Annotated in this window: 105 protein-coding genes, 1 pseudogene and 1 riboswitch (1 of these 107 cut by a window edge); of the genes and pseudogenes, 70 read left to right on the plus strand and 36 right to left on the minus strand. The window is 35.5% G+C overall.

Features of this window, described 5'->3' with window-relative positions:
- Positions 1 to 141: 141 nt before the first annotated feature.
- On the minus strand, positions 142 to 1,344 hold the full coding sequence (locus tag NLJ82_RS04260) for an LCP family protein (RefSeq protein ID WP_000437433.1): 1,203 nt from the start codon (positions 1,342 to 1,344) through the stop codon (positions 142 to 144).
- Positions 1,345 to 1,658: 314 nt separating this feature from the next.
- Here NLJ82_RS04260 and NLJ82_RS04265 point away from each other — a divergent pair, with 314 nt between their 5' ends.
- Positions 1,659 to 2,657, plus strand: coding sequence for a YhdH/YhfP family quinone oxidoreductase (locus tag NLJ82_RS04265; protein ID WP_001016997.1), 999 nt, complete (start codon positions 1,659 to 1,661; stop codon positions 2,655 to 2,657).
- Between the two features lie 34 nt (positions 2,658 to 2,691).
- Here NLJ82_RS04265 and NLJ82_RS04270 read toward each other — a convergent pair whose 3' ends face one another.
- Complete coding sequence (locus tag NLJ82_RS04270; protein ID WP_000456258.1) at positions 2,692 to 4,347, minus strand: Na/Pi cotransporter family protein; 1,656 nt, start codon at positions 4,345 to 4,347, stop codon at positions 2,692 to 2,694.
- A 331-nt stretch (positions 4,348 to 4,678) separates the two neighbouring features.
- A complete protein-coding gene (locus NLJ82_RS04275; protein WP_000503266.1) occupies positions 4,679 to 5,881 on the minus strand; it encodes an MFS transporter in 1,203 nt (400 codons plus the stop codon).
- A gap of 318 nt (positions 5,882 to 6,199) precedes the next feature.
- Between NLJ82_RS04275 and NLJ82_RS04280 the strand changes: the two genes are divergently transcribed.
- From NLJ82_RS04280 to NLJ82_RS04315, 8 genes and pseudogenes are all read left to right on the plus strand, one after another.
- Positions 6,200 to 7,288, plus strand: a complete 1,089-nt coding sequence (locus tag NLJ82_RS04280; RefSeq protein ID WP_001253352.1) for a DUF871 domain-containing protein — start codon at positions 6,200 to 6,202, stop codon at positions 7,286 to 7,288.
- A gap of 74 nt (positions 7,289 to 7,362) precedes the next feature.
- A complete protein-coding gene (locus NLJ82_RS04285; protein ID WP_000169842.1) occupies positions 7,363 to 9,303 on the plus strand; it encodes a BglG family transcription antiterminator in 1,941 nt (646 codons plus the stop codon).
- Positions 9,304 to 9,414: 111 nt separating this feature from the next.
- A complete protein-coding gene (locus NLJ82_RS04290) occupies positions 9,415 to 9,735 on the plus strand; it encodes a PTS lactose/cellobiose transporter subunit IIA (protein WP_000131334.1) in 321 nt (106 codons plus the stop codon).
- A 1-nt stretch (position 9,736) separates the two neighbouring features.
- Positions 9,737 to 10,042: a PTS sugar transporter subunit IIB gene (locus NLJ82_RS04295; protein WP_000275647.1), complete on the plus strand. Its 306-nt coding sequence runs from the start codon at positions 9,737 to 9,739 to the stop codon at positions 10,040 to 10,042.
- Positions 10,043 to 10,124: 82 nt separating this feature from the next.
- Positions 10,125 to 11,435: a PTS sugar transporter subunit IIC gene (locus tag NLJ82_RS04300; protein WP_001013050.1), complete on the plus strand. Its 1,311-nt coding sequence runs from the start codon at positions 10,125 to 10,127 to the stop codon at positions 11,433 to 11,435.
- Positions 11,411 to 11,689 carry a hypothetical protein gene (locus NLJ82_RS04305; protein WP_088047963.1) on the plus strand — a complete coding sequence of 93 codons (279 nt, stop codon included), beginning with the start codon at positions 11,411 to 11,413 and terminating at the stop codon, positions 11,687 to 11,689. The genes NLJ82_RS04300 and NLJ82_RS04305 overlap by 25 nt, the downstream gene beginning before the upstream one ends.
- On the plus strand, positions 11,679 to 12,764 hold the full coding sequence (locus NLJ82_RS04310) for a DUF871 domain-containing protein (protein ID WP_000440039.1): 1,086 nt from the start codon (positions 11,679 to 11,681) through the stop codon (positions 12,762 to 12,764). Before NLJ82_RS04305 ends, NLJ82_RS04310 begins: the two co-directional genes overlap by 11 nt.
- A 61-nt stretch (positions 12,765 to 12,825) precedes the next feature.
- A pseudogene (locus tag NLJ82_RS04315) lies at positions 12,826 to 13,203 on the plus strand (HEAT repeat domain-containing protein); the annotation flags it as partial.
- On the opposite strand, the gene entC reads toward NLJ82_RS04315, so the two are convergent.
- From entC to NLJ82_RS04335, 4 genes are all read right to left on the minus strand, one after another.
- Positions 13,187 to 14,590, minus strand: a complete 1,404-nt coding sequence (entC, locus tag NLJ82_RS04320) for a cell wall-binding protein EntC (RefSeq protein ID WP_000421987.1) — start codon at positions 14,588 to 14,590, stop codon at positions 13,187 to 13,189. The pseudogene NLJ82_RS04315 and the gene entC overlap by 17 nt on opposite strands.
- A gap of 447 nt (positions 14,591 to 15,037) precedes the next feature.
- Positions 15,038 to 16,189, minus strand: a complete 1,152-nt coding sequence (locus NLJ82_RS04325; RefSeq protein ID WP_012644216.1) for an ABC transporter permease — start codon at positions 16,187 to 16,189, stop codon at positions 15,038 to 15,040.
- Positions 16,190 to 16,215: 26 nt separating this feature from the next.
- Entirely contained in the window at positions 16,216 to 16,890 is a 675-nt protein-coding gene (locus NLJ82_RS04330; protein WP_000609103.1) for an ABC transporter ATP-binding protein, read from the minus strand.
- Positions 16,887 to 17,990 (minus strand): efflux RND transporter periplasmic adaptor subunit, encoded by a 1,104-nt coding sequence (locus NLJ82_RS04335; protein ID WP_000728831.1) that lies wholly within the window; start codon positions 17,988 to 17,990, stop codon positions 16,887 to 16,889. Before NLJ82_RS04335 ends, NLJ82_RS04330 begins: the two co-directional genes overlap by 4 nt.
- A 211-nt stretch (positions 17,991 to 18,201) precedes the next feature.
- Between NLJ82_RS04335 and NLJ82_RS04340 the strand changes: the two genes are divergently transcribed.
- The 3 genes from NLJ82_RS04340 to NLJ82_RS04350 all read left to right on the plus strand — a co-directional run bounded on the left by NLJ82_RS04340 (position 18,202) and on the right by NLJ82_RS04350 (position 20,897).
- Positions 18,202 to 18,936, plus strand: coding sequence for a YwaF family protein (locus NLJ82_RS04340; RefSeq protein ID WP_000388674.1), 735 nt, complete (start codon positions 18,202 to 18,204; stop codon positions 18,934 to 18,936).
- A gap of 88 nt (positions 18,937 to 19,024) precedes the next feature.
- Positions 19,025 to 19,891, plus strand: coding sequence for an ABC transporter permease subunit (locus tag NLJ82_RS04345; RefSeq protein ID WP_000239680.1), 867 nt, complete (start codon positions 19,025 to 19,027; stop codon positions 19,889 to 19,891).
- Position 19,892: 1 nt separating this feature from the next.
- Positions 19,893 to 20,897, plus strand: coding sequence for an ABC transporter permease (locus tag NLJ82_RS04350; RefSeq protein WP_000269961.1), 1,005 nt, complete (start codon positions 19,893 to 19,895; stop codon positions 20,895 to 20,897).
- Between the two features lie 44 nt (positions 20,898 to 20,941).
- On the opposite strand, the gene brnQ2 is transcribed toward NLJ82_RS04350, so the two are convergent.
- From brnQ2 to NLJ82_RS04370, 4 genes are all read right to left on the minus strand, one after another.
- Entirely contained in the window at positions 20,942 to 22,258 is a 1,317-nt protein-coding gene (brnQ2, locus tag NLJ82_RS04355; protein ID WP_001260945.1) for a branched-chain amino acid transport system II carrier protein BrnQ2, read from the minus strand.
- A 217-nt stretch (positions 22,259 to 22,475) separates the two neighbouring features.
- Positions 22,476 to 23,045 (minus strand): spore coat protein CotJC, encoded by a 570-nt coding sequence (gene cotJC / locus NLJ82_RS04360; RefSeq protein WP_000265278.1) that lies wholly within the window; start codon positions 23,043 to 23,045, stop codon positions 22,476 to 22,478.
- Between the two features lie 12 nt (positions 23,046 to 23,057).
- A complete protein-coding gene (cotJB, locus tag NLJ82_RS04365) occupies positions 23,058 to 23,321 on the minus strand; it encodes a spore coat protein CotJB (RefSeq protein ID WP_001075543.1) in 264 nt (87 codons plus the stop codon).
- Between the two features lie 8 nt (positions 23,322 to 23,329).
- Positions 23,330 to 23,545 carry a spore coat associated protein CotJA gene (locus NLJ82_RS04370; RefSeq protein ID WP_000362188.1) on the minus strand — a complete coding sequence of 72 codons (216 nt, stop codon included), beginning with the start codon at positions 23,543 to 23,545 and terminating at the stop codon, positions 23,330 to 23,332.
- 94 nt (positions 23,546 to 23,639) lie between these two features.
- On the opposite strand from NLJ82_RS04370, the gene NLJ82_RS04375 reads away from it, so the two are divergent.
- Together NLJ82_RS04375 and NLJ82_RS04380 are read left to right on the plus strand one after the other, a co-directional pair.
- Positions 23,640 to 23,999, plus strand: a complete 360-nt coding sequence (locus NLJ82_RS04375) for a VOC family protein (protein WP_012644217.1) — start codon at positions 23,640 to 23,642, stop codon at positions 23,997 to 23,999.
- Between the two features lie 14 nt (positions 24,000 to 24,013).
- A complete protein-coding gene (locus NLJ82_RS04380) occupies positions 24,014 to 24,793 on the plus strand; it encodes a DUF2935 domain-containing protein (RefSeq protein ID WP_000440959.1) in 780 nt (259 codons plus the stop codon).
- 17 nt (positions 24,794 to 24,810) lie between these two features.
- Here NLJ82_RS04380 and ku read toward each other — a convergent pair whose 3' ends face one another.
- Positions 24,811 to 25,623 carry a non-homologous end joining protein Ku gene (gene ku / locus NLJ82_RS04385; protein ID WP_000557724.1) on the minus strand — a complete coding sequence of 271 codons (813 nt, stop codon included), beginning with the start codon at positions 25,621 to 25,623 and terminating at the stop codon, positions 24,811 to 24,813.
- 340 nt (positions 25,624 to 25,963) lie between these two features.
- Between ku and NLJ82_RS04390 the strand changes: the two genes are divergently transcribed.
- The 4 genes from NLJ82_RS04390 to NLJ82_RS04405 all read left to right on the plus strand — a co-directional run bounded on the left by NLJ82_RS04390 (position 25,964) and on the right by NLJ82_RS04405 (position 27,707).
- A complete protein-coding gene (locus NLJ82_RS04390) occupies positions 25,964 to 26,245 on the plus strand; it encodes a YkvA family protein (protein ID WP_000733844.1) in 282 nt (93 codons plus the stop codon).
- 10 nt (positions 26,246 to 26,255) lie between these two features.
- A complete protein-coding gene (locus tag NLJ82_RS04395) occupies positions 26,256 to 26,861 on the plus strand; it encodes a DedA family protein (RefSeq protein WP_000435017.1) in 606 nt (201 codons plus the stop codon).
- Positions 26,862 to 26,958: 97 nt separating this feature from the next.
- On the plus strand, positions 26,959 to 27,339 hold the full coding sequence (locus tag NLJ82_RS04400) for a DUF3992 domain-containing protein (protein WP_000742050.1): 381 nt from the start codon (positions 26,959 to 26,961) through the stop codon (positions 27,337 to 27,339).
- 14 nt (positions 27,340 to 27,353) lie between these two features.
- Positions 27,354 to 27,707 (plus strand): DUF3992 domain-containing protein, encoded by a 354-nt coding sequence (locus NLJ82_RS04405; protein ID WP_000526007.1) that lies wholly within the window; start codon positions 27,354 to 27,356, stop codon positions 27,705 to 27,707.
- A 103-nt stretch (positions 27,708 to 27,810) separates the two neighbouring features.
- Here the strand turns inward: NLJ82_RS04405 and NLJ82_RS04410 are convergent, their stop codons facing one another.
- A complete protein-coding gene (locus tag NLJ82_RS04410) occupies positions 27,811 to 28,275 on the minus strand; it encodes an S-Ena type endospore appendage (RefSeq protein WP_000802319.1) in 465 nt (154 codons plus the stop codon).
- Positions 28,276 to 28,583: 308 nt separating this feature from the next.
- Between NLJ82_RS04410 and NLJ82_RS04415 the strand changes: the two genes are divergently transcribed.
- From NLJ82_RS04415 to NLJ82_RS04425, 3 genes are all read left to right on the plus strand, one after another.
- The gene (locus tag NLJ82_RS04415; protein WP_000442455.1) at positions 28,584 to 31,043 is read left to right on the plus strand and encodes a LamG-like jellyroll fold domain-containing protein; all 2,460 of its coding nucleotides are present in this window, start codon (positions 28,584 to 28,586) and stop codon (positions 31,041 to 31,043) included.
- Between the two features lie 79 nt (positions 31,044 to 31,122).
- On the plus strand, positions 31,123 to 31,326 hold the full coding sequence (locus tag NLJ82_RS04420) for a hypothetical protein (protein ID WP_000391504.1): 204 nt from the start codon (positions 31,123 to 31,125) through the stop codon (positions 31,324 to 31,326).
- Between the two features lie 12 nt (positions 31,327 to 31,338).
- Positions 31,339 to 31,509, plus strand: a complete 171-nt coding sequence (locus NLJ82_RS04425; protein ID WP_001174836.1) for a hypothetical protein — start codon at positions 31,339 to 31,341, stop codon at positions 31,507 to 31,509.
- 20 nt (positions 31,510 to 31,529) lie between these two features.
- On the opposite strand, the gene bcaP is transcribed toward NLJ82_RS04425, so the two are convergent.
- Positions 31,530 to 32,942: a branched-chain amino acid transporter BcaP gene (gene bcaP, locus NLJ82_RS04430; protein ID WP_000838732.1), complete on the minus strand. Its 1,413-nt coding sequence runs from the start codon at positions 32,940 to 32,942 to the stop codon at positions 31,530 to 31,532.
- Positions 32,943 to 33,104: 162 nt separating this feature from the next.
- Between bcaP and NLJ82_RS04435 the strand changes: the two genes are divergently transcribed.
- The 9 genes from NLJ82_RS04435 (at position 33,105) to NLJ82_RS04475 (ending at position 40,808) form a co-directional block, all read left to right on the plus strand.
- Positions 33,105 to 34,328, plus strand: a complete 1,224-nt coding sequence (locus NLJ82_RS04435; RefSeq protein WP_252206326.1) for a cation:proton antiporter — start codon at positions 33,105 to 33,107, stop codon at positions 34,326 to 34,328.
- Between the two features lie 125 nt (positions 34,329 to 34,453).
- Positions 34,454 to 34,768 carry a hypothetical protein gene (locus NLJ82_RS04440; RefSeq protein WP_001223241.1) on the plus strand — a complete coding sequence of 105 codons (315 nt, stop codon included), beginning with the start codon at positions 34,454 to 34,456 and terminating at the stop codon, positions 34,766 to 34,768.
- Between the two features lie 29 nt (positions 34,769 to 34,797).
- On the plus strand, positions 34,798 to 35,661 hold the full coding sequence (locus NLJ82_RS04445) for a MurR/RpiR family transcriptional regulator (RefSeq protein ID WP_000648157.1): 864 nt from the start codon (positions 34,798 to 34,800) through the stop codon (positions 35,659 to 35,661).
- 153 nt (positions 35,662 to 35,814) lie between these two features.
- Positions 35,815 to 36,699: an N-acetylmuramic acid 6-phosphate etherase gene (gene murQ / locus NLJ82_RS04450; protein WP_000892365.1), complete on the plus strand. Its 885-nt coding sequence runs from the start codon at positions 35,815 to 35,817 to the stop codon at positions 36,697 to 36,699.
- Positions 36,700 to 36,723: 24 nt separating this feature from the next.
- Entirely contained in the window at positions 36,724 to 38,088 is a 1,365-nt protein-coding gene (locus NLJ82_RS04455) for a PTS transporter subunit EIIC (protein WP_000711316.1), read from the plus strand.
- Between the two features lie 48 nt (positions 38,089 to 38,136).
- On the plus strand, positions 38,137 to 39,201 hold the full coding sequence (locus tag NLJ82_RS04460) for a DUF871 domain-containing protein (RefSeq protein ID WP_000580605.1): 1,065 nt from the start codon (positions 38,137 to 38,139) through the stop codon (positions 39,199 to 39,201).
- Between the two features lie 161 nt (positions 39,202 to 39,362).
- Positions 39,363 to 39,767, plus strand: coding sequence for a DoxX family protein (locus NLJ82_RS04465; protein ID WP_001077751.1), 405 nt, complete (start codon positions 39,363 to 39,365; stop codon positions 39,765 to 39,767).
- A gap of 154 nt (positions 39,768 to 39,921) precedes the next feature.
- Positions 39,922 to 40,323, plus strand: coding sequence for a nuclear transport factor 2 family protein (locus NLJ82_RS04470; protein WP_000045923.1), 402 nt, complete (start codon positions 39,922 to 39,924; stop codon positions 40,321 to 40,323).
- Positions 40,323 to 40,808: a PRK06770 family protein gene (locus tag NLJ82_RS04475; RefSeq protein WP_000897971.1), complete on the plus strand. Its 486-nt coding sequence runs from the start codon at positions 40,323 to 40,325 to the stop codon at positions 40,806 to 40,808. The genes NLJ82_RS04470 and NLJ82_RS04475 overlap by 1 nt, the downstream gene beginning before the upstream one ends.
- 34 nt (positions 40,809 to 40,842) lie before the next feature.
- On the opposite strand, the gene NLJ82_RS04480 is transcribed toward NLJ82_RS04475, so the two are convergent.
- Positions 40,843 to 41,754, minus strand: coding sequence for a DMT family transporter (locus tag NLJ82_RS04480; RefSeq protein ID WP_001146277.1), 912 nt, complete (start codon positions 41,752 to 41,754; stop codon positions 40,843 to 40,845).
- 205 nt (positions 41,755 to 41,959) lie between these two features.
- On the opposite strand from NLJ82_RS04480, the gene NLJ82_RS04485 reads away from it, so the two are divergent.
- The 6 genes from NLJ82_RS04485 to NLJ82_RS04510 all read left to right on the plus strand — a co-directional run bounded on the left by NLJ82_RS04485 (position 41,960) and on the right by NLJ82_RS04510 (position 46,199).
- Positions 41,960 to 42,454 carry an Lrp/AsnC family transcriptional regulator gene (locus NLJ82_RS04485; RefSeq protein ID WP_000446103.1) on the plus strand — a complete coding sequence of 165 codons (495 nt, stop codon included), beginning with the start codon at positions 41,960 to 41,962 and terminating at the stop codon, positions 42,452 to 42,454.
- A 128-nt stretch (positions 42,455 to 42,582) separates the two neighbouring features.
- The gene (locus tag NLJ82_RS04490; RefSeq protein ID WP_000686672.1) at positions 42,583 to 43,038 is read left to right on the plus strand and encodes an N-acetyltransferase; all 456 of its coding nucleotides are present in this window, start codon (positions 42,583 to 42,585) and stop codon (positions 43,036 to 43,038) included.
- A gap of 353 nt (positions 43,039 to 43,391) precedes the next feature.
- Entirely contained in the window at positions 43,392 to 43,736 is a 345-nt protein-coding gene (locus tag NLJ82_RS04495) for a DMT family transporter (protein ID WP_000796021.1), read from the plus strand.
- Positions 43,737 to 43,738: 2 nt separating this feature from the next.
- The gene (locus NLJ82_RS04500) at positions 43,739 to 44,053 is read left to right on the plus strand and encodes a DMT family transporter (RefSeq protein ID WP_000539674.1); all 315 of its coding nucleotides are present in this window, start codon (positions 43,739 to 43,741) and stop codon (positions 44,051 to 44,053) included.
- Positions 44,054 to 44,205: 152 nt separating this feature from the next.
- Complete coding sequence (locus NLJ82_RS04505) at positions 44,206 to 44,784, plus strand: TetR/AcrR family transcriptional regulator (RefSeq protein WP_001993037.1); 579 nt, start codon at positions 44,206 to 44,208, stop codon at positions 44,782 to 44,784.
- A 212-nt stretch (positions 44,785 to 44,996) separates the two neighbouring features.
- Entirely contained in the window at positions 44,997 to 46,199 is a 1,203-nt protein-coding gene (locus NLJ82_RS04510) for an MFS transporter (RefSeq protein ID WP_000742940.1), read from the plus strand.
- Between the two features lie 33 nt (positions 46,200 to 46,232).
- Here NLJ82_RS04510 and NLJ82_RS04515 read toward each other — a convergent pair whose 3' ends face one another.
- Positions 46,233 to 46,571: a winged helix-turn-helix transcriptional regulator gene (locus NLJ82_RS04515; RefSeq protein ID WP_001059469.1), complete on the minus strand. Its 339-nt coding sequence runs from the start codon at positions 46,569 to 46,571 to the stop codon at positions 46,233 to 46,235.
- A 168-nt stretch (positions 46,572 to 46,739) separates the two neighbouring features.
- Here NLJ82_RS04515 and NLJ82_RS04520 point away from each other — a divergent pair, with 168 nt between their 5' ends.
- Entirely contained in the window at positions 46,740 to 47,279 is a 540-nt protein-coding gene (locus NLJ82_RS04520) for an ester cyclase (RefSeq protein ID WP_000538346.1), read from the plus strand.
- 19 nt (positions 47,280 to 47,298) lie between these two features.
- Positions 47,299 to 47,847 carry an NAD(P)H-dependent oxidoreductase gene (locus NLJ82_RS04525; protein WP_000789166.1) on the plus strand — a complete coding sequence of 183 codons (549 nt, stop codon included), beginning with the start codon at positions 47,299 to 47,301 and terminating at the stop codon, positions 47,845 to 47,847.
- Positions 47,848 to 47,919: 72 nt separating this feature from the next.
- Here NLJ82_RS04525 and NLJ82_RS04530 read toward each other — a convergent pair whose 3' ends face one another.
- Positions 47,920 to 49,680, minus strand: coding sequence for an SgrR family transcriptional regulator (locus NLJ82_RS04530; RefSeq protein ID WP_000569515.1), 1,761 nt, complete (start codon positions 49,678 to 49,680; stop codon positions 47,920 to 47,922).
- Between the two features lie 84 nt (positions 49,681 to 49,764).
- On the opposite strand from NLJ82_RS04530, the gene NLJ82_RS04535 reads away from it, so the two are divergent.
- A complete protein-coding gene (locus tag NLJ82_RS04535) occupies positions 49,765 to 51,021 on the plus strand; it encodes an MDR family MFS transporter (protein ID WP_000508186.1) in 1,257 nt (418 codons plus the stop codon).
- Positions 51,022 to 51,065: 44 nt separating this feature from the next.
- Here the strand turns inward: NLJ82_RS04535 and NLJ82_RS04540 are convergent, their stop codons facing one another.
- From NLJ82_RS04540 to NLJ82_RS04560, 5 genes are all read right to left on the minus strand, one after another.
- On the minus strand, positions 51,066 to 51,269 hold the full coding sequence (locus NLJ82_RS04540) for a hypothetical protein (protein ID WP_001063858.1): 204 nt from the start codon (positions 51,267 to 51,269) through the stop codon (positions 51,066 to 51,068).
- Positions 51,270 to 51,509: 240 nt separating this feature from the next.
- The gene (locus NLJ82_RS04545) at positions 51,510 to 52,025 is read right to left on the minus strand and encodes a type 1 glutamine amidotransferase domain-containing protein (RefSeq protein WP_000037518.1); all 516 of its coding nucleotides are present in this window, start codon (positions 52,023 to 52,025) and stop codon (positions 51,510 to 51,512) included.
- Between the two features lie 28 nt (positions 52,026 to 52,053).
- Positions 52,054 to 54,051 carry a catalase gene (locus NLJ82_RS04550; RefSeq protein WP_001035779.1) on the minus strand — a complete coding sequence of 666 codons (1,998 nt, stop codon included), beginning with the start codon at positions 54,049 to 54,051 and terminating at the stop codon, positions 52,054 to 52,056.
- 188 nt (positions 54,052 to 54,239) lie between these two features.
- Positions 54,240 to 55,439, minus strand: a complete 1,200-nt coding sequence (locus tag NLJ82_RS04555; protein ID WP_000021404.1) for an ABC transporter permease — start codon at positions 55,437 to 55,439, stop codon at positions 54,240 to 54,242.
- Positions 55,440 to 55,499: 60 nt separating this feature from the next.
- Entirely contained in the window at positions 55,500 to 56,924 is a 1,425-nt protein-coding gene (locus NLJ82_RS04560) for an amino acid permease (RefSeq protein ID WP_001186309.1), read from the minus strand.
- 147 nt (positions 56,925 to 57,071) lie between these two features.
- Positions 57,072 to 57,255, minus strand: a riboswitch (Lysine riboswitch).
- Positions 57,256 to 57,455: 200 nt separating this feature from the next.
- Here NLJ82_RS04560 and racE point away from each other — a divergent pair.
- On the plus strand, positions 57,456 to 58,286 hold the full coding sequence (gene racE, locus NLJ82_RS04565) for a glutamate racemase (protein WP_000109652.1): 831 nt from the start codon (positions 57,456 to 57,458) through the stop codon (positions 58,284 to 58,286).
- A 112-nt stretch (positions 58,287 to 58,398) separates the two neighbouring features.
- Positions 58,399 to 59,484: a DUF3626 domain-containing protein gene (locus NLJ82_RS04570; RefSeq protein WP_000422020.1), complete on the plus strand. Its 1,086-nt coding sequence runs from the start codon at positions 58,399 to 58,401 to the stop codon at positions 59,482 to 59,484.
- A gap of 79 nt (positions 59,485 to 59,563) precedes the next feature.
- Here NLJ82_RS04570 and gapN read toward each other — a convergent pair whose 3' ends face one another.
- Positions 59,564 to 61,003 (minus strand): NADP-dependent glyceraldehyde-3-phosphate dehydrogenase, encoded by a 1,440-nt coding sequence (gapN, locus tag NLJ82_RS04575; RefSeq protein WP_000213630.1) that lies wholly within the window; start codon positions 61,001 to 61,003, stop codon positions 59,564 to 59,566.
- A 590-nt stretch (positions 61,004 to 61,593) separates the two neighbouring features.
- On the opposite strand from gapN, the gene NLJ82_RS04580 reads away from it, so the two are divergent.
- The 5 genes from NLJ82_RS04580 (at position 61,594) to NLJ82_RS04600 (ending at position 67,868) form a co-directional block, all read left to right on the plus strand.
- Positions 61,594 to 63,354, plus strand: coding sequence for an ABC transporter ATP-binding protein (locus NLJ82_RS04580; protein ID WP_000493197.1), 1,761 nt, complete (start codon positions 61,594 to 61,596; stop codon positions 63,352 to 63,354).
- Positions 63,351 to 65,351 (plus strand): ABC transporter ATP-binding protein, encoded by a 2,001-nt coding sequence (locus NLJ82_RS04585; protein WP_000116636.1) that lies wholly within the window; start codon positions 63,351 to 63,353, stop codon positions 65,349 to 65,351. The genes NLJ82_RS04580 and NLJ82_RS04585 overlap by 4 nt, the downstream gene beginning before the upstream one ends.
- A gap of 271 nt (positions 65,352 to 65,622) precedes the next feature.
- Positions 65,623 to 66,420, plus strand: coding sequence for an amino acid ABC transporter substrate-binding protein (locus tag NLJ82_RS04590; RefSeq protein WP_000732854.1), 798 nt, complete (start codon positions 65,623 to 65,625; stop codon positions 66,418 to 66,420).
- A complete protein-coding gene (locus NLJ82_RS04595; RefSeq protein ID WP_041185160.1) occupies positions 66,407 to 67,105 on the plus strand; it encodes an amino acid ABC transporter permease in 699 nt (232 codons plus the stop codon). The genes NLJ82_RS04590 and NLJ82_RS04595 overlap by 14 nt, the downstream gene beginning before the upstream one ends.
- Positions 67,106 to 67,133: 28 nt before the next feature.
- Complete coding sequence (locus tag NLJ82_RS04600) at positions 67,134 to 67,868, plus strand: amino acid ABC transporter ATP-binding protein (RefSeq protein WP_000623601.1); 735 nt, start codon at positions 67,134 to 67,136, stop codon at positions 67,866 to 67,868.
- Between the two features lie 51 nt (positions 67,869 to 67,919).
- On the opposite strand, the gene sasP is transcribed toward NLJ82_RS04600, so the two are convergent.
- On the minus strand, positions 67,920 to 68,123 hold the full coding sequence (sasP, locus tag NLJ82_RS04605; RefSeq protein ID WP_000013338.1) for a small acid-soluble spore protein, SasP family: 204 nt from the start codon (positions 68,121 to 68,123) through the stop codon (positions 67,920 to 67,922).
- Between the two features lie 356 nt (positions 68,124 to 68,479).
- Between sasP and NLJ82_RS04610 the strand changes: the two genes are divergently transcribed.
- Positions 68,480 to 68,725 (plus strand): hypothetical protein, encoded by a 246-nt coding sequence (locus NLJ82_RS04610; protein ID WP_000510467.1) that lies wholly within the window; start codon positions 68,480 to 68,482, stop codon positions 68,723 to 68,725.
- A 16-nt stretch (positions 68,726 to 68,741) separates the two neighbouring features.
- On the opposite strand, the gene NLJ82_RS04615 is transcribed toward NLJ82_RS04610, so the two are convergent.
- Positions 68,742 to 70,202, minus strand: coding sequence for a YheC/YheD family endospore coat-associated protein (locus NLJ82_RS04615; protein ID WP_000658077.1), 1,461 nt, complete (start codon positions 70,200 to 70,202; stop codon positions 68,742 to 68,744).
- Between the two features lie 20 nt (positions 70,203 to 70,222).
- A complete protein-coding gene (locus NLJ82_RS04620) occupies positions 70,223 to 71,275 on the minus strand; it encodes a YheC/YheD family protein (RefSeq protein WP_000242717.1) in 1,053 nt (350 codons plus the stop codon).
- Between the two features lie 134 nt (positions 71,276 to 71,409).
- Between NLJ82_RS04620 and NLJ82_RS04625 the strand changes: the two genes are divergently transcribed.
- From NLJ82_RS04625 to NLJ82_RS04670, 10 genes are all read left to right on the plus strand, one after another.
- On the plus strand, positions 71,410 to 72,546 hold the full coding sequence (locus NLJ82_RS04625; RefSeq protein WP_140418913.1) for a DUF445 domain-containing protein: 1,137 nt from the start codon (positions 71,410 to 71,412) through the stop codon (positions 72,544 to 72,546).
- A gap of 142 nt (positions 72,547 to 72,688) precedes the next feature.
- Complete coding sequence (locus NLJ82_RS04630; RefSeq protein ID WP_000164606.1) at positions 72,689 to 73,045, plus strand: YlbF/YmcA family competence regulator; 357 nt, start codon at positions 72,689 to 72,691, stop codon at positions 73,043 to 73,045.
- 288 nt (positions 73,046 to 73,333) lie between these two features.
- Positions 73,334 to 73,579 carry a hypothetical protein gene (locus tag NLJ82_RS04635; RefSeq protein ID WP_000511817.1) on the plus strand — a complete coding sequence of 82 codons (246 nt, stop codon included), beginning with the start codon at positions 73,334 to 73,336 and terminating at the stop codon, positions 73,577 to 73,579.
- A 199-nt stretch (positions 73,580 to 73,778) separates the two neighbouring features.
- Positions 73,779 to 76,070 (plus strand): sensor histidine kinase, encoded by a 2,292-nt coding sequence (locus NLJ82_RS04640; protein ID WP_000592370.1) that lies wholly within the window; start codon positions 73,779 to 73,781, stop codon positions 76,068 to 76,070.
- A gap of 42 nt (positions 76,071 to 76,112) precedes the next feature.
- On the plus strand, positions 76,113 to 76,772 hold the full coding sequence (locus tag NLJ82_RS04645; RefSeq protein ID WP_000626495.1) for a response regulator transcription factor: 660 nt from the start codon (positions 76,113 to 76,115) through the stop codon (positions 76,770 to 76,772).
- Positions 76,773 to 77,121: 349 nt separating this feature from the next.
- Complete coding sequence (locus NLJ82_RS04650; RefSeq protein WP_076855670.1) at positions 77,122 to 79,746, plus strand: adhesive domain-containing protein; 2,625 nt, start codon at positions 77,122 to 77,124, stop codon at positions 79,744 to 79,746.
- Positions 79,747 to 79,801: 55 nt separating this feature from the next.
- Positions 79,802 to 80,146, plus strand: a complete 345-nt coding sequence (locus NLJ82_RS04655; protein WP_001252493.1) for an LPXTG cell wall anchor domain-containing protein — start codon at positions 79,802 to 79,804, stop codon at positions 80,144 to 80,146.
- A 27-nt stretch (positions 80,147 to 80,173) separates the two neighbouring features.
- On the plus strand, positions 80,174 to 80,959 hold the full coding sequence (locus NLJ82_RS04660; protein ID WP_000778936.1) for a WxL domain-containing protein: 786 nt from the start codon (positions 80,174 to 80,176) through the stop codon (positions 80,957 to 80,959).
- Between the two features lie 50 nt (positions 80,960 to 81,009).
- A complete protein-coding gene (locus tag NLJ82_RS04665) occupies positions 81,010 to 81,747 on the plus strand; it encodes a WxL domain-containing protein (RefSeq protein ID WP_000778945.1) in 738 nt (245 codons plus the stop codon).
- Positions 81,748 to 81,850: 103 nt separating this feature from the next.
- Positions 81,851 to 82,876 carry a WxLIP family cell surface protein gene (locus tag NLJ82_RS04670; protein WP_000835829.1) on the plus strand — a complete coding sequence of 342 codons (1,026 nt, stop codon included), beginning with the start codon at positions 81,851 to 81,853 and terminating at the stop codon, positions 82,874 to 82,876.
- An 837-nt stretch (positions 82,877 to 83,713) separates the two neighbouring features.
- Here NLJ82_RS04670 and NLJ82_RS04675 read toward each other — a convergent pair.
- Both NLJ82_RS04675 and NLJ82_RS04680 read right to left on the minus strand, forming a co-directional pair.
- Positions 83,714 to 84,310, minus strand: a complete 597-nt coding sequence (locus NLJ82_RS04675) for an NDxxF motif lipoprotein (RefSeq protein WP_000760980.1) — start codon at positions 84,308 to 84,310, stop codon at positions 83,714 to 83,716.
- 21 nt (positions 84,311 to 84,331) lie between these two features.
- Positions 84,332 to 84,892 carry a DUF1700 domain-containing protein gene (locus NLJ82_RS04680; RefSeq protein ID WP_001042981.1) on the minus strand — a complete coding sequence of 187 codons (561 nt, stop codon included), beginning with the start codon at positions 84,890 to 84,892 and terminating at the stop codon, positions 84,332 to 84,334.
- Between the two features lie 402 nt (positions 84,893 to 85,294).
- On the opposite strand from NLJ82_RS04680, the gene alsS reads away from it, so the two are divergent.
- Positions 85,295 to 86,983, plus strand: a complete 1,689-nt coding sequence (gene alsS, locus NLJ82_RS04685) for an acetolactate synthase AlsS (protein WP_000103507.1) — start codon at positions 85,295 to 85,297, stop codon at positions 86,981 to 86,983.
- 16 nt (positions 86,984 to 86,999) lie between these two features.
- Positions 87,000 to 87,758 (plus strand): alpha-acetolactate decarboxylase, encoded by a 759-nt coding sequence (alsD, locus tag NLJ82_RS04690; RefSeq protein ID WP_000215047.1) that lies wholly within the window; start codon positions 87,000 to 87,002, stop codon positions 87,756 to 87,758.
- A gap of 323 nt (positions 87,759 to 88,081) precedes the next feature.
- On the opposite strand, the gene NLJ82_RS04695 is transcribed toward alsD, so the two are convergent.
- Positions 88,082 to 88,699 carry a DNA-3-methyladenine glycosylase gene (locus NLJ82_RS04695; RefSeq protein ID WP_001148802.1) on the minus strand — a complete coding sequence of 206 codons (618 nt, stop codon included), beginning with the start codon at positions 88,697 to 88,699 and terminating at the stop codon, positions 88,082 to 88,084.
- A gap of 134 nt (positions 88,700 to 88,833) precedes the next feature.
- Here NLJ82_RS04695 and NLJ82_RS04700 point away from each other — a divergent pair, with 134 nt between their 5' ends.
- A complete protein-coding gene (locus NLJ82_RS04700; protein ID WP_000640425.1) occupies positions 88,834 to 89,706 on the plus strand; it encodes a Cof-type HAD-IIB family hydrolase in 873 nt (290 codons plus the stop codon).
- A gap of 36 nt (positions 89,707 to 89,742) precedes the next feature.
- On the opposite strand, the gene NLJ82_RS04705 is transcribed toward NLJ82_RS04700, so the two are convergent.
- Positions 89,743 to 91,482 (minus strand): S-layer homology domain-containing protein, encoded by a 1,740-nt coding sequence (locus NLJ82_RS04705; protein WP_000726515.1) that lies wholly within the window; start codon positions 91,480 to 91,482, stop codon positions 89,743 to 89,745.
- Between the two features lie 257 nt (positions 91,483 to 91,739).
- Between NLJ82_RS04705 and NLJ82_RS04710 the strand changes: the two genes are divergently transcribed.
- From NLJ82_RS04710 to NLJ82_RS04720, 3 genes are all read left to right on the plus strand, one after another.
- Complete coding sequence (locus tag NLJ82_RS04710; protein ID WP_001998823.1) at positions 91,740 to 93,230, plus strand: coproporphyrinogen III oxidase; 1,491 nt, start codon at positions 91,740 to 91,742, stop codon at positions 93,228 to 93,230.
- A 76-nt stretch (positions 93,231 to 93,306) separates the two neighbouring features.
- Positions 93,307 to 94,652, plus strand: a protein-coding gene (locus tag NLJ82_RS04715) for an IS3-like element ISBth10 family transposase (protein ID WP_085964325.1) whose coding sequence is annotated in 2 segments (ribosomal slippage) — positions 93,307 to 93,748 and positions 93,748 to 94,652 — 1,347 coding nt in all. Because the reading frame shifts where the segments join, the coding sequence is not laid out codon by codon here.
- A 249-nt stretch (positions 94,653 to 94,901) separates the two neighbouring features.
- Complete coding sequence (locus NLJ82_RS04720; RefSeq protein ID WP_000282006.1) at positions 94,902 to 96,458, plus strand: fatty acid--CoA ligase; 1,557 nt, start codon at positions 94,902 to 94,904, stop codon at positions 96,456 to 96,458.
- A gap of 27 nt (positions 96,459 to 96,485) precedes the next feature.
- Here the strand turns inward: NLJ82_RS04720 and NLJ82_RS04725 are convergent, their stop codons facing one another.
- On the minus strand, positions 96,486 to 96,950 hold the full coding sequence (locus NLJ82_RS04725; RefSeq protein ID WP_000955016.1) for a hypothetical protein: 465 nt from the start codon (positions 96,948 to 96,950) through the stop codon (positions 96,486 to 96,488).
- A gap of 152 nt (positions 96,951 to 97,102) precedes the next feature.
- Between NLJ82_RS04725 and NLJ82_RS04730 the strand changes: the two genes are divergently transcribed.
- Together NLJ82_RS04730 and NLJ82_RS04735 are read left to right on the plus strand one after the other, a co-directional pair.
- Positions 97,103 to 98,617: a SulP family inorganic anion transporter gene (locus NLJ82_RS04730; protein WP_163170587.1), complete on the plus strand. Its 1,515-nt coding sequence runs from the start codon at positions 97,103 to 97,105 to the stop codon at positions 98,615 to 98,617.
- A gap of 196 nt (positions 98,618 to 98,813) precedes the next feature.
- Complete coding sequence (locus NLJ82_RS04735) at positions 98,814 to 99,185, plus strand: hypothetical protein (RefSeq protein ID WP_000278023.1); 372 nt, start codon at positions 98,814 to 98,816, stop codon at positions 99,183 to 99,185.
- A gap of 101 nt (positions 99,186 to 99,286) precedes the next feature.
- Here the strand turns inward: NLJ82_RS04735 and NLJ82_RS04740 are convergent, their stop codons facing one another.
- Together NLJ82_RS04740 and secA2 are read right to left on the minus strand one after the other, a co-directional pair.
- Positions 99,287 to 100,168: an accessory Sec system S-layer assembly protein gene (locus NLJ82_RS04740; RefSeq protein ID WP_000948199.1), complete on the minus strand. Its 882-nt coding sequence runs from the start codon at positions 100,166 to 100,168 to the stop codon at positions 99,287 to 99,289.
- Positions 100,169 to 100,182: 14 nt separating this feature from the next.
- Positions 100,183 to 102,549 carry an accessory Sec system translocase SecA2 gene (gene secA2, locus NLJ82_RS04745; protein ID WP_000935184.1) on the minus strand — a complete coding sequence of 789 codons (2,367 nt, stop codon included), beginning with the start codon at positions 102,547 to 102,549 and terminating at the stop codon, positions 100,183 to 100,185.
- 282 nt (positions 102,550 to 102,831) lie between these two features.
- Between secA2 and NLJ82_RS04750 the strand changes: the two genes are divergently transcribed.
- The 3 genes from NLJ82_RS04750 (at position 102,832) to NLJ82_RS04760 (ending at position 108,944) form a co-directional block, all read left to right on the plus strand.
- Complete coding sequence (locus tag NLJ82_RS04750; protein ID WP_001060185.1) at positions 102,832 to 104,352, plus strand: putative polysaccharide biosynthesis protein; 1,521 nt, start codon at positions 102,832 to 102,834, stop codon at positions 104,350 to 104,352.
- Positions 104,353 to 104,493: 141 nt separating this feature from the next.
- Positions 104,494 to 105,597, plus strand: coding sequence for a polysaccharide pyruvyl transferase CsaB (gene csaB, locus NLJ82_RS04755; RefSeq protein ID WP_001241616.1), 1,104 nt, complete (start codon positions 104,494 to 104,496; stop codon positions 105,595 to 105,597).
- A 677-nt stretch (positions 105,598 to 106,274) separates the two neighbouring features.
- Positions 106,275 to 108,944 (plus strand): S-layer homology domain-containing protein, encoded by a 2,670-nt coding sequence (locus tag NLJ82_RS04760; protein WP_001140720.1) that lies wholly within the window; start codon positions 106,275 to 106,277, stop codon positions 108,942 to 108,944.
- Positions 108,945 to 109,048: 104 nt separating this feature from the next.
- Here the strand turns inward: NLJ82_RS04760 and patB1 are convergent, their stop codons facing one another.
- Positions 109,049 to 110,239: a secondary cell wall polysaccharide O-acetyltransferase PatB1 gene (gene patB1, locus NLJ82_RS04765; RefSeq protein WP_000733046.1), complete on the minus strand. Its 1,191-nt coding sequence runs from the start codon at positions 110,237 to 110,239 to the stop codon at positions 109,049 to 109,051.
- Positions 110,240 to 110,263: 24 nt separating this feature from the next.
- Positions 110,264 to 111,679: an MBOAT family O-acyltransferase gene (locus NLJ82_RS04770; RefSeq protein ID WP_000232138.1), complete on the minus strand. Its 1,416-nt coding sequence runs from the start codon at positions 111,677 to 111,679 to the stop codon at positions 110,264 to 110,266.
- Between the two features lie 224 nt (positions 111,680 to 111,903).
- Here NLJ82_RS04770 and NLJ82_RS04775 point away from each other — a divergent pair, with 224 nt between their 5' ends.
- Both NLJ82_RS04775 and NLJ82_RS04780 read left to right on the plus strand, forming a co-directional pair.
- Positions 111,904 to 113,361: an MBOAT family O-acyltransferase gene (locus tag NLJ82_RS04775; protein WP_000898511.1), complete on the plus strand. Its 1,458-nt coding sequence runs from the start codon at positions 111,904 to 111,906 to the stop codon at positions 113,359 to 113,361.
- Between the two features lie 9 nt (positions 113,362 to 113,370).
- A complete protein-coding gene (locus NLJ82_RS04780; RefSeq protein WP_000792075.1) occupies positions 113,371 to 114,402 on the plus strand; it encodes a hypothetical protein in 1,032 nt (343 codons plus the stop codon).
- Between the two features lie 142 nt (positions 114,403 to 114,544).
- Here NLJ82_RS04780 and NLJ82_RS04785 read toward each other — a convergent pair whose 3' ends face one another.
- Positions 114,545 to 115,343, minus strand: partial view of an O-antigen ligase family protein gene (locus NLJ82_RS04785; protein ID WP_000256702.1) — the 3' portion only. 596 nt of this gene lie beyond the right edge of the window; only the last 799 of its 1,395 coding nucleotides appear in the window; its start codon lies off the right edge, out of view; its stop codon occupies positions 114,545 to 114,547.

Here is a 115,343-nt window from a genome sequence, read left to right on the forward strand (position 1 = left end):
AGCCCCCTGATAATTGGAATAGATTGCTACTATTTATTATAATTTAAAAATATTAAAAAAGATAGTTAGAAAGTTCTGATTTTTAATTGTGACGGAATAAAAAGAAGCAGTACTCTACCTCCATAGAGAACTGCTTCTTTATTATTCATTGTCGTTAGACGATGTTTCTGTATCTTCATTGCTATTTTTATTTTTTATTTCATTGTTACTTGATTCGCGTTCACTTGTATTTTCAGACTTAGATTCTTTTGTTTTCTCTGTACTTGTTTTTTTCGAATCAGAGTCTGTTTTTGTATATGCAGGTAATCCAAGATGAGTACGAAGATCGTTTGTAACCTTTGCTAATTCTTTTTTATCTGGATTGTAGTAATACGTTCGGCCGCCACCAGCGGATTTGCTACATGTATCGTCACCTTTTTCCATATAGCAGTCGTCACCTTGAATTTGTAATTTCTCGATTTCTGAATCCGATCCGTACTTATAGAATGAAAGCATATCATCAAATGTTAAGTTTGTAACGAATTGTCCGTTAATATCATCAATGATGTTGCCAACTTTTGTTACAGAACCAACACTTGTTAGTTTCTTTAAAATAGCCTCGATAACGAGTTGTTGACGTTGTCCACGCATTGCATCACTATCGATGTGTCTTGTCCTAGCAAGAGCAAGAGCTTCTTCGCCATTTAACTTTTGAACACCTTTTTCTAGGTGAATTGCCTCTGCATTATCATTGCTATCTTGCTCAGTAAATTCAACTGGTACATCAACTTCAATACCGCCCAAGTCATCGACGATTTTTATAAATGATTTAAAGTTAAATTTCACAAAATAATCGACAGGAACATTCATTAATTTTTCAACTGCATCAATGCTTGCTTGTGGTCCACCATTTTTTCCATTTTTAGCAGAACCGAATGCATGAGCGTGTGTAATTTTATCTTTTTTCTTTTCTATTGGAATATAAGTATATGTGTCACGTGGGATACTTAATAGTTTTACAGTTTTGCTATCTTTATTAAACGTTGCAAGCAACAGCGCATCTGTTCTAATAGCTTCACCATATTCTTTTCCTCGGACATCGCTTTCATCAACACCCATTACTAAGACAGAGACATTGTTTGTAATAGGTTTTACAACTCTATCACGTAAATCAGATTTATCACCGCGCGCTAAATCATGTGCGGCATTTCGAACAGCAGAAGATGCTTTATTTACTAAAAACCAAGTATAACCGCCGCCTATTAATAAAACGAATAGTATAGCGCTTATAATAACTTTTATTTTTTTCTTATTTTTTTTCGGGTTACTGCGTGTATTTTCTTGCAAAGATGGGTTTTGCTCCATTTCCTGTACTCCTTCATTTGGATTGAAATACGACACTCATATCCACTTATTATAATGAAATTTGACGAAAAAAAACATTACAAAACATTTACATTTCGTAAAAATTCAATATATTTATAAAAAGTCAGATATTCTATATTATATTTTTTAGATGTAGAATAAGTATAAGTTGTTTTAGTAGAAATGAAAATATGTATTGTGAGAAAGTGATAGAGAAGTAAGATTTGTTGAAATATAGCCAAGAAGAAACGAGTAGGTTTACTTATTTCTTCTATATAATAAAGAAGAAATTTACGGATAAAGGAGAGAGCATAATGAATCATACATCATTCCGAGCAATTGTTGTGAACGAAACAGAAAGTAAGCGGTTTGTAAGAAACGTTGTAGCGAGAGAAGTAAGTAGTTTACCTGAAGGGGACGTATTCATACAGGTTCATTATTCTTCACTAAATTATAAAGACGCTCTTTCAGCCACTGGTAATAAAGGTGTTACGAGAACATATCCTCATACGCCAGGAATTGATGCAGCAGGAGTGGTTGTGAGTAGTAAAGATGCTACCATTAAGGCGGGAGATCAAGTCATTGTAACGGGATATGATTTAGGGATGAATACTTCTGGTGGTTTCGGAGAATATATTCGCGTGCCGGCATCTTGGATTGTCCCTTTACCAGAGGGAATGTCATTAAAGGAAAGTATGATGTACGGGACGGCAGGTTTTACAGCCGCTTTATCAGTATATAAGCTTATTAGAGCAGGGGTAACGCCTAGTATGGGCGATGTTTTAGTAACGGGTGCTACAGGCGGCGTAGGAAGTGTAGCTGTTAGTATTTTAAGTAAGTTAGGGTTTAGCGTAGTAGGAGCGACAGGAAAAATGGAAGAGGAACAGATGCTACTACGTCTAGGAGCGAAAAAGGTGATTCATCGCGCAGAATTGAATGATGAATCAGGAAGACCAATGCTTAAAGGAATATACGCCGGAGTTATCGATACTGTAGGTGGGCATATGTTAGAAACAGTTTTAAAAACGGTAAAGTATGGCGGGTGCATAACGACATGCGGTAATGTGGCAGGCCATGAATTACAAACAACGGTATATCCGTTTATTTTGCGAGGCATAAGCCTGTTAGGAGTAGATTCTGTACAGTGCCCAGTAGATGTGAGAAGAGATGTATGGACGCTCCTAGCAAATGAATGGGAAAACAAAGAGTTACTATCTTATACAGAAGAATGTACATTAGAAGAATTAGATGAGAAGTTTACACTTATATTGCAAGGAAAGTTAAAAGGTAGAACGGTTGTAAATATGAAATGAAAAAAGAGACGCTCATGTTAGCGTCTCTTTCTTATTATAATGATTGTTTTAAATTGACTTTACCTTGTTCACCTAAAACACCATCAGCGATATTTACAGCGTGATCGCCAATGCGCTCTAAGTTACTTACCATATCAACGAAGATGATACTTGCATCACCTGAACAGCTACGTTCATTCAGACGTAATACGTGACGTTTACGAAGAACACGTTCCATTTGATCGATTTTACGTTCTTTTGCAATAACTGTTTGAGCTAGTTCAGTATCGAAGTTTGTTAAAGCTTCAACTGCGTCTTGTAATGTTGAAATCGTTAACTCAAGCATTTCATTTAATTCAGCTAATGCTTCGTTTGATAGGGAAACACGGTTTGAAATTTGGAAATCAACAAGTTCTACAAGGTTTTCTACATGATCACCGACACGTTCAATATCTCCAACAACACCTGCTAGAACTGAATGCTTCTCAGAGTCTGTCGGTGAAAGTGGTTTTTCTGATAGTAAAACTAAATACTCGGTAATTTTTTTATCTAAATTGTTAATAGCTCCTTCTAATTGAGTAGCCATGTCAGCGTGTTTTTTATCTTGTGTGTTTAAAAATTGGTTTGCTTCTTTTAATCCATGTAATGAAAACTCAGCCATACGAATAATCTCTTTTTGTGCTTCAGTTAAAGCAATAGCTGGAGATTGTTCAATAAAGATTGGATTTAAATGTTGCGGTTTGAAATCAATAGCAGCATCTTCCCCGCGAATAATTTTCGTTACAATCCATGCTAATACAGCGATGAATGGGAACTGAATAATTGTATTCGTTACGTTAAATGTTCCGTGTGCAAATGCAATTGTCATCTCTGGATTTAAGTTTAATGACGTTTGGAAGTATTGAATTAAATTTGTAAAAGGTATTAATAAAATTGTAAAGATGATTGTACCGACAATATTAAAGATAACGTGAACTAATGCTGCGCGTCTTGCAGCAATTGAAGTACCGATTGCTGCTAATACAGCTGTAATTGTTGTACCGATGTTATCACCAAACAATACAGGAAGGGCAGCTTGTAAATCGATTGCACCTTGACCGAATAGTTCTTGTAAAATACCGATTGTTGCACTTGAGCTTTGTACAATTAAAGTGAAGACTGTACCAACAACAATACCTAAAATTGGATTATCACTCATGCTAACCGTTAATTCTTGGAATGATTCTAAAGAGCGAAGAGGCTTCATACCTGTGCTCATTAGTTCTAAACCGAAGAATAACATACCAAAACCGAATATAACTTGACCTAAAGAATGTACTTTTTTATTTTTAAAGAAGAATAGTAAGATAGCTCCAACTGCCATAATTGGAAGAGCATATTCTCCGATTTTAATTCCGATAATAAATGCAGTAACTGTCGTACCGATGTTCGCACCCATAATAACACCAATTGCTTGTCTTAATGTCATAAATCCGGCACTTACAAGACCGACTGTTAAAGCGGTTGTTCCTGAACTTGATTGGATTAATACAGTAACTAACATACCTGCTAGTACACCCATCAGTGGGTTTGTTGTAAAACGATCTAGAATATCGCGAAGACGATCTCCAGCTGCTTGTTGCAGTCCATCGCCCATGTATTTAATCCCGAATAAGAAAATACCTAATCCACCAATGAACTGGAAGATCATATCTTGAACATTATATTCCACGCATTCCACTCCTTAAATTTCATGTACGATGTAATTATTAACTGAACCGTGAGGCAGTGTAAACGGTTTGCTAGTAAAATTTACACTAAATTTACAAAGAGAAGAAAAGTTTACAATCACTTAAAGAAACAGCTGTATTTTATTGGTTTTCATCTTATATAAATCTTAATTTTGTAAAGAAATCACACTTTTTAGAATAGTATTGTTCGGTTGAATATCAAGGAAAGCGTCTGCGAGTTCATCGTATATTTTTTGATGAAAATTTAAAAAATATGTAGGAAAATGCATGTAATTTTATAACATCAAAAATAAGATAAAAAAGCCACTGGAATTATCCAGCAGCTTTTTCTGTGTTTTTATTTCCATGCTTTTGTCTTCTTACACTTGTGATGTAAATGAATAGGAAAGCAATAAGTAATAGAGAGGAATAACGATATACAGTTGCGTAGTTTGTAAAATGTGCAATGAATCCAAAAATAATCGCGCCAGCACCAATTCCAAGGTCAAATGCTGAGAAGAATGTAGCTGTTGCGACTCCTCGTCGGTGCGGTGCTACTCGGTCAATCATCCACGCTTGTAGTGCAGGTTGAATCGCTCCGAAACCACTTCCGTAGCATGCTGCTGCAATAATTAAGCTTGGAATGGTAGTTGTATACGACAATAAAATAATCCCTGTAAACGTAATAATAACTCCTGGAATAATTACGAAGGAATGACCTTTCGCATCATATAACTTTCCGGAAAATGGACGAGTAACAGCGATTGCAAGTGCATTAAATAAGAAGAAGAGGCTTATATCAGCAATGCCGACTTCCGTAGCAAATAACGTAATAAAGCTTCCGATTCCCCCGTACATTAATGTAATACATAATATTAATAATGAAGGAAGTAAAGCTTTACGTTCAATAAATCCATCAAGGAAGGTACCAGATGTTTGCTGTGGTGATTGCGGCGATTTTTTGATTTGAAGTAGTTTCGTTAATATTAATGAAACAATTGTACAGGAAAGTGCACATAAAAAAAGAATCGTGAAGTTATATGTTTGCATAAGCCAAAGTCCGATAAGTGGACCGAGCGCCATTGCAATCGTTCCAGAAAGACCGAAATATCCCATGCCTTCACCGCGGCGAGCTTGCGGAATTAAATCTGAAACGACAGTTCCATATGTAGTCGTTGTAATACCAAAACCAGCTCCGTGTAAAATTCGAACGGCAAGCAATAGGAAAACAGTTGAAGCGAAAAGATAACTACCCATAGCGAGTAAACAAATAGCAGTACCGATCATTAAAATGATTTTTTTGCTGAATTTTTGCAAGGCATTTCCAGTTAGCGGTCTAACAAAAAGTGCCGCAACAGTAAACATACCGACAACAAATCCAATATTGGAACTTGTACCTCCAATTTCTTTCACATAAACAGGTAAAGTCGGAATTAACATTTGAAATCCTAAAAACATACATAAGTTTGCTAGAATTAGCGCAACAAATTCTTTCGTCCATAACGGTTCTCGTTTTACGAGTATTGCTTCTCCCATATATTCATCCCCTATATAAAAATTTCTCTTTTCTTTCGAGTATATGTATTGGCCAATGAAACAGTCAAGGAAGGTGCCTTGAAAACGTACAACAATTTTCGAGGTAAAAAACTGACAAATTTGTGGAAAGACTACACAACTATGAAAAAAAGATGTAAAGTATAGATGTATAGACTGGTAGTTGTTATGAATGATAGAAATTGTTTTTTCTTTAAAGAAAGCGGATTCAAAAAGTAGTGAATGAGAAGGGGATATATACTTTTTCGCTACATATATTTGAAAAGGTTTACAATATGATGAAGAAAGAGGCGTGTACATATGAGACGATTAGGTATTTCTATTTATCCAGAACATTCAACAGTAGAGAAAGATAAAGAGTATTTAACATTAGCAAGTAAATACGGATTTACTCGTGTATTTACATGTTTATTATCTGTAGATGGTGAAAAAGAGAAAATTATAGAAGAGTTTAAAGAAACGATTTCTCATGCGAATGCATTAGGGTTCCAAGTATTAGTGGATATTAGTCCATCTGTTTTTGAACAATTAGGTATTTCGTATAATGATTTATCATTCTTCCATGAATTGGGTGCGTACGGTATTCGTTTAGATGTTGGTTTTTCAGGATTAGAAGAATCAATTATGACTTATAATCCGTATGGTTTGAAAATTGAGATTAATATGAGCAATGGTACGAAGTATGTAGATAACATTATGAGTCATAGACCAAATCGTGAAAATTTAATTGGTTGTCATAATTTTTATCCGCATCGTTATTCAGGGTTATCATACGATCATTTCATTAAATGCTCGAAACAATTTAAAGATTACGGTATGAGAACGGCTGCTTTTATTTCATCATTTGATGCAACATATGGACCTTGGCCAGTAACAGAAGGATTATGTACGTTAGAGCAGCATCGTGAATTACCAATGACAACACAAGCGAAGCATTTATTTGCAACAGAATTAATTGATGATGTTATTATTGCGAATGCTTATGCATCAGAAGTAGAATTACAAGCACTAGGTGCATTAAATAAAGAGAAACAAACATTTGATATAGAGTTATATGATACAACGACAGAACTAGAAAAAATTATCGTATTAGACGAACCTCATTTTTATCGCGGGGATGTATCTGAATATATGATTCGCTCTACACAAAGCCGTGTGAAATATAAAAAAGAAGAGTTTAAACCTCATCATACACGTGAAATTAAGCGCGGCGATCTTCTAATTGATAATGAGCAATATGGCCAATATAAAGGTGAATTGCAAATTGCATTAAAAGATATGGTGAATACAGGAAAAACAAATGTAGTTGGTCGAATTGTAGAAGAAGAGATTTTCTTATTAGATTATTTGCAAGCATGGGATAAATTCGGATTTACATTAAAGAAATAGATAAAATAAAAGGGAAAAACTACTGATTTCAGCAGCTTTTTCCTTTTTATATATAAATTGCGAGAGGAAGAGCTATGACAAAGGTGCATCAGCGATTAGTTTCTATTTTAGAGGAGTTTTTAGAAGAGAAATCGATGTTAAATCGAGCTTTTTTAGCGAGCCGTTTACATGTATCAACGAAGACGATTCAAAAAGATATAAAATTATTAAATGATATATTGGAAGAAAATGGAGCGAAAATTGAATCGCAAAGAGGGACTGGATACGAACTAGAAATTATACAAGCGAAGAAGTTTGAAGAGTTTTGCGTGAGTCTATTTCAAAAACAGACGGAAAAGATCCCAACTTCTTACGAAGAAAGGATAGCTTACATTCTACAACGTATTTTAACGACAGATGGGTATGTGAAGCTTTCACAGTTAGCAGAGGAGATTTATGTAAGTAAATCGACTGTAAATTTAATTATGAAAGATGTGACAGATATATGTGGTCGCTATCAATTACAAATTGAAAAGAGACCGTATTATGGTATACGTATTGTCGGAGAGGAGTTTCATATTCGTTCTTGTTTATCACAATATGGTTTACCGCGTTATGACCATACTCCGTTTCATGAGCAATTTGAGCAGAATGATACATACTTATCGCTACCTCATATACCGCTTATCCGTTCGATTATATTAAAGTATATCGAAGGAGGAACGATATACTTATCAGATATAGAAATTGATAATTTAGTCATTCATATTGCAATTGCATTAAAGCGTTGTGAAGATCAACATTATATGAAAGGACTACATGTAGAGCAAGCTGAACTTATAATAAAGAAAGAATACACAATTGCGAAACAGATTGTAGGGGATTTAGAGAAAGAGTTGCATCTTTCATTTCCAGAAGAAGAAGTTTTATATGTGACGATGCATTTATTAAGTACTGCTGTTACAGCGAAAGATCGTTATGAAAATGTGGAAGAACTATTAGGAAAAGATCTATATGCATTCATGCAACATATTCTTTTTAAAGTAGCGGAAGAACGGAATCTTATTTTTTATTATGATGAAGAATTATTATTTGGGTTTGGTGTTCATTTAAAAACGTTATTAAATCGTTTGAAGTATAAGTTAAATACGAGAAATCCTCTTTTGGCAGAAGTGAAAAAGAATTATCCGTATGCTTTTGAAATTGCGGTTCTCGTTGGAGATATAATTGGTGAATATACGGGAGAATCGATTCCGGAAAGTGAAATTGGTTATATTGCGATTCACTTCGGCGGAGCGATGAGCCGTTTACAGGAACAGAATCAAAAGAAAAGATGTTTATTAGTTTGTGCAACTGGTCAAGGAAGTGCCCAACTATTGAAATATAAAATTCTATCACAGTTCCGAGATAAATTAGAGATTGTGGGAATTACCGGTTATTATCAATTGAAAGTAGAAGACCTTTATAAAGATAAAATAGATTGTATTATTAGTACGATTCATATACCAAGTGGTTTACCTGTGCCTGTTATAAAAGTAAACTCAATATTTGATGATAAAGAGATTAAGTCAATTGGTCAGCAGTTATTTACGCATGTGAATACTAGTGTACAGCAATATATGAAGGAAGATTTAATCTTTTTAAATCACAATGCTTCTACGAAGGAAGAGGTTATCCAATTTTTATGTGAGAAAGCTGCTGAGAAAAACTATGTACCAGAACACTTTTATGACTCTGTTATGGAAAGAGAGAATACATCCCCTACAGCGGTTGGGAATTTAGTTGCGATTCCACATCCGATGCAGTTATTAAGTGAGAAAACATTTTTGATGTTTTGTACACTTAATAAAGCGGTTGACTGGGGAGATAAGAAAGTACAAGTTATTATTTTATTTAGTGTAAAGCGCAATAATAATGAAGATTTACAAAAGCTTTATGATTTTTTATATGATATTATGTCTAATCAAAATACGATAGAGAAATTAGCTCAGGCTGAAGTGGTTGAAGATTTTCAAGAGATATTATTATCGTTATAAGAGAAGTATATAAAAACTTCCGTTACACAACGGAAGTTTTTTATGTTTAATTGTATGCGTTTTCATAATAAGATAACAATATAGAAAAAAGATGGCTTGGGGGAATTTAAAATGACTGATATGCAAACTCCATTTGCGTTAATTTTACATGGTGGCAACGCGAGAAGCGCGTCACTTGAAGCAATTGCTTTTGCAAGACAAGGAGATTTTGAGAATGCGAGTGAAAAGATGAAACTTGCTAGGGAAGAAATTTCAGCAGCTCATCGTATTCAAACAGACTTAATTCAAGAAGAAGCAGGAGGAAATCATGCAGAAATCAGTTTACTGTTAGTGCATGCACAAGATCATTTAATGAATGCAATTACAGTGAAAGAACTTGCTGAAGAATTTATCACTCTTCATAAACGAATAGAAGAGAAAGTGACAGTATAAGATGTACATTTTATTATGTTGTGCAGCAGGCATGTCAACGAGTATGGTTGTAAGAAAAATGCAAGAAGAGGCAATGAAACAAGGGAAGGATTATAAAATTAAAGCAGTTGATTCAGAACTTGTGAAACTGGAAATAAAAAATGCTGATGTTGTTTTAATTGGTCCGCAAGTGAAATATTTATTTCCAGCCGTAGAGTTTCTTGCAAATTCATACAATATACCAGTTGCGATTATAGACCAACGAGATTATGGCATGTGTGATGGTTTGAAAGTATTGAAACAAGCAGAACAATTAGTTTTAGCATAATTATATTTTTTTAAATATAAACATTATAATGTTATAACTTTATTTCATTCTTTCATAGAAAAGAGAAAGAGGAGGGGTTTTGATGAATGGTTTTATGAGTTTTATGGAACAAAAGATTATGCCAACAACACAAAAGATTGCCGGACAGCGACATTTATTAGCAATTCGAAACGGGGTTATTTCTACATTACCGTTAACGATTGTCGGATCATTTTTCGTTATCTTTTTAAACTTACCAATTGATGCATATATGGAATGGATTGCACCGTTTCGCCATATTTTAGATATTCCATTCCGGTTTACGGTAGGTTTAATGGCGTTATACGCAGCATTTGGGGTAGGCGCTTCGCTCGCGAATTTTTATCAGCTCAATCAGTTAAGTGCAGGGTTATTATCTGTACTCGCCTTTTTACTAGCATCGGTTGAACCCATTCAAATTACGAAAGCCGTACCAGGTGTTATTGATGCAGGTAGATATATTTCAGTAGGAACATTAAGTGCAACATCTTTATTCGGCGCAATTGTTACAGCTTTAATTGCAGTAGAAATTTATCACTTTATGATTAAGCATAATATCTCAATTAAATTACCAGATAGTGTACCACCAGCAGTTTCAAATTCGTTTGCAGCATTAATTCCAACGTTAGCAGTTATTCTTTTATTCTGGGGCATTCGCTACGGTTTGAAATTTGATGTAAATACAACAATCACATATTTAATCGCACCACTAAAATCAATATTAGTAGGAAATAATTTATTCGGCGGTTTATTAACAGTATTCTTAATCGTATTCTTCTGGTCATTCGGTATACATGGCCCTGCGATTTTAGGACCGATCATTCGTCCAATGTGGGATTCTGCAATTCTTGAAAATATGGAAGTATTCACAGCTACAGGAAATGCACATCAATTACCCAACTTATTTACAGAGCAATTTATTCAATGGTTCGTATGGATTGATGGATCAGGCTCAACGTTAGCTTTAGTAATTATGTTTATGTTCTCTAAATCTAAGTTCTTAAAAGAGTTAGGTAGATTATCATTTGTGCCAGGCTTATTCAATATTAACGAACCAATTATTTTCGGGGCACCAATTGTAATGAACCCAATCTTAATTATTCCGTTCGTTATTACACCGTTAGTGACAACGACAGTATCATATTTCGCAGTTGTTTCAGGTATGATTCCGATGATGATGGCGAAATTGCCATTTACGATGTTAGCACCAATTGCAGCGATTATTAGTACGGACTGGACAATTATGGCTGGTGTACTTGTACTTGTTAACTTTGTTATCTCATTCGTTATTTACTATCCGTTCTTCAAAATGTATGAGAAACAACAATTAGCAGGAGAGGAGAAAGAAAAATGCTCGGAGCAATTATCATCTTAATTACATTTGTAGCGGGGCAGTGTATTGCACATTATTCAAAATGGGTACAAAGCAAATCTTTATTAGTTTTACTACTAGTATCAATTGTATTTATCGGTAGTTCAATGGGTGCCTATGTAATGCTAAGCTTACAATCACCGTACGTAATTATTGTACCAACGATTTTATGTGCAACATGTTTATCTGCAAAATATAGATTTACGAGCATGGCATTAATACAACATGTGAAGGAGATGCAAAAGCATGGAGCGTAAATTAGGAATTTCACTTTATCCAGAACATTCAACGAAAGAAAAAGATATGGCATACATTTCGGCAGCGGCACGCCACGGTTTTTCAAGAATATTCACATGCCTATTGTCTGTGAATCGCCCGAAAGAAGAAATTGTAGCTGAATTTAAAGAAATTATTCATCATGCGAAAGATAATAATATGGAAGTTATTTTAGATGTAGCTCCGGCTGTCTTTGATCAGCTTGGTATTAGTTATAGCGATCTATCATTTTTCGCAGAGTTAGGTGCAGACGGTATTCGATTAGATTTAGGGTTTGACGGATTAACTGAAGCGAAAATGACGAATAACCCGTACGGCTTAAAAATTGAGCTAAACGTAAGTAACGATATTGCGTACTTAGAAAATATTCTTTCGCATCAGGCAAATAAGTCAGCTTTAATTGGTTGTCATAACTTCTATCCGCAAAAATTTACTGGACTTCCATACGAATATTTCATTCGCTGTAGTGAACGCTTTAAAAAACATGGTATTCGCACGGCAGCGTTTATTACGTCACATGCAGCTAACATCGGCCCATGGGATATTAACGACGGATTATGTACATTAGAAGAGCATCGTAACTTACCGATTGAAGTACAAGCGAAACATTTATGGGCGACAGGGCTTATTGATGACGTTATTATCGGAAATGCTTATGCGAGTGAAGAAGAGTTAGAGAAACTAGGAAACTTAAATCGTTACATGTTACAGCTAAAAGTAAACTTTGTAGACGAGGCGACTGAAGTAGAGAAGAGAGCTACGCTGCAAGAATTACACGTAAGACGCGGTGACATAACAGAATATATGGTACGTTCTACAGAAGTGCGTAAAAAGTACAAAGACTATGACTTCCCAGTGCGCGAAAGTGTACGACAGGAAAGAGGGCAAGTTGTAATTGGAAACAATTCATTTGGTAAGTATAAAGGCGAACTACAAATCATTCTAAAAGAAATGCCGATAGATGAACGGAAAAATATTGTCGGTACAATTACAGAAGAAGAGTTATTCTTACTAGATTATGTAGGAGCTTGGACGCAGTTTACTTGTGTGGAATAGGGGAGTGAAAAAAGAGGATGCTGTGGCATCCTCTTTTTTCTGTTGAAATGGTAGTCTATTGATTCTTCCATTAACAAGGATTTTATACAGAGATAGTGCTTATATTCGTTCAACCGTTATTGAGGTGTTAGCAAAAATAGGGGGAGCAGACTTGTAAATAGTCTATATTGAAGCTTTACAGGATAGAAATGTGATGGTGAAATATGAAGCTGTTCGAGCTAGTTATATGAATGGCGACGAAATAGCAATGAGACCAATTTGCGAACGTGTGAATAAAATTGTTGCTAGAAGACGTAAAAATGAAGTAGAGCCTACGGATGAATCAGAGATTATCATTGCTCTTCGTTTCTTACGAGAAAGAGAGAATGTAAGAATCATAAAAAAAGAGTCAGCCTCAATGAGACTGACTCTTTTTTTACAAACTAGTTTAATACTTTAACTGTAACTGTTTTACGTCCCCAGTTACTTGATGTACCTTTGTCTGGCATTAAAACATCGATTTTATTTCCTTTAATAGCTCCACCAGTATCACCAGCGATTGCTACTCCGTAACCTTCAACCCATACTTTTGAACCTAATGGAATAACACTTGGATCAACCGCGATTAGTTTCATGTTTGGATTAGCTGTTAAGTTGTGACCTAAAGCTGATTTTACTTGGTCGCCTGCTTTATAACCATTTTCAAGTGGATCTGCTGTGTAAGCTGTTGCTACAACGCGTAACTCACGAGAAGATGATGGTGCACTTGTTTCAGTTTCTTTTGCAACAGGTTGTTGTGTAGCTGGTTTTTGAGCTTTAGCCGCTTCACGAGCTTTAGCTGCTTCTTGAGCCTTAGCTTCTGCTTGAGCTTCAGCTACTGCTTGAGCTGCTTCACGAGCTTCAGCTGCTTCTTGAGCTTTAGCTGCTTCACGAGCTTTAGCTGCCTCTTGAGCTTTAGCCGCTGCTTGAGCTTCAGCTACTGCTTGAGCTTGAGCTGCTTCACGAGCTTTAGCTGCTTCTTGAGCCTTAGCTTCTGCTTGAGCTTCAGCTGCTTCTTGAGCTTTAGCTTCTGCCTGAGCTTTAGCTGTCTCTTGAGCCTTAGCTGCTTCACGAGCTTTAGCCGCTGCTTGAGCTTCAGCTGCTTCGCGGGCTTTAGTTGCTTCCTCCGCTTTAGCTTTTGCTTGCGTTTCAGCTACTTCACGAGCTTTAGTTGTTGCCACGGCTTTAGCTGTATCTTGAACTGTAGTTGTTTTTTCAGCTTTAACTACTGGTTGAACTTTAACTGGAGCTTTACCTGTTAAGTAAGGAACGTGAACGTAAGCTGTTTTTCCGTTATATTCAAATTGGATCCAACCATTTTCAACTTGGTGTGTTGTTTCGATTACGTCATCTTGTTTCAATTTCCCAAGAATCTCTGAGTCTGTGTTTGCACCAGCACGTACGTTTAATACGTTAGCTGTTACGTAGTAAGTGTCTTTTGTGTAGTCAGCGCTAATGAAAGCTTCCTTACCGCTATTCAATTTTACTTTTGACCATCCGTTTTCTGTATGTAAAACGTTAACTTTATATCCATCTAATAATTTTCCGACAACTTTTGATTCAGTAGTTGGGTTTTCTCGTACATTTAGTACATCAGTTGTTACAAACGTTTCTGCTTTAGCAGATGTTGTGAAAATCCCAAGACCAAAAACCGCTGCTGTTGCTATACCCATAAATTTTTTCATAATAGCCTCCATTGCATTTGTTTTCGTTGACCTCATTATAGCAACCATTATTTTCTTATTTGCGAAAAACATAAAATTACAAAGCTTTCGTAACGGGTCATTAATATTCTGTAATAATTCCATTAATATCCTAAAAGCGCTTTCTTATAGTTTTTAGGGGAGGTTAGAGCATATGATGCATAAAAAAGGTAGTATTTCAATTTCTGATAGGTTAATAGTATTTCTATAGTGTTACGTAATCGTTTCGTAATCATTACAAAAATGGCGTATTTTGCTGTCGGAACAGAAAAGTAGTTATGTAAAAATAACTATTTTAGTTGTGGAGAAATAAAAATGAGGTGAAATTTAATAAAATATCGCTATAATTGTTACAAAATAAGTCGAGGTATGGAAAAAATTACGCCTTGATTTTGATTTAGCACATAGTATTTTTACAATAATAGGATTCTATAATAGCTTTAGTAGGTTGAAATAATGAAAGGTGTTGATAACGTGAAACATATATAATAGAAGAAACACGATTAAATAGATAAATAAAAAACGTAGGAGTGTAAGCTCCTACGTTTTTGTTTATTCATATCGTAAACATTCAATTGGATCCAGTTTTGCAGCTTTGTTAGCTGGTAGTAAACCGAATATAATACCGATTAACATGGAGATACCTACTGCAAGAAGTCCAAGTTCTTTTGAGACAACGAGTGGCCATCCAGCAAAGATGGAGACGATCCAAGCGAAGAAGATACCGAGCATGAAACCGATGAAACCACCGAGTCCTGTTAAAATACAAGATTCAATTAAGAATTGTGTTAATACTTTACCACGCGTTGCACCAAGAGCTTTACGAATACCGATCTCACGTGTACGCTCTGTTACAGATACAAGCATAATGTTCATTACACCGATACCACCAACAAGTAAGGAGATAGCGGCAATACCACCGAATACCATTTTCATCATACCGATTGATTCATCTAATTGCTTCGTAAATTCACCTAAGTCTTGTGCTTCGAATTTGTGCTCAAATTTAGGAGCTTTCATTTCGTTTAAAACAGAAACGGCTTGTTTTTCTACACTTTTACGTTCGGCCGGAGAGGTCATTGTTAATCTTACAGAGTCATACTCAGTTACTCCTGAAATGACAGGCGCGTTTTCAAGTGATGTATAACCCTCAGGCATAGGCATTCCAAAGTCATTTTTCGTTTCGTATACACCGACTATTTTATACGGCTTTCCTTTTATATCTGCGTATTGATTTGATTCCCAACCACTAAATAATTTGTTGAAAGCTTCTTCATTTAATATAACAGCAGGGATTGCTTGGTTTAGCTCACTGTCGTTTAATTCACGACCGTGAACTAATTTTATCTTCGAATCTGTCATAAAGGCGCCTGTTCCGCCTTTTAAATCAAGATTTACATCTTTTGAACCAGCAGATGCTTTTACTTTCATACTTACATCTGGATATACATCTTTAACGCCTGGTACAGTTTGCAGTCGGTTTAGCATATCAGCTGTAATTTTGGCATTATCTGTTCCATAGTCAGGATTGTTGTAGTAAATCGTTACTTCGTTATCTTTCCCTTGGCCTAACTCTTTTTTAAACTTTGCGTTTGTACCATCACCCATTGAAATGATAGTAATAATGGCACTAACCCCAATAATAATTCCTAGCATCGTTAAGATAGAACGCATCTTATGGGCAAAGATAGAGGAAAGGGCCATGCGTATATTTTCACTCGTGTTCAAAATTAACCTCTCCAATCTTGGACGATATTTCCGTCACGAATTACAATTTGACGTGCTGCAGCTTCCCCGATTTCACGATCATGGGTAATCATAATGATTGTTGAGCCTTGTTTGTTTAATTCGTAAAAGAGGTCCATAATTTGTGTACTTGTTTTCGTATCAAGTGCCCCCGTCGGTTCATCGGCTAAAATGAACTTTGGATTATTTACGATTGCACGTGCAACAGCGACACGCTGTTTTTGTCCACCTGATAATTCGTTCGGTAAGTGAGTAGCACGATCAGCTAAACCTACTTTTGTTAAAGCAGCTAATGAGCGCTCACGTCTTTCTTTTTTATCAACTCCAGCGTAAATAAGAGGTAGCTCTACATTTTGAAGTGCTGTAAGTCTCGGTAATAACATAAAGTTTTGGAATACGAATCCGATTTCCTTATTACGAACGCGTGCCAGTTCTGTTTCAGACATGTTTGAAATATTTTGCCCAGCTAGTTCGTACGTACCTGTCGTTGGTTTATCTAAACAACCGATAATATTCATTAAAGTTGATTTACCAGAACCAGAAGGTCCCATAATCGAAGTGAATTCTCCTTGGTTCAGTGTTACGTCAATTCCGTGTAATATTTGAACAGATTCTGCACCATTTTGGAAGGATTTCGTGATGCCTTTTAAGTTAATCATTCAACGACAACCTCCATACCATCTTTTAAGTCTTTTTCAGGTTTAGAGATAATTTGTTCTCCTTTTTTCACTCCAGAAACTTTTGCTTCGCTATCAGTCTCGAATTCAACAGTAACTGCTTGTTCTTTCGCTTTACCATCTTTTACAATGAATACAACATTTTTGTCACCTTTTTTCACGATGCTGCTTTTCGGAACAATTGTACCAGTTGCTTCGCCAGATTTACTTGTTACGTAAACGTGGAAGCCGTTTTGTAATTCTTCACTATTATCTAAAGTGACAGTGAATTGATAGTTAGAAACAGTTTTATTTTCGTCCATGCTCTTTAATGGTGTAGAACTGATTTCTGTTACTTTTCCTGTCCAAGTCTTACCAGCGACCGTTTTTGAGGAAACAGTTACTTCTTGCCCAACTTTCATACTAGCAAGCTCATATTCAGAAAGTTGACCTTTTACTTTAAATGGACCAGCGTGACGAAGTGTAATACCGCTCATACCTGTTTTTTCATCAGCGATTTTTACGATATCATCAATTACGCCATCAGCAGGGCTCGTTACAGAAAGTGTATTTACTTTCTCTTTTGCAGCTTTAATCATTTCATCAGATTTTTCAACTTCAAACTTTTTCATTTCAAGCTGTGATTCTAATTGTTGTACTTCAATTTCAGATGCTTTTAATGCTTCAGCAGGAAGGCCTGCATTTTTATCTTTTTGTAATTTTTGTTTCGCAGCATCAATTTGCTTTTGGAACAATGTTACTTCTTTTTGTGCGATTTTCTTTTGCATTTCTGCTTCTGTTACACCTTGTTTCGCAGTAGGGTCATTATATTTAAAAAGGAGTTGCCCTTTTTTCACTTCATCACCTTTTTTTACAGCTAATTCATACGTACCTTTTGTTGGATCAAATGAAATTGTTTCAATTCCGTTTGGAATGACTTCACCGCCAAATTTTTGCGCGTTTTGGATTTGTTTTTCGGTTACTTTATATCCGCTATATGCCATTGCTACTTCTGAACCGCCGCCAGCAAATGCAAAGTATGATCCAGCTGCAATTCCGATTGCTACTACACTAGTAATTAACACTTTATTTTTCTTCTTCATCTATTTATCACCTTTTCGTTCGTTTTAGTATCTACATTAAGTATAGAAGAGGTAAAGAATCTGACAAATCGTTTTAGCTTACAATAACCTTACAGTTTTGTAAGGTATGAATATGTAAATGTAAGGTAGAGCTTGTCCCAGTGTAAGCAAATGAATTGACGCGTGTTTTTTTTCTTACAATAATATTGTATGAAGGAGAGGAGGAAGGAAGATGGAAGCTTATTTTAGTGCGCATCCATTAAAACCGTTTATTCCCTACTCAAGGCAACATGCCATTATATTATTTATTCTGTTGGTGGGAATCGTTTTTTTATATCAATACCAAGATGTATTACGTCAAAATGAGTGGAATATAACGGTTCGATATGCGATTGCATTTCTATTTATAGGGAGTGAAATTGGACTTCATATGTGGGAGTGGAAAGCAGGGATTTTTGAGCTAGCCACTTCATTACCGTTTGAGTTATGTACGATTAGTTTGTTGTTAGCGTCAATTATGATCATAACGAAAAGTTACCGTATATATGAGATTGTATTTTTTACAGGAATTATTGGTGCATCACAAGCCATCTTAACGCCAAACTTGCAGTATGCTTTTCCGCATTTTCGGTTCATTGAATATTTTATCGCGCATATATTGCTCATTTGGGCGCCACTCTTTATGACTTGGGTGGAAGGATATCGTCCGACAGTACAATCTATTAAACGCACAATGATATTTTTAAACATATTGATTCCGATTGTTTCGTTTGTAAATTACAAAACAGGTGGTAATTATATGTTTTTAGCTCATAAGCCAGAAACAGCTTCATTACTTGATATGTTAGGACCACATCCTTATTATATTATTTCATTAGAACTCGCAGCGCTTATTGGATGTTTTATTTTATATATGCCATTTGCGAAAAGAGAAGAACAGTTACACAAAGAATCGTTAGGGTCATAACCTAGCGATTTTATATATAATAAATATTTACAATTCAGAAAATTGAGAATAAAATTGAGGAGTAAATTATAAAGAGAGAAGGGCGAAAATGGTCAAAAAAGTATTTTTGAATGGGATGGAAGTGACGATTCAATTTCTTATTTCGATTTTGGGTATTATTTGTTTAGGGACATTGCCGAAACTATTTTATGGATTTGAGCTGCATGCATCACAGTACATAAAGAGTTTACAAGAAGTGTTTGTGAATTTAATGGACATCTCCAATTTAAAATATGTGGGAGATAAATTTTTATTTCCACAGTTGTTTGTCCATTATAAAGAAACAATTATTATATTTTTAGCTGCTTTTTTCATTTCATTATTTGTAGCATTTTGTATTGTTTATGTAATTATGAGTAGTTCACCGCGTATACAACATCGAATTAAATCATTTCTTATCTTCCTAGAATCCATTCCAGATATCCTTCTTATTTTAGTATCACAAATTTTAGTTGTATGGTTTTTTAAACAAACAGGTTTTTTACCTTTTCAAATTGCTTCAATTGGAGGCGAGTCGATTAGGGGGTTGCCAATATTGTGTTTGAGCATCCCGACTACGATTATGTTTGTAAAAATGATCGTGCTTCGTTTTGAAAATGAACTAGAAAAAGATTATGTACTATTTGCTAAGGCGAAAGGGCTGGGGCGCTTTCATATTTTAAATCGCCATATTTTACGAAATGTGTTGCTTAGTACATTATTCTTTGCGAAAACGAATATCTTTTTTATGTTATCTAATTTATATATTATAGAATGGATTTTTAATACGGGTGGTATTTTTATGTTTTTGAAATCGTATTTCGGTATTAGAGTTGAGGTTTTCATTGTTAGTGTGCTTCTTATATATATTCCGATTTTTATTTTATTTAAATTGTTTCATTATCTCATTCCGGCTGCGATGAAGGAGAGATTATAATATGTGGACGTATATAAAACGTGATAAAAGATTTTGGATAAGTATTGGGTTCCTTCTCCTATTAGTTCTTTTGAGCATCGGAAATACGTTATGGAATGATGGACATATTAGACAAGTTACATTGCAATATGATGCGGATGAAAATCCACAAGTGCCACCGTTTCCACCTTCATTACAATTTTTACTCGGGACAGACCGGAAAGGGTATGACCTGTTACATTTAGTCATTGAGGGCGCGAAGTGGACGATTGGTATATCTATTTTAATTGCGGCACTTAGAATGGTAATAGGTGTGTTTTTCGGTGTCGTACTCGGAACGTATATAAAAAGAGGATTTTCAAAAATTGAGGCTTTCTTTGATAGTTTTACAGTTATTCCGACAGTTATGATTGCGTATTTTTTTCTTCAATCTGCAAATACATTTGGAAGCGGAGAGGAGACAACAACCTTTTTTGAAAGGGCTTCGTTTCAAGTGGTATTACTTGTACTGCTTGTAATGCCAGTTATTGCACTGTATGTTGCGAAGGAAGTTCGTAAATTGCGAACGGAAGAATTTGTTGATGCCGCACGCATATTAGGTGGATCGAGAAGACATATTGTTATAAAACATCTTTTTCCGCACCTCTATATGACGTTTATACTCGTATTTCTTCAGCAGTTTACGCAGACTCTTACTATTTTACTGCACTTAGGATTACTTGAAGTGTTCTTTGGTGGGACTGTAATGTTTGGTGGACAAATAAAAGAGGTGGAATCTTATACGCATGAATGGTCAGGTTTAATTGGAGTATACTTTAGGTCATTAACAGTGAATCCGTGGATCCCTCTCGTTCCGATTACATTTTTTGGACTTACTATTTTTTCAGGAAATATGATTGTAAAAAGCATAGAAGAGGCGATGATGAAAGTAAGGTTAGGAGGAGAGCTAAAGAAGGATGTTGCAGAAGAGGAACAATCTGTTGTGCAGTCGAAAGAAGAGTTATTTACTTTTAAGCATACGATGTGAAAATAAACAGAAGCAAGCATGTATTTCATGCTTGCTTCTTTACTTTATTTTGTAGAAACTTCGCCTTCAGCTTCTGTTTGTGGAATAAAGTATCCGATTATACCACCAATTATTGCTGGAACGATCCAGCCGATTCCTAAGTTATAAAAAGGAATCGTGTGTACGATATTAGCGATAAAACTTGGTATCATTCCCACATTATCAAGTGCATGAATACAACTAATAATGAATGCTGCAATCATTGCCCCGATGTAGACAGAAGGTTTACGTTTCGTATATTTATCTATAAATGATACGAAAATTAAAATAATCGTAATTGGATATAAAATAATTAATACAGGTAATGTAATTTTGATTAATAAACTTAAACCTAAGTTTGAAATCACGAAGCTGAAAATACAAACGTATAGTACGAGCTTTTTGTAAGAAACATTTGTTAGTACTGTTGCGAAATAGTTTGCAAATGCACTTACAACACCAATTGCTGTCGTTAAACAAGCGAAGATAATGGCGATACTTAATAAAACATTACCGCTTGTCCCAAAGAAGTGATACATAACAGTCGCTAATAGTTGACCACCGTTCTCGAATTGTCCTAAGTTGCCGTTTGAAGCACCGATATAACCGAGTAAGAAGTACACAATTGTTAAAAATAGAGCGGCAATGCTTCCGCAAATAATTGTATATTTCGCAATTGATTTCTTCTCTTGTATACCGTTTTGGCGAATTGCATTTACAACGATCGTTGATAATACGAGAGCACCGATTGCATCTAACGTTAAAAACCCTTCAAGAAATCCTTTGAAAAATGGAATTTCTTTATAGTCACCAACAGGTTCTGCAAACGTTCCTGGTGAAAGAATTGCTTTTGTTGCCATAATTGCAATAATTCCAAGTAAAATTGGCGTTAATATTTTTCCGATATGATCTACTAATTTTGATGGATTTAATGATAAGAAGTAGACGACTGTAAAGAAAATCGCACTAAAAACTAACATAGAGTACCATTGGTCTGGGAAAAGTGGTGCAATCCCAATTTCGTAAGATACAGATCCAGTTCGTGGAATAACAAATAGTGGGCCGATTGAAAGATAAATAATGATAGCGAATATTGCTGCGAATTTTGGATGAACACGGCTTGCTAAAGTGTTAAAACTACCACCGGCTAGGGCAACAGCAACGATAGCTAGTAAAGATAAACCGACGTCTGTAATAATAAATCCTGTAATGGAAATCCACATATTTCCTCCGGAAGAAAGACCGAGAAGGGGCGGGAAAATCATATTACCAGCACCGAAGAAAACTGCGAATAGTAATAAACTAATCGAAAGTATTTGCGCTGGTTTTAAAGTTGTACGCATATAAAGAAAATCCTCCTACTGAGTGTTTTTGTCGAAAATTCAAACAATTTGTCGAGTAACTGTTATTATTTTAAAGGTCTGATGACTAGAAAGCAATAGGGAATTTTGAAAAAATTAAAAAATAATACATTAAATCGAATAAATATACTATTTGTATGTTTAATAAGAAGGATTTAACTTTAAACGTAAAAAAACACATATCGCTAGGATACGTGTGTTAAAAATAAATCTTTCGATCGCGTTCTTCTTTTAAAATTTCAACTGCTTCTCGGAAACGTTGTGAATGGACAATTTCTCGTTCACGTAAAAAGCGCAAGCTGTCATTTATATCAGGATCGTCTGATTGGTTAATAAGCCATTGATATGTGGCACGTGCTTTTTCTTCAGCGGCAATATCTTCGTATAAATCAGCAATTGGATCACCTTTAGCTTGTATATAGGTTGCAGTAAATGGAACACCAGCCGCGTTATGGTAATGAAGTGCGCTGTCATGGTCGACGTAATGAGGATCAAGACCAGCTGCCTTCATCTGTTCAGGAGTCGCATCTTTTGTTAGTTTATAAACCATTGTAGCAATCATTTCAAGATGCGCAAATTCTTCTGTACCAATATCGGTAAGGAGGCCAATGACTTTATCAGGAATTGTATAACGCTGATTTAAGTAACGGAGTGCAGCAGCTAACTCTCCATCTGCACCCCCATATTGTTCAATCAATAATTTTGCAAGTGCTGGATTGCAAGTTCCTACTTTAACAGGGTATTGTAATTTTTTTTCATAAATCCACATAGTTTCTCTCCTTTATATTTGCCATGGCCAAGGACCTTTGCTCCATTCCCAAGGGGCATTAGAATAGCTATTTCCGTACTGTTGAAGTGGTCCATATTTTTCTTCCATCTGTTGTTTTAGTACTCTTCGTTTATAGGAAAAGTCATTAAATTGATTAATAGCTGCTGTATCGTCTGGGTGGGTGTCTAAGTAAAGCGTTAGTTCGACTAGTACAAAGTCTAATTCTTGGAGATTCTCTAAAAGTCGATAATATTCTTCTGGTAGTGGCTGGTTCACGTCAGTCGTCACCGCCCTTTTTTATAAGGATTTTCGTAATAGTCATAAAAAACAGGCCATAAAGTTCCTTTTTGTAGTGCTTCTTTCGGTGAGAATTGTGGTAAATTTGGCGGTTGAAAACCTAAATATAAATTAGGAGGGGTAGAGTAATATTTTTTACCAATAGGAGGACAAGGATCTTGAGGACTATGGTATGGCACATATGATTTCATATATTTATCCATTAATAAACCTCCCTATATTCTTCATCACTACGTATTGTATTCAGACATAATAGGCATTTATGACACATATAAAAAGGTAATAGGTACAGGGGGAATGAATGTGGAGCAATGTATTGTATTAGAAGTGAAGAATTTAAAGGAAACTTTGTATTTTTATGAAGGGATTTTAGGAATTAAACCTAGTTTAGAAAGACCTCAATTAGATGTAACGGGGGTTTGGTATGATTCTGATTCAAAGAGAATTAGTTTTGTCATGAATCGCATGTTAGGTGGGCGGGAAAAAGGTGTTACAGATTCATGCGAGGTTTTAACATTTACGATTTCTAACATAGAGAAATTGAAAAAGAAGCTAGCGTTTTATGAAATTTTATATACAGAAAATGAATGCGCGAGGAGTATTGTAGTACAAGACCCAGATGGATATAAACTTCAAGTGGTAGAGAAGGATGAATAGACGGAGGGGATTTGGTGGAGAGAAATTATGAAGAAAGTGCGTTGTTTGAGCATCAATTTTGGCTAAAAGTGCTGAGTGATCATGCGCAATTTTTACTTGATGCGTTAGCTCCAAAGGAAAAAGAAGATATAAAGAAAGCTACTTATTTTGTTGAGCTATTTCCGAATCTGTTAAATAAAGTTCGTAATGTGAATCTCGTGGCATTTTCCAAAGAGGCGGAACAAGCCGTTAAGGAAATACGAATGTTTAAATTAAATATTATACAGAAACAGTTGGAAGGAAAAATTACCATTCATTTTACGCCAACTTTTATCAATCATATGGTAAATGAAGTTGAGGAGTATATAACGGTTTTAGAGTTTTTGAAGAAAGGGGAAGTTCCGCCTGTTTTTCATGAATTACATTATCATCTCGTTTGGCTAACGGATGCGGCAGGTCATGCAGGCTCTATTTCTGGTGGGCTAGATCTTGTTGAAAAAAGGTTGAAAGAGAAAAGCGAAGAATTTACGAAGCATTTTGAACAATTTTACTTAAAGGCGGTTGAGATGACTGGATATTTACGAACAGAGCTTCATCATTTTCCTGCATTAAAGAAGTTTACAAAAGATGTTTCACTTGAACTAAAATTATTTTCACATTTTTTACATGAAGTGGAAGAGCTTGAGTTATCAAATGAAGTATTAAGTGTATTATCAGCGAGAATGGCAGATCATATGGCAAGAGAGGAATGTTATTATTTATTAAAATTAGCCCAATCATCTGGACTCGAAATGCCGAAATGTAATCCGCTTTAAAGAAAAAGAGGTCAATTTTATTTGGCCTCTTTTTCTGTTTTATTGTCTCTTTTTATTTTTGCTTGTTCAATACTTGCCTGTAATGTCTCCATAATATTGATGATGTTTGGAGCAGGAGAGATGGTTTCTGTTTTTTCCTGTTCTTCAATTTTATTTTCTATTAATTCGGTAAGGGCTTCTTTATATTCATCTGTATATAACTCTTGCTCGAAAGGGGTTGTAAGATGGTGAATTAAGTTGATTGCTGCGGTGAGTTCTTGTTTTTGAATCGGATAATTTTCGTTACTTGGTAAGTTAGGTGTATTTGTTATATCGCGAATTTCATTAGGATAGTGAATAGTTTGCAACATAAGTCCATCTTCAAAGTTACGGATAATAGCTAAATGTTGTTTTTTTCTAATGGAAATATGGATAAGACCAAGTTTATTCGTACGTTCAAGAGCTTCTTTTAATAATAGATACGATTTTTCGTGTCCTGGAGTAGGGCCTATAAAATAAGAACGATCATAGAGAACAGAATCAATTTCGTTATTTTGAACAAAAGATATAATACGAATAGATCGTGGTTCGTGAGCTTTTTGCAACGCAGCTAATTCTTTTTCATCCATAATAATGTATTTATGGGGGGCGTATTCATAGGCTTTTACAATATCTTTATCATCGACTTTTTCATCCGCACAATCGGGAGCGAATTTTTTATATTTAATAGGTGTTAAGCATTCTTTATGGAGACTTAAAAATTTTATGTCGTTTTCTTCTACGGCGCTATATAGTTTAATTCCTATATTTAATAGTCCAAGTGAAAGTGCACCTTTCCATACGGTATGCAAATGAAATCTCTCCTTTCATTCAAAAATGATTATGTATATTATGAGATAGTAAGAAATTTCCTATACGTTTTTTGTTTTTTACAGAAGGGATTGGAATATAAAATATATTGACAAGCCCTCCAAAATATTTTAATGTGATTGTATAAAATTGTGTATATAAAGGGGAGTAACTTATTACAGTAAAGTCGTCATTACAGGGAGAAACCCTCGGCTTTATTGGCAACGTTTCGTTGTTAGTGAGACCTTTACCAGCAATGGTAAAGGCCCCTTATTGTCTTTTTTAGGACCCTTACCATATTTGGTAGGGGCCTTTTTGTATACAAGGAGAGGAGATATAAAAATGAAAAAACTTATTAGTAGATTAAGAGTTGTATTTCATGTTCGCCGATTTGTTCCATTCCTATTTGACTTTTTTACTTCAAAAGAGGTTTCAATAAAGAAGAAAATCTTATCCATTGCTTTTTTAGTTGGTTATGTAGCGATGCCGCTCGATTTAATTCCAGACTTCTTACCGTTCATCGGTATTTTAGATGATATTGGAATTGTGTTATTTATTTTGAACCGAATTGTAAAAATGGCGCCAGTTCAATTACAAGAAAAGCATAACGTAAACGTAGGATAGGAGTTAAAATATGGAGCAAATTATTTTAGATATAATTGAGTTTTTAAAGCAGTTTTCTTATTTTGGAGTTGTATTGGCTTTAACGTTTGAATTTATTCCAGCAGAAGTCGTTTTGCCTATGGTTGGATATTGGGTGTACGAGGGGGATATGAATTTTTGGCTAGCTGTATTAGCTGGAACACTTGGCGGAACGACAGGACCGTTAACGTTATACGCACTCGGTTATTACGGTGGTCGTCCTCTATTAATAAAGTACGGGAAATACTTCTTTATTAAAGAAGAACAAATTCAAAAAGCAGATGATTTCTTTGAGAAATATGGACCAGTTGTAGCATTTGTTGGACGCTTTGTACCTGGCGTTCGAACGCTTATTTCTGTTCCATGTGGTATGGCGAAAATGAACATATGGAAATTTAGTATATATACATTTGTAGCAATGTTCCCGTTAACGACTTTATATGTCTATTTTGGAATGAAATTAGGTCCGCATTGGGAAAAGGCTGCGGATGTTGTTGGACAATATATGCTACCGATATTAGGAGGCGTTATTCTTATCGTTGCTAGTATCTTTGTCTATAAATATATGAAAAAAAGAAACAAAACGGAATCTATCTAGTCACATGAATATTTTTTGAAAATAGATGAATAGTACAGGCAAAAGACTCTGGGAGACATACACATATAGGGAATAGCAAAGAGAGAGGGGAAAGGCTATGGCTTGTGAATGCTCAAGTACAGTATTAACATGTTGTTCAGATAATAGTAGTAACTTTGTCCAAGATAAAGTATGTAACCCGTGGTCTAGTGCTGAAGCTAGTACCTTTACAGTTTACGCAAACAATGTGAATCAAAATATTGTTGGTACAGGATATGTAACTTATGATGTTGGTCCTGGCGTGAGTCCTGCGAACCAAATTACAGTAACGGTTTTAGACTCAGGTGGAGGGACAATCCAAACATTCCTAGTAAATGAAGGGACTAGCATTTCATTTACGTTTCGCCGCTTTAACATCATCCAAATTACAACTCCAGCAACGCCGATAGGTACGTATCAAGGGGAATTTTGTATTACAACTAGATATTTAATGGCATAGAGAGGGGAATTAGTATGGGTAACTGTAGTACAAATCTTTCATGTTGTGCAAATGGACAAAAAACAATTGTCCAAGATAAGGTGTGTATTGATTGGACAGCAGCTGCAACTGCAGCAATCATTTATGCTGATAATATTTCGCAAGATATTTATGCTTCAGGATATTTGAAAGTGGATACTGGAACAGGTCCTGTTACAATTGTATTTTATAGTGGAGGAGTAACGGGGACTGCAGTGGAAACAATTGTAGTTGCCACTGGAAGTAGCGCATCTTTTACAGTTCGCCGATTTGATACGGTTACAATTCTTGGAACAGCGGCTGCTGAAACAGGAGAATTTTGTATGACTATTCGCTACACTTTGTCTTAATATATAGTGATTTAAAGATTACCAAAAAACGTGCAAACGATTCATGTATTTGCACGTTTTTTTAGTAGACTTTTGATTAGATTCAAAAGCAATAATTTTTTTGTTATAGGCAATCTCGCTTTGATTTACAATAAGTTAATTGGAAGCAGTAACGTCCCTCGATATAAATAGAAGGATCTGATGGAATATCGATAACTGAAACGGATTGTAAATCAAAGCCTGTATATGAAATAGTGTTTCCAGGTAAAGCTGTAAAAGTATTTGTGGTAGAACTTATTATTTGGATAGATAGTGCATTGGTACTATTCCTATTATTGTATATAGAGATAGTGCCAGATAATGAAACAATTCCTTCTTTTTTCCAAATGTTTACTGTGGTGTTGGTTTGTTTTAGTTGTTTTTGAGAAATTGGAATAAAATCATTTGAGATAAGAATATCTCCAGCGAACTCATTGGTAACTAATTCGGCGTCGCCTCTTTCAGGTGGGAGAATAGGAGGACAGGGGCAAGTAGGTTGACAAATGATAGATAAAGGAGCAAAACAGCCGATATTTTTATGAGGTTTCAATGGGTTCCCTCCTTTTCATAAGACTGTTTACTATTATTAAATGTAACAGCATGGCCGATGTGTTAAGAATAGATAAAAAAAATAAAATCGTGATAGTTTCATAGGCCCATACCTCTTCACAGTTTTTATAGGAAAAAGTTAGTTAACTATTAGACAAAAGTACTTGTTTTATGTAAATGTGGCATTTAATATAAAATTGACTGTATATTTACAAAATTTAAACAAAATAAATTTTTAGTTTAAATTAAGTTAATATATGTTCGATACAATAACCAATGTAATTAATTTATTATATGAGGGGGATTCATGTGGAAAGAACAGCTTTACGCAAAGTAAAAGGTCTTATTGGATTATTAATGGTTTTTGTATTAGCATTTGTATCATTTCCGTGGGGTACATCAGTTAAAGCGGAAGAGAAGAAGCAAGAAAAGGCACCGAGTGAGAAGAAGATTGTTTTTCCGGTTGTAAGTGATGTACATATTAAGAATAGTGGAACAGATGATACGTTTCGCTGGAAACGAGCAATCGAGCAACTAAATACACTTGCACCTAAACAAGATGCGTTTGTAATTGTGGGAGATTTTACTGATTCAGGATCACTGCAACAATATGATCGTTTCATGCAAGTGTATAATGAAAATGCAAATAAAGATGCTGTGCGAATGAATTCTCTTGGTAACCATGATTATTGGAACGGTTTATCTGTAGAGGGCGCACAGAAGCGTTTCTTAGAAAAAACAGGAATGGAATCGATTTACTATCACAAAGTGGTAAAAGGGTATCATTTCCTTGTCATGTCTCCGGAAGATGGGACAACTCATGGATATTATTCAGACAAGCAAATTAATTGGTTAAAAGAAGAAATGGCAAAGGCACAAAAAGATGATCCAGAAAAACCAATTTTCGTATTTTTACACCAACATATTAAAGATACAGTATACGGTAGCCAAGAGTGGGGAACAAAAGATAGTGCGAAAATTAACGAGGTGTTAAAAGAATATCCACAGGTTATTACGTTTTCAGGTCATTCACATTATCCGTTAGATGATCCGAGATCGATTCATCAAAAAGACTTTACATCAGTTGGTACATCTTCAGTAAGTTATATGGAAGTTGAAGGTGGTAAAGTACAAGGGACGATCCCGCCAGGAGCTAGTACATTAAGCCAAGGTTTATTAGTAGAAGTAGATGATGAAGAAGTAACGATCAATCGTCGTGATTTCCATACAAATTCTTGGACAGGTGAGCCTTGGAAAATTAAATTACCAGCAAAGAAAGACACATTTACACATATAGAAGATCGTGATAAAGAAAAACCTTACTTTGCTAAGGATGCAAAGCTTGCTGTATCAAATGTAACAGAAAATGCGGCAACGGTAACATTCCAGCAAGCGTTGGACAACCTTCTTGTTCATTCTTATCGTGTACAAGCTAGAGATAAGCAAACAGGAGAAATTAAAAACAAGCTGTTAGCATTCTCAGAGTTTTATCGTGACCCAGTGCCGAAAGATCTTACATTTACACTTGCAGGGTTAGATGGCGGGAAAACATATACACTTGAAGTAGTTGCAATTGATTCGTTTGGTAATGAAAGTGCGCAGCCTTTAACGGCAGAAATTACTACGAAAAAAGATGATATTGATCCGAATGTAAAAGTGCCAAAGGCTGATGTTTTCGATGTGAATTTTGCAGATGGTACATTTAAAGACAATTCACCATTTGGTACAAAAGGTGATGTGAAGGGCAATGTGACTATTGAATATGATAAAGCATTGAAAAAGAATGTGATGAAGCTAAACGGAAAAGCAAATACATTTGGATACCTTCCATTTTCAGCAGCACAAAAAGAAAAAGTAGCAAATACATTTACGTTAGAAACAGTATTTTCAATGAATGAAATTCGCGGACAAGGTATTTTGCAAAATACAGAGAGTGGCGGAATTGGTTTTGAATCTACAGGAAGTGGATATGTTGAATTATGGGCTCACATTGGCGGCAGTTATAAACGCGTTGGCGTTCAATTAGAAGCAAACAAAACATATCACTTAACAGGAACGTATAACGGAAGTGAAGTAGCTATTTATGTCGATGGTAAAAAAGTAAATAGCCAACCAGCTACAGGGAAAGTGTCTCATCCGAACGTACCATTTGCACTTGGAGCGGATCCTGATAGCAATGGAAATGGCGGTATTCCGTTAAATGGACAAATCGCACTTGCAAGATTATATAGTAAAGCGTTAAGTTCTTCAGAAGTATTAGCGGCGTACAATGAGTTTTCTAACCGTACGAAATTAGAGCAAGTAAATGCGTTATTTGAAGAGCTTGGAAAAGTAAAAGAAGTGCTAGCTGGTACGTATGAGTTTGGTGATAAGCCAGGTCAATATTCAAAGGAAGCATTTCAAGAATTAGAGAAAAGCTATAATAATGCAAAACAAGTGTTTGAAAATGTAGCGAGTACGGGAGAGCAAATCGTTCAAACGTATAACGGATTAAAAACAGCTAATGTAACATTTGTACAATCTAAAGTAGTAGAACAACCGAAAACACCGAAAGAAAAATTACAAATCAATATTGAATCTGCAAAAGCAGTAGTGAAAAAAGCGCAAGCTGCAAATGTAACGGACGGTTCAGTGAAAGCACTGAGTCAAAAAATTACAGTGGCCGAAGCTGTAGTGAAAGATGTAAAAGTAAAAGATGCACAAGTAGAAACGATGAATCGTACATTAGAGTATACGATTTCACTTGTTGAAAAAAGCATAAACAAATAAGAGAGAAGAAAAGAAGCTTATCATGATAGGCTTCTTTTTTGTTATACTAAAAATAGCATAGAATGAAGGAGCGAATAATTTGGAAGAGAAAAAGCTAAAAAGAATTCTTGAATATGTATGGATCGCGGTTGTGCTCCTTGTAGGATATTATTTCTTAAAAGAAAAAAGTATATGGGTTCTATTTTTAATGACGTTTTTATTAGCGGGTTTAGGCACGTTATTTATTAATTTCTTCTTTGATAGTTTAAATGCATGGAAGAAGAAAAAGAAGGGAACGAAGTAAAGGAGGGAATATATGCAAAAGTGGAAGCTCATATATCAGGTGATTATTTTCCTATTACTTGTAGGTATTGGAATTGTGAAATACGCAACGCCAATAGGAAATTGGGCATCGTTTACAGCTTGCATCGGCATATTTTTCATTTTACAATCGTTAACGAAAAAATATAATAGTACAGAAAAATAGCTCGCCGCTAAAACGGCGAGCTATTTTGTTATGTTTTTTTTCTTTTCATCATTCGTTTTTTCGGTAGCTAAGTGACTATGCTTTCTAGAGTAGAAGAAATAGAAGCATAAGCCGACTATAAGCCAAACGGCAAAGCTAATCCATGTTGTTTTAGACAAATTGATCATTAAATATAAGCAGCAAAGAATTGCGACAACTGGTAGTACAGGTACGAAAGGTGTGCGGAATCCGCGTTTTAAGTCAGGGTGTGTTTTTCGTAAAATAAGTACTGCGCAGCAAACGAATGTGAAGGCTGTTAATGTCCCGATGTTTACTAAATTCGCTAATACGTGCAGATCTAAAAGTCCTGCTAATAAAGCGGCAACAACACCAGTAATCCACGTGTTTAATAAAGGGATTTTCACTCTTTTATTTACACGTGCTAACGCTTTTGGAAGTAAACCGTCACGGCTCATTGCATACGAAACGCGAACTTGTCCATACATAACGACTAAGAGAACGGTTGTCATTCCAGTCATCGCTCCAACAGCGAGTAGTCCTGCAATTGTATCCTCGCCAACGAAATGTAAGGCAAATGCAACTGGATCAGAAACATCTAATTGTGTATAAGGAACCATACCTGTTAAAACGAAAGATACAATCATATATAAAACAGTACAAATAAGAAGGGAACCGATAATGCCGATTGGTAAATCGCGCTGTGGTTTTTTCGTTTCTTCCGCAGCAGTTGCGATTGCATCAAAGCCTAAGAAGGCGAAGAATACAGTGGCAGCTCCAGTAATAATACCGTCGTATCCGAATGGAATGAACGGCGTCCAATTTTCAGGCTTTACATATTTTGCACCTGTTACGATAAAGGCGATAATAACAGCTAGCTTGATAAGAACCATAATATTATTAATGCGTGCGCTTTCGCGTATACCAAAACTTAAAAGCCCCGTAATGATGAGTAAAATACAAACAGCTGGTAAATCGATGAGACCACCTTTTCCTACGCCAGGTGCCGAGGCGACTATGGCGGGCAGATGGACGTTAAATCCTTGGAGTAAAGATTGTAAATAACCAGACCAACCGACAGCTACTGCTGCGACTGCAAGTAAATATTCGAGCATTAAACACCATCCAACGATGAAGGCGACGACTTCTCCGACTGTCATGTATGCGTAAGTATACACACTGCCTGAGACAGGAATAGAAGAAGCAAATTCGGCATAACAAAAGGCTACACAAGCACAAGTAAATGCAGCAATAAGAAATGATAGCATAATACCAGGACCAGAATGTTTCGCTGCAACAATACCTGTTAATACAAATATCCCTGTCCCAATTACGGCGCCAATTCCTAAAAACGTTAAATCAAGTGCGGTTAATGTTCTCTCTAACTGCCGTGGTGATTCAGTACTAAGCGCTTTTTTTCGTAATAATGACTTCAATTTGGACTCTCCCCCCGTTTTTTCATTTCCATAACTGTGAATGTAGTATGAGCCCACTAGAAAAGAGTATGTAAGTAAATGGAGGTACAGTTATGGTGCATAGTTTTTTAAAATTGCTGGATTAATCTTAATATAATTCAGAATATTTTGTCAAATAAAAATATGACAAATAAAATGCAGATGAATAGGGGAAACTACTTGCAGGAATGGACGAGGGTTAACGACCCACTGATCAAAGTTAAAGTAGGAGAAGATGTTATGTTATTTTATTTTGAACTTGTCGTCATTTTACTTTGTACGAAATTAGCTGGTGATATTAGCGTGAGACTCGGTCAGCCTTCTGTACTTGGTAAATTAATTATCGGTATTATTATTGGTCCAGCTGTACTTGGTATTATAAATAGTTCTGAATTAATCGATGAATTGAGTGAGATTGGTGTTTTACTACTTATGTTTATGGCTGGACTTGAAACAGATTTAGAAGAGTTAAATCGGAATTTGAAATCGTCATTTGCAGTAGCAGCTGGTGGAATTATTTTTCCTTTCATCGGTGGTTATGTAACAGGATTGCTGTTTGGATTAATACAATCTCATGCCATTTTTTTAGGATTATTACTTTGCGCAACATCGGTTAGTATTACAGTGCAGACGCTAAGAGATTTAGGAAAAATGAATACGAGAGAAAGTACAACGATTTTAGGTGCTGCCGTATTTGATGACGTCATCGTCGTTATTTTATTAGCGTTTGTTATGAGCTTTTTAGGAACGCAAGATGTGAATATAACACTTGTTATCGTAAAGAAAATTATCTTCTTTGTTAGCATTGTTTTTATTGCATGGAAAGTTGTTCCTTGGATTATGAAAATGCTCGTGCCGCTTCGTGTAACAGAAGCGTTAATTAGCGCGGCTCTTATTATTTGCTTCTCTTTTTCTTATTACAGTGAAATGATGGGAATTGCAGGCATTATTGGAGCATTTGCAGCCGGAATTGCCATTTCTCAAACAGAGTATAAGCACGAAGTAGAACATAAAATTGAACCGATTGCGTATGCGATATTTGTGCCAGTGTTCTTCGTAAGTATTGGAATGGAAATTACATTTCAAGGTATCGGAAGCCAGCTTTGGTTCATTATCATCATGACGCTTATTGCGATTTTCACAAAGTTAATTGGATCCGGTTTAGGAGCAAGACTAACAGGATTCAATCTTCAATCTTCTATTAGTATTGGTGCGGGAATGGTATCGCGTGGTGAAGTAGCACTTATTATTGCAGCAAATGGACTTGCGGCGAATTTATTAGCGAAAGAAAATTTCACAGCGATTGTTATTGTTGTTATATTAACGACGATTATTACGCCGCCGCTTTTGAAGAAGTATTTTGTATAGAGAGGAAGAGCTTATCTGATGTGGGTAAGCTCTTTTTTTATTGGAAAAGCAATAGTCATGTGGCATGAAAGGTTTGTAATTATGGTAAAATCTATGTATGTGATATGACAAGGAGAGGGATGTGTTTGAGGATTACGAAGGAAAAGATTATAGGTGTAATTATACTTCTTTTATTGTGCATACCATTTACTGCATGGAAAGAATCAAAAGTGAAAGATTTTCCGGTTTCTATTTTCTCGGAAGAAGCAGATGGTGAGTACAATCAGAAGCTGAAATATACTGCTTTTTTACCTGATGTTGCGATTTGGATGAACGGTTGGGAAAAGAAGTGGACAGAAGGGGAAAGAACTGTTTATCAAAAAGGGAATCGCATTGTAAATGTGTTTCATCCTCCTGGCGATGATGGTTTTTACCTTCTTGAAGCAAGAGAAAATAAGTGAACGCAACCGTAAGAAGTGGAGGTTAAATAGTGAAAGCTTCAACATTACTATTTAAAATTGAAAGTAATATGGATCAATTTTCACCAGCTGAAAAGAAGGTTGCCATGTACATAATGGAGAATGCAGAGATTGTTCCGAACTTAACGACGAAAGAAGTGTCAACGAATGCAGGTGCAAGTGAAGCGAGTGTTGTTCGTTTTTGTAAGTCGATTGGGATTGGGAGCTTTAAAGCATTTAAAATCGCGCTCGTTCGTGAATTAACGATTGCTGATTATAATATTAATGATTTTTCAGTGATGAATACGGAAGATGGCCCGTACGACTTGTTTAATAAAGTTACGTATGTGAATAAAGCTGCAATTGAGGCGAGCGTGACGGCGATAGATAAAAAAGAACTTGAAAAAGCTGCAGATCATATTGTAAATGCCGATAAAATTATCTTTTACGGAGTAGGCGGATCAGCTACTCCGGCGATGGACGGAGCTTATAAATTTACAAGGCTCGGATTTACAGCGATGATGCTATCTGATTTTCATATGATGTTGCCGCTTGTGACGAATTTAAAAGAAGGCGATATATTTGTGGCGATTTCAACATCTGGTCGTACGAAAGATGTACTTGAAATGGCGCAATATGCGAAGAGACAGGGTGCAACAGTTATTGCGATTACAAAGCTTGATCAATCATCACCGTTATATAAAGAGGCGGATATTCGTCTTTGTATGCCAGATGTAGAACAAGATCATCGTATTGCAAGTATTGCTTCAAGAATGACGCAATTGAACATGATAGATGCTCTATATGTGATTACCTTTAATCGCATTGGTAATAAAGTGCTAGATCAATTTATGGAAACAAGAGAAGAAGCTTTGCGATTACGGAAGCTGAAATGAGAAGATGGGGAAACCCATCTTTTTTGCATATGGACGGACATAAATTCGTCATGAAAAGAAATTAAATTTCATAAAATAATAAAGTAATATTGATTTTAAATTTCTTAAAGTTATAATGAAAGTATGAAATTAAATTTCAAAGTAGGTGGGAATATGTTAGAAAATTTATCGACAGAACATCGCAATGAGAAGACGATGAATTTAGATGAGATGAGCATAAAAGAAGTTTTGCAAAGTATGAATGAAGAAGATCGAACTGTTGCATTAGCAGTTGAAAATGAAATAGAGCAGATTGAAAAAGTTGTGCAGACTGTTATTAAATCTTTCGAAGAAGAGGGCCGATTAATTTACATTGGGGCTGGTACGAGTGGCCGTTTAGGTATTTTGGACGCAGTGGAATGTCCGCCGACATTTGGCACAGACGATAAAATGGTGCAAGGATTTATAGCAGGTGGATTGAAAGCGTTTACTAAAGCGGTAGAAGGTGCAGAAGATCGCGAAGAATTAGCAGAAGAAGATTTAAAAAGTATTGGATTAAATGAGAAAGATACAGTGATTGGAATTGCAGCAAGTGGTCGAACTCCTTATGTTATTGGTGGCTTGAAGTACGCGAATAGCGTAGGAGCGAGTACAGCTAGTATCTCCTGTAATAAAAATGCTGAAATAAGTAAATATGCAAAACTAAACGTGGAAGTAGAAACAGGCGCAGAAATTTTAACAGGATCAACGCGTTTGAAAGCTGGTACAGCGCAAAAACTAGTGCTCAATATGATTTCAACAGCATCTATGATTGGTGTAGGGAAAGTATATAAAAACTTGATGGTAGATGTTCAATCTACAAATGAAAAGTTAATAGAACGATCAAAACGAATTATTGTGGAAGCAACAGGTGTTAGTTATGAAGTAGCGGCAGAGCATTATGAAAAAGCAGAACGTAACGTGAAAGCTGCGATTGTTATGGTGTTATTGCAGTGTGAGTATGGGGAAGCACTGGAGAAACTAAAAGAAGCGAAAGGGTTTGTGAAGAAGGCACTATAAAATAATAGGGAGGGGGATTCTATTATGAAGAAAGAAGAGAGAATGGCCAGAGAAATTTCAGAGCAACTTGGGGGAGTAAAAAATATTCGTGGCATTGCTCATTGTATGACGAGACTACGATTAACGCTTCATGATGAAAGTAAAGTGAACATGGACTTTTTGAAAAAGGTTGAAGGGGTTATGGGCGTTATTGAAGATGAGACGCTTCAAGTTGTCGTTGGTCCGGGAACGGTAAATAAAGTAGCAGCAGAGATGGAAGGTTTAACGGGACTGCGAATTGGTGAGGTGGCAGATCATCACCTTGAAGATCTTGGGCAAGAGATGAAGTCAGAGATTAAGAAGAAAAATAATACACCGGTGAAAAACTTCTTAAGAAAAATAGGAAGTATTTTCATTCCGTTAATTCCGGGTCTTGTTGCGTCAGGTATTATAAACGGGGTTGCTAACTTTGCGAAAAACGCAGGCGCTGATCCGAATGCAACATGGCTACAAATGTTACTACTTATTGGCGGCGGTATCTTTACATTCTTAGGCATTTTAGTCGGTTGGAATACAGCGAAAGAGTTTGGCGGGACACCAGTTCTTGGGGCAATTGCTGGTATTTTAATTTTCAATCCGGCGATGGCGAACGTAAAGTTATTTGGTGAAGCGCTCGTACCCGGACGGGGCGGATTGTTTGCAGTTATTTTTGCAGCGTGGCTTATGGTTGTAGTGGAAAGACAAGTTCGAAAAGCTGTACCAAATGCAGTTGATATTATCGTGACACCACTCATTACTGTGTTAGTCGTAAGTATCGTAACGATGTTAGCAATTCAGCCGGTAGCAGGTTTCTTATCTGAAGGAATTACAAACGGAATTAATGGCATTTTAAATATTGGCGGCGCGTTTGCAGGAGCAGTGCTTGCCGGAACATTTTTACCGCTCGTTATGGTCGGATTACATCACGGTTTAACACCGATTCACATGGAGTTTATTAATCAAACGCACGTAACGCCTTTATTACCAGTACTAGCAATGGCTGGAGCTGGGCAAGTAGGAGCTGCGATCGCCATCTATGTGAAAACAAAAAACAAACGACTTCGTAACGTAATTAAAGGTGCATTACCAGTTGGCTTTTTAGGAATTGGCGAACCGTTATTATACGGGGTTACATTACCACTTGGGAAACCGTTTCTTACAGCTTGTTTAGGGGCAGCTGTCGGCGGTGCATTCCAAGCAGTTATGAAAACAGCCGCACTTGGAATTGGCGTATCAGGATTATCATTAATTCCGTTAATTGCTGATAATAAATATTTATTATATTTCCTTGGATTAGTCGTTGCATATACTTTCGGATTCATCTTTACGTACTTCTTCGGATTTAAAGAAGAAATGGCAGAAAACATATAGAGAAAGGGATTCCTTTCTCTTTTTCTATTTATAGAAAGGGAGATTCATATGATTGGAGTTTCAATTTACCTTGCAAAAGAACGAGTAAAGAAGCAAGAAGAGTGGCTAAAAGTAGCGAAGGAAAACGGGTTTTCATCTATTTTTACATCATTGCACATTCCTGAAGATGACCCTGGTACGTATAAAGAGCTAATTCAAATACTTGGGAAACAAGCTCTTGAAAATGACATGGAATTAATGGTCGATGTTTCTCCAAAATCGTTACACCATTTAGGGATGACGTATGAAAATGTGGAGGATCTACTGGACTGGGGCATTACAGGCTTAAGAATGGACTACGGCATTGCGCCAAAAGAAATCGCACGCGTATCTCACAAGATGAAAGTAGCTTTAAATGCGAGCACGATTACAGATTCATTTTGGAAAGGGTTAATCATAGAAAATATAAAGGTAGAGAATGTAGAAGCGTGGCATAATTTTTACCCGCGCCCAGAAACAGGACTAGCAAAGTCCTTTTTACAAAAACAAAACGAATATTTACATGCGTGCGGAATAAAAACAATGGCATTTATTCCAGGGGATGGGGAGAAACGGGGCCCGTTATATGAAGGATTACCAACGTTAGAAAAGCACCGCAATATGCGCCCGCTTGAAGCGTATTTAGAACTTGTAAAAGATTGTGGTGTCGATAAGGTGTTAATCGGGGATATAAGCGGAAGTCTAGAAAGTGTACAAGAGATAGCGAGTGCGGGTAGAGGGATTATTCCGCTGCGGTACAAATCGTTTATAACTGATAAAGAAGTATTAAAAATAGTGGAACGAGTGCATACAAATAGGCTGGATCCAGCCCGTGATGTCATTCGGTCTGTAGAATCACGAGAAGAACATAAAGTGATTTTACAGCCGATGCATACGATTACAAGAAAGAAAGGCAGCATTACAATTGATAATGAATTGTACGGTAGATATGCAGGAGAGATGCAAGTTGCTATACATGATTTGCCTGCAGATGAGAAAGTGAACGTTGTTGGCATGGTTGTAGAAGAGGATATTTCTTTATTGCCGTATGTTGGCGCTGGAAAAATGTTTCAAATTTCTTGTGTAATAGAGTAAAAGCCTGAATTAGCGCTATTTTGTAAGAAAACATTATCCGTAAAACGGATAATGTTTTTTTGTTTTCTTTAAAAAAGTATTTGACGAATGAAATGAAATACCGTATTGTTTTGACTTGTAAATAAAAGTTCACCCTAACAAAACAAAAAGGAGAGAAAAAAATGAATCAATATATTGGGAATTTAATTATTCGTATCGTGTTAGGAGTAACGTTCTTTGCACATGGTTTAGCGAAGTTTCAATCAGGTATCGATAACGTAGCAGGCTGGTTTACAAGCATTGGCTTACCAGGTGGTCTTGCATATGGCGTAGCAACAGTTGAATTAGTTGGTGGTATATTATTAATTATCGGTTTAGGCGTAAGATATGTAGGATTGTTATTCGCTCTTATTTTAGCTGGAGCTATCGTAAAGGTAAATGGAGCAGCAGGTTTATTAGGAGATGGAAAGAATCCAGGATATGAATTAGACCTTGCATTATTATCAATGGGTGCGTATTTATTCGTTGTAAAAGCAGAAGGATATGTAGATCGTTTCTTAAAAGAGAAAGTAATGAAAACGAAGTAGATTTTATTTATAAATTGTTGACTTAAAGGATTATTGTAACTATAATGATTACAACTTGTGGATTAAGAATAAAACAATTTAATATTTTTTTACACAAGATGTAACTACACGTGTTACATCTTGTGTAAAAATAAATAAAACGGGAGGAAGTAACATGTCTAAATCAAATTTAGAAATGATTCGAAGTACATATGAAGGATCAGCTTCTTCAAATGCAAAACATTTAGCAGAAGCACTTTCTGAAAAAATTGAATGGACAGAGGCAGAAGGGTTCCCGTATGGGGGAACTTATATCGGTGTAGAAGCAATAATGGAAAATGTATTTAGCCGATTAGGATCAGAATGGGATGATTATAAAGCAAGTGTAAATACGTATCATGAAGTAAGTGAAAAAGATGTAATTATTGCTGAAGGTATGTATTCAGGAGTTTATAAAGAAACGGGAAAATCATTTGAAGCAGAATTTGTTCATGTATGGCAACTTGAGGACGGAAAAATTGTGAAGTTTAAGCAATATGTAGATAGTCATCTTGTTAGAGAAGCGATGAAGAGTTAATGCTTTTTAAATGGGGCGTAGGTATATGCATTACAATTATAATAATTTTCTCGTCTATAGTTGGCGGAAAGAAATTGCTTGCATATGTGGAAAAAGAAAATAAAAATATTCAAACCCAGCAAGTGGCAAACGAAAAAGAGAAGAAAGTTGCAGAAGAATCTCCGCAAGTTAGTGAAGGTGAAATTATTTCTACTATGCACAAAATGGTACACCAAAAGGTAAAATCCTCTGAAAAATGGGGATTTGTAGAAATGACAAACAAGGAAATTTCTAATGTGAAAAGAGATATTGAAAATAGCACAGGTTTTCAATATAAAATGAAGTTATTTTCTATTATAAATAGATGGGAAAAAGGAGATTTTTCTCAAACTGTTGAGGAGCATAACTTTTTATGGAGCCTTCAAGGTGGAGATACTGGCAAGGCGACGGAACGTTTATCGCCAGAAGAGGAAAAGCAGTATATAAAAGAAATGAAGAGAAAATAAAAACATCGCCAACCCAGATGACGATGTTTTTTCATTAAGAATGTTTTCGCATTAAAGGTCTAACAGGCTGAACGGCAACTGTTTTGAAATGAGAAAATAAATAACATCCTGTCACAACGATCATTGTCCCTAAAATTTGAATCCACGTTAATTCTTCTCCGAGGAAAAGGAATGCTAAAATAGCTGTGAAAATGGGATTGAAGTTTAGAAAAATGCCGGATGTAGTTGCTCCTAATTTTTGTACGCCAACATTCCAAAATACCATACAAAGAACTGTGGAAATGAGTCCTGTATATAAAAGTGATGTTATAAAAGAAGTGTTGATATTTGTAACAGTGAAGCTCCCAATGTTAAATGGCAGTAATAAAATAACGCCGAAAATACCAGAGTAAAGCGTCGCCATAAGCGGTGTCGTTGTTTTTGTTGCCCATTTACTACAAACAGAATAGATTCCCCAAATGCAAACAGCCGCAATCATCCATAAGTCACCGCTATTAAAATGTAATGAAAATAAAAGTGCAAAGTTACCTTTTAATAGGACAAGAATAACCCCAAAGAATGAAAGAATCATGGATAGAATTTGAAGTGTATTTACTTTTTCTTTTAGAAATAAGACAGAAAATAGTGCAATAGAAATCGCGTTTAATGTAGAAATAAGCCCTACATTTGTTGCGGATGTTTTTTCTAATGCTAAAAATTGAAAGATGTTAAAAAGAGCAACCCCTGAAATTCCCATCAATATTAACGGAAGTATCGCCGCGCGTGGTGGAATGATTTTTTTTTCTTTAAACCATACCATTGGTAATAAACAAACAATCGCAATCATCCATCTTAAACTTGTAAGTGTCATTGGAGATGCGTGATCAACAAGTGATTTTCCAACGACAAAGTTTCCTCCCCATAATAAGCTCGTTAGTAATAGTAAAAAGACATAAAAATAAGGCATATTAAAATCCCCTTTGTTGTAATCAATGTGAATTGTAAATAATTTTAGCATTTTTCTTTATTGTGTAATATATTCTTTTGTATAATGGATAAAAATCGATAAAATGTTTTGTTATGAATGATATTTAAAGAAAGATGTTCAGTTTTATATAAGTTATAAGGTGTTTTTTCGAATAATCATCGGTAAGAAATAAGGGGGAATTATAATGGAGTCGTCTGTTATTAAAGTGTTGGATGATTTAGATGTACAAATTTTAGATATATTACAGAAGGAGTCACAAGTAAGTAATGCAGAGCTTGCGCGACGTGTTAATTTATCACCAGCTGCGATGCATGCGAGAATAAAAAGATTAGATGGAGAAGGATTCATTGATAAGCAAGTAGCCATTTTAAACCAAGAAAAGCTTGGTTTTGATTTGTTATGCTTCATTTTTATGAGTACGAATATTCATCAATCGGATAAACTTGAAGTGTTGGAAAAAGAATTAGAAGCGATGCCTGAAGTGTTAGAATGTCACTGCTTAACAGGAGAATATGATTATTTATTAAAGGTCGCAAATCGTGATCGTAAAGAATTAGAGCAGTTTATTAGAAAGCTGAATAAGCTTGGTATTACAAAGATACAGACGAGTTTAGCACTTCGTGAAATTAAATATTCGACGGTATTACCGATACGAAATGAGGAACCGAGCATCGATTAGATTGCTTGGTTTTTTGTTTGTATAAAGTGATTGACGAGAAGAAAAGAGAGATGTATTATTATATAAAATTATGTATTAAAATTCATTTAGAGTTATAAATATTAATATCGGTGGCAAGGGGATAGCATATGAAAATCTGTAATGCGGTTACGAGTGATGTGAAAGAAATTTATAGTCTCATTGAAGTTTATGCAAAAGAGGGAGTGGTTTTACCGCGTTCTCTTTTGTCTCTCTATCAATATTTACAATGTTTATATGTTATGAAAGAAGAGGGAGAAATCGTTGGAGTTGCTGGTTTACATGTGTTAGGAGAGGATCTTGCAGAAGTACGATCGTTAGTCGTTTCGCATACATATGCAGGGAAAGGGATCGGACGTATGTTAGTAAACCATGTAATAAATGAGGCGGCGAAAATAAAAGTGAGTAGAGTTATTTCTTTAACATATGAAACGGAATTTTTTCAAAAGTGCGGGTTTGATTTTGTGAATAGAGATGCATTACCTGAGAAAGTGTGGATTGATTGTAGACATTGTCCGAAGGTTGATTATTGTGATGAGGTGGCGATGATTCGGTATGTTGGGTGAAATAAATGTAAAGAAGAGCAGCTAGCAAAAGCTAACTGCTCTATTTAAGGGATCTCTCCAAGGGGGAGTGGAGAAAATATTATGTTACTAGCAGTATTGACAGATTATTAGGAAATATACAAATCGGATGAAAGAAATTTTAAATAAACTTTCGGCATTGACAGTTTTTACAATATTCATGTACAATACACATGAATGACATTCAGTCATTTTCTGAGGCAGGATGTCATTTGCTTGGAAATGTAACAAATACAATAGTAAATGAGGATGATAGTTGTTTATATAGTAGTAATGAAAGATCATATTTTTTTAAAACAAAAATGACTGATAGTCAGTCATAAGAGGTGAGAGGTATGAAAAATAGAGCTTGGTTATATGTCATATTAACATGTATCTTTGAAATTTTTTGGGTGTTTGGTTTTAATACAGCCAATACTTGGTGGCATTGGATTATTATTTTAGGCGTTATCGCTGTTGATTTTCACTTCCTTTCTAAAGCGTGTGAACATCTTGCAACAGGGACTGTATATGCTGTTTTCGCCGGAGCTGGTACGGTAGGTACTTTCTTAATGGATGTATTCCTTTTCGGCGGGAGTTTCAGTGTAGGAAAATTATTCTTTATCGTGATGGTTGTAGCTGGCGTTATCGGTTTAAAGCTAGCTGATAATAAAGAAGATACTATGGAAGGAGCTGCTTAAAGATGGGTTGGTTTTTCGTATTTTGTGCTGCAATTAGTGAAATAGTCGGTGTGATCGGTCTGAAAATGTATAGTAAAGATAAAACGTTAGCAAATGGTGCACTTTATATAGGTGGGTTTGCTACATCCTTCGCATTCTTGTATACATCTTTCTTATTTTTACAAGTAAGTGTCGCGTATGCAGTTTGGATTGGTATCGGAACAGCAGGTGCCGTTTTATTAAACATGTTCTTGTTTGGTGAGTCGAAAAGTAAAGCACGTATCATTAGTGTGGCTCTTATTGTATGTGGAGTGACAGGGTTAAAGGCTCTTTCTTAAAGGTACTTGGCATTTTTATCTCCTAATTTTTTGTTAGGAGATTTTATTATGAAAAAAATGATTTCCTCGCAAAGTTCACTATCATTGACAGTACAATCGATTATCTTATAAAATGAGTGACAGTCATTCAATACGCGTTTGAAAGGGTTTAGATGATGAATAAAAAAGAGAAAATTGTCTATGCAGCTATTGAAGTGTTTCAGGAAAAGGGCGTTGAAAAAACGAAGATTTCTGATATCGTGAAATTGGCTGGCATTGCACAAGGAACTTTCTATTTATATTTTCCTTCTAAGTTATCTGTTATGCCTGCAATAGCAGAAGTGATGGTTGAAAAGATGATACTTGCAGTGAAAGAAAAAGTGCAAAATGATGCGCCTTTTTCAAGTAAAGTGACGCAAGTAATAGATGCGGTGTTTCACTTTATAGCGGAATATCGTGAAATACAAGCTTTAATGTATGCTGGTCTTGCATCTACAGAACATATAAAAGAATGGGAAGCTGTGTATGAGCCTCTTTATATGTGGTTAAGCGAGTTTTTAAGTGCGGCGAAAGAAGCTGGTGAAATTCGTGATTCGGTTCACGCGGAGCGAACAGCGAAGTTATTTATCGCTCTTGTTGAATCAGCAGCGGAACAAGTGTATTTATATGATCATAAAGATGATGAGCAAGTTGAGCTACAAAAGGCAGAAGTACTAGATTTTTTAACACATGCACTACATATAAAGAAATAGTGGGATGAACCTGTCTGAGAAGGTAGGTTCATTTTTGAGGAAAACTGAATGATAGTCATTCACCTAATGAGTATGTATGTGTGGAAGGATACAGTGAAATTCTAACGAGTAGGGGCATTTCTACTCATGATTAGCCCACAAATAGCAGGATAAAGAAAAAGCTTCTTGGGTATTATTTTTTTGAGGGGAGCTTACGGGAAGAGGTGTTGAAAGTGAAGAAACCGATAAAAGAACAAAAGATGGTACTGGTCATTCTTTTGAGTAATATATTTATCGCTTTTTTAGGGATTGGATTAATCATTCCGGTTATGCCGTCCTTTATGAATGATATGGGTTTAACAGGTAAGACGATGGGATATCTCGTTGCAGTGTTTGCAATGGCTCAGCTTATTGCTTCACCTATTACAGGCCGGTGGGTCGACCTTTATGGTAGGAAGAAAATGATAATCATTGGATTATTTATTTTTGGTGTTTCAGAGCTTCTGTTTGGATTAGGAACAGATGTATGGATGCTCTATGCAGCGAGGGTGTTAGGCGGAATTAGTGCTGCGTTTATTATGCCTGGTGTTACGGCATATGTTGCGGATATTACATCTATACAGGAACGTCCAAAGGCGATGGGATATTTATCTGCTGCTATTAGTACCGGCTTTATTATAGGACCTGGAATCGGCGGATTTATTGCAGAATACGGTATACGTGTGCCGTTTTTCGTTGCAGCAGTAATTGCCTTTGTAGCATGTGTGATCTCGATCTTTATTTTAAAAGAACCGTTAACGAAAGAAGAGCTTGCAGAGATTTCTTCTAATACGAAAGAATCAAGCTTTATTGGTGATTTAAAGAAATCATTACATCCAATGTATGCAATCGCATTTATTATCGTATTTGTACTTGCGTTCGGTTTATCGGCATATGAAACGGTGTTCAGTCTGTTTTCTGATCATAAGTTTGGATTCACACCGAAAGATATTGCGGCAATTATTACAATTAGTTCAATCTTTGGGGTAGTTGTGCAAGTATTTATGTTTGGAAAATTAGTTGATATATTCGGTGAAAAAGTGTTAATTCAAATCTGTTTAATTGTAGGTGCAGTATTAGCGTTCGTTTCAACTGTAGTCTTTAATTATTGGATTGTACTTCTCGTTACGTGCTTTATTTTCCTTGCATTTGATTTGCTTCGCCCAGCTTTAACGACGTTTTTATCAAAAGCAGCTGGAAAAGAGCAAGGATTCGTTGCTGGTATGAACTCGACTTATACGAGTTTAGGAAATATCGCAGGACCAGCAATGGGCGGAATATTATTTGATATGAATATTCATTATCCATATGCATTTTCAGGAATTGTTTTAATAGTTGGTCTCGCTATTACATTTATGTGGAGAGAAAAACAGCTAGCTGAAAGTTTTGCGAAGTAATCAAACCCCTTACAACGGTAAGGGGTTTTTGTTTTATAAACTTAATCCAAATCGTTTTAATTCAATAAAAATCCTCTCTAATTGCTTTCCTTTATCCGTTAATGTGTACTCTACACGAGGCGGAACTTCTGGATATACTTTTCTCGTTATAATGCCTTGAGACTCTAATTCTTTTAGTCGAAGCGATAATGTTTTCGGGCTAATCCCGTCCATTGATTTTTGTAAATCACTAAAGCGTAATGTTCCTTCGATAAGAAGGTCGCGAATGATTAAAAACGTCCATTTTGTACGAATTACATCAAGCGTTTTAGCGATGGGACAAGGTATGCCAGGTAAACCTTTCGTTAATTCAACTGGATCTATATTGTTCATGGAACTAGCCTCCATAAAATTTTTTGAATGAATTTGCTTTATAGTATCACAAAACTATACTTTTGGTAACTATATGAAAAAAATATCACTACTTCTATAAAGGAAGTTAGTGCATATACAATAGCAATATGAAATACAAAGGGTTTAGATGAGGGGGAGGTGATTTTCATGGGGGTAAAAAAGTTGTTTGGATTTCTTAGTTTGTTTGTTATTTGTATTGTGCTTGTAGCATGTGGCGTGGAGGGAAAAACTGAAGTACAGTTATTAAAAGAAATGCCAAAGGCAAAAACAATGACAATCGATCCTTCACTAAGTAAAATGGAAGCGACCGAAATGGTTCATGCAGCGCAGCGTTTTTATGCATTTTGGGATACAGGTAAAGAGGAGCTTCTTTCGCAGACTGTTACGAAAGATTTTTTCGATAATACGTTGCCAAAAGGGCGACCACAAGGCATTGAAGGGTTAAAGTTTGCAGCACAAAATTTTCGTAAAGTTGTGCCTGATATACATTGCAAGATTGAAGACTTATTGGTTGTTGGTGATAAAGTAACAGCTCGTCTTTCTTTTGCAGGAACGCATAACGGTAAAAATATTAGCTTTTCTGCAATAGATATTTTGCATGTGAAAGACGGAAAGATTACGGAAGACTGGCATTTAGAAGATAATCTTACGTTGAAACAGCAACTTGGGTTAATAAACGAGGAATAGAGTAGGGGAGAGAAAAACGATGAAAAATATATTTATTATAAATGGACATGAAAAATACGGTACAAAGGAAGGACGATTAAATAAAACATTAGTGGATCATATGGTGACGGTATTAAGCGAGAACCATCAAGTGAAAACAACAACGATTCAAGATGGATACAATATAAAGGAAGAACAAGATAAATTTTTATGGGCTGATGTTGTGATTTATCAAACACCGATTTATTGGTTTAGTGTTCCAGGATTATTTAAAACGTATATGGATGAAGTATATGAATACGGTTTGTTCTTTAAAGGTGCAGATGAATACGGAACAGGTGGTTTATTAACAGAGAAAGAGTACATGTTCTCTACAACTTGGAATGCACCTGAAAATTCATTTGGAGATAAGACGAAGTTCTTTGAAGGGGAAAGTCTAGAATCAACGCTTAGTCATTTACACCGCGTGCAGAAGTTTCTTGGGATGAGTCCGTTAAAGAGTTTTGCTTGTTATGATGTGGTGAAGAATCCGGATATTGAACAATATTTATTGAACTTGAAAGATCACTTAGATGAAGTAATTAAATAATAGTTTATATTTGTATGTGAAGAAGGTACTACTATGGATGTAGTACCTTCTCCTTTTATAATGAATCGCATTTTAAGACATGGATGACTGTATCCATAACTTCGCAAAATTTGCCCAACCGAATGAATCAATTGTTAGGTTTTTTAAAGAAGAAGGGTATGTCTTTCTTTTTAAAACGTGATAGTTAAATAAAATGATGTGTTCTGTTTGTAAAAATTCTTCGATCTCATACATGAGCTCGTAGCGCTTTTCTTTATTTTCTTCTAATAAAAATGTATCTAACAAACAGTTAATTTGTTTTTCATAGTGCGGGTCCATGAACCGGTTTACAAAGCAACTTTTATTTTTAAATACATTTAAAAATGCAAGTTCATGATCGGCAGCAAACACTTCTCCCATGAAAATAATATCGGCATGTTGATCGATAGAACGGTTCATATAATCTGAAACGAGAAATGGGTGAAGCTCTACTTGTATACCTAAACTTTCACATCGTTCTTTTAAGAAATATGCATCATTTGCACTATCTTTAAATGCGAAGAAGTAAATATGTATCGTCTCTCCGTTATAAGTGCTCTTTTTTAAATACTCTTTCGCTTTTTCTAAAGAGTAAGACCTTTTAGAAGCTTGGCGACTTCTTTCAGGGAAAAAGCTTGATGCAGCAATTGTTCGTCTACCCTCTATGCTACGAAGTATCGTTTCAACATCATATAGTTCTCTCCAAGCCTTTCGAAAGTAAATGTCGTGATGGGGACCAGGTTTTGTAAAGTTGAAGCCAGCATAAATACAACCTATTTCTTCTATTTGTATATCATGCCTTTCATTTTCTTCTTCATTTGGTAGTTCATAATCAGCATCGATTTGCACATGATCAGGAATACTCCAAAATTCAATACGGTCTAATAAAGCGCGCTCTTTAAAATAATGAGAGAATGCTTCGAGTACGATATTATCTTCAGAGTAATGAGAAAGTTTGAAAGGTCCAGTACCTATATAATGGTGATTTTGAATAACTGCATCACGCGGCAAAATTGCTAGTTGTATGGAACTTACATAGTGTAAGAAAAATAAATTTGGTTTTGCTAAATGAAATCGAATTTGCAGTGGTGATGGTGTTTCAATTTGAACAATTTCTGCTGTTAACCATTCGAAAGGAGAGTGAACTTCCTTTAGTCTTTCAAATGAAAATTGTACATCTTTAGAAGTTAAAACTGTTTCGTTATGAAAATGAATGTCCTTTCGTAAATAAAAAGTCCACGTCAGCCCGTCTTCACTTAATTCCCACGTATGCGCAATGTGTGGTTCCATTTTTTCCGTAACATCGTTATAAACGACTAACGTATCAAAAATTTGATTCGTAAGATGGCTCTCTGTAGTTACAGCCACAAAAGCCGGATCTAAGGGGAATATCTTTCTCGATATAGGAATTTTTAATATGTCGTACATATCATTTGAAGGTTCGTATCCAAAATGATGATGTAGTTTATTTTCTATCTTTTTTTGAAGTGCAAGGGGTAGGGGTTCTTTTAAAAGAAGAAAGATATCTTTTAATTTTTCTTGCGCTAACAGTTCATCTGTATAGGACTCAATCGCTTCTACGAAATTATGTATAAATAGAATTTCTGTTTTATTTCCGCGTCCTCGCCCTGGAGTCCAGCTAATTAATTGTTCCTCACTCATTTTCTTTAATAAAATCTTTACGTTTTTCGTACTGCAATATAAAACATCTGCTAATTCTTGTAAGCTATTTCGCATATGTTGTTGATCTTGTGCATGTAGTCTTAGTCTAATGTAATAGTCCATAATTTTCATATATACACTTCCTTCTATCATAAAAGGGGAAACTCTTTAGAATATTCTAACCTTTTTCTTCCTTTTTTTCAAAGTAAAATAAGTAAGCGTAAGGAGGGGGAAACAATGGGATTTTGGAGTATGCATCGAAATATAAAAATTAGAATTATAACTTCGTTTTTAACACGTACTGTATCCACGATGATTTTTCCATTTATGGCGATTTATTTTTCAATAAAGTTAGGTAGTGCGATTGCTGGTGCGTTACTACTTATTAATGTCATAGCTTCATTAGTAATTGGTTTATACGGTGGATATGTTGGAGACCGGCTCGGTCGTAAAAAAGTAATGATTATCGGTCAAAGTATACAAGTCATTTCCATCGCTTGTATGGGGATTGCGAATTCCGATTATGTAGATTCACCGTGGCTAACATTTATATTTATGTTAGTGAATAGTTTAGGATCTGGACTTATGAATCCTGCGACAGAGGCGATGTTAATTGATGTGAGTACACCTGAGAATCGAAAAGTGATGTACAGCATTAACTACTGGGCAATTAATTTATCCATTGCGATTGGAGCGATATTTGGCGGATTACTATTTGAGAACTATAGATTGCAATTGTTTATCGGATTAACAGTGATTGCAGTTATTACTTTATATGTGATGGCTGTATATATGGAAGAGGTGTATGTAGCTAGAAAAATAGTAGAGAAGAAAAATGTATTAAAAGATATGGCGGATAGTTATAAAGTCGTAATGAAAGATAAAGCATTTTTAATTTTTTGTGCAGCAAGTATATGTACATTATCGTTAGAGTTTCAAATTAATAATTATTTAGGAGTACGTTTGCAGAAGGAATTTGAAACGGTGCACTTTTTATTCGGGAATGGTGTTACGTTTGATTTAACAGGTATTCGCATGCTGAGCTGGATTTCTGCAGAGAATACAATTTTAGTTGTATTATGTTCAGCACTTCTTATTAAAATGCTGAAAAGCTTCAACGATTTGAAAATATTATATGTAGGCTTATTCATTTATACAATTGGATTTACAATACTCGGAACGAGCAATAGTTTATGGATTTTATTAATTGCAGGGCTTTTCCAAACGGTAGGCGAGATGATGTATGTGCCAGTGCGTCAATCTATTATGGCAGATATGGTACCAAATGAGGCGAGAGGTTCATATATGGCGATTAACGGAATGGTCTTTCAAGTGGCAAAAATGAACGGGGCATTGGGTGTTATGCTAGGTTCATTTATCGCATCTTGGGGCATGAGTGCTCTATATTTTATCGTTGGTATGAGCAGTATTTTATTATTTATGAAGGCGATTGGGAGAGAGAAGTATGAGGGGGAGGTTTCTCAGATTGGATAAAACGATATGAAAAGCGATGCTAGAAATCGCTTTTCATATGGCTTTTAAAACGGATCAACTTCAGCTAAATTTGGAGTGGTGCTCGGTTGTAGTAAAAGATTTTTTAACGTTCCTACTTCAGAAAGAGTGACTAATATGTAGCCACTAATCAGTACAATAAGTCCGATGACGCGTAACGTTTGTAAGCTCACTTCATTATTATTCGTTTCCGCTGGATTTGGGGGCGTTGAAGGTGGATTGTTATTCATAAATAAGGCTCCCATCTTTTGTATTTATATATGTGTAAAATCATGATTTAACTTATGGATAGGAATTGTATAGTCATTTTCACTATATGAGAACTGCTTATGAAAAGTGATTAGAAGTTCCGGGGAGAGAAAAGAGGGTGTATGAAAAGATCATTAAAAATAAGGTTCTTTTTTGTTTTTCATACAAATAAAAAGATTAATCAAAGTAGCTAAATAGCTACTTTGATTAATCTTTAATAACTATCCCAATATACGCAACGATTCTTCAATAAACGCCGGGATGTCCTCAGGTTGTCTACTTGTTACTAGCTGATTTTGGCATACGACTACTTCTTTATCGTGAAAGTTTCCGCCAGCGTTTTTTAAATCGACTTCAATAGATTTATATCCAGTGACATCGCGTCCTTCAAGTGTTTGTGCAGTGATGAGTAATTGGGGTCCGTGACAAATAGCAAAAACAGGTTTTTCCGCATCCATAAATGCTTTACTAAAGCGAACGAAACGCTCATCTGCACGAAGTATATCTGGGGAAAATCCACCCGGTATGAAGAGTGCGTCAAAGTTTTCTGGAGAAACATCATCGATACCTTTATCAATTACAACTTCACTTTTTCCTTGCTTACCGTGTACCGTTTTCCCTTTTTCTGCTTCAATAGTTGTTAATTCATATCCCTTTTGTTTAAAAGCTTCTGCTGGCTCTGTGTATTCTGTGTCCTCGAAATAATCCGTTATTAAAATAGCAATTTTTTTACTCATTCTAATCCGCTCCTTATATTATATTATATTATCGGTTCCAGAATCGTCCTTGGGCAATGCCTTCTATAAATGACTCAATTGAAGTGTTTGTTAAGTTGTAAATTCCTGCTCCATCTAATTTGATTTTACTATTGTCTAAAGCATGAGGATCGCTAAGGACATAGGCTATCGGTTTAAAGTGTTTAAAAGTAGTTTCTGCAAATTCTAAAACAGGGGGTTGAATGACAGATTCGCTACTAAACACTAATACCGCATCAAAAAGTGCAGAGTCTGCTGTTGTATAAGTATCCGTTACTTTAATGGAATCATTGAATTGATGAATTTTATTATCTATGATGCTATAGTTCATTCGGTGTTGTACAAAAGCTTGAATCCATTCGGACAGAAGGGAGACGCTTGGGTCACCATTCAATAGAATTGCCACATTTTTGGAATCAGCTTTAAAAATAGTGTTGGACATACTTAGTGCAGGTGATTTTGCATCCGAATTTATTTCGTGATTTTCTTTAGGCAAAGGGGCTCCAATCATGTTAGCGACTTCCTTTGCTAATTGACGATCGACGTGGTTTAAAAGAGCAATTACATTTGCCTTCACCATGTCTGATTTGCACTTCCCAACTTCAAAGCAAAATGCATCTTTTATGTGCTGCTTTTCAATAGGGTTCATACTATTGTAGAAAAGTTTAGCTTGCGAATAAAAGTTAAGAAAGCTTTTACTGCGCCCCCTAATTTTATGTCCATCAATCTTTTCTTGATAATGCTCATATCCGCCCTGTTCAGCTTGCACGGTTGCTGGTTGATTGTTATTTAAGCCATTAGGATGATAGCTTGTTTGACCGCGATGAATTTGCATTTGATGCATGCCATCACGTTGGTTATTATGAAAAGGACATACGGGCTGGTTAATAGGAATTTGGTGAAAATTAGGGCCTCCTAAACGAGATAATTGTGTATCTGTATAGGAGAACAATCTTCCTTGCAGAAGAGGATCATTTGAAAAATCAATACCTGGTACGACATGGCCAGGGTGGAAAGCTACCTGCTCCGTTTCTGCAAAGAAGTTATCAACATTTTTGTTCAATGTCATTTTACCAACTAGTTTTACAGGAACTTCTTCTTCTGGCCATAATTTCGTTGGGTCTAAAATATCAAAATCAAATGCATGCTCATCTTCTTCTGGAATTAGCTGCAATCCAAGCTCCCATTCCGGATAATCCCCTTTTTCAATTGCTTCATATAAATCTTGACGATGGAAATCAGGGTTTTTCCCAGCAATCCTTTGAGCTTCATCCCATACTAATGAATGAACCCCGAGGGTAGGTTTCCAATGAAATTTTACGAAGTGGGCTTTTCCTTCTTTATTAATAAGTCGAAATGTATGAACACCAAAACCTTCCATCATTCGTAAACTACGCGGAATAGCCCGGTCGCTCATCTGCCACATAACCATATGAGTAGACTCGGGATTATGTGCAACAAAATCCCAAAATGTATCATGAGCGCTAGCTCCCTGAGGAATATCATTATGTGGTTCTGGTTTAACTGCATGGACAAAATCAGGAAATTTAATAGCATCTTGGATAAAGAATACTGGCATATTATTACCTACTAAATCATAGTTACCTTCATCTGTATAAAATTTTGTGGCAAATCCGCGCACATCTCTTACTGTATCGTTGGATCCTTTAGAGCCTTGAACGGTTGAGAACCGTACAAATACAGGTGTTTTCTTTGAAGGATTAGTAAGAAAATCTGCTTTTGTATATGCCTCTAAAGATTCATAAAGCTGAAAATGACCATGTGCGCCAACTCCTCGCGCATGAACAATTCTTTCAGGAATTCGTTCATGATCAAAGTGGGTCATTTTCTCGCGAAAGTGGAAATCCTCCATTAAAGTTGGGCCTCTTAAGCCCATCTTTAAAGAAAATTCATCTTCGGCTATTGTTACTCCTTGGTTTGTTGTTAAAGCGTGTTTGCGTTGATTGTCGGTAACGTGGTGCTTCAATTGTTCCATTTTTTTATTCACAATATAGGCCCCTCCTTTACGCTGTTAATTAATAGATACCCTTTTTATTAGGACGTAAACATGTATTATCGTTTTTGTATGTAAAATTATAAAATATCGATTGTGCCGGTGATTCTTGTTTGAGGAGGAAAAATAAAAAAGGCAAGGAGAATTTATTTTCTCCTTGCCTTTTAAGATAATTCTTTTCGTTAAAACGAAGAAATGCGTTGTTTCGTTTTTGGTACAATAATAAATTTGATCGAGAGTAACCCGACAATCATAATGATAAGGCTATGTAAAAATTGACCTGTAGCAATGAGTATAACAATTGAAAATATAATGAGCTGAATGCGTAGCAATATAAAGATTAAGTGAAGAAATTGATTCAGTCGTTTTTCAGTATGAATTGGATATAATGCTACAATAATATTTCCCGAAAAATATTTCCATAGGGAACGGAGCTGCATAGAAATCATATATAGGACGATATATGCGATAGCGCCTTTTACGTATACGTTTGGTATAAAATATAAGGCAAAGGCACCGATCAACCCTAAGCGAATATATATACCGAAATAATCATTCCCGCGTAAAAATGCGAGTGTATGTAAATAGAAGAAAGTTGCTCGTTTTTTATGTAATAAAGGTTCAATCCAATTTGTAAGCCATTTTCTTTTACTTACTTGCTTATTTAGTTGCGGAACATCAGTGAAGATGCTAGCAAATTGATAAAAACGAACGTTCATTTTTTCTTCTTGCTCGATTATGTAATCCCATGGTATTCGTTTTGTAGGCTGTTTTTTCGTGTATAGAAGTAGGAAAGCAAGTAGTAAGAGTAATCCACCTAATATGAGAACATTTGCTACATAAAACAGCATATAAATGACTAGGGCGTTACAAGCAATACGAATAATCAGCCATATATTTTTTTCGTGACAATCACGCCACATCCAATGTATGTATATGTTCCAAGCTTTCGTAACCATTAAAATGATAAAGATTGTACATAAGAAAGGTATCGTTAATTGTAATGATTGCAGTGCAAGCGGAACGAGAATAAGAAACGTAAATAACAATGGGAAAAGCTGAATGATGTAATTGTATAGAAGAGATTTTTTGAAATAAGAAGTTAATTTCTCTTCTAGTGCTAGTAAATAGACAGCGTCAGGTTTCTGAATAAATGTACGAATAGGGCATCTCGTTATAATGAATGTAAGTACAATCGTGATGAGTAGTAAAGATATTCCTTTAGAAGGAGATGCTTTTAGAAACTGAGCATAATAGTATGCACCAACACATGAAATAAAGATAAAGCTATATAGTAAACCGTTAATCATACGTGCAAAGTATGTAATGATATTTTGCATATGTTGTTGGAAACGGCTGCTCCATAGTGATTCGATTGACATGTTTTTCACCTCTTTGTTCTATTATATATGTTTTGTAAAAGAAAAAACGAGCAAATTGCGTTATGCAACTTGCCCGTTTTTCTTTTCGTTATTTTTTTTCTGATCACGATTCATTAATGGATAGAAGGCAAAGCCGATTACGAATAAACCAATTCCGAGAAGGAATGTTTTTATATCGGCTGCGCCCGTTTTAATAACCCATAGTGCGTAGCAAAGTGCAATCACTGCGACTATGCCATCTGTAATTCTTGCCCGTATTTCATTTTTATACGTTTCACCAGTTGCGACTAGTTTTAACTGGAAGATTGGTGAAACGAGATATGGAATGAGGTAGGCCAGTGTCGATACAGTAATAACGAATGTATAAGCTTCCGCAATTGTTCCTGATAATGTTGAGAATAAGAACACTTGCGACATAATGTTTGTTAATCGTAATGAATAAATTGGACTTCCTTTTTTGTTTGTTTTTGTGAAGAAGGAAGGGAAGAAACCTTCTTTTGCTGCTTGATACGGTACTTCTGAGCTTAATAAAATCCAGCCTAAGATGGAACCGAATAGGGAAGTAAGAGCAAGTAATGCCATCAGTTTCCCGCCGCCATGACCCATTGCAGCGTTTAGTGCATCTGCTAATGGACGTTCAGAAGCTTGTAATTTATCAATGTGAAGTACACCCATTGTTAAAATTGTAATTCCTAAGTAAATCGCAACTGTAATAAGTAATCCCGCAACTGTTGCGCGTTTTACCGTTTTTGGAGAAACGGCCCGGTTTGATAAAAGAACCGCTGATTCAATTCCGATAAATGCCCAAAGCGTCGTAAGAGCAGCTAAGTTTACTTGTGAAAGTAGACCGTGTGATACACCTGATTTATCGATCATCGGTGTGTACCATTGTCCAAACTTAGAAGCTTCGAATGCAAATAACGTAACGACGATAAATAAAAGGAATCCAGTTACTTTCGTTGTTGTTGCTAAGAAGTTTAGCTTTCCAGCTCCGCTTACACCGTTTGTTAATATAATATGAGTTCCCCAAAGTAAGATGGAACAAATCGTAAATGTAATTAGTTTTCCGACTTCTACATTAAAAGAACCGATTGAAAATAGTAGTCGTGTATCTTTCATAATCGGGAAGAAGAGTGATAAATATCCCGCAAATGATGTAATGATGGCAACGTTACTTGCCCAGTTTGCAACCCAATATCCCCATACCATACTGAAACCAGCCATTTTTTTCTTTTTTGGTGTTGAGAATAAAGCATATGCATGACTTTGTGGTCCTGTCGTTAAATCAGGACGACGAATTGCTAAATTACCGAAAACAAGAGCTAGCATTAAAACACCAAACCCTGTTGTTAACCAAGCTAAAGTGACACCGAGAGGGCTTGCTGTTTGTGCCAACGTACTTGGCACCATGAAAATACCAGCGCCAACCATATTACCGACAACGAAAGCTGTGAGTACCCAAAAGCCCCATTTTTTTTGTTGCATAGAAAATACCTCCAAAGTTAGTATAACCAAGTCAAGCGAGGAGATATGTATGTCTTCCTGAGTCAGGAAGAGAAGTCCCAAACAAAACAAAAAAAGCACGTAATTTGCCGCTACATGCTTTCTATCTTATAAGAAACCCACGACATACCTCTCGATAGCTCTCCACAAACGAAACGTTTGTGACAGTTCTGCACTTATTAAGTAGCAGACCCAGCAAGCGTGCATGGTGGACACGGGCTTACTTCGGCAATCATTCCTTTCTCATTCGTTCATCAATGCCACTACATCTCCTGAAATGATACTCTTAATGACTGCAACCTCTACCTCACCGAGATACGAATGAGGATTTAAATATTAATTTAACGTATTTAAGAGTAACAAATGAATTTTTATACGTCAATGGATATAATAATAATCAGATTATAGAGAAGAGTTTGTGATTAAAAGCAAGAGGGATTATTATGTAATATTGAATTTTCATAATATAATAAATGTTGTTGGCGCTAGATGATTGAAAAGGGGATGAAGTATATGTCTGTATGTCATAAACATTCAGTAATAGGTGTGTTAGATTCGGGAGTTGGGGGATTAACAGTTGCGAGCGAAATTATAAGACAATTGCCTAAAGAGAGCATTTATTATATTGGTGATAATGAACGTTGTCCGTATGGGCCAAGAAGTGTAGAAGAGGTACAATCTTTCGTATTTGAAATGGTTGAGTTCCTCAAACAGTTTCCGTTAAAAGCTCTAGTTGTAGCATGTAATACTGCTGCAGCTGCTGCATTGACTGCGCTGCAAGAAGCACTTTCTATTCCGGTTATTGGCGTTATACATCCAGGAGCAAGAGCGGCAATTAAAGTGACGAAGAAAGGGGAAATCGGAGTAATTGGAACTGTAGGTACGATAAAATCTAATATGTACGAAAAAGCATTGCATGAGCTTGATACATATTTGAAAGTGCATAGTCATGCGTGCCCGACCTTAGCTACAGTTGTAGAAAATCAATTAGAAGATACAGCATATGTAACCGAGCAAGTAAAACAAGCTTTACTGCCATTAACGAAAGAAGATATAGATACGTTAATTCTTGGGTGTACGCATTATCCACTTTTAGAGTCTTATATTAAAAAGGAACTAGGAGAGGATGTAACGATTATTAGTTCTGCAGAAGAAACAGCGATAGAGTTAAGCACAATTTTACAGCATAAAGGAATTTTGTCTGACAATCTGAATCCTGAGCATCGATTTTTTACAACAGGCTCTGCCTTATCATTTGAACATATTGCTGAGCGTTGGCTAGGATATCACATTTCTGTAGAATGTGTGGATTTACCCGTAAAGAATGCTCGCATCTGTAATTAGACTGTATGAAAGTACTTTTTGTTCAATAAATCAGGTTAGTTGCATAAGAAGGAAAAAATGCACTTTTAATTGAAAGGATTAAGGTCATTTCAATTAAAGGGGAGATTGGATTATGGAATTATTAAGGTCTCAATTATTTGCTTTAGAGTATATTTCAAAATATGCAGAGAACGAAAAACGTGAGGCGAAAGCAACAATTAATCATATACTTAACATGTGTAATATTACAGATGAAATATTTGAAGAAGTTGTCGCTAACTTAAAATCTCATGCAAGGATTGCTTTACACTTTCATCCAGACAGACTCGATTCGAGTATGAAAAGTGTTGCTGAAGCATTGTTTGAACAAGGAATATATAAAAGTCAGTTTGAAACATTGCTATCTAATGGAAGTGTGTCTGCTTATCCTGGCGGTGAACGTGACCTTTGGGAACAGAGAATATTTGGAGGAGCATATCAATTGGAAGGTGTAACGAATGATCAACGGCCAAAGTATGGGGCGCTAAATTTGATGTTACATCCAGATGGGCCGGCTCCGCGTTTTGGATCCTGTTATTTTCTCTTATCTCCAAAAGTTTCTTATCGCTCTACATATACGTATTTAGATTCGCATCAAGATCCAAAAGAAAAGGGGACTTATGAGGAGTTTGATATGATTTTAGCTGCTCTTTTGGAAGAAACATTCGTAAGAGAGTTTGCAATTGGTGAAGGGAATTTGACTCCAACAAGATTAGTTAATCATTTACTGGCTAACCTGGAAAGGCCGTTTATAGATTTAGTAAACAAAGAGTCAGCCCGTAACCTTAATCATTATATTGAAGCGCAAGTTCATGGAGATATTTCTCTTAAAGAAGACGTGGAAGCTCTTGTTGTAGATCCTTCATTTAAGGGTACGGATGTAGGAAGAAAATTAGAAGGGATTTGCCTGAAGTATGCTATTGATTTGTATTGGCACACGGGTTTTGTACTTATGGTAGACGACGTTCCAATGGATTTTAGAGGTTCAAAAATGCCATCTTTAGCAAGACGCATTGCACGGAATCATTGTATCGATGCAAATATAATTGGTTCTGCTGTAGCGGATTTGAAACGCAATCCATTATCTTGGAGTGATCGTGGAACTTATGAAGAAGTGCTTCAGGAATTAAAATTATTATGGCATGTTTTAGTTCGATTTGGAAAACCAAATCGGAAGTAGAACGAAATCCTTCGTTTTTGGGAAGTATCTATATAAAAAAGAAGCTGATCTAATTTTAGATCAGCTTCTTTGTATAAGATTAAACTAAGTTTAATACAGTTACTTTTTCACGTGTCATAGACTCAAGGCTCTTACGAATACCTTGTGCGCCCATACCTGAACCTTTTACACCGATGAATGGGAAGTGGTCAGGGCCGCGCTCTGTGCGTCCGTTAATTTGAACAGAACCAGTTTCGATTTTGTTAGCAATTGCAAATGCTTTGTTAATGTCTTTAGTGAAGACACTTGCTTGCAGACCGAACTCTGATTTGTTAGCAATTTCAATTGCTTGCTCATCTGAAGAAACACGGATGATTGGAAGGATTGGGCCAAATGGCTCTTCCCAAGCAACTTTCATTTCTTCAGTTACGTGGTCGATTAATGTTGGGTAAATTAAGTTACGCTCACGTTTGTTACCGATAACAATCGTAGCACCTTTTTCTACAGCGTCGTCAACTAAACCTTGAACGAAGTCAGCAGATTTATCGTCGATTAATGGAACGATTGTGCTGTCTTGTTCTGGAGATCCAACTGAGAGTTCAGCTACTTGCGCTTTTAATAAGCCAACAAGCTCGTCTGCTACGTTTTCGTGTACAAGTACACGTTTAATAGCTGTACAACGTTGACCAGAGTAAGAGAATGCACCGCTTACGATATGGTTTGCAGCATCTTGTAAGTCAGCATCTTCACGAACGATACCAGGATCTTTACCACCAAGTTCTAATACAAGTGGAATCATGGAAGCTTTTTTCGCTAAATGTTTACCTGTGTTTGTACCACCTGTGAACGATACCATATTGATACCTTCGTGTTCTACTAAGTAGTCACCAATTACAGAACCGCGTCCTGTAGCTACGTTTACTAGGCCTTTTGGAAGACCAGCTTTATGAAGTGCTTCAACCATTTTAATACCACTAATTGCACCTTGAGTGGCTGGTTTGAAAATAACAGCGTTACCCATAATTAATGCTGGTGCAAGTTTTGCAGCAGATAAATTTACTGGGTAGTTAAACGGTGCGATTGCTAATACAACACCAAGTGGTGCGCGTTGGATAATCGCAAGTTTAGATTTTGTACCGCCCGGGAAGCTATCGCCCATCATGCTTTCTCCGTGCATATGTAAAGCTTCTTCGATTGTGTAACGAATGAAGTCAGCTGTACGAACAACTTCTTTCTTCGCATCTTTATATCCTTTACCGACTTCTTTCATAATGATATCGGCAATTTCATCTTGCATATTTACGAGCTCATCAGCCCATTTATATAAATACTTTGCGCGATCTTGTAGAGAAGCTTCCGCCCATGATTTTTGAGCTTCTTTTGCAGATGCAATTGCTTCATCTACTTCTCCGCGAGTAATTGCTTGTACTTGTCCAATTACTTCGTGTAAGTATGGAGATGGAATTTCGATTGTTTCTCCTGAAGAGCTTTCTCTCCATTCTCCATTTAAATAAAATTTGTACGTATTGCTAGTTGTCATGATTAGTCCTCCTAAAATAGCAACTTGTAAGAGTGAGTATAAGGTGATTGTAGGGGGTTTGATAACATTTTTCAAATGAAATGTTTGTGAAAACGATTTCTTATTCCTTTTTTATTTTGTATGCCCTTTCTTGCAGAACATTCTCTTATTTCAAACTGATGCATCATATATTTTTATTCCATGTGTAAAAAAACAATTGACAGAATACTCAATAAAGTTGTAAGATTATAAATGGAAAATAAATGAAGGGAGTGTGCGTAATGATTGTAATCGTAAATGTAATGGGTTTAGCTCTGTTAAATGGCAGAAAACATTTATATCATTACGCAACCCGTGCGGATATATAGGGCATCTTTGTCTTATAAAAAGCGTACGTTGCGTATATCGTAACGTACGCTTTTTATGCATTTTTGTGCATATCGTCAAGCGGCGGTATGCTTTTTTTTGTTTGTTTTCCATGCTACTATATAAAACTTTGGAAGGTGGAAAAATGTGATGAGATTGTATGGGTTACGAAATGTAAATGTGATGGGTCTGGATAGTGGATAGAGAAATGAGAGGTAAACGAGAACGAGAAGGGAGAGATTACATTGTTTTCAGTATTACTAAAGTTAAAGTGGTTTTTTAAAGAGCATTGGAAGAGATATAGTATCGCCATTGGAGCTCTTTTAATTGTGAATATAGTTGAAGTTATTCCCCCGAAAGTGTTAGGGGTTACGATTGATAATATAAAAACAGGAACGTTATCAAACGAAGCTATTATACAGTCTATTCTTATTTTAATTGGGGTTACCATAGTTGGATATGGTCTCACTTTCGTATGGCAACATCAATTGTTTGGTGGTGCATTCGTACTGGAGAAGACGATGCGCTCTAAATTTATGGGCCATTTACTTAAGATGACGCCGACTTTTTATCAAAAAAATCGTACTGGTGATTTAATGGCGAGAGCGACAAATGATTTAAAAGCAATCGCTATGACAGCTGGTTTCGGTATATTAACGCTCGTTGATTCGAGTTTATATATGCTTACGATTGTCTTTATGATGGGATTTACAATTAGTTGGGAGCTTACATTTGCAGCACTTATACCGCTTCCAATTATGGCGTATGCGATGAATATATATGGAAAGAAATTGCATGAAAGATTTACAGTTGCGCAAGATGCGTTCGGTGATATGAACGATAAAGTACTAGAATCGATCGCTGGCGTGCGCGTTATTCGTGCGTATGTACAAGAGAATGCAGATCAGGAAAGATTTCATCAATTAGGAGATGACGTCTACGAAAAGAATATGAAAGTAGCTAGAATTGATGCACTATTCCAGCCAACTGTGAAAATGCTTGTCGGTCTTAGTTATTTAATTGGTTTAGTGTACGGTGCATATCTTGTATTTCAATCAAAGGTGACACTTGGTGAACTTGTGTCCTTTAACGTGTATTTAGGGATGATGATTTGGCCGATGTTTGCAATTGGCGAATTAATTAATGTTATGCAAAGAGGAAATGCGTCACTCGACCGTGTAAATGAAACGTTAGCGTATGAACCGGATGTTAAGGATCCGAAACATCCAAAGCTTGTACAAGAGCCGGATTATATTCAGTTTGATGACGTTACCTTTTCATATCCTTCATCAACTGAAACAAATTTAAAAAAGGTTTCGTTTACATTAAAACAAGGGGAAACGCTTGGGGTTGTTGGAAAAACAGGAAGCGGAAAAACGACGCTCGTACGTCAGCTTCTTCGTCAATACCCGCTTGGAGACGGGGATATTGCAGTCTCTGATGTGACGTTAGATCAAATGAAGAATGAAAATGTACTCGGCTGGATTGGATATGTACCGCAGGAACATATTTTATTCTCAAAAACAGCGCGGGAAAATATTTTATTCGGAAATCGAGAAGCGACGGAAGAAGAACTTGAGAAAGCGATTGAAATTGCGGCGTTTAAAAAGGATTTAGAGTTTTTACCAGAAGGGTTAGAAACGCTCGTCGGAGAGAAAGGTGTTTCTTTATCAGGAGGGCAAAAGCAAAGGATCTCGATTGCGCGAGCTGTTATTCAAAATCCAGAAATTTTAATTTTGGACGATTCTTTATCAGCTGTTGATGCTCGTACGGAAGCAGCGATCATTGAAAATATAAGAACAGAGAGAAGTGGAAAGACGACGATTATAACGACGCACCGTTTATCTGCCGTACAACATGCGGATTGGATTCTCGTTATGGATGAAGGGGAAGTAATAGAAGAAGGTACGCATGATCAGCTTATCCAAAAGGGAGGCTGGTATGCGGAACAGTTTGAAAGACAACAGGGAGAAAGTGAAAGTGCGGATAGTGGGGTGAAAATATGAGCGTTTCAAAACGATTGTTTCAATATGCGATGAAAGTGAAAGGAACGATTTTTGCAGCGATGCTAATGTTATTTATTTTCGTCATCGCAGAGCTTGCTGGTCCTTTCGTCGCGAAAACGATGATTGATGATCATATCGTTGGAATAGAGAAACCTTGGTATGAAACAGAAAAGAGTGAAGAGGCTGTTTCGTATAATGGCACCTTTTATAAGAGAAGTGATCGCTTCCAGGAAGGTGAGAAAAAAGGAAAAGAAGTACGCGTGATGCAAGTCGGTTTTCAATATTATTTTGTACCGAATAAAGTAAATGTGGAAGGATCACGGACTGTAAAAGGTGATATGATTACCGTTCAAAATGGTAAGGCGGTGCAAGTGTATAAAGCGAAAGCATTGACGAAAGAAGAAGTGTTTGCGTTTTATAAACCAGAAATAAACCGACTATTATTACTTGGTGGAGGCTATTTTGCTTTATTAGTAGTCGTATCATTGTTTGCATACGGAAAGCAGTTTTTCTTACAGAAGGCAGCGAACAAAATTATTCAAATTATGAGGGAAGATGTCTTTTCTCATATTCAAACGTTGCCAATTCGTTATTTCGATCATTTACCAGCAGGGAAAATTGTGTCGCGTGTAACGAATGATACGGAAGCCATTCGTGATCTATACGTAACGGTACTTGCGACATTCGTTTCTAGTATCATCTATATTATTGGGATATTTGCCGCGCTATTTTTACTCGATGTAAAATTGGCGACGTTATGTTTACTTATTATCCCGATTTTAATCATTTGGGCAATTCTTTATAGAAAGTATGCGTCTGTATACAATCATAAAATGCGCTCTCGTTTATCTGATATTAACGGAACAGTGAATGAATCCATTCAAGGGATGCCAATTATTCAAGCGTTCCGTCAAGAGCGTGAAACGAAAAAAGAGTTTGAAGAATTAAATGGTGATTATTTTAAGTATCAAAATAAAATTTTGAATTTAAATGCAGCAACTTCTCATAACTTAGTAGGTGTATTAAGAAATATCGCTTTCACAGGTGTGATTTGGTATTTCGGTGGTGCTTCATTAAGTGCTACAGGCGTCATTTCTCTAGGGATACTATATGCGTTCGTTGATTATTTAACACGATTATTCTCACCGATTACAAATATGGTGAATCAGCTTGCTAACTTAGAACAATCGCGCGTTGCATCAGAACGTGTTTTTGAATTATTAGAGGAAAAAGGGGAAGCAGTAGAAGAAGAACGTATACCTCGCTTACAAGGAAATGTGAAGTTTGATAATGTGTCGTTTTCTTATAATGGAAAAGATGAAGTGTTAAAAAATATTTCATTTGAAGCGAAACAAGGCGAGACAGTCGCACTTGTCGGTCATACTGGCTCAGGAAAAAGTTCCATTATGAATGTACTCTTTCAGTTTTACGAGTTTGAAAAAGGAAAGCTTACAATTGACGGTCATGATGTAAAAGAGATGCCGAAACAAGCAACTCGTGAACATATGGGAATTGTACTGCAAGATCCATTTTTATTTAGCGGAACAGTAGCATCTAATGTTAGTTTAGAAAATGAAAATATTTCAAAAGAGCGCATCGTAAAAGCATTGCGTGATGTAGGTGCTGAAAGATTTGCGAACAATATAAATGAAGAAATTACGGAGAAAGGAAGTACACTTTCAACCGGAGAACGTCAGCTTATATCGTTTGCTAGGGCGCTCGCTTTTGACCCAGCCATTTTAATTTTAGATGAAGCGACATCTAGTATCGATACAGAAACAGAGGCGATGATTCAACAAGCGCTAGAAGTTGTGAAAAAAGGAAGAACGACATTTATTATTGCCCACCGTCTTTCAACAATTAAAAGTGCAGATCAAATTATCGTGCTTGATAGAGGGACGATTTTAGAAAAAGGGTCTCATGATGAATTAATGAAAAAGCGCGGGCGTTATTACGATATGTACAAAACGCAAATGGAAGGGAATCAGAGCGCTTAATAGGTATGGGGAGGAACTTGTGATTTTCACAAGTTCTTTTTTAGTGAATCACGGCAATTAAATAAGAAGTATTATTTTACCTTTCGTACAATAAATGCTATATTAAAAAATGTTACTTATTTTTTGTATGTAGCATTATTTTTCCTTTTTGTTTGATTATGAAGAAAAAGGATAAACTAAATAAGAACATTTTCATTGAAAAATTGTTCAAGATTGCATACAATCAATATAGTTTTTAAATTCCTATCAGAATACTTGGAGGATTACCATCATGAAGAAATTATTTTCAGTACTTGCAGTAACTACATTAGCGATCGGGATTGTAGCCGGCTGCGGTAAAGAAGAGAAAAAAGATACAGCTAGTCAAGACGCGTTACAAAAGATTAAACAAAGCGGTGAACTTGTAATTGGTACAGAAGGTACATACCCACCATTTACGTTCCACGATTCAAGCAATAAATTAACTGGATTTGACGTTGAACTATCAGAAGAAGTTGCAAAACGTTTAGGTGTAAAACCTGTATTTAAAGAAACGCAATGGGATAGCTTACTTGCTGGTTTAGATGCAAAACGTTTCGATATGGTTGCAAACGAAGTTGGTATTCGTGAAGATCGTCAAAAGAAATACGACTTCTCTAAACCATACATTTCATCTTCAGCGGCATTAGTTATCGCAAAAGATAAAGATAAACCTGCTACATTTGCTGATGTAAAAGGATTAAAAGGAGCACAATCTTTAACAAGTAACTATGCAGATATCGCTAAGAAAAATGGTGCGGAAATCGTTGGTGTAGAAGGATTTAGCCAAGCAGCAGAACTATTAGCTTCAGGACGCGTTGATTTCACAATCAATGATAAATTATCAGTGTTAAATTATTTAGAAACGAAAAAAGATGCGAAAATTAAAATTGTAGATACAGAAAAAGAAGCTTCAGAAAGTGGATTCTTATTCCGTAAAGGTAGCACTAAGCTTGTACAAGAAGTAGATAAAGCGTTAGAAGATATGAAAAAAGACGGTACGTATGACAAAATAACGAAAAAATGGTTTGGTGAAAATGTATCTAAGTAGTGCATTGATTTCAGATCGATTGTCTACTTGGCTAGATATTATGCAGACTTCCTTCATGCCTATGCTGAAGGAAGCTGTTTTTACGACAATTCCATTAACGCTTATTACATTTATTATCGGTCTTATACTGGCAACGTTAACGGCGCTTGCACGTATTTCAGGTAGTCGTATTTTACAATGGATTGCTCGTATCTATGTATCTATCATTCGCGGAACGCCACTTCTTGTACAGTTATTTATCATTTTCTATGGTCTCCCAACTCTTAATATTGAAGTTGAGCCATATACAGCAGCAGTCGTTGGATTTTCATTAAATGTCGGTGCGTATGCATCTGAAATTATTCGTGCTTCTATCCTTTCAATTCCGAAAGGGCAGTGGGAAGCTGCTTATACAATTGGGATGACATACCCACAAGCGTTAAAACGTGTTATTTTACCGCAAGCAACGCGCGTATCAATCCCGCCGCTTTCGAATACATTTATTAGCTTAGTGAAAGATACTTCATTAGCATCGTTAATTTTAGTAACAGAAATGTTCAGAAAAGCACAGGAAATTGCGGCAATGAACTACGAATTTTTAATTGTTTATTTCGAAGCAGGTCTTATTTATTGGGTTATTTGTTTCTTATTATCAATCGTACAACAGATGTTAGAAAAGCGTTCAGAACGCTACACATTAAAATAATCCTTTTACAAAAGGAGTTTTTGTTTTTATGATTTCAATTCAGCACTTACAAAAAAGTTTCGGAGATAATACCGTACTAAAGCATATAGATTTAACAGTTGAGAAGGGCGAGGTTGTTGTTATTATTGGGCCGTCTGGGTCTGGTAAAACGACATTCCTGCGTTGCCTTAACGTATTAGAAACGCCAAACGCTGGTCATATTCGTATCGGTAATAAAGAGCTTAACTTCTCTCAAAAAGTAACGAAGAAAGATATTGTCAACCTTCGTACGCAAACAGGTATGGTATTCCAGCACCATAATCTATTCCCGCATTTAACAGCACTTCAAAATGTAATGGAAGGGCTCGTTACAGTGAAAAAGATGGGGAAAGAAGAAGCGAAGAAAAAAGCAAACTATTTCCTTGAAAAAGTGGGTCTAGCAGATAAAGTGGATTTATATCCGTTCCAATTATCAGGCGGACAACAACAGCGCGTTGGAATTGCTCGCGCGCTTGCAATGGAACCAGAAGTGTTACTATTTGATGAGCCGACGTCAGCGCTTGATCCTGAACTCGTTCAAGAAGTTCTGAAGGTCATGAAAGAGCTTGCTAAAGAAGGCATGACAATGGTCATTGTAACGCATGAAATGCGCTTTGCACATCAAATTGCGAACCGTGTTATTTTCATGGATGGCGGTGTCGTTGTCGAACAAGGTACACCAGAAGATGTATTTACAAATCCAAAAGAAGAACGTACGAAGAAGTTTTTACAAATGTTGCAATAAATGAAGGAAGGTCTCAAGGCATATGCCTTGAGACCTTTTTGCCATATATATTTATTTGTGGAATCCGCCAAGGCTTTGCTCAGCCATTGCAACTAGACGTTTTGTGATTTCGCCACCAACAGAACCGTTAGCACGAGCTGTAGAATCTGCTCCTAATTGTACACCAAATTCTTGAGCGATTTCGTATTTCATTTGGTCGATTGCAGCTGTTGCTCCTGGTACTACTAATTGATTTGAAGAATTTTGGTTTGCCATAGGAATATATCCTCCTTAGAGTTATAAAAATTTTTTTGGTTGGACTAGCTGGAGTTGAACCAGATTATCGCCCCGTTTGGCGCTAATCCATCGGTAATTAAGTTTGTACTCATAGTATGGATGTTACCTAGAAAGATATACGAAATAATAATTTGTAAATTTTGTAAAAAAATCTTAGTGATTTCGTAAATTATGAAATAAGAGTAATCGTTGTATTTTTTAGAAAGAAGGCTAAACTAAGAGCGATATGAAATATATTTTTCTTTTTGTATCCTGCTATTTTGAGGTAAATGTAAGTAAGAATGGGGCAAGCTGCTCCTATACGTAGCTAGATACAATTATATGGAGGAATCGTGATGGGGATTTGCCCGCTTTGCAACGCATTAGAATCACAAACATATTCTTGTCAAAATTGCCAAAGTATACTCCAAGATTATGGGAAGGCTGTAGATTACATAGACGATTATAGTGCGTATATGGACCAAGAATTATTAAGTGCAGTAGATGGATTGACACATAATAATTCAAATGAATATTGCAATCATATTTTTTATTGCGGAGTATGTAACGTGGAAACAGAGTTTGTAGTAAAACTTGTGTAAATAGAAAACTTCCACCTTATAAATGAGGTGGAAGTTTTTGTTTTTGTATTTGTGAGTGAATCATAGGAGACGGGATATGCTCGTTATTTGAGGAAGTCTCTAATTTTATTTGAGACATTTTTTCTTTTGTATCGCGCAAAGAATGTTCAGTTAAGTAGATGGCATATTCGTAAAATAATTGGCGCGTTAGTTCACTCTGTTCTTTTAACTTGGCATCTTGGAATACAGTTCGCCCAGGTTTAGAGTTTGCTTCAAAGAGCCACGGGTTTTCCTGCGTGTCTAAACCGATATCAAAACCGATTTCTCCAATATTTCCGGTTACTTGTTCATCGAGTGCGTAACTAATTTGTAAGGCTGTATGTTTTAATTTATTTTCAATTTGAATTTGTTTCGTTGAATCAGGAAAAAGTTCTTGCAGCAATTTCGTATCGCCACCGCTATTTACATGCGTTGTTAAGCTACCTTTGCCAGCAATTTTTGCGACGATTGCACTGACCATCCATTGGCCGAAATGATTTTTATTTGTATGAATGCGGAAATCAACAGGCTGCCCATCGAAGCGTAGCAAGGAGATACCTTGTTGTACGATAAACTTTTTTAAATCATGTCCTTTTAACACATGGTTCAGAAGTGTTTCTAATGATTGGTACTTTCTTAGTTTATTTTCTTCATTTTCGCGATAACGACAGTAGTAGCAATTCTCTGTTTGGGAATAAAATATTTGATGAATGTTTCTACCGAAGCTACCATGAATCGGTTTCATATAAATGGATTTATACGTTCCGAGAAATCGTTCCACTTGTTCGAAGTGCTGAAATGTTTCTGTGTTTGGTAATAGCGGCATAATGGATTCATCTTTCATAAGAAGTTGATGCACTTCCCATTTATTAAAAAAACCTGGGTTAAACCATGGAATCGCATAGTCATGCTCTAACTTTCTTTTTGCTCTTACGATCGGTTTATAATTTTCGGCTTTCCGATTTGGTAATCGATCGTAAATGACATTCGGTAAAGGGACTTTTTTCTTTATCCATTTTTCCTCATGAAAGAAATACCCTTCAATTGTTTCGTCTTCCCAGTCTATATGTTGCACACCAAAAACGAATACAAATGGTCGTAAGGTGAATGGTGGCGTTAGTAACTCGCCAAGAGAAGTTGAACGGTTCCCTAAAGGATTAGAAGCGTCATCGTTAAAACCAGTTGTGAAAATCCCGATTAATGGTCCGAAAATAATCGTTTGGTTTTGTGTGAATGCATGGATAGTAGTGGAATGAGGCAGTAAAAGTTTCTCTGCAATTTGTTTTCCAATAATGATTTCGCGAGTAAAGGAATAATGAATTTTTACCTCTTCACTTGCAACATGGCGTAGGCCGAAGGAAAGGGATGTAATTGGTGGTGTGATGGAAAAAATATAAGGTAAAGTAATACTATTTGGATGTTCATCTGAAATATTTAACGTATATATGTGCTCTTTCAAAATAGACTTACCCCCTTTCTTTATGGTGTAAAGCGACTAAATTGTAATGGTCCATGATATATTTTTTCGGCTAATGAATCACTATGGCGAATGTAATGTTCGTAAGGGGGAATCGTGTTGACATACATAAGCCAAATTGCCCCTTTTTGATCCATAATAGTGGAAAGCTCTAGCTCGAATAATGAAGAATAAGATGCATCTAGCGTTTGAAACACTTCATTTATAATGTCTTGTAAAGCGTCTTGTAACAATTGTACACCGGTATTAGATAGTACGTATTTAATTTTTGAAAATGCATGCAGAGAGGAATCGTCGGTTACCGAAAGTAAAAGTTGATTCGGAAATGAACTTTTTTGTATAAACTGACCGATAACGTTCCACTTCTGTTCTTTATTTTTTTGTAAAATGGTTCGAATATGGAGTGGGTATGTTAATTGATTTGGAGGTTGCAGCATTGTATGCGTGATGTAACGTGCTGATCGTATATGAGATTTGTACCAAGATATAAATTCATCAGTCCGTTTAATTGGAGTAGAAGTATGGTAGGCATCATTTATCGTATCAACATGAAACGTTTTATTTTTATAAACGACCCGGTACAAACTTTCATTGGAATGTGCGTTAGTAGGACGTATAATAATATCTTTTGTTTTTAATAACAGTTTGAAAACGTTGTGTATCGTTGCTATTTCAAATTTTGGTATATAAGGAGATAATTTTTTATTCGTGAGAAATACATCATGTAGTTTGCTTAAGTCAATGAGTGTGTTATTTAAAAAGGTAGTGGAAGGACGATTGTGTAATGAGCGAATAATTGACTTTGCTTTTTCGACGTCTGTTTCCTCGTTAAAAGAAGAACGATCATATATATAAGAAGGAATAGGGAATATTTGCTCTTTCCATTTTCCTGTATCCGTATCATAAATCAGACCAGAAACAAGATCTGTTTTAGGATCAATACCAAATGGCGTAAACTGGGCAACGACATTATGATAAAGCCGAGCGCGTTTAGCGATTTCGGTGTAATACGTTTGCTCATAATGAGGGTGAGAAGTTAAAATACCGAGAACCAACGAAATCACTCCTTTACTAACAAAATGTTGGCATAATAGGCGAAGCTATATATTGCAAATACGTTTTTATACCATTATACTTTTGTCCGTATGATGATATGCTATAGTTTTGGAGAAGCGAAAGGTTGATTGTAATGAATATATGGTTAAGTATGTTAACGACGACAGGGCTCGGAGCAATTATTGGAGGATTTACAAATCATTTAGCGATAAAAATGTTATTTCGTCCTCATCGCCCTATATATATTGGGAAGTTTCAAGTGCCATTTACACCAGGATTAATTCCGAAGCGCCGCGATGAGCTTGCTGTTCAATTAGGGAAAATGGTTGTAGAACATTTGTTAACGCCAGAAGGAATCGGCAAGAAGTTAACAAATGAAGAGTTTCAAAAAGGTTTAATCCACTGGGCACAAGTAGAAGTGGATAAAGTAATTACGAATGAACAGTCACTGCGACACATGTTAGAAAAATGGGACGTAGCGCATGTAGAAAAAGAAGCAACTGAGAAAATCGAACAGGTGATTACAGAAAAGATTCAGTCATTTTTAGAAGAGTACTATACATATACATGGGAACAAGCTTTACCTCATTCTGTTCATGAAAAAATAGAGAATGCAATTCCAAATGTCTCAGCGTTTATTTTAAAGCGAGCAATTCATTTTTTTGAAAGTGAAGAAGGGAAATCTCGTCTTTCAAAAATGATTGATGATTTCTTTGCTTCTAGGGGGACATTGCTTAACTTAGTCGGAATGTTTTTAGGGAATGTAAGTGTAGTGGATCGTGTGCAGCCTGAGGTTATTAAGTTTTTAGGGCAAGATGGCACAAAGCAGCTTTTAACTGAAGTACTGCAAAAAGAGTGGGAAAAGTTAAAAGGAAGAGATGTAAAAGAAGTAGAAACGTTTGTAGAAAAAGAAATGATTGTAAGCTCTATATTGTCAGCAGTTAAAGTTGAGGAAACAGTAAGTAAATTTTTAAATCAATCTGTGCAGCAAGTATGTGAGCCAGTTCGAGAAACAATTATGGAAAAGGTAGTTCCAAGTGCAGTAACGAAAGGCTTGAAGTGGGGAGCAGAAAACGTAGCGAGTATACTAAATAATCTCCACTTGGCTGAAATTGTGCAGCAAGAAGTGTCCACATTTTCCACGGAGAGACTAGAAGATTTAGTGCTGTCCATTACAAAAAATGAACTGAAAATGATTACGTATTTAGGTGCCTTATTAGGCGGTATGATTGGAATTGTGCAAGGGTTATTACTGTTGTTTCTGAAATAATAAGATATGTACATACAAATAAAAGTGAAATTTCTTCACATCTCTTGCATAGTTTGATATGGTAAGAAGAGGTGCGTATGTAAATGCACGTAAAAGGCAGTGCGTATGATAAGCGCTAGCCTTCTAAAGGAGGAAAAATAAAATGACAAAAAACATTCATGATGTAGCATATGAATTACAAAAAGCAATCGCTGAAAACGATGACTTCAAAACGTTAAAAGAGAGCTACGCAGCAGTTCAAGCTGATGCAGCTTCAAAGAACTTATTCGATGAGTTCCGCACAATGCAACTTAGCCTACAACAAAAAATGATGCAAGGTCAAGAAATCACTGAAGAAGACAACCAACAAGCACAAGAAGTTGTAGTTCGCATTCAACAAGATGCTAAAATTACAAAGTTAATGGAAACTGAGCAACGCTTAAATGTTGTAATCGGCGACGTTAACAAAATTATCATGAAGCCACTTGAAGAATTATATAGCGCGCAACAACAAGCGTAATAGTGGAAGACGCCCCTGTATAGGGGCGTCTTTTTTGTTACTTACAAGAATTTATAATCAAACCTTTCGTATATTTTCGTTTAAACGCATTTGTATTGCGGTGAAGTATTCCTAATATTTATTGAAAAAAATCATAGTTTGTAAAAGTATTTTAGGATCATCCTGCAGTAATCGTTTATCTATTTCGTAAGGACGCATTAGTTCTTCGGTGAAATAATTGTAAGTCTTACATATACTATATTTACTAATGACGAAATGGATAAAAATAAAAAAGAGAGGTAAGAGTAGATGGGAATCCTTATAGATTTAAATAGTTTTAGAACGGAAATATTAGCGAAGCATGTACTTCATATGATGATAGAAAATGATTTCTTTTATCAAGGATCGCAATTGGTTGAAAATGTTTGGGTGAATGATTCAACTATTTTTATAAATAATGTAAAGATACTTACAAAAGGTATTGAAATTTATAAGAAAAATAATGAGTATTATTTAACGCATCAAGCGGATAATACTAGAGTTATATTATATTAATATAATATATAGAATATGGTAGGAACTTACAAATTCTATATACTTTATGTTATAATTTTCCCTTGTCTAATGAAAGTGTATATGTATTTTTATAGGGCTCTACTTCTTTTATGAAGTGGGGTTATTTTTAATTTTTCGTTAAGGGTGTAAAATACTATTTTTGTTTGGGGATTGTGTGTATTCGAAAAGGAGTTATGCAATGATAAAGAAAATGTGGAAATTTAAGGTTCAGTTTTTTATTTTATTACTAACGATTGTAGTTAGTTGGTACTGTGCTAGCTTAATAAAAAATTATCCTGAAACTGGAATATCGGTAAAATATAATTCTGACCAGTATGTTATATGTGATCTCTCGAAATATAGCTGGGCAGGGAAACGAGATTTTCAAATTGGAGACATTATAGAACAGATTGATGGTGAACCGCCATCTAAACATTTTACAGTTTCATCGTACCATTCAATTGAACAGGTGAAAAAAATAACGTTAAATAGGAATGGAGAAATAAAAGAGTTTGAGATAGAGTACCCGCCTTATAGTAAACAAGTTTTCTATCATCTTATTATTCCTATTGGTTTTTATATAGTATGTCTTTTAATGGTATTATACTTATTAATATTTGTTCCGGAAATAAATCGTAGTACAAATGATTTATTATATTTTTTAATTTCACTTGGAGTTAGTTTCATTAGTATTATAGCTGCTCAAAGAAAAGATACTTTATCCTTTATTGTGGCGTCACTTTCACTAGTATGTGTATTTACTTTCTTTATAAGATTTATGAAAATGTACTTCTCTAATAATCAAATAAAGTTTTTAACACCAAAACAGTTAAAAATTTTAAATTTCATATCAATATTTCTCGTTATATTAAGCATTCTTATACACATAAAATATAATGAATGGGCTAATTTATTTACAATTACTTTGAGTGCGCTACTATTTTTGTTTACAGTGTATCTTTTAGTAAGATTTTATTTTAAAAGTGGAAATAGCAGTTACTTTAAATATTTAAAAATTATTATTATTAGTTTTTTAGTGTCAGCAATTCCATTTATATGTTTATATTTAATTCCGAATTTGTTTTATGGAGAAGAGTTTATAAGTAGCGAAACGACAGGCATATTTTTCTTATTTATTCCGATTTGTATTTTTTATTTAGTAATCTCAGGGAAGATGTTTAATTTTAAATTTATTATTCAGCGACTTCCGTATTATATAGTTTTATCAGTAGGCGTTAACATGTTCTGTGCAGTATTAGGTATGGTCATCTTTGAAGACAGCGATGACCATTTATTAAAATGGGTTAAATTTAGAATAATTTCTATTATAATCTGTATTTGTTTTTTATACATTAAAGATTATATAGATTTAAAGCTAAGAAAAAGTTTGTATCATCATCAAAAAAATTATCAATTTAGTTTGCATCGTTTCTTACACCAAGCGAAAAATGAATATAAATTGCCCAATCTTATTTATAGTATAAGAAGAGAAATATCAGATATATTGAAAATTGAAGAAACGTGTTGTGTGGAAATAAATAAGAGAGAACATTCTATTCATGTTCTCGAGAGTGAATATATTCCAAGAAGAACAATAGAAGCATTATTTAATCATCAGTTGGACACGTATCAAGTAGGTTCCATCATACAGCTGGATAATCATTTTGGGTGTGTTCTTTCTATTTCAGGAGAAAAAATGATTATTTTAGTATGTAATCATAGTGAAAAAGAAAATTTAAATATAGATGAAATGGTTTGGATAGAAACATTATGTAATTATACAGATTTACTATTAGAATGCTCTAATCAAATTGAAGATTTATTAAAACAATTACAAGAAATAAATGATTTTGAGCAACCACCAATGTGGTTGGCAAGGCTTATGTTTAAACTATCTGAAAAAGAAAGAACGAATCTTGCAAGTGATATACATGATGGAGTTTTACAAGATCAAATACGTTTGTCTCGAAAATTTGAGAGTTATAAAGCTCGTGTTCAAGATGAAGAAACGAAAAAAATATTGAATGAAATTGAAGATGAACTATTAGATCATATTTATACAATTCGGGAAACATGTAATAATTTGAGACCACCATTTCTATATGAGTTAGGTTTAAAACAAGCACTCATAAATTTATTTAAACAAATTAATTTAAAAGCGACATTTTTCTTTTATTATGATATTCCTGAACGAATTGTTGCACCAAGTGTTGAACATGAACAAGCAATTTATCGAATTATGCAAGAGTTATTAAATAACGCTATGAAACATTCAAAAGCAACAAACGTAACAGTAAGATTATTTGAAAAAGACGAGCATTTATATTTAACTTATATAGATAATGGAGTTGGGATTGAGTTAGATGAAGTAAACTATTCTTACAACACATTAGGCTTGTCTGGGATTGTTACTAGAATCCAAAGTTTGAATGGAGAAATGACTGTTGAATCAAAACCTAATCGTGGGTTACAAATAATTATTAAATTTTAGATGAATCATCAGATGATACGATAATATTGAAAGGGTGATAATATGATTTCGGTACTTGTAGTAGATGATCATGTCGCAGTAGGGTTAGGGACGAAGGCGTTAATTGAAAAATATGATGATATGCACGTAGAGGTAGTACATGATAGTACAGAAGTAGAGCAATTGCTTAAGGATAAAAAGTATGATGTATACTTAATTGATTTACAAATGCCTAATGTGAATGGCTTAGATTTATCTAAGAAAATTATAAAGTTACATCCAGAGGCATCGATTCTTATTTTTACAGGGTTTGATATATTTTCTCATTATAATTTACTTATAGAAAATGGTGTTTTAGGCGTATTAAGTAAAACCTCATCAGAAGAACAGGTAATTAATTCGATTCGTCATGCGGTGAAAAAAGAGGTAGTTTTATCTTATCAGCTTATTCGACAGTTAAGAATAAAAGAAGCGATTTCGAATATAAAGAATAAAGATGGAGAAATTACGAATCAAATTTCATTAAATGAAGATGAAAAACAAATCTTAATAGAAGTGAGTAAAGGAAAGACAAATAAAGAGCTTGCTGAAATTTTAAATTTAAGTCAACGTTCTGTAGAGTATAAGCTAACGGATATATTCCATAAATTAAAAGTTTCTTCTCGAATGGAAGCTGTGCAGAAGGCGAAAGAATTGTGGTTGATTCCGTCGCTTGATTTGTAATTTACTAAAGTAATAATGATAAACAAATAGGTTTTTCTTCACGAAAGTGAAGAGAAACCTATTTGTTTATAAAGAGAAGTATCGAGATTGCGTTTTAGCGCAATTCATTTTGCGTGAAGACACTCTAGTTTTTCGTTTCGATATTTGGAAATAATGGTTAATCTAGGTATAGAATCGATGTGATATAGAGATTAGAAAAGTTATATTGATTCTTTAAAAAGAGATATCTAAATAATATGAATGTTTCGTAAGAATGAGTGTTTAATAAGAATATGATATGGATAATTGAATTAGGAAATTAGTCCTAGAATTTAGGTATCTTTAACACAATAAAGAGAGGAGGAGGAATTTGAAAACTAAGATCACAAACATTGGAAAAGTTTGTTTGGTTACCGGACTTGTTTTTACTCAATTTAGTAATCTTGATGTTTTTTCAAGCACTGCATATGCAATTGTAGATAAAAACACATCACCTTTTATAATGGAGATTGACAAGAGTACAAAACAGGTGAATGAAGAAGCAATCTTTACTATTGAAAGTTTAAATAGTGAGGAGGAAACAATTGAATTTTCATTACCAGATGGTGCTGATTTTAATGAAGAAGTTACAAAGAAATTAAATACGGGAAATGTAATGGTTGATACCATCAGTGTAGTAGAGAATTCAAGGGTTCGAATTGAAAAAAAAGAATCAAACAATGCTTTAGGAAAAGTTTTTATAGTAGCTAAAATGACCAAACCTGGGGATTTTGAGTTTGAAGTAAAGAGCCAAAATGGAAATACTGAGGTGAAAAGAAATAAAATCAGTCTTAGTGTTTTAGATGAAATTAAAGCAACTAGTGATAAAAAGCATATAGAACAAGCGGAAAATTCATTAGTAGAGCAGAATAAGGCTATTAATGAGAATCCAATTGTTGAGGATATTTCAATCAATCAAAAAGGCTTTAATGAACCTGATGATATTCCCAATAATGAACTAAAAACAAAAGAGGATACAAATAAAAAATCACCATCCATAATGGATGAAAAGATTTATGATGAAAAAACAAATCAATTTGCTGAAGATGGAAATGCTCATCAAGTAGAACTAGATCGGAAAAATATAGAGGATCCAGTGGTGGCAGATAAAAAAGAGGAAAGGGAAATTCCTTTGACAGAGTATGCTGCTGGTTCTTATCAAAGTATTTTGAAATACCCCGATGTTAAAGTAATTAATGAGGGGACAGGAGCGGGTCCTTCCATTCCAGGGAAATATGCATTTCAATTAAGATGGAGTCCAGACGTAAGTTACGAAGTATCAGGGGAAAATCGTACTTATGCTGCATATTATAGATTCAATAGTGGAAATGCTAATAAACAGTCTTACGTATTGATAAAAAATGTCGGGTTTTATAATGGATCATGGATAGATTTACGTATTAATGTTCTAGATATTAGTAGTGGTTATATTGATATATATAAGCCTACGAGTAAAAGGAGTGCAGGTGACTTTTTAAGGATAAATTATCATGGTTCTAAAGGTTCTGCGGCACAACTTTCTTATGAATTTATCAATCATAAAACAGGGCATACAACACCAGTATCATCAATGTGGAATTTTAAAAGGCTAAATGGCTATAAGTCGATAGATTTACGGACAGATGGAAATTATTTAACTAATCTATATACGTATAATACAACTACTATTGCGTATAAAGATAATGGTAATAGAACAAATAACTTTGTTGGTACTGGCGGTGGAGAAAAATCAAATACGAATATGTCGATTACATTTGATGAGATTGAAGAGTTACCCGTTCGCTTAAATTTAGAAAGAAGTACAGGGTGGTTAAAATATGAACGTGATGCGATTTCTAAAGTTGAGATGCCTGCACCAGATGTTGAGGGTAACACGACAGAAGATGATTCACAGGAGTTCTCTTATTATATCTATCAAAATGTGCCTTCTCAATCCGCGACATCTTATTATGCAAAATCGTTATCTATTGAAAGTGAAGTAGATGCAAGTTTTAAGCTTAATAATGTAAAGATAACAGATGAAGAACATAATGATGTTAGTAACTTTTTTGATGTAACAAGAAAAAATAATAAAATTATTGCTACAGCAAAAACAAATATAGTTAGAACAAGTCAATTCAATGATAAATTTTACAGAATTAAAGTAACGGGTTCACTGGTAGAAAATACTGATTTTATGAAGTATTACAAAAATGGATATCTCGAAATTCCAGTTGAAGCTAAGAACTATGTAGATGGTGACAAAAAAGGGCAAACAAGTAATCGGGATATCGCAAAAATAAAGTATAAAGGTATTCCTACAGGAGAAGCAGTTCCTCAAACTGTTAAAGTTGGTACTGATATATCTAAAATGGATATTTCAAAATTTGTAACAAATTTATCTGTGGATACGAATGCGAAAATAGATAAACCGATATCTGTAGTACGATTAGAGGATATACCAAAAACGAATACTCCGGGTGATTATACTGTTACAGCGATAATCAAAACGAAGCAGGGGGTAGAGGCAAAAGTTAAAGTCCCTATAAAAATTGTAGAAGGAACTTTGAAGCTAGTAAATGTCCCGAAAGCAATTTCTTTTAATAACTTAGTTATTTCATCTAAACCAACGATATATGCCCCCTCTTTCATTGATGGAAAAGTAACAGTAGTAGATGGGAGAGCGAAGAAGCAAAAATGGCATTTAGGTGTAAAGGAAATAAAACCACTTACATCTAATAATGGTGATCAGTTAATTGGTGCGATGATTTATACAGATAAAAAAGGCACCAACCATACGTTAAATATGGAAAATACGGAAGTATTATCACAAACTTTAAAAGACGATAACGATTATGATGTTTCTTGGCATAAAAATCAAGGGATTCGTTTGCAAGTGGCCCCAGGTCCCAATGTGAAAATTAATACTAAATATCAAGGTGAGTTACAGTGGACGTTAACAGATGCTCCTATTTAAAAAATTATATCTAAGGTGAGAGATTAGGTATAAAACTTAAAAAGGAGAGAATGTAATGAGAAGAGGCTTATTTTTGATATATGTTACATTTACTTGTTTAACAATGTTTGTATATTGCGAAACGGTTTTAGCAGGTAGCATGAATTCGAAAGCGGGAATAACTTTTTCAAATAGTTATAATCCAGATATAACTACCGATTCAATTATACCGGATGGATCTAAAGTAGTAGATAATACATCAGATGACCGTATGAATAAAAAGTTACTACCAAAAACAGGTGGGCATTCATCCTCACCAGTTCAATATGTGGGAGTAGGAATTATGTTAGTAGCCTTGGCTGTTTTTCTAGTAGTTAGAAATAATAATAGGGAAAATAGAAACAATGTTTCTATTCAATAAATAAACTCACAATAATGGAGGGAAATCATGAAATTAACAAAATTAGCATTAGCAGGCGCAGTATCATTTTCAACAGTATTAGCAGCAGGAGCACCAACATTTGCAGAAGAAGCTGGGAAAATGAATTCTTTAACAGATGTGACTTTCACAGAGAATAGTGAAGTTACGAAGCCAATTAACCCAATTGATTCAGAAGAAGAAGTAACAACAACAGGAAATCCAGATGATCCAGATGATCCAAAAGATCCAAAAAACCCGGATGATCCAGAAAATCCAGAAGATAACAACCATGAAGATGGAACACAAGGTCCATTAAGCATCGATTATGTATCGAACTTCCATTTTGGTAAACATAATATTTCTGGTAGTGACCAAGTTTACTATGCAAAATTAGATACAGTAAAAGCAAAAAGTGGAAATAAAGAAGTACCAAACTTCGTACAAGTAACAGATAACCGTGGTACAAACAAAGGGTGGAAATTAACGGTAAAGCAAAATGGTCAATTTAAAGCGGCAGATACTGAATTAACAGGTGCGGAATTAAAGTTAAGCAATCCGTTTGTAAATTCTGCAACAGATAAAAAATTCGCTCCAGCGGCAAAAGAAGTAACTTTAAATCCAGATGGTTCTACGCAAGAAGTAACAATCGCTGAAGCTGGTAACGGTATGGGAACATGGACGACTGCTTACGGTAAAGACAATGTTGAAGGAGCAAAGAGCGTTAGCTTATCTGTACCAGGTACAACTGCGAAAGTAAAAGATACAAAATATAAAACATCATTAACTTGGACTTTAGAAGATACACCTCAATAAGTTTTGTGTTTAGAAAATTAAAAATATAGAGATTGAAAAGGAGAAAGAATATGAAACTAACAAAATTAGCATTAGCAGGAGCAGTAACTTTATCAGCGTTAGCAGGAAGTACATCAGCATTAGCGGCTGAGCAAGATGGAGGAACATTGAATTCAAAAGCATTTATCAAATTTGAAAAGAACACAGATACTGTAGATCCAACGAATCCAATTAATCCAGATGAAGTAGTAGAACCAGTAGTAGATCCAGAAAATCCAGATGATGTACATGAAAAAGGTACAGATGGTCCATTAAGTATTGACTATGTATCAAACTTCAACTTTGAAACACAAAAAGCTTCTGGTAACAATGAACTTTACTATGCAAAGTTAGATACAGTAAAAGCTAAAGATGGAAATAAAGAAGTACCAAATTTTGTACAAGTAACAGATAACCGTGGTACAAATGCAGGGTGGAAATTGTCAGTAACACAAAATGATCAGTTTAAAACAGCTGATGGCAAAGAATTAACAGGTGCTACATTAACATTGAAAAATGGAACTCCAAATTCAGCTTCAGGTAGCGATGCTCCAGCAGCTGCGCAAGATATTACATTAGTTCCAGGACAAGCATCAGATGTTTTAACAGCTCAAGAAGAGCAAGGTATGGGAACATGGACAAATGCTTTCGGTAAATCAGTAGAAGAAGGTAAAAAGAGCGTAGAGTTAAGCGTGCCAGGTAAAACGAAGAAAGAACAAGCACAGTACACAACTTCTCTAACTTGGGAATTAAAAGACGCTCCAATGTAATATTGGTTTACATGGAAAATTTTAAGAAAGAGATAAGGGTAGATTTACTATCTTTATCTCTTTCGTTTGTCTATTAAAATTATGAATGCGAAGGGAATTTAATATGAAATCTATAAAGAAAATAGTAAGTAGTTTATTAGTATTTGTTTTTCTTTTTAACGTTTTTAATCTTAAAGCGAATGCGGCAGAAATGAAATTTGCTGTAAACGCAGTAATTCCAGAGAATCAAGTTGATAAAAACCAAACATATTTTGATTTAAAGATGGAACCAGGACAAAAACAAACGCTTCAAGTGCAAATGAAGAATGATACGGATAAAGAGGTTGTCGTAGAAACACATGCAAATACAGCTATTACAAATAGTAATGGAATTACAGATTATAGCGTGATTGATCCCCAACTTGACTCTACTCTTAAAATCCCATTTTCTAAAATTGCTAAAGTAAAAAAAGAAACAAAAATTCCTGCCAAAAGTACAATTACATTAGATGTAAATGTTGAAATGCCAAATGAAAGTTTTGATGGAGTCATTTTAGGTGGACTTTATTTTAAAGAGAAAGAAAATGATAAAGAAAAGAAAAGCGCAAAAGAAGTGCAGATTGAAAATAAATATGCATATGCAATTGGTGTTGTCTTAAGGGAAACGGACGCCCAAGTAAAGCCAGATATGAAATTAAATGAAGTAAAACCGGGACAAGTAAATGCGCGTAACGTAGTGACAGCGAATTTGCAAAATATAAAGCCAGCAATGTTAAAGAATTTAAGTGTAGATGCAAAAGTTTATACAGAAAAAGGTAAAGATGTATTACATGAAACGAAAAAAGAAAATTTAAGAATGGCACCAAATTCTAATTTTGATTATGCAATTAGTTGGGATAATAAAGCTTTAGAACCAGGAACGTATCGCCTCGAAATGAAAGCAACTGATGGTGATCAAAAATGGGAATGGACGAAAAAGTTCACGATTGAAGGAAAAGAAGCAAAGAAGTTAAATGATACAGCAGTAGAAGCGAAAAAGGATTATACTTTGTACTATATTATTGGTGGTACTTTACTACTGATTGCATTGCTAGTTTTAGTGTTTTTATTAGGAAGACGTTCAAAGAAAAAAGAGAATGAGGATGAATAAGGTTGGAGAATATATAAAAAGCACTGTTACTTAAAGACAGTGCTTTTTATTTATGTACTGTTAGACATTTTGCGAAGCAAATTTGCGTTTAAACGATAAGGTTTTTCGGTGAAAATAGCAAAAGTATTATTTATACTATACTTACAGGGAAATAAATAATTTAACTTTTGTTTGTAGTTAAGTATTTATTTAGTCTGCTTCACGCTATTTCATGTATTAATTCTCAATTATTATTTTTCAGCACATAGTTTTAGTTATCGCTTTTCTGTGTACCTATTTTATAAATATTGAATAGCGCGAAGCTTTACCCTTACCCCATTAGTATTAATTGTTGGAAGGCTCCTTACATGTAAGGAGCCTTTTACGCATTTATCTACAGTTTTACATCTTTTATCGTTGTAAGCAAAAAATTTTTGAATTACCGAAAGAAAAATTGCGTTCATACGAGGGAATCATTCGGTGAAACAGAATGGATAATGTATTATAGTTTAATTAAAGGCAAAATAAAACTCGCGAGGGCTGATCACTTAATATATTGCCTTTTATTAAGTTGTTCAGTTATTTTTAGATATATCAAGATAGTATTAATAGGTAGAATGTTTTGAAAGACAGTCAACTGGAACTGTGTTTAGTTACAATGAGTAAAATAGTCATTTTATTATGTTTTAATCATCGTTAGAGAAGTGAAAATTAACTTTTAGTGATGAGTTACTCCAATAATAAAAGTCCTATATCTTGTCAATATAGTGATTTTTATTGTCCTTTGTTATTTGTTGTTAATTCTGGAGGGACCTTCTTTATGAAGGTCCTTTTTTTTATGTTTTAATACAACTTGAATTATTTTTTGAAATACTCAGTCTCAATGTTCTTTTCCCTCAAAAACTTTTCAATCTCTTTTTGCTCTCTTCCATTCACTTTCTCAAAGCGCTTTGTAAAAGAAAAATCGGTTTTGAACAAGTTGCCATCTTCAGCGAGTTTGTCTAGTTCTTGCTCTAATTCTACTGAAAGTGCCGTAGACGCTGAAATGTAATCATGAATTTCCTTTGAAGGCTGTTTATAATCATGAGGGATCGTATTGTTATTAATAAAATTAAGGAAATTCGCATCGTTTTGTTGAGCTAAATCTATTAGTTTTTGTAATTTCTCTCGGTCGGATTCCGTAACCTTCTCGTCAGACATGGCTGACGAAAGTGGAACGATGTTTTCGTATAACTCTCCGCTATAATCTAAATAAGTTTTTATATTTTGTTTCATTTCATCTTCGTTAATCGTTTCATTCTTTTTTGAGGAAGTGAATATAGTTTCCGGAATTTTAACCGTAACATCTTTAATAGATTGTACATCGTTTTCTTCCTTAGGTTGTGCACTGTTTGAACAAGCTGATAGAAATAAAACTGTAAGTAGCATGAGTGAATATAAAGTATATTTCTTCATTTTAATCTCCTTTTTTATTCATTAGTGTCTTTGTAAAATAGCTATATTCCATTTCAAATACTTTACTAAAAGTGCGTATATATGTTTGACCATTTGATAACATACGACGGATATGAGTAAACCGACGCAAAAAGCGATGAACACATTATAAACATCGGAATAACTAATTTGATGAAACCCTTTAAAGAATCCTAATCCTATTAATAAAATAGGTGAAATAATTAATACTGGAGTGGCAATGATTAGTGCTAGAAGAAAAGGTAATAAAAAGAGTAGTACGAAAAAGGCGATAAAGATAAAGGCAAAGTTTAAAACACTTAAGCTCATAACAGAAAATAGTGCAGTTATCATATTTTTGAAGCTTCGTTTCTTGTCAGCATTGCTTATTGCATAGGAAACATTAAGTTCTTTAGCAATAGCTTTAGGGTTTCCTAGTTTTTTAGAAATTTCTTCTTCGCATATTCCATCCTGTTTACCACTAATAAAATGAGTTTCGTACTCTGAGATGATATCCTCCTTTTCTGAATTAGGTATATTCCGTAGGGAGGAACTAAGTTGGCTTAAAAATTCACTTTTGTTCATTGTAATCACTTCCCTTTATAAAATAATGAATTATAGCTGAGAATTCGCTCTTTTTTGAGAGGGGGATATACTAACTACGAATGTTATTCCAATTAATGGGTGTTCCAATATTTACAAATATATCATTTAGTAGTGTTCTTTGCAAGGTACTGTAAACATTTTGGTACCGTGATGAGATGGAAGTTTTTTAGATTTTTTCGAGAAAATATGAAAATATTATTTTAAGATAAATAAAGGGTTGTAAGCGCATTCCTTAATGAGTGTCATAAAACTGTCAAATTCATATCATTGGAAAAATAATGCATTTGTAATATAATGATAAATAATACTTCACCACGTTAATTAACCAGGTGAAGTTTAAAATCTTTATTACACAAATTATGAAACAAAGGAATGGTTAGTTTGAGTACAGGTGTAAAAGCAAACGACGTGAAGACAAAAACAAAAGGAGCAGATCTTGTTGTTGATTGTTTAATTAAACAAGGTGTTACACATGTTTTCGGTATTCCAGGAGCGAAGATTGACTCTGTATTTGATGTACTGCAAGAAAGAGGACCAGAGTTAATTGTTTGTCGTCATGAACAAAATGCAGCATTTATGGCAGCTGCGATTGGTAGATTAACAGGAAAACCGGGCGTATGTCTTGTAACTTCAGGACCAGGGACATCAAATTTAGCGACAGGTCTTGTTACTGCGAATGCGGAGAGTGATCCCGTTGTTGCTTTAGCTGGTGCAGTTCCACGTACAGATCGATTAAAACGTACGCACCAATCTATGGATAATGCTGCACTATTCGAACCAATCACAAAATATAGCGTAGAAGTAGAGCATCCTGATAATGTGCCAGAAGCATTATCAAATGCATTCCGAAGTGCGACTTCCACAAATCCAGGCGCTACTTTAGTAAGTCTTCCGCAAGACGTTATGACTGCGGAAACGAATGTAGAGTCTATCGGTGCGCTTTCTAAGCCACAGCTTGGAATCGCTCCCACACATGATATTACATACGTAGTAGAAAAAATAAAAGCAGCGAAATTGCCGGTTATTTTACTCGGTATGAGAGCAAGCACAAATGAAGTGACGAAAGCTGTTCGTGAATTAATTGCGGATACAGAACTTCCTGTCGTTGAAACATATCAAGCAGCTGGTGCGATTTCACGTGAATTAGAAGATCATTTCTTCGGCCGCGTTGGCTTATTCCGTAACCAACCAGGTGATATTTTACTAGAAGAAGCGGACCTTGTTATTTCTATCGGTTATGACCCAATTGAGTATGATCCGAAATTCTGGAATAAACTTGGGGACAGAACGATTATTCATCTTGATGACCATCAAGCAGATATCGATCATGATTACCAACCAGAGCGTGAATTAATTGGTGATATTGCCTTAACAGTAAATAGTATCGCAGAAAAATTACCGAAACTTGTGTTAAGTACGAAATCAGAAGCAGTATTAGAACGATTACGTGCGAAATTATCAGAACAAGCAGAAGTTCCAAATCGTCCTTCAGAAGGTGTTACGCATCCACTTCAAGTGATTCGTACACTTCGTTCTTTAATTAGTGACGATACAACTGTTACATGTGACATCGGTTCCCATTCTATTTGGATGGCGAGATGTTTCCGTTCTTATGAACCACGTAGATTATTATTTAGTAACGGTATGCAAACGTTAGGTGTTGCACTCCCTTGGGCAATCGCAGCTACTTTAGTAGAACCAGGTAAAAAAGTAGTTTCCGTATCAGGTGACGGTGGTTTCTTATTTTCAGCGATGGAGTTAGAAACGGCGGTACGCTTAAATTCTCCAATCGTCCATCTCGTTTGGAGAGACGGCACATATGATATGGTTGCATTCCAACAAATGATGAAATACGGCAGAACATCAGCTACAGAGTTTGGGGATGTTGATCTTGTGAAATATGCGGAAAGTTTCGGGGCGTTAGGTCTTCGTGTTAACACGCCTGATGAATTAGAAGGGGTATTAAAATCTGCATTAGCAGCAGATGGTCCTGTCATTATTGATATTCCAATTGACTATCGTGACAACATTAAATTAAGCGAAAAATTATTACCAAACCAATTAAACTAATGGAGGCAGATTTGAGATGACGGTTGCGCAATTAATGGATATTGATGCAAAAAGAACGAAAACGAATAACGAAGTATATCAAACATCTACAATGCTTGCGCTATTAGATGGTATATATGATGGTGTGATTAGCTTTGAAGATTTGAAAAAACATGGTGATTTCGGTATCGGCACATTTGATCAGTTAGATGGTGAAATGATTGCGTTTGATAACGAATTTTATCATTTACGTTCAGACGGTTCAGCAGAAAAAGTAGAGCCAGAAGAAACAACGCCATTTGCGACTGTAACGTTTTTTGAAAAAGAAATGAGTTATACAGTGGAGCAGCCGATGAATCGTGAAGAAGTGGAAGCTTTATTACATGAATTAATGCCGAGTAAAAACCTATTTTATGGTATTCGAATGGATGGTACGTTCCGCGAAGTAAGAACGAGAACGGTTCCAAGACAAGAAAAACCGTATACACCACTCGTTGAAGTGACGAAATCACAACCAATCTTCTCATTTGAAAATACAGAAGGTACGCTTGCTGGATTTTGGACACCAGATTATGCGCAAGGTATTGGTGTAGCTGGATTCCACTTACATTATATTGACGATGAAAGAAGCGGAGGCGGACATGTTTTCGACTATGTTGTTGAAAACTGTACGATCCAAATTTGTCAAAAAGCTCATATGCATTTAGCACTTCCAGAAACAGCTGATTTTATGGCGGCTGAATTATCTAGAGAAAACTTAGAGGATAATATTGCGACTGCGGAAGGTGCGGAGTAAAAAGGGAGAGAGGCTGTCCCAAAAGGTGCTTTTTAGCCAAAATCGAATAGAAAGTGAAAGGAAGAAACGTTGATTTAATAACGTTTCTTCCTTTTCAATTTCATGTGATTTTACTTCGAAAGAGACTTATGAGACAACATCTTCTTTTATTTGTCGGTAAGTCGATATTGTTTATCCCGCTTTAATGGGCAGTAAGATCCCCACTTCCAAATTCAGCGAAAGCAAAGAAGTTAGGCGGGGGATCAACTGCCCATAAAAGTCCGATTGGTTCAACTAATAATCAGTGGGGGATGAAGGCACTCCCCACTGATTAAAGTTTCACTTTATTTCTTTGAAACAAACGGATGCCCCTCATAATAAAAACGCCACGGATAATGTACAGCTTCTTCTGCATAGTCGATATTAATACGAGGTCCTGCTGTTATTTTATATTGTGATGATATGTGTTCTTCTTCTGGGACGAGTTCAATATGCAATGTGTCACTTTGTAATGATACGCCTCGTTCTTCTAAAGTGATTCCAAGGGCACGACATAATTTTCCAGGTCCGTTCGTTAAATTTTTATACTGCGCCTTTGTAATGTCAGTTTTGTTATAGCGCGCTAGTTTTATTTCTTCTATTCCATCTACCGGCTCAAGGGCTCGAATGAGAACACCTTGCGGGGTGCCTACTGGTGCTGTAATGACGTTAAAACAATGGTACATACCGTAAATTAAATATACGTAAGCATGTCCTGGCGCACCAAACATGACTTCCGTACGATCCGTCCGTCTGCCGCCGTAACTATGTGCGGCCTTATCACCCGGACCTTTGTATGCTTCTACTTCAACAATGATTCCACTTCGCTTTATTCCATCTACAATATGAACAAGTTTCTGTCCGAGTAATTTTTTTGCGACTTCTAACGTATCGCCTTCATAAAAGGAAGGTGGTGCTTGCATTGTACTATCTCCTTTACTAAGTGTATATGTATATAGTAAACCAAATTTTCAGTAGTAATTCTAACTCGTTCTATTTGCTACATTTATTTCATAAATTATGGATAGAGTACAACAGCGAAGAGGGGGAGTGCGACATGATTTATCGCTTACTAGCTCTTAACATAGATGGGACACTACTATACAACAACGGAAAAATTGCAAAAGGATTAAGAGAAACAATTGAATTTGTAAAAAGAAAAGACGTATACGTTACATTATTTACGAGCCGGAATTTTCAGTCCGCTCATAAAGTAGCAAAGGCGTTAAAATTAGATTCTATATTAGTGACACATGGCGGTGCTTTCGTTTCAGCAACTTTAGATAAGCCGTACGTTCAAAGAAGATTATCGGAAGAGAAGACATTTAACATTGTGCAAGTATTGGAGCATTTTGACTGTAACGTCCGCATTTCTCATGAACGGTTTTCAATCGGAAATCGTGAGAGAAATACACCAAACTTAATTGCGCGTACTGTGCTATCGAGTGCGGATCCGTTATTTTATCCAGTTCAATTTGTAGATTCGTTAGGTGATGCGCTTCGTGATCATCCAGTCGCGGCGCCAAAAATTGATGTTCTTTTCCAAACGAAAGGTGAAAAAGAAAGAGGACTGAATACATTAAGAAAAGCGTTTCAAGATATAGAGTATATTGAATGTGATTCAAAACGAATAGAAATTTTGCCACAAAATGTATCAAAATTACGTGGATTACAATTGCTTGGAGAGCATTTAAATATTTCGTTAAACGAAATGGTTGCCATTGGAGATAGCATGGAAGATTTAGAGGTTATTGAAAATGTGGGTCTCGGAGTAGCGATGGGGAACGCGCCTGTAGAGGTAAAACAAGCGGCCGACTGGATTACACGTTCAAATAGTGAGAACGGCGTAGAGTATATGATTAAAGAGCATTTCCGCAAGCAATTCCCGCTTCCGTTTTTGAAGAATCATAAAAATACACCGAAACGATAAAGGAAAAACGTAGCTTTTGGCTACGTTTTTCTTTGTTTAAGCTTCAATAACTTTAAGCATTCGATTTAAAAATGCGGCTGCTTCAGCGCGTGTTGCTGTGCCTTTTGGTACGAATTCATTTCGTTCGTTACCTTTTACAATTCCGTATGCGTAAACATTTTGTAATGCTTTTTTATCGTATGCTAAGTGTTGGTCAGTGAATGGTAATTTCACTTCTTTTCTATAAATCCAGTTATATTCTAATGCACGGTCAATCATAATAACAGCTTCATCACGTGTTATTGTAGCATTGGGATCAAATTTATTATTCCCACGACCATTAATGATCCCTGCGCTAGCGGCGCGGTTAATTCCATCTATTAAAGATGGGTGTGCTTCGTTTAAGTCTGTAAATTTAGCGTTTCCAGCAGGTAATTTTAAAGCTCTCGACATTAAATTTGCAAACTCAGCTCGTGTCACGAGGCGGTTTGGCCAGTAAGAACCATTGCCGTCACCGAACATGATTTTTCTAGCAGCTAATTGACGAATGTCTTGCTCATACCAACCACCTGCAATGTCGTCTTTTTCATGAGGGACTTCTGGCGGCGGCATAACATCTTTACGATGTTCGTTATAGTAAGCGTTCGTGCCCTTTAAGAAAGCATCCCATTGTCCGCGCTGAATCATAAATGCAGGGCAGTTTTTTCCGCTCCAAAATTGATGCTTTTGAACGTGATCTAGAGATATGTTTAATTCATTCATTAAGAAAGCAGCTAACTTGCGCGCATTTTCTACCGCTTTCGTATAATTTCCATCACTATTCACAGCAATTTCAATTCCGATAGATTCATAGTTTCCAGTTTTATCTCCAGCATGCCACCCAACTTCATTTAGCGGAAGATGTTGATAAATTTCTTTGTCATCTACTGTAAAATGCCAAGACGCTGAACGATCAGTATTTCCGCGAGCTTGATTATCTAAGTACTTCGCATGATTTAAAGCGTTCGCACCTTTACTTGTATTAGCAGTTTCATGAATTGTAATGTATTTCGGTTCCATTGCGTAGCCAGGGCGAATATTTTCATTTCCTTTTGGAACAATCATTTCTTTAAAAGTAACACCATAAACGTTATTTGTAGGTAAATTAGATGGTGTTTTGAAGAAAGTTGCGCTTCTCTTTTCGATAGCACCTGTTTTTTCAAATAATGATGCTTTCGTACCGTCGAATGTAGCTGAAGGAGCATAAATCCATTTCTCAGTTCCGTTCATTTGAATGTTAAACCAATTCCCAGCTTGTTCAGTAGGAGTTACTGTTTGTGGCTGTAATTTCGTTTCTTCTTTAAACGATTGGAAAGGGAAGGAATATACTGATGCTTCTTCTGTTACGATTAGTTTTTGATTCGAGAGTTTATGAATCTCTTGTACTTCTAAACTATTACTTTCCTTATTAATCCAGCCAGCACCAAACGTAGTTTGTATGTAATATGCATTCCCTTTTTTCTTCGTTGCTTTTACTACTGGTTCAGCAATTTCAATATTTGTTTTCGTTTTTAAGTCATTTGAATTGTATAGTGGAAGTTTTGTTGATAAGTGGAGAAGATATTCACCCGAGATTTCAAGGTCGTTTTCTTCGTCATGTCTATGCTGTTTTGCATGTTCTTCAATGCTTTTTAAAGCTTGTTCATCCATAGACAATTCCGCAGTTTTTTCTATACTTTCTGCGAATGAATGGGTAGGCGCTACAAATGTTTGTAATGCCAAAGATAATGCTAAAATGTTGTAAAACTTTTTTTTCATAGTTGTTTTAACACGTGATAGTCTTTCGTGCGTGTTAAGAGTCCTCCTTTATATGTATTTAAATTAGTAGCAAGTACTAATACGTTCTAGATTGTAACAAGAGTATATTCTAATGTCTATACAACTAGGGAAAGTTCATGAAAAATCAATATTCAGTTTGTTTTAAATAGGATATGAAAATAAGGTAAAACCTTCTGTATTGACCTGCAAACGCCCTTCAAGTAAACTAAAGAGAGTTTGCAAATGAAAAGGTGATAATGTTGTTAATTTCAATTAAAACGTTACAAGATGATCGTTTTTTACGTCCGCTACAAAATATTGGCGGCTTATTTTTTGAAGATAGTACGATTGGATTTGAACAAGAGGAAGCAAATCTTATCGTTGATATACACATTGAAGAGAATGTGAAAGCATCAGCTCGTTTAACAGATGTTGCGACTGGAAATGTGTATGAAGAAACATTCGCAAAAGATTTATCTGCTTTTACAGATGAAAAAGAGCGTATGAAGCAAGTGAAGCACGTTGTTTCTTATGTATATCTTTCTGTTCTTCAGCAGTTAACTGGTATTGAACAAAGCTGGGGTATTTTAACTGGAGTTCGTCCAACGAAACTTCTTCATAAAATGCTTCAAAACGGTATGTCAAAAGAAGAAGCACACCAAGAACTTCGTGAAAGTTATTTAATTCATGAAGAGAAAATTGAACTCCTTCAACGTATCGTTGATTGCCAATTAGCGGTAGTTCCGGATTTATATCGTTTGAAAGAGGAAGTAAGTATTTATATCGGTATCCCATTCTGCCCAACAAAATGTGCATATTGTACATTCCCGGCGTATGCAATTAACGGACGTCAAGGCTCTGTTGATTCATTCTTAGGTGGTTTACATTATGAAGTTCGTGAAATTGGTAAGTTTTTAAAAGAAAAAGGTGTAAAAGTTACGACGATTTATTACGGCGGCGGTACACCGACAAGTATTACAGCAGAAGAGATGGATATGCTGTATGAAGAAATGTATGAAGCGTTCCCAGATGTGAAAAATGTGCGTGAAGTAACAGTTGAGGCAGGTCGCCCAGATACAATTACGCCAGCGAAGCTAGAAGTGTTAAATAAATGGAACATTGACCGTATTAGTATTAATCCGCAGTCATACCATCAAGAAACATTAAAAGCAATTGGACGTCATCATACTGTAGAAGAAACAATTGAGAAGTATCATTTAGCTCGTGAAATGGGAATGAATAATATTAATATGGATTTAATTATTGGTCTTCCTGGTGAAGGGTTAGATATTTTCAAGCATACGCTAGATGAAACAGAAAAGTTAATGCCAGAATCATTAACAGTTCATACGTTATCATTTAAACGTGCTTCCGAAATGACGCAAAACAAACGTAAATATAAAGTAGCAGGTCGCGAAGAAATTACAGCGATGATGCACGAAGCAGAAGAGTGGACGCAAAAGCATAATTACGTACCATATTACCTATACCGTCAAAAGAATATTTTAGGTAACTTAGAGAACGTTGGTTATGCAATGCCGACGCAAGAAAGTATTTACAACATTGTCATTATGGAAGAAGTACAATCAATTATCGGACTTGGCTGCGGGGCATCAAGTAAATTTGTTCATCCGAAGACAGGTGCAATTACGCACTTTGCGAATCCGAAAGATCCAAAATCATATAATGATGGCTTCGTAAAATATACAGAAGACAAACTGAAAATTTTAGAAGAGCTATTTGCATAAGAAGAAAGGAGCTGTTCCGAGTCTGAAGTGCACCCCAATTGTTAGACACAGTCTAACAATTGGAGGTGCATTTTTTATGGCTAAATTTTCTTCAAAAGAAAAAATCCAAGCGGTGAAACGATATTTAGATGGTACAGAAAGTGGAAAAATAATTGCTAAATCTGTAGGAGTTAACCCTAGCGTACTTCGTGAGTGGATTAGACGATATGAGTCTTCAGGTGAAAAGGCCTTTGAAAAGTGCTATACATTCTACCCAGCCCAGTATAAACTAGATGTACTTTATTATATGAATGAACACGGGACATCTATCAGAGAAACAGCGGCACTTTTCAATATACCGTCTTATGAAACACTTCGGAAATGGAAAATAGCTTATGAAACAGGAGGACTGGATGCCCTACAATTAAAGAAAAAGGGGCGTCCAACCATGAAAGATAAAAAAATAAAACCAGTAGATGAAGGATCAATCGAAGCCTTACAAGCGGAAAATGAGCGTTTACGTATGGAAAATGCATATTTAAAAAAGTTGAATGCCTTAGTTCAAAACAAAGAAAAATCACCAAACAAGACAAAGCGCAAGTAATCTACGAGTTAAGGCATGAATTTCCTATCAAGGAGTTACTTCAACTCGCAAACATTCCACGTAGTACGTACTATTACTGGATGAAACGTTTTAATCGTCCTGATCCAAATGCGGAGGTAAAAGAACTGATTCAAGCTATTTATAATGAACACGATGGGTGTTATGGCTATCGTCGTATTCGTGATGAACTTATGAATCGTGGACACAAAGTAAATCATAAAAAAGTGTATCGCCTTATGAAAGAATTAGGGTTAAAATGTCTGGTTCGTATGAAAAAATATCGCTCTTACAAAGGGACAGTTGGGAAAATTGCGCCAAATATTTTAAATCGCAACTTCCAAGCTGAAAAACCAAATGAAAAGTGGGTTACAGATATTACGGAGTTTAAATTATTTGGGGAGAAGTTATACCTATCACCAATGTTGGATTTATTTAATGGTGAAATTATCACGTATACAATTGGTCCCAGACCGACCTATTCCCTTGTTTCAACGATGTTGGACCAAGCACTTTATTGTGTAACCGATCCGGATAAACTCCTCATTCACTCTGATCAAGGTTGGCACTATCAAATGAAACAATACCGTCATTCTCTTAAGAATTGTGGCATAACTCAAAGTATGTCTCGCAAAGGAAACTGTTATGACAATGCCGTTATTGAAAATTTCTTCGGTATCATGAAATCGGAATTTCTGTATCGAAAAGAATTTGAAAATATAACACATTTCAAACAAGAATTAGCAAAGTATATAGAATACTATAACCATAAAAGAATTAAGGCAAAATTAAAGGGTATGAGCCCAGTACAATACCGGGCTCATATCCTAGAGGCTGCCTAATGAAACGACCTGTCTAACTTTCGGGGGTCACTTCAGTCGGGACGGCTTCTTTTTTATCTTGTCAGTTTTTGTCGGTAAGTCGATATATCCGGAAAATCGCCGATATAATTTCACTTACCCCCAAAAGCGGAACTGTTTGTAAAACTATGTCGATAATAATCAGAAAAATTAGACGAATCATTAAAGGACAATGTCTACTTATGGACGAAATGATAGATTTATGAAAGAGAAAAGGGGGAAATTGTTGGCATGTACATGACGATAGGGAGAATATTTGATTTATCTGTTGGTAAGTATCCGAATAAAGAGGCGTTAGTGGAACCAGAAAAAAATATTCGCTGGACGTATAAACAGTGGAATGAGCAAATAAATAAAACGGCGCATGCTCTATTAGAAGAAGGGGTAAGAAAGGGCGATACGGTATCTGTTTACTTATATAATTGCCGTGAATTTGTAAACGTTTACTTAGCCTGTGCAAAAATTGGAGCGATCTTTAACCCAATTAATTTCCGCTTAAAAGCAAAAGAAGTATCTTATATTCTTCAGGATGCATCCTCGAAAGTCGTTGTTTTTGAAAAAGCAGTTGAGCCAACTGTCGCTATCATTGAACGAGATTTTCCGAATTCGTCTTTTTGGTATGTAGAAGACGATACACCTTCTTATGCAAGTTCTTACCATGAAAAAGTGAACGCAGCATCTTCTAAGAAAATAGATATCGAAATTAATGAAATGGATTATTGTTCGATGCTGTATACGAGCGGTACGACTGGTCATCCGAAAGGTGTATTACATCGCCATCGTGAAATGGCTGAGCATAGTGTGATTTGTACGTATTTCCTAAAATATAATCGAGATAGTGTCGGACTTGTCGTTGCACCTTTATATCATTGCGGTGAGCTGAATGCTGGAATTATCCCGCGTATTCAAGTTGGCGGAAAGAATGTTATTTTACATCATTTTGATACGGAAACAGTATTACATACAATTCAAGAAGAGAAGATTACGACATTCTTTGCAGCACCGACGATGTGGAATATGCTGTTGCAAAAAGATTTAACGCAGTATGATTTAACGTCAATGAAGATCGGTATATACGGCGGGGCTGCAATGGCGCCAGCATTAGTGAAGGAATGTAAAGAACGTCTTTATATTGATCTTGTTCAAATATACGGAATGACAGAAATGGGACCAGTTGTTGCGTTTCTCGTAGAAGAAGATCAAATTACGAAAGCAGGTTCAGCAGGCACGCCATGCTTTAGTCATGAAATTCGAATTGTAAAACCAAACGAAGATGCACCGGCAGAACCAGATGATGTATTGCCTCCTTATGAAGTAGGAGAGATTATTTTGCGCGGTCCAACTATGATGGCTGGTTATCATAACCGAGAAGAGGCAAATGTAAAATCGATGTATAAAGGGTGGTATCACTCTGGTGATTTAGGTTACTTCGATAAAGACGGTTATTTATTCGTCGCAGATCGCGTGGATGATATGGTGATTAGTGGCGGCGTTAATATTTATCCACGTGAAATTGAAGATTTTCTCCATAGTCATCCTGGTATATTAGATGTTGCGGTGCTTGGTGAGCCGGATGAATTATGGGGAGAACGTGTTGTGGCAGTTGTTGTGAAGAAAGATGAAACAATTACAGAGGCTGATTTAGAAACGTATTGTAAAGAAAGTGATGAATTAGCAGATTATAAACGTCCACGTCATTATTTATTTGTGGATGAACTTCCTCGTAATGCAAGTGGGAAATTACAAAAATTTGTGCTGAGAGAGTCTTTAAAAGGGGCAAAAAAATAGAAAGTGGGGGATGCCCACTTTCTATTTTTATTTACGTGAAAACCCTTCTTCATCAAGGTATTCCGCAGCTTCTGGATAAGAGTTAAATGTACCGTCTAAATTTACACCAGCGTACACGTTCCACATATCGTCCTCTGAGATAAGAGTAAGGATATGACCGTCTTCGTTCTGCCATTCTTCTTCTTTCGCAGGTTCTGCAGGAATTACTACTTCTTCTTGTGAAAGTAATTCAATTGATTGCTCGATTACTGAGCGTAATTCATCTGCTGAAAATTCGCGGATGTTAACCATACCTTTATCATCCGTTTTGTAACCTTTAATGCCACTTGCATATACAAAGCCGTTTCCATTTGGATGTAAGTGGTAAACAACGTTCTTTTTATCTAAACGACTTTCTTCAAAGTGAAAGTTCACGCGTTTTAATGATACGTTTTTTCTTTCTAATTCTGGGAAAGATTCAATAATTGATAATTTTTCTTCAAAAGTTAGCATAGTGCCTCCAAATATATAATAAAAGATTTAATTTATCCATTATAGCATAGTTATAATGGTTTCCAAAGATGCGATAGGTACTTATAATTGAATGCGTTTACGTCACGATACTGTAAAAAGTGGACTAACGAATGTATCTTTTTAGGTGTACAATGGAACGTGGACTTAATGTGAAGGTGGTTATTTATATGTTTCAAAAAATAGCAAAGGAATGTTTAGCTGGTTTTACTGTTGCAATTGTTGCGTTGCCACTTGCCATTGCATTTGGTATTGCTGCAACGGGAACATCTGAGGGAGCACTAGTCGGATTGTATGGTGCAATTTTTGCAGGTTTATTTGCGGCGTTATTTGGTGGTACACCTGGGCAGGTTACAGGGCCAACTGGACCAATTACGGTTATCGCAACAGGGGTTATTGCGACGCACGGATTAGAGGCGAGTTTTATAGCATTTATGATGGCGGGACTATTTCAAATTTTATTCGGTGTATGTAAGCTTGGCTCGTACGTTCGTTACATTCCGTATCCTGTCGTTTCAGGATTTATGAACGGTATCGCATTAATTATTATTTTAGGTGAAATGAAGCATGTGCAAAATAGTTTTCTACTCGTCGTATTAACGATTATTGTCATGATTGTTTCAGGAAAGTGGATTAAGGCAATCCCATCTAGTTTAGTCGCATTAGTAGGTGTGACAGCTATGCTTCCTTTATTTTCTTCTGCGTTAGAAGGGCTTACAGTGAGGTTACCGGTTATCGGAAATTTGTCATTAAATAAGGTGATTGAAAAGATTGGGACGATTCCAGAAGCGATGCCAACGCTTCATATTCCATCTTTAAGTGGAACAGGCGTAGCAGAACTTGTTTTACCAGCGCTTAGTATTGCTTTATTAGGATCGATTGACTCGTTGTTAACATCGGTCGTAATGGATAATGTGACGGGGACACGTCATAAAAGTAATAAAGAACTTGTCGGACAAGGTATCGGTAATATGATGAGCGGATTGTTTGGCGGATTAGCAGGGGCAGGTGCGACTGTACGATCTATCGTTAATATAAGAAGTGGCGGTAAAACGGCGCTTTCAGCAAGTATGCATAGTGTTATATTATTTATTTTCATTATGGGACTTGGATCAGTCGTGCAATACATTCCGCTTGCTGTATTATCAGGTATTTTAATTTTAACTGGTATTGGCATGTTTGATTGGGAGAGCATGAAGAAAATGCATGTAGCGCCAAAAGGTGATGTCGTTGTTATGCTCGTAACGATGATTGTCACAGTGAAGTTTGATTTAATGATCGCGGTTGCGTTCGGTATTATTCTTTCATTCATTATATACATGGTGAAATGTAAAGAACGTAAAGTTTCTATTGTAAAAGAAAAGGAAGCAACATATAAAATTAAGGGACCACTTTCGTTTTTAACAGTGGATCGTGTTTTTTATGCTTTACAAGACGTAAAATCTCCGGTTGTTTTACGTATGAAAGATGCACGCTATATGGATGTATCAGGAGCTATGGCGTTATTGAATTTCATTGAGCAGTCGGATAAGTCAGGATTGAGTGTAACGTTAGAGCAAGTACCTGCTCATATTAAAAAGACGTTAGTAGTGATGGCGAGTAATGAGCAGAAAGATAAATTACTATTTGTAAAAACGGAAACTATATGAAGAAACACCCTTATATAAGGGTGTTTTTGTTGTTTGTAACATTTGTATATCAAGATGTTATGCGTCTGTTGACATTTATTCCTCTTAGCAGTATAGTAACATTCTAGATTAGGTATGTGATATTATAGTAATGTATATGAATTTTGAGATTCCTTTTTTTTCAGAAGGAAGAGCTTTAAGCTGGAGGGAATAATTGATGTACAAACAGTTACCACACGGAGTGAAGATTGGGATTACACGCTCAATTGTTGTTTCTTTTGAGAAGTATATGAAAGAAATTGAATGGAACGAAGAAAAGTTTGATATGCAACAATTTGTTGAACAGTGGAAACAGTATTTATACACAAAATCAACTTGGATCAATAAAGTAGATGACGAGTTGAAAGGACATCCAGATTTCCATCAAGCGTTAGCAATGAAAGTAAATGAAAAAATTAACGAGCTTATTAATGAAAAACCGAGCGAAGAACAAGTGGAGCAATTAAAAAGAAATAAAGTAAAGCATGCAGATGAAATGTGCAAATTAGAAGCTGAATATCATATTGAACGTTTATTCGTAACGAAATAAATTTTACATAAAGAAAAAGCCTGTCCAAAGAGGTGTGATGACCATCTTTTTGAGCAGGCTTTTTGTATGAAAAAAAGTAAGAGAGGCGAGCTTCTCTATGATTAGTCTTGTGGTACAAGTGCCTTCCAAGAAGATAGGTCCATATCTTCTTTTAATATAGATGAAGCAGGGAAGACAAATGACCACGGTTTTGTAGTGTTCGCTTTAATTTCAAGGTTCGGTAATGTGAAAGCGCCTTTAACAACAACTGCACCTGTGGCATCTTCAATATGAAGAGGAAGTTGCTCTAGTTGAATGTTGTCTTTACAACCGTTACGAATAAGAAGCGTTGTATGTAAATCGCCGTTTTCTTTTCGTGCAGCTTGCAGACCTAGGAAGTTAATTTCACCATCATTTGGAGGTGTTAAATTGTCTACGAAATTACGTAAAGCTTCTTTGCTTGCTTCAGGTAACTGAGCTTCCCAAGATGGATCTAAATCTAATACATGCTTACTTTCAAGTTCGAACGCTAATTCCCAATCCGTTTGCGATAATTCAGCATCTGTAATTGTTTCTTGCTCAAATGTAAAGATAAACGGCATATTTACATTTGCAGGAATATCTCCTAATGCAGAAAGGTTGAATGTTTTTCGTGCGCATAATTTTTTCTCTTTATTTAGAAGAATTAATGTAACTTCTTCGAAAGAAATTGGTTTCGGAACAGTGCTGCGAATAAATACAGCTACGTCATAACCGTTATCACGCTTTTCAATCTCAATTCCAGATAAAGAAATTTGATATTCTTCTAAACGTGGTAGTTCTTTATGTAAAAATTGATAAATGTATTTTTGTTCTTGTCCTACTGCACCCCAGCTAGGGTGGAAGTAAAGCGTTGGTTTTACAGTTTTATTTTCAGTATTTGTGCTTTCTTGTCCGAATAGTTGATTACTAGAGACAGTCGTATCTTTTCCGTTTTTCTTCGCTTTTTTTAGGAATGATAACATAATCTTTCACCTCGTTATTGTACGTTTTCAGGAACACCTAAATGTCTTGCAACATAGCGGCACATTTCTTTTTCGAAATTACCATATGTGTATAAAAAGATATCTAAAGCTTCTTTTTGATAAAGACGAGTAGGGTCTTCTTGTTGATATTGTCTTAGTCCGATGCCTTCTTTTAAGTGAGTCATTGCATCTAAGTGATTGACCCAGTTTTGATCTAGGAAATGAAGGGCAACATATCGTAGCGACTGTTGTAAATCAGTATGGCTATCTAGCTCATTTACGCGCTCTTTATAAAGAGATAATGTTTCTTTCAAAACGGATTGTAAATCTTCCGGTGAATGTACATTATTTGCTGATAATGATGGCATATTTTCTACTGATAAAATTTCGTTTAGACTTGCTGTTAAACTAGCAAAATCCCATTCTTCTGGAAGCATACCTTCTACAAGATATTGCTTAGAAATGGCTTCTACAGCATGATCAATCATTGGAATAATAATTTCAATCATATTTGTATCTTCTTGTAATAAGTTATTACGTAATTTATAAATAACGTTACGTTGGTCATTTATTACATCGTCTAACTTTAAATTGTACTCACGCATGGAGAAATGGCTACCTTCACAAATTAATTGTGTACGGTTTACAAAATCATGGACTTTAGAAGTTAGAATAAGTCCTGTTTCATCTGTTTTCAGTGATTTCATTAATTTCTCGACTTCTTCTTGTGCGAAACGTTTTAGCATTTCATCTTCTAAAGAAAGGAAGAATTGAGAGCTACCTGGGTCACCTTGGCGACCAGCACGACCTTTTAGCTGATTGTCAACGCGTCGCGATTCATGGCGTTCTGTCCCGATTACATGTAATCCACCAAGTTCGTGAACACCCTCACCTAGTAAAATATCAGTACCTCGTCCGGCCATATTCGTCGCAATTGTAATTTGACCTTTTTGTCCAGCAGTTGCGATTAAATCAGCTTCTTGTTCTGCGCTTTTTGCATTTAATAATTGATATGTAATATTTGCTTCATCTAAGTAACGGGCAACGGTTTCTGATTGTAAAATAGACATTGTCCCAATTAAAATCGGGCGTCCTTGTTTATTGTGCTTTAGAACATCTTCACGTACAGCTTTATATTTTGCATCGGCTGTTACGTATACGACGTCTTTTTTGTCTTCACGAATGATTGGACGATTTGTCGGAATCGGCATAACTTCCATGTTATATACACGGTTAAATTCTTTTTCTTCCGTTTTTGCTGTACCTGTCATACCAGATAGTGCTGGATACATACGGAAGAAGTTTTGAATTGTAATGGATGCTTGTGTTTGATTTTCTTCAGTGATTTCTAAGCCTTCTTTTGCTTCAAGAGCTTGGTGTAAACCGTCACTTAAAGAGCGACCATCCATAACGCGGCCCGTGAAAATATCTACAAGTAGAATTTTTTCATCGTGTACAATATAGTCAACATCACATTGGAAAGCGACATGAGCTCGTAATGCTTGAATCATATAATGATATAAAGTTTGATGCTCTAAATCATATAGGTTATCGATATCAAATAAATCTTCTATTTTTGTAATACCGTCTTCTGTAAAACTAGCAGATTTCGTTTCTGCATCGTATGTGTAATGAAGAGTATCTTGGAATGATTTAATAACTTTTGCACATAAATAGTGTAAATCAGAGCTGCTTGATTTTTTACCGGCGATAATAAGAGGCGTCTTCGCTTCATCAATTAAAACGCTATCAATCTCATCGATAATAGCAAAATGATAAGGACGTTGCACCTGCTCATCTTTTGAAGCAGCCATATTATCACGTAGATAGTCAAAGCCAAATTCTGTTCCAATACCGTATGTAATATCAGCTTCGTAAGCAAGTTTCTTTTCGGCAGGATCGATTTGAGGAATATTTAATCCAACCTTTAAACCTAGAAATTCATGAACTTGGCCAATTAATTCTTTATCTCGTTTTGCTAAATAGTCGTTTACAGTAATAACGTGAACGCCTTTTCCTTCAAGAGCACGTACGTATGTTGGAAGAGAAGAAACTAATGTTTTTCCTTCACCAGTTGGCATCTCTGCAATATTACCTTCTAATAGTACAAGGCCACCAATTAACTGTACATCGTAGTGACGTAATCCAAGTACACGTTTTGCTGCTTCACGTACAACAGCGAACGCTTCAACTTTTATATCATCCACTGTTTTTCCGTCACGAAGCATGTTTTTAAATGTGATTGTTTTATGACGCAATTCTTCATCAGATAAATCAGATAGTTTTTCTTCCAGATTATTAATTTCTTGAACAAGTTGTTCATACTTTTTTAGTTTTCTCTTCTGAGAATCTCCTAACAGCTTTTTTACCGAATTCAGCATGTTGTAAACACTCCTCTTACTGACAATAGCTACATTATAGCACATGTTTATCCCGAATAAGTAGAAGTAGTAAATTGAAGAAATAACTGGATATAAATAAGGCGTTAGTGTACATACTATATTTAAAACATAGAAAGAAAGAGAGTATTCAATGTATAAGAAATTTGGTATGATAGCTAAATGAGATAAAGTGAAATTTTTCAAAAAAGAGAAGAATATAGCTATCTCGTTTTATGTTGTAATATGTATGGAAATTATATATTGAAAGAAAAGAGCTAGAAGATGAATAATAAGTTTGTGAAAGGCGCTGCGATTTTAACGATTACAACGTTTCTATCGAAAGTGTTGGGAAGTTTTTTTCAAATCCCATTACAAAATATAGCAGGAGATGAAGTACTGGGGATTTTTCGCCTTGTTTTTCCTGTGTATATGATAGCTTTAACTTTATCAGTAGCGGGAGTACCGCTAGCTATATCAAAATTAATCGCTGAACTTCATGAGAAGAATGACGAGAACGGAATTGCCAAACTATTTACTTCAGCATCTATTATTGGAGTAATATTTGGAGTGCTTGGATTTTCAGTTATTATGATTGGATCAAGTATGTTTGCAAATATGCTTGGTGGACAAGATACAAGACTTCCATTAATCGTAACTTCGTTTGCGTTATTAATCGCACCATATATGGCGGTATATCGAGGATATTTCCAAGGTTTTGGAGATATGATTCCTACCGGGGTGTCACAAGTAATTGAGCAGTTCATTCGTGTTTTCTTTATGTTAGCAATTGCATTTTTATTTGTATATTGGAATAAAGAGAGTGATGTTGTAACAGGCGGCGCAATGATTGGTTCTTGCCTTGGAGTAATTACGTCACTTATCTATTTGAGAATGAAGTATGTAAAAAGTATATATCGTTATAAAAGTAATACATATTCACTACAAGATTTTAAAGATAATGCAAAAAAGATACTTCAGGTCTCGATTCCAATTGCAGTTGGAGCATTATCGATGCCGGTGTTAAATTTAGTTGATTCTGTAACGATTCCACATATGTTGCATGAATCCACTACAACGATTCAAGAACAATTTGGTATATATAGTCGTGGATTTGCGTTTACACAATTAATTGTCGTGTTTGCAAGTGCGATGGTATTTCCGTTAATCCCGTTGTTAACGGCTGCATTAACAAAGAAGGATGTAGCGTTAGCAAAACAAACAATTGAACGAACAAATGAGCTTGCCCATGTTTTAACAACGCCGATAACAATCTGGCTCATGGCACTTGCAGTCCCGTTAAATGTTGGATTGTTTACAGATGCGAAAGGGAGCGGAATGTTAGCTATTTTAATTGGTAGTTCGTATTTCACATCACTTATGGTATTATCAATAGGAATTTTGCAAGGAATTAACCGTTCTAAGCAAGCGGCGTGGATAGTTGTTGGAGCGAGTTTTGTAAAAGTCATATTAAATATAGTACTTGTAAGTCAATTTGGCATAACTGGTGCGGCTTATAGTACACTTATCATATATATCATGATTTGTATCGTAAACTATATATACATTCGAAAAGAATTGGCTTATTCAATTCACATGGGGAGATTTTTTGCTGTAATTGGGGTATCTAGTATAGTAGGTATAGGATTATATTTCACATCTACTTTCATAAATGTGGTAGATTCTAGACTTATTGCAATAATATATAGCGGTGTAGCGTTTTGTGTGGCCTTGTTCATATATGGCATATGCGCATTAAAGTTGAACTGGATATCCAAAAAGCAAATCCCATTTTTACGTAAGTAAATGAGTCCATAAATGAGTATGGCTATTTGTATGTTTGTGAAAGAAATCAATTTAAAGTTATCCAACTTTTCTTATTAAAGAGTTGATAGCGATTTGTTGAATGACAAAAAGTTGATTGCGAAATGTTGGAGGAGATTAAGAGTGCGGTTAGTTTTATCAGGATATTATGGTTTTTATAATGTTGGGGACGAAGCAATTTTGCAATCAATTATTCAAGCGCTACATGAAGAGGATCCTACTCTTGAGCTTGTTGTACTTTCGAATGACCCCGACTATACAAGAAAAATGTACGGTGTAGAGGCAGTAAATCGCTGGGATATAAGAGCAATTTATAAGGAAATAAAGAGAAGTAATGGCTTAATTAGCGGAGGAGGAAGCCTCCTTCAAGATAAAACGAGTATTAAAAGTATTTTGTACTATACGGGTATTATGCGAATTGCTCGTTTTTTGAAGAAGCCGTATTATATTTATGCGCAAGGAATTGGTCCAATTACGAAAAGACAAAATCGTTTATTAGTGAAATGGCAAGTATCAAAAGCGGAATATATATCAGTTCGTGATGAAGATTCATTTTTGTATTTAAAAGAAATTGGTATTAAGAAGGATATCGAACTAGTTCCAGATCCGGTATTGGCATGTCAACCAGAAGGAATGAAGTCGGAGTGGTTGCAAAAACATGCGATTCAAGGGAAAGTAATTGCAGTTAGTGTGAGGTATTGGGACGCGAAAGAAGATTATATGAAGAAGCTAGCAGATACGCTGAAAAAATTTAAGCGTGATGGATACCATATTTTATTCGTACCAATGCATGGACCATTTGATCAAAATGCATCACGCGATATTATTAATTTAATGGGAGAAGAAGCTCATATGCTTCCGTATAAGCTCGATATTCATGAGAAAATTTCAATTTTGTCGGAATGTTCGCTTCTAATCGGTATGAGACTGCATGCACTCATACTATCTGCGGTTGCTAATATTCCTATGGTCGGTATTTCATATGATCCAAAGATCGATTCATTTTTACAACAAGTAAATCAGCCGATTATCGGAAACGTAGATGGTGATTGGACGTCTGAAACTTTGTATAATGTCGCAACGAAGCAATTAGAACAAAAAGAATATGTACAAGAAACATTGGAACAAAGAGTAGAAGAATTACGAGAGCAAATTTCAACAGCGTCTCGATACATCATAAGTGACTTGAATTCAAAAGAGTTCAAAAAAAGAGGAATGGGATCTTAATTTAAGAGGACATCCTCTTTTTTATTTTTTGAAAAAGAAAATGTCGAAAGAAAAAATGAATTTGTAGAAAAATGTCGAATTACGTAAGTGATTATAAATGTATGCTCATAAAGAAAGAAGTTTGAGAGATAAGATGTACGTTTAAAAATCCTAACATTAATATATATTGAATGTTTGTATTTAACGTTTTATTTAGTAAATGATAAAAAAATAGGTATGGTAATTTTGGGAAATCTGATGGTAATAAAAATGTCGAATCATAGGAAAATAAGTTGTCGATTAATGTCGTAATATCTTTATAGTTAAATATTGAAATTGGAAACGTTTTTCTGTTATAGTTGTAAATGGTTATAAGAAGATTGTTATAAATGTAATTCAGACGCGTTTTTCTATTCATTTAAGATATTCAGATTTTGAAATCTGGATTCTTTAAAACAAAAGTCGAAAAAACGATCGTTTCGAATTGTGAAAATTCACTTTTTTGTCGAATTTAAGGTTTTAAATTAGATGAAAAGAGTGTATGATTTCTTTATGATATCTTTAATACGGGATATTCTATTATTCTGTACAAGAAATATTTTAACCACATTTATATCTACTAGTTTCAAAAATAAATAGAATATCTATTTAAAACATTATGTAACTAGTATTACATTCCTAAGGAGGAAATATATAAAATGGCAAAGACTAACTCTTACAAAAAAGTAATCGCAGGTACAATGACAGCAGCAATGGTAGCAGGTGTTGTATCTCCAGTAGCAGCAGCAGGTAAATCATTCCCAGACGTTCCAGCTGGACATTGGGCAGAAGATTCTATTAACTACTTAGTAGATAAAGGTGCAATTGTAGGTAAGCCAGACGGTACATATGGTCCAACCGAATCAATCGATCGTGCTTCTGCGGCTGTAATCTTCACTAAAATTTTAAATTTACCAGTTGATGAAAATGCTCAACCTTCTTTCAAAGATGCTAAAAATCTTTGGTCTTCAAAATATATTGCAGCAGTTGAAAAAGCTGGTGTCGTTAAAGGTGATGGAAAAGATAATTTCTATCCTGAAGGAAAGATTGACCGTGCTTCTTTCGCGTCTATGCTAGTAGGTGCTTATAACCTAAAAGAAAAAGTAGATGGCACATTAGTTACAAAATTTGATGATTTAAGAGGACATTGGGGTGAAGAGAAAGCTAACATCCTAGTTAACCTTGGAATCTCTGTAGGTACTGGTGGTAAATGGGAGCCGAATAAATCTGTATCTCGTGCAGAAGCAGCTCAATTTATCGCGTTAACAGATAAAAAATATGCAAAACCAGAGAACAGTGATGCGAAAGTAACAAACGTTGCTGCTACTGAGCCAACACAATTAACGTTAACTGGTACAGGATTAAACAAGCTTACTGCTGAAGATGTTACGCTTGAAGGAAATAAAGCGATCGCACTTGAAGCGAGTAATGATGGGAAATCTGCAGTTGTAACATTAAGTGGAAAAATCGCTCCAAATAAAGAGCTTCCTGTTAAAGTAAAAGGCAATACCTTTATTGTGAAGTATGTATACGAAGTGAAAAAATTACGCGTAGAACAACTTACATTTGATGATGATCGTGCAGACCAAGCAGTTGTCTTCAAATTAAATGATGAAAAAGGTAACGCTGATATCGAGTATTTAGATATCGCTGGTCATGATGTGAAATTTGTTGCAAATAAATTAGATGGCACTCCAGCAAACATCTTTGAAGGTGGCACTGCAGAGTCAAAAACTGGTAAACTAGCAGTTGGTATCGATGAAGGTAAATACAAAGTGGAAGTACAAGTTACAAAACGTGGTGGTATCACAGTGTCTAACACTGGTATCATCGAAGTGAAAAATCTTGATGCAGAAGCAACAGCAATTAAAGATGTTGTATTTGCAGTAGATACAGATAAAGCTGGTGTAAATTATGCTAAAGCTTTAAGTGGAACAGACTTCACATTAAACAGCAAAACTTTAGTTGCTGGTGAAAAAGCTGGTATCCACAAAGTTGTTGCTCAAATTAACAAAGAAAACAAAGTTGTTGATCCTAGCGCGATTAGCCTAAAATCATCTAATCCAGGTGTTATTTCTGTGAAAAATGGTGAAATTAAAGCAGAAGCAGCTGGTTCAGCAACACTTACAGTTAAAGTTGGCGATGTAACAAAAACATTTGATTTCGTTGTAAAAACGGATGCTCGTAAACTTACAACTGTAAAAGCTAACCCAGATCAATTAAAAGTTGTAGATGGAAAAGAGTTACCAGTAACATTCGTAACGACTGACCAATACGGCGATCCATTCGGTGCGGATACGGATGCAATTAAAGAAGTATTCCCACAAACGGGTGTTGTAAAAGTATTAGATGTTATTACAACAAAAGAAGGTTCTATCGGAACATCTTCTATTCTAGTTAAAGGTGAGCAAGTTGGAGCAGGTACAATCCACTTCCAAAACCCAAATAAAAATGCAAGTGGCGAAGGTTATGGATCACTTCATGTTGAAGTTACGAAGAGCAACATCGGTCATGAAGCTCCACGCTTAGAGCTTGTTTCTAAAGCTGGTCAAAAAGGTGAAGCTGCTGATACTACACTTGGTGCTGGAAATACAGTAGCATATCAATTATCTAACTATACTACTGAAGGCGTATATGCTGATGCAGCAAAATTAGAAGGATATGACGTACGTGTAGGAAATAGTGAGATTGCTACAGTTGAATTTGGTAAAGACGGAAAAACTTTACTAGTAAAAGGTGAAAAAGCAGGTGTTACTGATGTTATCTTAACGAAAGATGGCGCTACAGCTGGACACGCAACAATTACTGTTACACAAGAAAATATCAAAATTACATCTGTTAAATTTAAAGATGTAGAGGTTGAGCAATTTGAAAACCGTAAAGTTGATATTGACAGAGTACTAGACGTTGTGAAGAGTGATAAAGATGATGTTCTAAATGGCATCAAATTAAACATCTCTACAGAACATAAAGTACGTATTGTTGATAACATGGAAATTTATGAAAAATCACCATTTGTTAAAAAAGTAGAGCAAGGCAAAGTTTACCTAGATCGTAACGACAATGCTGAATTTGACGGTAACGATGTTGAACTTGGTTATGTAACAGCTGTTAAATCAAATGATACAGTTTCTAAAGAAGGAAATGACTTATTTAACTTCTTAACTGATGAAACTGCTACTAAGAAAAACGACGTCTTCAAAGGTGTAACAACTGCATTTGGAGATAAAGGTACAGTAATCTTTAAAGTTGTGAAAGACAGATTTGCACCAACTACTGAGTATGGTACAAAAGCTGTAACAATCAACGTTATTAAAGAAGAAATCTAATGATTAGATTTGCAATCCTCATGTCATAGTGACATGAGGATTGTTTTTGGTTTCGAAAAAAATAGGTCTCTTTAGAGGATTCTAAAGAGACCTATTTTTAATAGTTATTTCTTAAACTTAAACATGTCCCCACTCAAATTCGAATCACTATACACAAACAATACCATGTTAATGTTGTTGTCTTGAATGTATTGATATACATCTTTTTCGTGATAGTGGCGCAGGTCGAGGATAGATGTATGTTTGAAACTTTGTGCTAAGTGTGGCACGATTGCGTTTGCGAATGAGTCTTTTAGGACTAGGGCGCGTACTTCATTTTGTGCATTGTTATTTTCGATGACGATTTCTGGATAGTCATCTGTGTAATAACCTGCGTATGATGTTGTATCTTTTTGTTTTTCTACGCCGTATATTTCATCTAAGTTTTGGTGAATAGTACCTTGCACATCTTTTGCGGTTACGCTTGTGAAGTTGAAACCGTCTTTCGGTGTGTAGTAGCATAATTTTTCACCATTGGCATCGATGAGTTGGTATAGTTGGTTGTTAAAACTTCCGACTAAATGTTTATTTTGCGCACATGTCCGAGTGTAGTCTTCTTTTTTTATTTCTTTTCCTTTATATATAGAAGATTGTTGCCCGATTGTGTTCATTATATATTGGTACCCTAAGAAGGCACCGTCCATATTCCAATGATGGTCTGTTTTGAAATACATGTCTTGTATTTCTTCGTTTGTATAGTTCTGTTTAAAGTGTTCCATCAGTTTTATTGGCTTTACGTCTGCTGGAAGCTTCTTTAGAAAGTAATTTAAATTTTCCTGTGCATATGTATGAATATGAGAAGGTAATTTAAATGATAATGCATTCGTTTTTGACGGTGGTAAAGCAAAGTAAAACTCAACGTTTCGTTCTTTTAAAAACTGCGACAAATCGTTTATAGCAGGCATGGATTGGTCAATTTCATTATATTTTTTTGTCCACGCCGGGTTTTTCAGGAGCCATTTATCATCAGTTAAAATAATGTCGTTAATGAGAGATTTGCCCATATTAATTTGAGCAATTGTATAGTTTTTAATAAGCTCATCTCGTCCGATTAGTTGATCATTTGTGTATGTTTCGACATCTTTAAAGAAGCTACCAGTTAGGAGAGCTTCTTTCGTAAGTGCTGGTTTTTGAGCGAGCGGCCGATTTTCAACTGGTGAAATGTCTCGGTCTGTTTTGAGTAACGATAATATGCCAAATGAAAAGATAATGGTGAGAAAACCGATAAACAGGATGAGGTTCCCCAATTTTTTCATAATAACGTTTCCTTCCTACATCAGTTAAAACCTGAAATAAATAAATGGATTATATGTTGAGTTAATCAAGTACATAACCGAAATCATAAATAATGTTAGTAATAATATAGGACGTACAAATTGCATTGTGAACATATACGTTTTTGGCGCAAGTTCTAGTATGTTTTTCATTCGTTTTAAAATTGGTGTCGCTGCGATAAAGGCAATGAGAAATACGATAATGTATTCATGTACGTATAACATCGTATTGTCATCGATGAAAGATTGGCCACCTATGCCGAACATCGCTTTTAAATATTGGAAAGAGTAAGCGAAGTTGTCAGCTCGGAAGAAGACCCAACCGATCATAACGATTAGTAATACGTATGCATGTTGCAGAGGCTTCCATAGTTTGTTTAATATTTTTTCGAATCCAGCTTTTTCAATTGAAATAATAAAGCCGTAATATAAGCCCCAGGCGATAAATGTCCAGCTCGCCCCGTGCCATAAACCAGTTAACCCCCATACGATGAAAAGGTTACGATAATTCGCCAGTTTTGAAACGCGGTTTCCGCCGAGCGGGATATATATGTAATCGCGGAACCAAGAGCCGAGTGTAATATGCCATCTTCTCCAAAACTCTGAAATAGATTTAGAGATGTACGGATAGTTGAAGTTTTTCGGGAAATCAAATCCGAACATTTTTCCAAGTCCGATTGCCATATCAGAGTATCCTGAGAAATCGAAATAAATTTGCAGGGTATAGGCGATAATACCAATCCATGCCGTTCCAACACTCATTTCAGATGGTGGTAAGGCAAAGAGTTTATCAGCGACAAATCCAACTTGGTTAGCGATTAATATCTTTTTTGCTAGTCCGAGAACGAAAATTTGAATACCTTCTGTGAATCGTTCAAAAGAATGGATGCGCGTTTTAATTTGCTCAGCGACAATATTGTAACGAACAATTGGTCCGGCAATAAGCTGAGGGAAAATAGAGATATATAGCGCTAAGTTAAGTGGATTTTTTTGAACATCCCCATCTTTACGGTATATATCGATGACATAGGACATCGCTTGGAATGTATAAAATGAAATACCAATTGGTAGTGGAATAGGTTCCACATGAATAGATAAGTGCAATGCGTTGTTTAAAATGTCTGTGAAAAATGAAATATACTTAAAATAAGAAAGTAATAGTATATTTCCGACTACAGCCATAATTAAAAATGTGACTTTCATATTTTTTCGTTTATCATAATGATGCACGAGTAGGCCGAAGCAGTAGTTTAATACGATGGAAAAGAGCATTAAAAGAACGAAACGTGGTTCGCCCCATGCATAGAAAATTAAACTAAATGCAAGTAATACGAAATTACGTAGCTCGGCACGCACTATAAAATAGAGAAATAATACGAGAGGTAAAAAGATAAACAAGAAAATCGAACTACTAAATACCAAAGGACTCTCCTCACTTTTTCGAAATACATTTCGTAAAAAAAACGACATATCTATTATATATTCTTTTTTATAATAGTGCCTTTAATATTTTAGCATGTTAATAATTCGATTAAAATAATTATTCTATATAATAGAAGAAAAGCGGTATGGAATCCTTTTGACACCCACTATCTGGATAAGATAAGATGAATAAGGTGTGATTTGTTTAGAAGGGAAGAGATGGTGTGTTATTTAACTCGTTTGAGTTTATTTTTTTATTTTTACCGATAGCATTTCTTTTATATTTTTTATTAAATAAATTTGGACAAACTACTTTAGCAAAAGCTTGGCTTGTGGCAGCATCTTTATTTTTCTATAGTTATTGGAACATAAAGTATTTGCCGCTTATGTTAATATCGCTCATTGTGAACTACTTTATCGGAATGAGGCTCGTGAAGCATAAGAGTAAACTTCTTTTAACAGTAGGCTTACTATTTAATATAGGAATGCTTAGTTATTTCAAGTACTATGATTTCTTTTTGCAAAATGTAAATTCGTTATTTGGAACTCATTTTACATTATTATCATTAACGTTACCGCTTGCGATTAGTTTCTATACATTCCAAAAGATTGCGTTTTTAGTAGATACATATCGCGGGGAAACGGAGGCATGTCATTTTCTTGATTACGCTCTGTTTGTAACATTTTTCCCGCAACTTATTGCCGGACCAATTGTACACCATGCGCAAATTATGCCGCAATTTGCGGATCGTAGTAAAAAGCGTTGGCAATCAAATTATATCGTTCTCGGTATTTTTGTATTTGCCATCGGTATTTTCAAGAAAGTAGGGATTGCAGACGTTTTATCTCCTGTCGTACGGGAAGGGTTTGATGTACAGCAGTCGCTAACCTTTGTTGAAGCTTGGCTTTCATCATTAGCGTTTACATTTCAGTTATACTTTGATTTCAGTGGATATAGCGATATGGCAATTGGAATTGCGTTAATGTTCAACATTAAATTGCCTCAAAACTTTAACTCACCTTATAAAGCGGTGAGTATACAAGACTTTTGGCATCGTTGGCATATGACATTAAGCCAGTTTTTAACGAAATATGTGTATATTTCTCTTGGAGGAAATCGAAAAGGTATTACGCGTACATACGTCAATATTATGATTGTCTTCTTAATAAGTGGACTTTGGCATGGGGCTGGTTGGACATTTATTTTCTGGGGATTTCTGCACGGATTAGCTTCTGTCGTTCATCGTTTGTGGAACAAAGCAGGAGGGCGCATGCCGGCCTGGGCGGGATGGCTCGTGACGTTTTTCTTCATTAATATAACGTGGGTATTCTTTAGAGCAACATCGATGCATGATGCGGTGAAAGTGTTAAAAGGAATGTTTGGATTTAATGGATTCGAACTAGCCAATAGCGTATTCCCGGTATTTATTATTGAGAAGCTACAATTTTTAAAAGGGTACGGTGTTTCATTTACTGAAGCATACCATGTTTCATTATTAAATACGGAAATAGTAGCGTATATTTTCGGAGCATTATGTATTAGTTTCTTCTTGAAAAATTCAATTCAGTTAAAAGACTCATTCCGTCCGACAGTATGGACGGCGTTATTTACTGCAATATTACTTGTGTATAGTGTATTGCATTTAACGAGTATTAGTGAGTTTTTATACTTTAATTTCTAGGTGGAGAATATGAAAAACAAACAGTGGCTTATTTTCGTTTTTGTATGTGTTTTTGTTCCACTTGCAGGTGTTGGAATATTTAATGGCTATGCAGATTCACTTTGGTTATTCTCTCATAAAAATAAGTGGAATAATGTTCAGTTTGGGTTTAATGAGAGACAACAAAAAACGAATTATATAACATATCGTCCGTTTACTTATGATGGCGTTATACTTGGAAGTAGTAGAACAACGTTTATCAATGAGAATGATTTTACTGGATTAAACGCATTTAATTATGCGGTAAGTAGTACAGATCCGCGTGAGTACGATGCGTACATTGAATATGCAAAAGAGAGAAAAGGTAGTGAATTATCTTCTATTGTGATTGGTTTAGATTTCCTTGGAACGAACAAAAATAGAGAAATCGGTTTTGATAAACCAGAAGCGTATATTAATCAAGCGCAAAGCTTACTATATCCAATTAAATCGTATGTGAGTATGGATGGAATTACATATTCTCGAAATACAATTCAAAACTCCATTCATCACAATAAGACTATTGATGTATATAATCGCGATAACATAAAATCGATGCGTGAGTATACGAAAGAAGAGCGTGACACACAAATTGCTGCGCAAGTAGATAAATTTAGTAGAGAGATTTATGGCGGGAATTATGAGTATCAAAATATGAAGGAAATATTAGGAACTGTAAAATCTCATAATCCGAATACAAAGTTTTATATTTTTACAACTCCTGTTTCAGAGCCATTGTTCCGTGCGATGATTCAATCAGGACGTTGGGAAGATTATAAAAGGTGGCTCCATGATACTGTCGATGTATTTGGAGAAGTACATCATTTCATGTATTTAAATTCAGTAACAAAGAACTTAGATAACTATATGGATGGACATCATTTCAGACCAGAAGTCGGAAAGATAATTGCACATAAAGTTGTAAATGAAGAAGATCGTAATGTGCCGAAAGATTTCGGTATTGTTATTACGAAGGATAATATTGATGAGGTGCTGGAGCAGATTCATGCATCGTTTCAATAGAAAGAAATAGTTTTGTTTCAAAGGTCGAATCGTAATGTGATTCGATCTTTTTTTAGTAGTCCACAAAAAATTTAATTAAGCGAGAAAAAGCAATTATGACTGGAGTAGAAAGAAGCAGCATCCAAATAGATGCTGCTTCTTTCTATTCTATTTCTAAATCAACAATTAAGTAGGCAAGTATAACGATGAAAAAAATGCTAACAGATGGCGCTGTTAATACGTGACCAGACATAAAGCCAATGCCAAGTGATAGGATGAGTGTACTAGATAATAGCATATATTTTACAGTTATAATTTTCTTAAAGTTTGTGATCATACGGATGAATAGTTTAATACCGAAGTATAGAAGTGGTATTAAGTAAATAAGGAAACCGATAATTCCAAAGGCGAAAAATAGGTCATGGAAGTCCATTTCAATTAATTTAATTTTAACTGTGTAGTTACCAGCGTAACCCATTCCAAAAAGTTTTTGTGAGAGCGGTGCTTCTTTATAGTATTGTTTGTATACTTTTAAGAATTTGTCCCGATCACTATAAATTAAACTCTTCACTTCAGAGTCTGTTAGTTCACCTTTTGCGTGTTTTTTTGCATCCTCTGGATTTTCTTTAATTACTTTTCCTTCTTTTTTATCCTGTTCTTCTTGTACTGATTTTTTGTATTCGTATATTTGCATGTGGATTCCCATATTTTTTGCGATAGGAGTATGCGGTGTAAGAACAATTAAACCTCCTAGTACAACTGCTGCAACGATGGTGTTTACAAGATATGTGAATCCTTTTTTTTCTTTTTTACGGTTTATCATATATTCAATGAACGAGAAGAAAAGTGCTACGCCTAATGTTAGCACAATTGCACCATATCCAACTTTTGTTCCGACCATAATACTTGCATACATCGCAAGTATTGTTGGAATCCAGTAATATATTTTCGAGAAAGAAGTT

It is taken from the genome of Bacillus paranthracis (assembly GCF_024296885.1).
Lineage (GTDB): Bacteria > Bacillota > Bacilli > Bacillales > Bacillaceae_G > Bacillus_A > Bacillus_A paranthracis.

Excerpts from the sequence above, each read along its gene's own strand:
- NLJ82_RS04465 (WP_001077751.1), top strand. The coding sequence starts at position 39,363 with ATGAATCAATATATTGGGAATTTAATTATTCGTATCGTGTTAGGAGTA.
- NLJ82_RS04675 (WP_000760980.1), bottom strand. The coding sequence starts at position 84,310 with ATGAAGAAATATACTTTATATTCACTCATGCTACTTACAGTTTTATTT.
- NLJ82_RS04505 (WP_001993037.1), top strand. The coding sequence starts at position 44,206 with ATGATGAATAAAAAAGAGAAAATTGTCTATGCAGCTATTGAAGTGTTT.
- NLJ82_RS04375 (WP_012644217.1), top strand. The coding sequence starts at position 23,640 with ATGAATGTGGAGCAATGTATTGTATTAGAAGTGAAGAATTTAAAGGAA.
- NLJ82_RS04730 (WP_163170587.1), top strand. The coding sequence starts at position 97,103 with ATGGAACGTGGACTTAATGTGAAGGTGGTTATTTATATGTTTCAAAAA.
- NLJ82_RS04560 (WP_001186309.1), bottom strand. The coding sequence starts at position 56,924 with ATGCAACAAAAAAAATGGGGCTTTTGGGTACTCACAGCTTTCGTTGTC.
- NLJ82_RS04680 (WP_001042981.1), bottom strand. The coding sequence starts at position 84,892 with ATGAACAAAAGTGAATTTTTAAGCCAACTTAGTTCCTCCCTACGGAAT.
- NLJ82_RS04475 (WP_000897971.1), top strand. The coding sequence starts at position 40,323 with ATGCTTTTTAAATGGGGCGTAGGTATATGCATTACAATTATAATAATT.
- NLJ82_RS04480 (WP_001146277.1), bottom strand. The coding sequence starts at position 41,754 with ATGCCTTATTTTTATGTCTTTTTACTATTACTAACGAGCTTATTATGG.
- NLJ82_RS04275 (WP_000503266.1), bottom strand. The coding sequence starts at position 5,881 with ATGGGAGAAGCAATACTCGTAAAACGAGAACCGTTATGGACGAAAGAA.
- NLJ82_RS04635 (WP_000511817.1), top strand. The coding sequence starts at position 73,334 with ATGGGAATCCTTATAGATTTAAATAGTTTTAGAACGGAAATATTAGCG.
- NLJ82_RS04330 (WP_000609103.1), bottom strand. The coding sequence starts at position 16,890 with ATGATTAACTTAAAAGGCATCACGAAATCCTTCCAAAATGGTGCAGAA.
- NLJ82_RS04495 (WP_000796021.1), top strand. The coding sequence starts at position 43,392 with ATGAAAAATAGAGCTTGGTTATATGTCATATTAACATGTATCTTTGAA.
- NLJ82_RS04660 (WP_000778936.1), top strand. The coding sequence starts at position 80,174 with ATGAAATTAACAAAATTAGCATTAGCAGGCGCAGTATCATTTTCAACA.
- NLJ82_RS04600 (WP_000623601.1), top strand. The coding sequence starts at position 67,134 with ATGATTTCAATTCAGCACTTACAAAAAAGTTTCGGAGATAATACCGTA.
- NLJ82_RS04540 (WP_001063858.1), bottom strand. The coding sequence starts at position 51,269 with ATGAATAACAATCCACCTTCAACGCCCCCAAATCCAGCGGAAACGAAT.
- NLJ82_RS04555 (WP_000021404.1), bottom strand. The coding sequence starts at position 55,439 with ATGTCAATCGAATCACTATGGAGCAGCCGTTTCCAACAACATATGCAA.
- cotJC (WP_000265278.1), bottom strand. The coding sequence starts at position 23,045 with ATGTGGATTTATGAAAAAAAATTACAATACCCTGTTAAAGTAGGAACT.
- sasP (WP_000013338.1), bottom strand. The coding sequence starts at position 68,123 with ATGGCAAACCAAAATTCTTCAAATCAATTAGTAGTACCAGGAGCAACA.
- NLJ82_RS04500 (WP_000539674.1), top strand. The coding sequence starts at position 43,739 with ATGGGTTGGTTTTTCGTATTTTGTGCTGCAATTAGTGAAATAGTCGGT.
- patB1 (WP_000733046.1), bottom strand. The coding sequence starts at position 110,239 with ATGAAAAAATTGGGGAACCTCATCCTGTTTATCGGTTTTCTCACCATT.
- NLJ82_RS04300 (WP_001013050.1), top strand. The coding sequence starts at position 10,125 with ATGAATGGTTTTATGAGTTTTATGGAACAAAAGATTATGCCAACAACA.
- NLJ82_RS04515 (WP_001059469.1), bottom strand. The coding sequence starts at position 46,571 with ATGAACAATATAGATCCAGTTGAATTAACGAAAGGTTTACCTGGCATA.
- NLJ82_RS04545 (WP_000037518.1), bottom strand. The coding sequence starts at position 52,025 with ATGAGTAAAAAAATTGCTATTTTAATAACGGATTATTTCGAGGACACA.
- NLJ82_RS04305 (WP_088047963.1), top strand. The coding sequence starts at position 11,411 with ATGCTCGGAGCAATTATCATCTTAATTACATTTGTAGCGGGGCAGTGT.
- NLJ82_RS04585 (WP_000116636.1), top strand. The coding sequence starts at position 63,351 with ATGAGCGTTTCAAAACGATTGTTTCAATATGCGATGAAAGTGAAAGGA.
- NLJ82_RS04525 (WP_000789166.1), top strand. The coding sequence starts at position 47,299 with ATGAAAAATATATTTATTATAAATGGACATGAAAAATACGGTACAAAG.
- racE (WP_000109652.1), top strand. The coding sequence starts at position 57,456 with ATGTCTGTATGTCATAAACATTCAGTAATAGGTGTGTTAGATTCGGGA.
- NLJ82_RS04260 (WP_000437433.1), bottom strand. The coding sequence starts at position 1,344 with ATGGAGCAAAACCCATCTTTGCAAGAAAATACACGCAGTAACCCGAAA.
- NLJ82_RS04425 (WP_001174836.1), top strand. The coding sequence starts at position 31,339 with ATGCAAAAGTGGAAGCTCATATATCAGGTGATTATTTTCCTATTACTT.
- NLJ82_RS04350 (WP_000269961.1), top strand. The coding sequence starts at position 19,893 with ATGTGGACGTATATAAAACGTGATAAAAGATTTTGGATAAGTATTGGG.
- NLJ82_RS04280 (WP_001253352.1), top strand. The coding sequence starts at position 6,200 with ATGAGACGATTAGGTATTTCTATTTATCCAGAACATTCAACAGTAGAG.
- NLJ82_RS04335 (WP_000728831.1), bottom strand. The coding sequence starts at position 17,990 with ATGAAGAAGAAAAATAAAGTGTTAATTACTAGTGTAGTAGCAATCGGA.
- NLJ82_RS04405 (WP_000526007.1), top strand. The coding sequence starts at position 27,354 with ATGGGTAACTGTAGTACAAATCTTTCATGTTGTGCAAATGGACAAAAA.
- NLJ82_RS04705 (WP_000726515.1), bottom strand. The coding sequence starts at position 91,482 with ATGAAAAAAAAGTTTTACAACATTTTAGCATTATCTTTGGCATTACAA.
- NLJ82_RS04640 (WP_000592370.1), top strand. The coding sequence starts at position 73,779 with ATGATAAAGAAAATGTGGAAATTTAAGGTTCAGTTTTTTATTTTATTA.
- NLJ82_RS04290 (WP_000131334.1), top strand. The coding sequence starts at position 9,415 with ATGACTGATATGCAAACTCCATTTGCGTTAATTTTACATGGTGGCAAC.
- NLJ82_RS04460 (WP_000580605.1), top strand. The coding sequence starts at position 38,137 with ATGATTGGAGTTTCAATTTACCTTGCAAAAGAACGAGTAAAGAAGCAA.
- NLJ82_RS04740 (WP_000948199.1), bottom strand. The coding sequence starts at position 100,168 with ATGTTATCATTCCTAAAAAAAGCGAAGAAAAACGGAAAAGATACGACT.
- NLJ82_RS04340 (WP_000388674.1), top strand. The coding sequence starts at position 18,202 with ATGGAAGCTTATTTTAGTGCGCATCCATTAAAACCGTTTATTCCCTAC.
- NLJ82_RS04345 (WP_000239680.1), top strand. The coding sequence starts at position 19,025 with ATGGTCAAAAAAGTATTTTTGAATGGGATGGAAGTGACGATTCAATTT.
- NLJ82_RS04625 (WP_140418913.1), top strand. The coding sequence starts at position 71,410 with ATGAATATATGGTTAAGTATGTTAACGACGACAGGGCTCGGAGCAATT.
- NLJ82_RS04455 (WP_000711316.1), top strand. The coding sequence starts at position 36,724 with ATGAAGAAAGAAGAGAGAATGGCCAGAGAAATTTCAGAGCAACTTGGG.
- NLJ82_RS04570 (WP_000422020.1), top strand. The coding sequence starts at position 58,399 with ATGGAATTATTAAGGTCTCAATTATTTGCTTTAGAGTATATTTCAAAA.
- NLJ82_RS04470 (WP_000045923.1), top strand. The coding sequence starts at position 39,922 with ATGTCTAAATCAAATTTAGAAATGATTCGAAGTACATATGAAGGATCA.
- NLJ82_RS04325 (WP_012644216.1), bottom strand. The coding sequence starts at position 16,189 with ATGGCCCTTTCCTCTATCTTTGCCCATAAGATGCGTTCTATCTTAACG.
- NLJ82_RS04710 (WP_001998823.1), top strand. The coding sequence starts at position 91,740 with ATGTTGTTAATTTCAATTAAAACGTTACAAGATGATCGTTTTTTACGT.
- NLJ82_RS04670 (WP_000835829.1), top strand. The coding sequence starts at position 81,851 with ATGAAATCTATAAAGAAAATAGTAAGTAGTTTATTAGTATTTGTTTTT.
- NLJ82_RS04310 (WP_000440039.1), top strand. The coding sequence starts at position 11,679 with ATGGAGCGTAAATTAGGAATTTCACTTTATCCAGAACATTCAACGAAA.
- NLJ82_RS04645 (WP_000626495.1), top strand. The coding sequence starts at position 76,113 with ATGATTTCGGTACTTGTAGTAGATGATCATGTCGCAGTAGGGTTAGGG.
- NLJ82_RS04490 (WP_000686672.1), top strand. The coding sequence starts at position 42,583 with ATGAAAATCTGTAATGCGGTTACGAGTGATGTGAAAGAAATTTATAGT.
- brnQ2 (WP_001260945.1), bottom strand. The coding sequence starts at position 22,258 with ATGCGTACAACTTTAAAACCAGCGCAAATACTTTCGATTAGTTTATTA.
- NLJ82_RS04595 (WP_041185160.1), top strand. The coding sequence starts at position 66,407 with ATGTATCTAAGTAGTGCATTGATTTCAGATCGATTGTCTACTTGGCTA.
- NLJ82_RS04530 (WP_000569515.1), bottom strand. The coding sequence starts at position 49,680 with ATGATAGAAGGAAGTGTATATATGAAAATTATGGACTATTACATTAGA.
- NLJ82_RS04265 (WP_001016997.1), top strand. The coding sequence starts at position 1,659 with ATGAATCATACATCATTCCGAGCAATTGTTGTGAACGAAACAGAAAGT.
- NLJ82_RS04760 (WP_001140720.1), top strand. The coding sequence starts at position 106,275 with ATGGCAAAGACTAACTCTTACAAAAAAGTAATCGCAGGTACAATGACA.
- NLJ82_RS04695 (WP_001148802.1), bottom strand. The coding sequence starts at position 88,699 with ATGCAAGCACCACCTTCCTTTTATGAAGGCGATACGTTAGAAGTCGCA.
- NLJ82_RS04720 (WP_000282006.1), top strand. The coding sequence starts at position 94,902 with ATGTACATGACGATAGGGAGAATATTTGATTTATCTGTTGGTAAGTAT.
- NLJ82_RS04395 (WP_000435017.1), top strand. The coding sequence starts at position 26,256 with ATGGAGCAAATTATTTTAGATATAATTGAGTTTTTAAAGCAGTTTTCT.
- entC (WP_000421987.1), bottom strand. The coding sequence starts at position 14,590 with ATGGAATTATTACAGAATATTAATGACCCGTTACGAAAGCTTTGTAAT.
- NLJ82_RS04735 (WP_000278023.1), top strand. The coding sequence starts at position 98,814 with ATGTACAAACAGTTACCACACGGAGTGAAGATTGGGATTACACGCTCA.
- NLJ82_RS04520 (WP_000538346.1), top strand. The coding sequence starts at position 46,740 with ATGGGGGTAAAAAAGTTGTTTGGATTTCTTAGTTTGTTTGTTATTTGT.
- NLJ82_RS04725 (WP_000955016.1), bottom strand. The coding sequence starts at position 96,950 with ATGCTAACTTTTGAAGAAAAATTATCAATTATTGAATCTTTCCCAGAA.
- NLJ82_RS04435 (WP_252206326.1), top strand. The coding sequence starts at position 33,105 with ATGACAAATAAAATGCAGATGAATAGGGGAAACTACTTGCAGGAATGG.
- NLJ82_RS04590 (WP_000732854.1), top strand. The coding sequence starts at position 65,623 with ATGAAGAAATTATTTTCAGTACTTGCAGTAACTACATTAGCGATCGGG.
- gapN (WP_000213630.1), bottom strand. The coding sequence starts at position 61,003 with ATGACAACTAGCAATACGTACAAATTTTATTTAAATGGAGAATGGAGA.
- NLJ82_RS04535 (WP_000508186.1), top strand. The coding sequence starts at position 49,765 with ATGGGATTTTGGAGTATGCATCGAAATATAAAAATTAGAATTATAACT.
- NLJ82_RS04630 (WP_000164606.1), top strand. The coding sequence starts at position 72,689 with ATGACAAAAAACATTCATGATGTAGCATATGAATTACAAAAAGCAATC.
- alsD (WP_000215047.1), top strand. The coding sequence starts at position 87,000 with ATGACGGTTGCGCAATTAATGGATATTGATGCAAAAAGAACGAAAACG.
- NLJ82_RS04400 (WP_000742050.1), top strand. The coding sequence starts at position 26,959 with ATGGCTTGTGAATGCTCAAGTACAGTATTAACATGTTGTTCAGATAAT.
- secA2 (WP_000935184.1), bottom strand. The coding sequence starts at position 102,549 with ATGCTGAATTCGGTAAAAAAGCTGTTAGGAGATTCTCAGAAGAGAAAA.
- NLJ82_RS04750 (WP_001060185.1), top strand. The coding sequence starts at position 102,832 with ATGAATAATAAGTTTGTGAAAGGCGCTGCGATTTTAACGATTACAACG.
- NLJ82_RS04485 (WP_000446103.1), top strand. The coding sequence starts at position 41,960 with ATGGAGTCGTCTGTTATTAAAGTGTTGGATGATTTAGATGTACAAATT.
- NLJ82_RS04665 (WP_000778945.1), top strand. The coding sequence starts at position 81,010 with ATGAAACTAACAAAATTAGCATTAGCAGGAGCAGTAACTTTATCAGCG.
- NLJ82_RS04285 (WP_000169842.1), top strand. The coding sequence starts at position 7,363 with ATGACAAAGGTGCATCAGCGATTAGTTTCTATTTTAGAGGAGTTTTTA.
- NLJ82_RS04390 (WP_000733844.1), top strand. The coding sequence starts at position 25,964 with ATGAAAAAACTTATTAGTAGATTAAGAGTTGTATTTCATGTTCGCCGA.
- NLJ82_RS04610 (WP_000510467.1), top strand. The coding sequence starts at position 68,480 with ATGGGGATTTGCCCGCTTTGCAACGCATTAGAATCACAAACATATTCT.
- murQ (WP_000892365.1), top strand. The coding sequence starts at position 35,815 with ATGTTAGAAAATTTATCGACAGAACATCGCAATGAGAAGACGATGAAT.
- NLJ82_RS04780 (WP_000792075.1), top strand. The coding sequence starts at position 113,371 with ATGAAAAACAAACAGTGGCTTATTTTCGTTTTTGTATGTGTTTTTGTT.
- NLJ82_RS04700 (WP_000640425.1), top strand. The coding sequence starts at position 88,834 with ATGATTTATCGCTTACTAGCTCTTAACATAGATGGGACACTACTATAC.
- NLJ82_RS04295 (WP_000275647.1), top strand. The coding sequence starts at position 9,737 with ATGTACATTTTATTATGTTGTGCAGCAGGCATGTCAACGAGTATGGTT.
- NLJ82_RS04370 (WP_000362188.1), bottom strand. The coding sequence starts at position 23,545 with ATGGATAAATATATGAAATCATATGTGCCATACCATAGTCCTCAAGAT.
- NLJ82_RS04655 (WP_001252493.1), top strand. The coding sequence starts at position 79,802 with ATGAGAAGAGGCTTATTTTTGATATATGTTACATTTACTTGTTTAACA.